This is a genomic window from Alkalimonas cellulosilytica (assembly GCF_036325985.1).
Classification (GTDB): Bacteria; Pseudomonadota; Gammaproteobacteria; order Enterobacterales; family Alteromonadaceae; genus Alkalimonas; species Alkalimonas cellulosilytica.
On the sequence record NZ_JAUHLI010000002.1, the window covers coordinates 1 to 115,343 of the forward strand.

General features: G+C 52.7%; 99 protein-coding genes, 2 tRNA genes and 1 other RNA gene (1 of these 102 running past the window's edge). 55 read left to right on the plus strand and 47 right to left on the minus strand.

Translation table 11 applies throughout. The annotated features are described in order from the left end of the window. Positions 1 to 38: 38 nt before the first annotated feature. From QWY20_RS01830 to smpB, 10 genes are all read right to left on the minus strand, one after another. Positions 39 to 698: a hypothetical protein gene (locus QWY20_RS01830; RefSeq protein ID WP_330127335.1), complete on the minus strand. Its 660-nt coding sequence runs from the start codon at positions 696 to 698 to the stop codon at positions 39 to 41. Beyond that, a complete protein-coding gene (locus QWY20_RS01835) occupies positions 698 to 2,188 on the minus strand; it encodes a YfjI family protein (RefSeq protein ID WP_330127336.1) in 1,491 nt (496 codons plus the stop codon). The genes QWY20_RS01830 and QWY20_RS01835 overlap by 1 nt, the downstream gene beginning before the upstream one ends. Next, entirely contained in the window at positions 2,188 to 3,105 is a 918-nt protein-coding gene (locus tag QWY20_RS01840; protein ID WP_330127337.1) for a toprim domain-containing protein, read from the minus strand. The genes QWY20_RS01835 and QWY20_RS01840 overlap by 1 nt, the downstream gene beginning before the upstream one ends. A gap of 60 nt (positions 3,106 to 3,165) precedes the next feature. Next, positions 3,166 to 3,366, minus strand: a complete 201-nt coding sequence (locus QWY20_RS01845) for a helix-turn-helix transcriptional regulator (protein WP_330127338.1) — start codon at positions 3,364 to 3,366, stop codon at positions 3,166 to 3,168. Positions 3,367 to 3,440: 74 nt separating this feature from the next. After that, entirely contained in the window at positions 3,441 to 3,626 is a 186-nt protein-coding gene (locus tag QWY20_RS01850; protein WP_330127339.1) for a helix-turn-helix transcriptional regulator, read from the minus strand. 790 nt (positions 3,627 to 4,416) lie between these two features. After that, positions 4,417 to 4,632: a hypothetical protein gene (locus QWY20_RS01855; RefSeq protein WP_330127340.1), complete on the minus strand. Its 216-nt coding sequence runs from the start codon at positions 4,630 to 4,632 to the stop codon at positions 4,417 to 4,419. Between the two features lie 3 nt (positions 4,633 to 4,635). Next, the gene (locus QWY20_RS01860; RefSeq protein ID WP_330127341.1) at positions 4,636 to 4,824 is read right to left on the minus strand and encodes a hypothetical protein; all 189 of its coding nucleotides are present in this window, start codon (positions 4,822 to 4,824) and stop codon (positions 4,636 to 4,638) included. A 2-nt stretch (positions 4,825 to 4,826) separates the two neighbouring features. Then, complete coding sequence (locus tag QWY20_RS01865; RefSeq protein ID WP_330127342.1) at positions 4,827 to 6,086, minus strand: tyrosine-type recombinase/integrase; 1,260 nt, start codon at positions 6,084 to 6,086, stop codon at positions 4,827 to 4,829. Positions 6,087 to 6,294: 208 nt separating this feature from the next. Further along, positions 6,295 to 6,655, minus strand: a transfer-messenger RNA (tmRNA) gene (ssrA, locus tag QWY20_RS01870). A 156-nt stretch (positions 6,656 to 6,811) separates the two neighbouring features. Beyond that, positions 6,812 to 7,291 (minus strand): SsrA-binding protein SmpB, encoded by a 480-nt coding sequence (smpB, locus tag QWY20_RS01875; RefSeq protein ID WP_330127343.1) that lies wholly within the window; start codon positions 7,289 to 7,291, stop codon positions 6,812 to 6,814. Between the two features lie 104 nt (positions 7,292 to 7,395). Between smpB and QWY20_RS01880 the strand changes: the two genes are divergently transcribed. Together QWY20_RS01880 and QWY20_RS01885 are read left to right on the plus strand one after the other, a co-directional pair. Further along, positions 7,396 to 7,839 carry a type II toxin-antitoxin system RatA family toxin gene (locus tag QWY20_RS01880; RefSeq protein ID WP_330127344.1) on the plus strand — a complete coding sequence of 148 codons (444 nt, stop codon included), beginning with the start codon at positions 7,396 to 7,398 and terminating at the stop codon, positions 7,837 to 7,839. Next, on the plus strand, positions 7,832 to 8,185 hold the full coding sequence (locus tag QWY20_RS01885; RefSeq protein ID WP_330127345.1) for an RnfH family protein: 354 nt from the start codon (positions 7,832 to 7,834) through the stop codon (positions 8,183 to 8,185). Before QWY20_RS01880 ends, QWY20_RS01885 begins: the two co-directional genes overlap by 8 nt. Positions 8,186 to 8,268: 83 nt before the next feature. Here QWY20_RS01885 and QWY20_RS01890 read toward each other — a convergent pair whose 3' ends face one another. The 3 genes from QWY20_RS01890 to nadK form a co-directional block, all read right to left on the minus strand. Then, positions 8,269 to 8,619: an outer membrane protein assembly factor BamE gene (locus tag QWY20_RS01890; RefSeq protein ID WP_407935391.1), complete on the minus strand. Its 351-nt coding sequence runs from the start codon at positions 8,617 to 8,619 to the stop codon at positions 8,269 to 8,271. A 71-nt stretch (positions 8,620 to 8,690) separates the two neighbouring features. Further along, positions 8,691 to 10,358 (minus strand): DNA repair protein RecN, encoded by a 1,668-nt coding sequence (gene recN / locus QWY20_RS01895; protein WP_330127347.1) that lies wholly within the window; start codon positions 10,356 to 10,358, stop codon positions 8,691 to 8,693. A 137-nt stretch (positions 10,359 to 10,495) separates the two neighbouring features. Then, entirely contained in the window at positions 10,496 to 11,377 is an 882-nt protein-coding gene (nadK, locus tag QWY20_RS01900) for an NAD(+) kinase (protein WP_330127348.1), read from the minus strand. 140 nt (positions 11,378 to 11,517) lie between these two features. Between nadK and hrcA the strand changes: the two genes are divergently transcribed. Together hrcA and grpE are read left to right on the plus strand one after the other, a co-directional pair. Further along, entirely contained in the window at positions 11,518 to 12,531 is a 1,014-nt protein-coding gene (gene hrcA / locus QWY20_RS01905) for a heat-inducible transcriptional repressor HrcA (RefSeq protein ID WP_330127349.1), read from the plus strand. Between the two features lie 69 nt (positions 12,532 to 12,600). Beyond that, positions 12,601 to 13,188, plus strand: a complete 588-nt coding sequence (grpE, locus tag QWY20_RS01910; RefSeq protein ID WP_330127350.1) for a nucleotide exchange factor GrpE — start codon at positions 12,601 to 12,603, stop codon at positions 13,186 to 13,188. A gap of 107 nt (positions 13,189 to 13,295) precedes the next feature. On the opposite strand, the gene QWY20_RS01915 is transcribed toward grpE, so the two are convergent. After that, the gene (locus tag QWY20_RS01915; protein ID WP_330127351.1) at positions 13,296 to 15,839 is read right to left on the minus strand and encodes a glycoside hydrolase family 88 protein; all 2,544 of its coding nucleotides are present in this window, start codon (positions 15,837 to 15,839) and stop codon (positions 13,296 to 13,298) included. Positions 15,840 to 15,866: 27 nt separating this feature from the next. Beyond that, a complete protein-coding gene (locus QWY20_RS01920; RefSeq protein ID WP_330127352.1) occupies positions 15,867 to 18,629 on the minus strand; it encodes a TonB-dependent receptor in 2,763 nt (920 codons plus the stop codon). 411 nt (positions 18,630 to 19,040) lie between these two features. Between QWY20_RS01920 and kduD the strand changes: the two genes are divergently transcribed. From kduD to QWY20_RS02010, 18 genes are all read left to right on the plus strand, one after another. Continuing rightward, positions 19,041 to 19,799: a 2-dehydro-3-deoxy-D-gluconate 5-dehydrogenase KduD gene (gene kduD / locus QWY20_RS01925; protein WP_330127353.1), complete on the plus strand. Its 759-nt coding sequence runs from the start codon at positions 19,041 to 19,043 to the stop codon at positions 19,797 to 19,799. A 34-nt stretch (positions 19,800 to 19,833) separates the two neighbouring features. Further along, a complete protein-coding gene (kduI, locus tag QWY20_RS01930; protein ID WP_330127354.1) occupies positions 19,834 to 20,676 on the plus strand; it encodes a 5-dehydro-4-deoxy-D-glucuronate isomerase in 843 nt (280 codons plus the stop codon). 73 nt (positions 20,677 to 20,749) lie between these two features. Then, positions 20,750 to 21,778, plus strand: a complete 1,029-nt coding sequence (locus QWY20_RS01935; RefSeq protein WP_330127355.1) for a TRAP transporter substrate-binding protein — start codon at positions 20,750 to 20,752, stop codon at positions 21,776 to 21,778. Further along, the gene (locus QWY20_RS01940) at positions 21,771 to 22,271 is read left to right on the plus strand and encodes a TRAP transporter small permease (RefSeq protein ID WP_330086076.1); all 501 of its coding nucleotides are present in this window, start codon (positions 21,771 to 21,773) and stop codon (positions 22,269 to 22,271) included. The genes QWY20_RS01935 and QWY20_RS01940 overlap by 8 nt, the downstream gene beginning before the upstream one ends. Next, positions 22,271 to 23,569, plus strand: a complete 1,299-nt coding sequence (locus QWY20_RS01945) for a TRAP transporter large permease (RefSeq protein WP_330127356.1) — start codon at positions 22,271 to 22,273, stop codon at positions 23,567 to 23,569. The genes QWY20_RS01940 and QWY20_RS01945 overlap by 1 nt, the downstream gene beginning before the upstream one ends. A 25-nt stretch (positions 23,570 to 23,594) precedes the next feature. Continuing rightward, positions 23,595 to 24,374 carry an IclR family transcriptional regulator gene (locus QWY20_RS01950; protein ID WP_330127357.1) on the plus strand — a complete coding sequence of 260 codons (780 nt, stop codon included), beginning with the start codon at positions 23,595 to 23,597 and terminating at the stop codon, positions 24,372 to 24,374. Positions 24,375 to 24,405: 31 nt separating this feature from the next. Then, positions 24,406 to 25,440: a LacI family DNA-binding transcriptional regulator gene (locus tag QWY20_RS01955; RefSeq protein WP_330086079.1), complete on the plus strand. Its 1,035-nt coding sequence runs from the start codon at positions 24,406 to 24,408 to the stop codon at positions 25,438 to 25,440. Positions 25,441 to 25,662: 222 nt separating this feature from the next. Next, a complete protein-coding gene (locus QWY20_RS01960; RefSeq protein WP_330127358.1) occupies positions 25,663 to 27,111 on the plus strand; it encodes a glycoside hydrolase family 28 protein in 1,449 nt (482 codons plus the stop codon). A 78-nt stretch (positions 27,112 to 27,189) separates the two neighbouring features. Then, positions 27,190 to 28,773 carry a UxaA family hydrolase gene (locus QWY20_RS01965; RefSeq protein ID WP_330127359.1) on the plus strand — a complete coding sequence of 528 codons (1,584 nt, stop codon included), beginning with the start codon at positions 27,190 to 27,192 and terminating at the stop codon, positions 28,771 to 28,773. A 133-nt stretch (positions 28,774 to 28,906) separates the two neighbouring features. Continuing rightward, complete coding sequence (gene uxaC / locus QWY20_RS01970; protein ID WP_407935388.1) at positions 28,907 to 30,325, plus strand: glucuronate isomerase; 1,419 nt, start codon at positions 28,907 to 28,909, stop codon at positions 30,323 to 30,325. A gap of 34 nt (positions 30,326 to 30,359) precedes the next feature. Continuing rightward, positions 30,360 to 31,826, plus strand: coding sequence for a mannitol dehydrogenase family protein (locus QWY20_RS01975; RefSeq protein WP_330127361.1), 1,467 nt, complete (start codon positions 30,360 to 30,362; stop codon positions 31,824 to 31,826). Beyond that, positions 31,826 to 32,470: a bifunctional 4-hydroxy-2-oxoglutarate aldolase/2-dehydro-3-deoxy-phosphogluconate aldolase gene (gene eda / locus QWY20_RS01980; RefSeq protein WP_330086084.1), complete on the plus strand. Its 645-nt coding sequence runs from the start codon at positions 31,826 to 31,828 to the stop codon at positions 32,468 to 32,470. The genes QWY20_RS01975 and eda overlap by 1 nt, the downstream gene beginning before the upstream one ends. Before the next feature lie 10 nt (positions 32,471 to 32,480). Further along, positions 32,481 to 33,437: a sugar kinase gene (locus QWY20_RS01985; protein ID WP_330127362.1), complete on the plus strand. Its 957-nt coding sequence runs from the start codon at positions 32,481 to 32,483 to the stop codon at positions 33,435 to 33,437. A gap of 76 nt (positions 33,438 to 33,513) precedes the next feature. Then, the gene (locus QWY20_RS01990; RefSeq protein ID WP_330127363.1) at positions 33,514 to 35,139 is read left to right on the plus strand and encodes an NADP-dependent glyceraldehyde-3-phosphate dehydrogenase; all 1,626 of its coding nucleotides are present in this window, start codon (positions 33,514 to 33,516) and stop codon (positions 35,137 to 35,139) included. A 117-nt stretch (positions 35,140 to 35,256) separates the two neighbouring features. Then, positions 35,257 to 38,073 (plus strand): FAD-binding and (Fe-S)-binding domain-containing protein, encoded by a 2,817-nt coding sequence (locus QWY20_RS01995; protein ID WP_330127364.1) that lies wholly within the window; start codon positions 35,257 to 35,259, stop codon positions 38,071 to 38,073. A gap of 87 nt (positions 38,074 to 38,160) precedes the next feature. Next, entirely contained in the window at positions 38,161 to 40,068 is a 1,908-nt protein-coding gene (dnaK, locus tag QWY20_RS02000) for a molecular chaperone DnaK (RefSeq protein WP_330127365.1), read from the plus strand. 56 nt (positions 40,069 to 40,124) lie between these two features. Next, on the plus strand, positions 40,125 to 41,258 hold the full coding sequence (dnaJ, locus tag QWY20_RS02005; RefSeq protein WP_091344881.1) for a molecular chaperone DnaJ: 1,134 nt from the start codon (positions 40,125 to 40,127) through the stop codon (positions 41,256 to 41,258). Between the two features lie 134 nt (positions 41,259 to 41,392). Then, positions 41,393 to 42,208: a M48 family metallopeptidase gene (locus tag QWY20_RS02010; RefSeq protein ID WP_330127366.1), complete on the plus strand. Its 816-nt coding sequence runs from the start codon at positions 41,393 to 41,395 to the stop codon at positions 42,206 to 42,208. Between the two features lie 12 nt (positions 42,209 to 42,220). Here the strand turns inward: QWY20_RS02010 and QWY20_RS02015 are convergent, their stop codons facing one another. Continuing rightward, positions 42,221 to 43,564 (minus strand): Na+/H+ antiporter NhaC family protein, encoded by a 1,344-nt coding sequence (locus tag QWY20_RS02015; protein ID WP_330127367.1) that lies wholly within the window; start codon positions 43,562 to 43,564, stop codon positions 42,221 to 42,223. 347 nt (positions 43,565 to 43,911) lie between these two features. Between QWY20_RS02015 and QWY20_RS02020 the strand changes: the two genes are divergently transcribed. Next, a complete protein-coding gene (locus tag QWY20_RS02020; protein ID WP_330127368.1) occupies positions 43,912 to 44,934 on the plus strand; it encodes an SGNH/GDSL hydrolase family protein in 1,023 nt (340 codons plus the stop codon). Between the two features lie 60 nt (positions 44,935 to 44,994). On the opposite strand, the gene QWY20_RS02025 is transcribed toward QWY20_RS02020, so the two are convergent. Both QWY20_RS02025 and QWY20_RS02030 read right to left on the minus strand, forming a co-directional pair. Then, positions 44,995 to 45,924: an SPFH domain-containing protein gene (locus QWY20_RS02025; RefSeq protein ID WP_330127369.1), complete on the minus strand. Its 930-nt coding sequence runs from the start codon at positions 45,922 to 45,924 to the stop codon at positions 44,995 to 44,997. A 10-nt stretch (positions 45,925 to 45,934) separates the two neighbouring features. Further along, a complete protein-coding gene (locus QWY20_RS02030; RefSeq protein WP_330127370.1) occupies positions 45,935 to 46,381 on the minus strand; it encodes an NfeD family protein in 447 nt (148 codons plus the stop codon). 209 nt (positions 46,382 to 46,590) lie between these two features. Between QWY20_RS02030 and QWY20_RS02035 the strand changes: the two genes are divergently transcribed. The 6 genes from QWY20_RS02035 to QWY20_RS02060 all read left to right on the plus strand — a co-directional run bounded on the left by QWY20_RS02035 (position 46,591) and on the right by QWY20_RS02060 (position 54,240). Further along, positions 46,591 to 47,745 (plus strand): iron-containing alcohol dehydrogenase, encoded by a 1,155-nt coding sequence (locus QWY20_RS02035; protein ID WP_330127371.1) that lies wholly within the window; start codon positions 46,591 to 46,593, stop codon positions 47,743 to 47,745. A 75-nt stretch (positions 47,746 to 47,820) separates the two neighbouring features. Beyond that, positions 47,821 to 48,630, plus strand: a complete 810-nt coding sequence (gene dapB, locus QWY20_RS02040; RefSeq protein ID WP_330127372.1) for a 4-hydroxy-tetrahydrodipicolinate reductase — start codon at positions 47,821 to 47,823, stop codon at positions 48,628 to 48,630. 196 nt (positions 48,631 to 48,826) lie between these two features. Continuing rightward, positions 48,827 to 49,957 (plus strand): glutamine-hydrolyzing carbamoyl-phosphate synthase small subunit, encoded by a 1,131-nt coding sequence (gene carA, locus QWY20_RS02045; protein WP_330127373.1) that lies wholly within the window; start codon positions 48,827 to 48,829, stop codon positions 49,955 to 49,957. Positions 49,958 to 49,988: 31 nt separating this feature from the next. Further along, positions 49,989 to 53,210 (plus strand): carbamoyl-phosphate synthase large subunit, encoded by a 3,222-nt coding sequence (carB, locus tag QWY20_RS02050; protein ID WP_330127374.1) that lies wholly within the window; start codon positions 49,989 to 49,991, stop codon positions 53,208 to 53,210. Continuing rightward, the gene (greA, locus tag QWY20_RS02055) at positions 53,207 to 53,680 is read left to right on the plus strand and encodes a transcription elongation factor GreA (RefSeq protein WP_228611393.1); all 474 of its coding nucleotides are present in this window, start codon (positions 53,207 to 53,209) and stop codon (positions 53,678 to 53,680) included. Before carB ends, greA begins: the two co-directional genes overlap by 4 nt. 134 nt (positions 53,681 to 53,814) lie before the next feature. Next, positions 53,815 to 54,240, plus strand: a complete 426-nt coding sequence (locus tag QWY20_RS02060; RefSeq protein WP_330127375.1) for a hypothetical protein — start codon at positions 53,815 to 53,817, stop codon at positions 54,238 to 54,240. Here QWY20_RS02060 and yhbY read toward each other — a convergent pair. Further along, positions 54,222 to 54,518 carry a ribosome assembly RNA-binding protein YhbY gene (gene yhbY, locus QWY20_RS02065; protein ID WP_330127376.1) on the minus strand — a complete coding sequence of 99 codons (297 nt, stop codon included), beginning with the start codon at positions 54,516 to 54,518 and terminating at the stop codon, positions 54,222 to 54,224. The genes QWY20_RS02060 and yhbY overlap by 19 nt on opposite strands. Positions 54,519 to 54,601: 83 nt before the next feature. Here yhbY and rlmE point away from each other — a divergent pair, with 83 nt between their 5' ends. From rlmE to QWY20_RS02160, 19 genes are all read left to right on the plus strand, one after another. Continuing rightward, a complete protein-coding gene (gene rlmE, locus QWY20_RS02070) occupies positions 54,602 to 55,234 on the plus strand; it encodes a 23S rRNA (uridine(2552)-2'-O)-methyltransferase RlmE (RefSeq protein ID WP_330127377.1) in 633 nt (210 codons plus the stop codon). A gap of 40 nt (positions 55,235 to 55,274) precedes the next feature. Beyond that, positions 55,275 to 57,203, plus strand: coding sequence for an ATP-dependent zinc metalloprotease FtsH (gene ftsH / locus QWY20_RS02075; RefSeq protein ID WP_330127378.1), 1,929 nt, complete (start codon positions 55,275 to 55,277; stop codon positions 57,201 to 57,203). A 66-nt stretch (positions 57,204 to 57,269) separates the two neighbouring features. Further along, positions 57,270 to 58,109 (plus strand): dihydropteroate synthase, encoded by an 840-nt coding sequence (folP, locus tag QWY20_RS02080; RefSeq protein ID WP_330127379.1) that lies wholly within the window; start codon positions 57,270 to 57,272, stop codon positions 58,107 to 58,109. Then, complete coding sequence (gene glmM / locus QWY20_RS02085; RefSeq protein WP_330127380.1) at positions 58,106 to 59,440, plus strand: phosphoglucosamine mutase; 1,335 nt, start codon at positions 58,106 to 58,108, stop codon at positions 59,438 to 59,440. The genes folP and glmM overlap by 4 nt, the downstream gene beginning before the upstream one ends. A gap of 78 nt (positions 59,441 to 59,518) precedes the next feature. Then, the gene (gene tpiA, locus QWY20_RS02090; RefSeq protein WP_330127381.1) at positions 59,519 to 60,262 is read left to right on the plus strand and encodes a triose-phosphate isomerase; all 744 of its coding nucleotides are present in this window, start codon (positions 59,519 to 59,521) and stop codon (positions 60,260 to 60,262) included. Positions 60,263 to 60,268: 6 nt separating this feature from the next. Next, on the plus strand, positions 60,269 to 60,595 hold the full coding sequence (gene secG / locus QWY20_RS02095; RefSeq protein ID WP_330127382.1) for a preprotein translocase subunit SecG: 327 nt from the start codon (positions 60,269 to 60,271) through the stop codon (positions 60,593 to 60,595). Positions 60,596 to 60,608: 13 nt separating this feature from the next. Continuing rightward, positions 60,609 to 60,693, plus strand: a tRNA-Leu gene (locus QWY20_RS02100). A gap of 84 nt (positions 60,694 to 60,777) precedes the next feature. Next, a tRNA-Met gene (locus QWY20_RS02105) sits at positions 60,778 to 60,854 on the plus strand. A gap of 272 nt (positions 60,855 to 61,126) precedes the next feature. Further along, complete coding sequence (gene rimP / locus QWY20_RS02110; RefSeq protein WP_330127383.1) at positions 61,127 to 61,582, plus strand: ribosome maturation factor RimP; 456 nt, start codon at positions 61,127 to 61,129, stop codon at positions 61,580 to 61,582. A gap of 32 nt (positions 61,583 to 61,614) precedes the next feature. Then, complete coding sequence (nusA, locus tag QWY20_RS02115) at positions 61,615 to 63,111, plus strand: transcription termination factor NusA (protein WP_330127384.1); 1,497 nt, start codon at positions 61,615 to 61,617, stop codon at positions 63,109 to 63,111. Between the two features lie 25 nt (positions 63,112 to 63,136). Next, on the plus strand, positions 63,137 to 65,818 hold the full coding sequence (infB, locus tag QWY20_RS02120; RefSeq protein ID WP_330127385.1) for a translation initiation factor IF-2: 2,682 nt from the start codon (positions 63,137 to 63,139) through the stop codon (positions 65,816 to 65,818). Between the two features lie 72 nt (positions 65,819 to 65,890). Beyond that, positions 65,891 to 66,334 (plus strand): 30S ribosome-binding factor RbfA, encoded by a 444-nt coding sequence (gene rbfA / locus QWY20_RS02125; RefSeq protein ID WP_330086112.1) that lies wholly within the window; start codon positions 65,891 to 65,893, stop codon positions 66,332 to 66,334. Continuing rightward, complete coding sequence (gene truB, locus QWY20_RS02130; protein WP_330127386.1) at positions 66,335 to 67,273, plus strand: tRNA pseudouridine(55) synthase TruB; 939 nt, start codon at positions 66,335 to 66,337, stop codon at positions 67,271 to 67,273. It begins immediately after the preceding gene. A 109-nt stretch (positions 67,274 to 67,382) separates the two neighbouring features. Then, the gene (rpsO, locus tag QWY20_RS02135) at positions 67,383 to 67,652 is read left to right on the plus strand and encodes a 30S ribosomal protein S15 (protein ID WP_228589725.1); all 270 of its coding nucleotides are present in this window, start codon (positions 67,383 to 67,385) and stop codon (positions 67,650 to 67,652) included. Between the two features lie 150 nt (positions 67,653 to 67,802). Next, positions 67,803 to 68,069, plus strand: coding sequence for a CopG family ribbon-helix-helix protein (locus QWY20_RS02140; protein ID WP_330127632.1), 267 nt, complete (start codon positions 67,803 to 67,805; stop codon positions 68,067 to 68,069). Continuing rightward, positions 68,066 to 68,347 carry a type II toxin-antitoxin system RelE/ParE family toxin gene (locus tag QWY20_RS02145; protein WP_330127387.1) on the plus strand — a complete coding sequence of 94 codons (282 nt, stop codon included), beginning with the start codon at positions 68,066 to 68,068 and terminating at the stop codon, positions 68,345 to 68,347. Before QWY20_RS02140 ends, QWY20_RS02145 begins: the two co-directional genes overlap by 4 nt. Positions 68,348 to 68,485: 138 nt before the next feature. Then, on the plus strand, positions 68,486 to 70,609 hold the full coding sequence (pnp, locus tag QWY20_RS02150; protein WP_330127388.1) for a polyribonucleotide nucleotidyltransferase: 2,124 nt from the start codon (positions 68,486 to 68,488) through the stop codon (positions 70,607 to 70,609). Next, a complete protein-coding gene (nlpI, locus tag QWY20_RS02155) occupies positions 70,602 to 71,495 on the plus strand; it encodes a lipoprotein NlpI (RefSeq protein WP_330127389.1) in 894 nt (297 codons plus the stop codon). Before pnp ends, nlpI begins: the two co-directional genes overlap by 8 nt. After that, entirely contained in the window at positions 71,482 to 72,780 is a 1,299-nt protein-coding gene (locus tag QWY20_RS02160) for a hypothetical protein (protein ID WP_330127390.1), read from the plus strand. The genes nlpI and QWY20_RS02160 overlap by 14 nt, the downstream gene beginning before the upstream one ends. Here the strand turns inward: QWY20_RS02160 and QWY20_RS02165 are convergent. Further along, on the minus strand, positions 72,683 to 73,048 hold the full coding sequence (locus QWY20_RS02165) for a PilZ domain-containing protein (RefSeq protein ID WP_330127391.1): 366 nt from the start codon (positions 73,046 to 73,048) through the stop codon (positions 72,683 to 72,685). The genes QWY20_RS02160 and QWY20_RS02165 overlap by 98 nt on opposite strands. A gap of 154 nt (positions 73,049 to 73,202) precedes the next feature. Here QWY20_RS02165 and QWY20_RS02170 point away from each other — a divergent pair, with 154 nt between their 5' ends. Continuing rightward, positions 73,203 to 74,723, plus strand: coding sequence for a sensor domain-containing diguanylate cyclase (locus QWY20_RS02170; protein ID WP_330127392.1), 1,521 nt, complete (start codon positions 73,203 to 73,205; stop codon positions 74,721 to 74,723). On the opposite strand, the gene lipA is transcribed toward QWY20_RS02170, so the two are convergent. The 13 genes from lipA to leuS form a co-directional block, all read right to left on the minus strand. Continuing rightward, complete coding sequence (lipA, locus tag QWY20_RS02175) at positions 74,724 to 75,707, minus strand: lipoyl synthase (RefSeq protein ID WP_330127393.1); 984 nt, start codon at positions 75,705 to 75,707, stop codon at positions 74,724 to 74,726. Further along, complete coding sequence (gene lipB / locus QWY20_RS02180) at positions 75,700 to 76,362, minus strand: lipoyl(octanoyl) transferase LipB (protein WP_330127394.1); 663 nt, start codon at positions 76,360 to 76,362, stop codon at positions 75,700 to 75,702. The genes lipA and lipB overlap by 8 nt, the downstream gene beginning before the upstream one ends. Continuing rightward, positions 76,362 to 76,643, minus strand: a complete 282-nt coding sequence (ybeD, locus tag QWY20_RS02185) for a DUF493 family protein YbeD (protein WP_330127395.1) — start codon at positions 76,641 to 76,643, stop codon at positions 76,362 to 76,364. Before ybeD ends, lipB begins: the two co-directional genes overlap by 1 nt. A 112-nt stretch (positions 76,644 to 76,755) precedes the next feature. After that, positions 76,756 to 77,907 (minus strand): serine hydrolase, encoded by a 1,152-nt coding sequence (locus tag QWY20_RS02190; RefSeq protein ID WP_330127396.1) that lies wholly within the window; start codon positions 77,905 to 77,907, stop codon positions 76,756 to 76,758. A 37-nt stretch (positions 77,908 to 77,944) separates the two neighbouring features. After that, positions 77,945 to 78,832, minus strand: a complete 888-nt coding sequence (locus QWY20_RS02195; protein WP_330127633.1) for a septal ring lytic transglycosylase RlpA family protein — start codon at positions 78,830 to 78,832, stop codon at positions 77,945 to 77,947. 15 nt (positions 78,833 to 78,847) lie between these two features. Continuing rightward, positions 78,848 to 79,966 (minus strand): rod shape-determining protein RodA, encoded by a 1,119-nt coding sequence (gene rodA, locus QWY20_RS02200; protein WP_330127397.1) that lies wholly within the window; start codon positions 79,964 to 79,966, stop codon positions 78,848 to 78,850. Beyond that, complete coding sequence (gene mrdA / locus QWY20_RS02205) at positions 79,963 to 81,825, minus strand: penicillin-binding protein 2 (RefSeq protein WP_330127398.1); 1,863 nt, start codon at positions 81,823 to 81,825, stop codon at positions 79,963 to 79,965. The genes rodA and mrdA overlap by 4 nt, the downstream gene beginning before the upstream one ends. Before the next feature lie 2 nt (positions 81,826 to 81,827). Further along, the gene (gene rlmH, locus QWY20_RS02210) at positions 81,828 to 82,298 is read right to left on the minus strand and encodes a 23S rRNA (pseudouridine(1915)-N(3))-methyltransferase RlmH (RefSeq protein ID WP_330127400.1); all 471 of its coding nucleotides are present in this window, start codon (positions 82,296 to 82,298) and stop codon (positions 81,828 to 81,830) included. Then, entirely contained in the window at positions 82,295 to 82,615 is a 321-nt protein-coding gene (rsfS, locus tag QWY20_RS02215) for a ribosome silencing factor (RefSeq protein WP_330127401.1), read from the minus strand. The genes rlmH and rsfS overlap by 4 nt, the downstream gene beginning before the upstream one ends. An 89-nt stretch (positions 82,616 to 82,704) precedes the next feature. Further along, positions 82,705 to 83,346, minus strand: a complete 642-nt coding sequence (nadD, locus tag QWY20_RS02220) for a nicotinate-nucleotide adenylyltransferase (protein WP_330127402.1) — start codon at positions 83,344 to 83,346, stop codon at positions 82,705 to 82,707. Next, the gene (holA, locus tag QWY20_RS02225) at positions 83,333 to 84,373 is read right to left on the minus strand and encodes a DNA polymerase III subunit delta (protein WP_330127403.1); all 1,041 of its coding nucleotides are present in this window, start codon (positions 84,371 to 84,373) and stop codon (positions 83,333 to 83,335) included. Before holA ends, nadD begins: the two co-directional genes overlap by 14 nt. Next, positions 84,370 to 84,861 (minus strand): LPS-assembly lipoprotein LptE, encoded by a 492-nt coding sequence (locus QWY20_RS02230; RefSeq protein WP_330127404.1) that lies wholly within the window; start codon positions 84,859 to 84,861, stop codon positions 84,370 to 84,372. The genes holA and QWY20_RS02230 overlap by 4 nt, the downstream gene beginning before the upstream one ends. Then, positions 84,862 to 87,450 (minus strand): leucine--tRNA ligase, encoded by a 2,589-nt coding sequence (gene leuS / locus QWY20_RS02235; protein WP_330127405.1) that lies wholly within the window; start codon positions 87,448 to 87,450, stop codon positions 84,862 to 84,864. A gap of 281 nt (positions 87,451 to 87,731) precedes the next feature. On the opposite strand from leuS, the gene QWY20_RS02240 reads away from it, so the two are divergent. The 5 genes from QWY20_RS02240 (at position 87,732) to QWY20_RS02260 (ending at position 94,209) form a co-directional block, all read left to right on the plus strand. Beyond that, the gene (locus tag QWY20_RS02240; RefSeq protein WP_330127406.1) at positions 87,732 to 88,661 is read left to right on the plus strand and encodes a hypothetical protein; all 930 of its coding nucleotides are present in this window, start codon (positions 87,732 to 87,734) and stop codon (positions 88,659 to 88,661) included. Positions 88,662 to 88,951: 290 nt separating this feature from the next. Beyond that, positions 88,952 to 89,290 carry a hypothetical protein gene (locus QWY20_RS02245; protein ID WP_330127407.1) on the plus strand — a complete coding sequence of 113 codons (339 nt, stop codon included), beginning with the start codon at positions 88,952 to 88,954 and terminating at the stop codon, positions 89,288 to 89,290. 55 nt (positions 89,291 to 89,345) lie between these two features. After that, positions 89,346 to 89,813 carry a zinc ribbon-containing protein gene (locus QWY20_RS02250; protein WP_330127408.1) on the plus strand — a complete coding sequence of 156 codons (468 nt, stop codon included), beginning with the start codon at positions 89,346 to 89,348 and terminating at the stop codon, positions 89,811 to 89,813. A 111-nt stretch (positions 89,814 to 89,924) separates the two neighbouring features. Further along, positions 89,925 to 92,318, plus strand: a complete 2,394-nt coding sequence (locus QWY20_RS02255; protein ID WP_330127409.1) for a Lon protease family protein — start codon at positions 89,925 to 89,927, stop codon at positions 92,316 to 92,318. Beyond that, positions 92,308 to 94,209, plus strand: a complete 1,902-nt coding sequence (locus tag QWY20_RS02260) for a TIGR00341 family protein (protein WP_330127410.1) — start codon at positions 92,308 to 92,310, stop codon at positions 94,207 to 94,209. The genes QWY20_RS02255 and QWY20_RS02260 overlap by 11 nt, the downstream gene beginning before the upstream one ends. Here QWY20_RS02260 and lnt read toward each other — a convergent pair. From lnt to QWY20_RS02310, 10 genes are all read right to left on the minus strand, one after another. Continuing rightward, positions 94,206 to 95,690: an apolipoprotein N-acyltransferase gene (gene lnt / locus QWY20_RS02265; protein ID WP_407935392.1), complete on the minus strand. Its 1,485-nt coding sequence runs from the start codon at positions 95,688 to 95,690 to the stop codon at positions 94,206 to 94,208. The genes QWY20_RS02260 and lnt overlap by 4 nt on opposite strands. A gap of 61 nt (positions 95,691 to 95,751) precedes the next feature. Then, positions 95,752 to 96,624, minus strand: coding sequence for an HlyC/CorC family transporter (locus tag QWY20_RS02270; protein ID WP_330127412.1), 873 nt, complete (start codon positions 96,622 to 96,624; stop codon positions 95,752 to 95,754). A 35-nt stretch (positions 96,625 to 96,659) separates the two neighbouring features. Continuing rightward, positions 96,660 to 97,121, minus strand: coding sequence for an rRNA maturation RNase YbeY (gene ybeY, locus QWY20_RS02275; protein WP_330127413.1), 462 nt, complete (start codon positions 97,119 to 97,121; stop codon positions 96,660 to 96,662). After that, on the minus strand, positions 97,118 to 98,149 hold the full coding sequence (locus QWY20_RS02280) for a PhoH family protein (RefSeq protein ID WP_330127414.1): 1,032 nt from the start codon (positions 98,147 to 98,149) through the stop codon (positions 97,118 to 97,120). The genes ybeY and QWY20_RS02280 overlap by 4 nt, the downstream gene beginning before the upstream one ends. A 57-nt stretch (positions 98,150 to 98,206) precedes the next feature. Further along, complete coding sequence (gene miaB / locus QWY20_RS02285; RefSeq protein WP_330127415.1) at positions 98,207 to 99,631, minus strand: tRNA (N6-isopentenyl adenosine(37)-C2)-methylthiotransferase MiaB; 1,425 nt, start codon at positions 99,629 to 99,631, stop codon at positions 98,207 to 98,209. Between the two features lie 94 nt (positions 99,632 to 99,725). Then, the gene (locus QWY20_RS02290) at positions 99,726 to 100,574 is read right to left on the minus strand and encodes a DMT family transporter (protein WP_330127416.1); all 849 of its coding nucleotides are present in this window, start codon (positions 100,572 to 100,574) and stop codon (positions 99,726 to 99,728) included. A 71-nt stretch (positions 100,575 to 100,645) separates the two neighbouring features. Beyond that, positions 100,646 to 105,046 carry an EAL domain-containing protein gene (locus tag QWY20_RS02295; RefSeq protein WP_330127417.1) on the minus strand — a complete coding sequence of 1,467 codons (4,401 nt, stop codon included), beginning with the start codon at positions 105,044 to 105,046 and terminating at the stop codon, positions 100,646 to 100,648. Between the two features lie 265 nt (positions 105,047 to 105,311). Continuing rightward, positions 105,312 to 106,277: a cobalamin biosynthesis protein gene (locus QWY20_RS02300; RefSeq protein ID WP_330127418.1), complete on the minus strand. Its 966-nt coding sequence runs from the start codon at positions 106,275 to 106,277 to the stop codon at positions 105,312 to 105,314. Between the two features lie 5 nt (positions 106,278 to 106,282). Next, positions 106,283 to 106,984 (minus strand): 5'-methylthioadenosine/adenosylhomocysteine nucleosidase, encoded by a 702-nt coding sequence (locus QWY20_RS02305; protein ID WP_330127419.1) that lies wholly within the window; start codon positions 106,982 to 106,984, stop codon positions 106,283 to 106,285. 49 nt (positions 106,985 to 107,033) lie between these two features. Then, positions 107,034 to 107,918, minus strand: a complete 885-nt coding sequence (locus QWY20_RS02310) for a pirin family protein (RefSeq protein WP_330127420.1) — start codon at positions 107,916 to 107,918, stop codon at positions 107,034 to 107,036. 215 nt (positions 107,919 to 108,133) lie between these two features. On the opposite strand from QWY20_RS02310, the gene QWY20_RS02315 reads away from it, so the two are divergent. Then, positions 108,134 to 108,697 (plus strand): hypothetical protein, encoded by a 564-nt coding sequence (locus tag QWY20_RS02315; protein WP_330127421.1) that lies wholly within the window; start codon positions 108,134 to 108,136, stop codon positions 108,695 to 108,697. A 37-nt stretch (positions 108,698 to 108,734) separates the two neighbouring features. Here the strand turns inward: QWY20_RS02315 and QWY20_RS02320 are convergent, their stop codons facing one another. From QWY20_RS02320 to QWY20_RS02335, 4 genes are all read right to left on the minus strand, one after another. Continuing rightward, on the minus strand, positions 108,735 to 109,205 hold the full coding sequence (locus tag QWY20_RS02320) for a methylated-DNA--[protein]-cysteine S-methyltransferase (RefSeq protein ID WP_330127422.1): 471 nt from the start codon (positions 109,203 to 109,205) through the stop codon (positions 108,735 to 108,737). Further along, entirely contained in the window at positions 109,198 to 110,598 is a 1,401-nt protein-coding gene (locus tag QWY20_RS02325; protein WP_330127423.1) for an AlkA N-terminal domain-containing protein, read from the minus strand. The genes QWY20_RS02320 and QWY20_RS02325 overlap by 8 nt, the downstream gene beginning before the upstream one ends. Before the next feature lie 151 nt (positions 110,599 to 110,749). Then, complete coding sequence (locus tag QWY20_RS02330; RefSeq protein WP_330127424.1) at positions 110,750 to 114,112, minus strand: TonB-dependent receptor domain-containing protein; 3,363 nt, start codon at positions 114,110 to 114,112, stop codon at positions 110,750 to 110,752. A 368-nt stretch (positions 114,113 to 114,480) separates the two neighbouring features. Beyond that, on the minus strand, positions 114,481 to 115,343 hold the 3' portion of the coding sequence (locus QWY20_RS02335; RefSeq protein ID WP_330127425.1) for a hypothetical protein. The gene runs 151 nt beyond the window's last position; 863 of the gene's 1,014 nt are visible here — the last part of the coding sequence; the start codon falls outside the window, past its right edge; the stop codon is at positions 114,481 to 114,483.

A 115,343-nucleotide genomic window follows, 5' to 3' on the forward strand; every position in this document is an offset into this window, starting at 1 on the left:
GTTGTTCTTTTGTTCATGGACTAATTCTCTCAAGAAAATTAGCCTCCGACAAACCCGGTGTGATTCATTTTGCTTCTTAACCAACTGTTTGCTGTCAATGCCGCCTTATTGGCTTTTTTGTTGTCGTCTGGCTCTGCGTCATAGATCGCTTTGTAACGTGCTGAGTATTCCCTGCTCACCTGAGTACGCTTGCTGGCTGGCAGCTTCAATAGCATTGATTGGATCCAGTCAGCATCACTATACCTCTCCTGCTTTGCTGCCATCTCTGACGCTGGAGCTTTCCAAAAGGCCAGGTTGCTGCCGTCACTGTAATGCTCCGGCATTGGGATATTGATACCATTCACTTCCCTGATTATCACATTACCAGTTGGCTTAACCTTGTCGGCTTCATTCAATCCAGAGGTGGTGTCAATCTGGTTTACTTCAAGCCCGTCATTAGCTGCTTTTACTTTGTCTACTCCTCGCCCCCCGTCTATTCCGTCTATTTGTCTACTTTTTTGGTTAAATCCTTTAATATCAGTGACTTGTGTGATTTTTTGAGTAGACGACCTTTTGTCGCTCTGTCTATTCTGTCTATTCTTCTGACTATTCTCGCGACCTATTGCCACTTCCTTGGCTTGCGTTGGTTCTGTTACTGGCTGATAGGTCACTTCCGTTGCGACCTGTCTTGCTGCCATTGCCCTAGCAATCGCGCCCATTAGCCAAGCCTCTCAAGTGTGGCGTTGTGATTAAGTCTCCAAGATTGCTTGCGCTTTACCCCGTCAATCTCTGTATTATTCGGCAGCTTTATCAACCAGCCACGTTCCTCAAGATTCTCAATGACCCTCTTAGCGTCCTGTGCGTTTTCTATGCCGCGTATGAATTGTGTTGCCCTAGGTGGATAGATTGCGTTCCAGCCAGCTTCGATCATCTTCCTTACCAGTTTGCGCCCTAGCTTCTGTTCCTCTGTTTCTTCCACCTTGTTTGTTAAGCGCAACACTTCAAACAGATACCACGCTGACAATTCGCAAGCTCGCGTCATAACCTCGCCACTTATGACAGTAGCATGAGGGTTCTCAATCAGTGCCAGTACGCCAGCTATTCTTAGCGCCTGTTCTGCTGCTTTACTGCCTGTTGCTTTGATGTCGCGGAAGCTGCCAAACCTGCCTATCTCTTTCTCGATTTCGTTATACGTTTCTGTGTACTCTGCATGCGCGTCACTGCTTAGATGTAGCTCCCTTGGCGCTAAGTTGCCGTACTCATCCTCTGGCTGCTCCAGTTCAAATAGGTCTGTGAGCCTTGATTGAAAGCGCTTAATATCGGTATTGATTGATAGGTCAACATCCTTGTAGAAGCGAGTGCCTGCTAAGCTCTCAGGTGCGGCAATCAGGAAGCGAGCCAAGAAACCTTGACCCAGCATTTCAGGGTCATTCAGCACCTTGTTAGCCACGATTGGCTGTATCATCAGATGAGCAGATAGCCTGGGATTATTGATCGTTAATGATTCGCCCTCACTAGCACGCGTCCGATTTATTTGCTCACCACCCCAGAACTGACTAAGCAGCGCTATTGTTTTGAGCTTGCTGTCCGCCATAGCCCCACCACCAAAAAAGGATCCGCCTTCATCATTGTATAGGCCTTGCGACTTCCAGCCCTTGGCAAACCCTTTGATCAGGCCTTCCACAGTTGGATCGGTGGAAAGTATCTGTGGGATCTTAGGTGGCTCAGGTGGCAAGCCTAGTTGATTGAGTGCGTTGGTTAAATCTTCTTTGCTGGCGTTTTTGCTGCCGTTTTCAGCCTGCTTATATAACGCATCATGCGCCAGCTTCTCATTCTCGAACCATTGCCTTTGTTCCCGGTAGTCCTCGCGTAATCTATCCTGGCGCTCTCTCGCTGGTGCTGTAGCGAACTTATCAACTGCAGACTTTCTGTCGCCTGATTCTGCTACCGACAGCATGAATAAGCTAATTGGAACTCGCCTTCCGCTGACAACAACATCGCCATGCGGTTGCGCTGCGAAAGCTGCTGCACTCAGTACGCTTTGTGCTGCTAGCGATACGGGTACTTGTACGCCCTCTGCTAAGGCTCTTACTGCTGGCGCTAAAACATTGCCCAAGGCATCCACAGGGTAGGGCGATTGTGCTTCATGATTCGCTGTAAGTGGTGCTGGAATTGGGTCTTTTGGTGTTATTTTTGCTACTGATGCCATTATTCAATTGCTCCCAATATCATTGCCTTTACGGCCTGATTGCCACGCAATAAAGCCAGATCATTGAAGTCAGTACCGATCTCGTCATTATCGAAAACGGGATAAACCACCTCAGCGCCAATAGACAGTGCTGCGGCCTTTGCCTTTTCGAGCCCGACATTCTCTTTTGCTAGCGCATCGTTATCAGCACAAACAATGAATTGCTTTCGTGGGTACTTGTTGTGGATAAGCAGGGCGACCGGCAACATGTTGCTGGCCGATAGTGCCGCCACTACGGGTAGTTCTGTGGCTTCGTGAAGTGTGGCTGCTGTAGCAAAACCCTCTGCGATTAGAATAGTGTCACTGTCTGACGCCAATCCAAACGGGCAGAAACCGCCATGTGTTCGTGCGTCTTTGGCGAACCGTTTTCCGAAGCTTTCGCATATGTATTGAAGGCTAATGAGCTGGCCGCCGATGTCGCGTATAGGAATCACAAGCACGCCCGTGGAGTTCACTCGCGCATGATGTGCTTTGATCTTCTTGCGCGTTAGGTAGGGATGTTCTACCGCTGGTTTTGAATTATTCCATACGAACAGCGCCTTGGCAGTGCCTTTCGCAATAAGCTGCTCCCGTTCCTGCGCTGCTTGCTCTCTGGCTCGCTTGATTGCGGCCACTGCTTCATCCGACATTCTGCTGCCGCTACCACCGCTGCTATACACAAGTTGCTCTGACGTTTTCCAGCTTCCGTAAACAGCGACAATAGAATCATCCGAGTTCGCGTAGTAGATAATCCAGCCGCATTTGCTACCAGGCTTATCGCCCTCTATGTCAAAGCGACAAAGCAGGCCGCTGGTTAAATCCAATGTGTGAGCTGGCGTGATCCCGTTGGCTGACATTTCAGCCATTAGCTCAGTTGTATGGTTACTAATTTTGCTCATGGTATAATGTCCTCGTATGTGTGAGACTTCGGGGGCGTGTTGCTCCCTTTTTTTTGCCCGTTACTCCGCTGCCAACCTGCTGTTGCGCTCATCAATGCGCTCTTTGATCCATTGATTGATCTCTGCTTCAATCCAGAATGAGCGACGACCTAGCGCAATGGGTTTTGGGAATTGACCAAGCGAGATCAGCTTGTAAATATGGGGGCGAGAAAAGCCCGAAGCCTGCTTTGTTTCATTTAAATCCAATAACTTATGACTCATATTGAAGTACCTCTTACTTTTCTTTAAGCAATAAAAAAGCCGCGCAGTTGGCGGCCTGGTGTATTAGCTGCTAGCTAGGCTGCGTCACGCAGTCTGATTCTGTCCTCGATAAAGCGATCAATGTCCTCCTGTGTCCAGGCTGCTGAGCGCTCCCCAAACTTGATTGGTGGCGGTGCGATACCCTCTTTGATTAGTTTGTACCAAAGGGTGCGACAGATCGGTACTTGCGCCAGTACATCTTCGATTTTCAGAAATTTCATAAATCACCTCGTAGTTGGTTTAATATCGGCCTTGCCAGCTCATTTACCGCAAAGATATTCGCCTCAATTCGTCCTGTGAAATGCAGTTTGGTTATATCCAGTGCAATATTTATTCAATTTTGCTCTAAATATGACTCAATTGTGTACCAAACTGTTTCATAGTGTCTCAATCTGTCTCACAGTCGAAGGACTGACCGCAGACTTTGTATTAACTGATCGGAGCAGTTGGTTGTATTTAGCTAATAAAAAAGGCCGCCCGAAGGCAGCCTGTTGTAATGGTTATGGTGTTGTGAAGCAGAAACAAAAAAGGCCACCCACAAAGGGCAGCCTGCTTGATAGTGGAGTCGTTAGATAGCACAACTCCAATCTTGGGTCTAGGATAAGCGAATCTGATTTAATCCGTCAACCACTTTTTTTAAACTATCCAATAAAGCTATGTGCATCAGTGTCTTAGACAAGTGGCGTGTAGCACTCTACTTTTTCAGTCAAACTAGCCCTGAGCGCCAGCAAATCACCTGATCTTCTGACCCTCACAGCGAGATGGTTAGGGCATGGCCTTAGCGTAGTCATTGATTTAACAGTCGACTAGACAGACTAGACAAGCGATAAAATAGCATCTAGTTCAAAAACCATTTTAAATCAGTTGCTTACCTAACAAACTAGACGACTAGACGAACTAGACGCTTTTCCTGCCCCTAGACAACTGCCAATACCATTAATAATGAATAACCAAGTTGGAATGATAGGCTGACTACTAAGCGCAATCAGCCAGGTGGGTAGGGTGATTCTGTTATGCTTTGCCCTGGCTTATCTCATTGCCAAGTTTAACTAGTATCTCGCCAAGGCTTTCAAACTGCATTTGTAAGCCGTAGATAGCCTGCTCCATTGTTCTTGTTGTGAGCTGCTCTATAGTGCTCTCAAGTCCTAATGCTACGGCTGTGCTCTTGGCTGTGTCGCATATTAGGCCTGCTTGATTTAATAGCTCATCGATCTTGTTGTTATCCATTGACTATCCCTCACTCTGCTTGGTTGAGCCCTGTGTTGCATTTACTTCATCTACTTGGCTGGCCTTTTGTTCTGCTTGGCTCAGTAGCTTGCGAAATGCGCTGCTACTCTCCTGTGTTGCCTGCTTGGTTTTCAATGCCGTCAAATAGGCCTGCTGCTCTTGCTGTGTCAGGCTGCTGTCGTTATCACTCATGCTTACCCCTCTGCTGCTCTGCTAAATGGTGTTACGTTGCTGCTTGCGATGCCTACGCTGCCTGTGGCGCACTGCTCAATGTAATCCGACCATGCTTGCATAAGTGGCCTTCTACGCTCAAGGTACTGCGCCCTGTTGTACGCTCTTCTAACACTGTTCTTGTCAACGTGTGACAGTGCCACTTCAATCAAGTCAGGATCATGGCCCTGGTCATTCAAGTAGGTAGAAGCCACCGACCTTAATCCATGTGATACCAATTTTCCTTTATAGCCCATGCGCTTTAATGCCATGTTTGCCGTCTGTGTGTTGGTGTGCACCGACTTATCTCTATCACCAGTAAACACATACTCACAATGGCCTGTGACCTTCTTCATTTCTAAGAGAAGATTAACCACTTGGATTGATAACGGCACTTGATGTTGTCGCTGCTCGTCTTTGCCGCGCCCAACGGTTTTAACGCCTACAGTCATTACCTTGCCATAAAGATCAATCTGCTCCCACTTCACTGTTGCCGCTTCTGCTGGCCGTAACATGGTGTGTAGCTGGAACTCGATTAGGCAGCGTGTTTGAAACTTGATGCTTGCCCTTTGAAGTGTTCGCATTAAATCTGGTAGTTCTTGCGGATCAATGGTTAGTTGGTTCTTAGCCTTTGGCTTATCAAACGCCACGGCTATGCCAGCCAGTGGATTATGTGGAGCCAAGCCAGTATTGGTGGCAAAGGTCATTATCTCATTAAGCCTTTGACATAAGCGCCTGATAGTTTCCAAGTTACCTTTTACCTCAAGCGGTCTGATAGCTTCTATTGCCATAGGTGCTGTGATTGATGAAATAGGGTAGTCACCTAATTTAGGTAGGATGTGTAGTTCAAGTGATCTCGAAATATCCAAAGCGTAATCATCTGAGACAGTTTTTGCTTTTTTCTCATGCCAGCTCTTAGCAACTGCCCTTAATGTTTGCGCTGCTTTGACTCGTTCGGCAAGCTCGGTTTGCTGCTGCTCAAAATAAGGGTCTTTGCCTGCTTCAATTAGCCTTCGGAACTCCTCTGCTTTCCTTCTGGCATCTTCCAATGAAACGCTTGGGTAGTTACCTATTGTCAGATTGGATCTCGTCTTTTCAATTGGCTTGGTGTAGTTGAATACCCACGTCCTAATTCCAGTCGGTTTAACCCTAAGAATTAGGCCTTCACCATCACCAAGGGTATATACCTTGCTACTTGGTTTAGCGTGTTCGACCTGTTTGGCTGTCAGCTTGTTAGTTGCCATATCTCGCTCCTAGGTGTAACACGCTATGTTGGTTCTATGTGTGCGTGTTACTAACAATGTTACACTAGGAATGAGCTTCATGTGTACAAAAATAGCGCTGAAAATACGCTTGCGGAGTGATAGGTAATAAAAAACCCACCTTTTACAGTGGGTTAGTGGTGTTTTTTAGTATGATTTAGGACGTGTAAGTTTGCCTAAATCTGCTAGTTGGTGGAGCTGGGGGGAGTTGAACCCCCGTCCGAAAAACCTACATCCTCGGTACTACATGCTTAGCCAATTCATTTAGTTAACCCTATGAGCGCCGAATGGCAGGCTATCGTCGGGCGAGCCTGATTGGTTTTAACGTCTTGGCTCCAGGCGAAGCCGCCACGCGATCCTGTTTAGGGTGATCCCCCGTTACCTCTGCTTACAGGCATGCAAGAGCGGGAGAGCTATCTACTGCTTATTAGGCAGCGATTGCGTAGTTTTCGTCGTTTGCGACTATTGGTTTGCGGTTTTTTTACGAGGCCTACCGCACCTCGGCATGCACCTAAGAGTTCGTGAATCCCGTCGAATCCAGAATCAGCCCCGAATTCGGTAGTGATTACGCCCACTCAGCGTGTGTCCGGCATTGTACGGGCTTGTAGCAAGCTGTACAAGAGATAGTGCCGGTATATCGCGGGTCTTTTCGGCCCGTTACTGCTTAGATGGGGGCTTGCGGTCAAAGTTTCAAGCCCAAAGCGAAATTAACGATGAGTATGCTTCATCATCCGCTCTTTTTCCCGCGCCCAGTCTTTGTCTTTTAAGTCGGAGCGTTTATCAAAGTGCTTCTTGCCTTTAGCCAGGTGGAATTCGACTTTGACCCAACAGGCTTTCCAGTACATGGCGGTGGCCACAAGCGTATAGCCATCGCGCTCGGTCAAGCCTATCAGCTTGGCCAGTTCGCGTTTTTTCAGCAGCAGTTTGCGGCTGCGCTCCGGATCGCAAAGCACATGGCTGGAAGCACTGTTTAGCGGCTGAATTTGCGCGCCAAACAAATAGGCTTCGCCTTGTTTGATGATAACGTAAGAGTCCGACAGGTTGACTTTGCCCTGGCGGATGCTTTTGACTTCCCATCCCTGCAAACTGATGCCGGCCTCGAACTTGTCTTCAAGGAAATATTCATGGCGGGCTTTTTTATTCAGCGCGATGGTACTGCTTTGAGTTTTCGGTTTCTTTTTTGTCATAGCTGCCTAGTATACGGGATCGAACGCTTGCTTTGCTATGGGCTGAGCCTTGTTGGCGCGAACTTTTCTGTTACAATCTGCCCCTTGTTGTTCGAGGAGAGCCTATGCCGCAGATAGAGCGCAGTGCCCTGGTGTTTTACAGTGCGCAGCAGATGTTTGAGCTGGTGAATGATGTCAGCCGCTACCCTGAGTTTCTGCCCGGTTGCAAAGCTGCCAGGATTTTACGCCAAAGCGAGGCGCAAATGGAAGCCGAGCTCGAACTTGGCAAAGCAGGCTTGGGCAAATCCTTTACCACTTTGAATCAGTTGGAAGCACCCCATCGTATTGGGATGAGCCTGGTGAATGGCCCTTTTAAAAAGCTGCAGGGTGGCTGGACCTTTACCGAGCTGCAAAGCAATGCCTGCAAAGTTGAACTGAAACTGGAGTTTGAGTTTAGCAGTCGTTTGGTGGAACTGGCTTTTGGTAAAATTTTTAAAGAGCTGACTGCAGCCATGGTCAATGCCTTTACCGAGCGGGCAAAACAGGTGTATGGAGCCCCGAATGTCTGATAGCATCACCATTGAAGTAGCTTATGCCTTACCGCAGAAACAATCCTTGTTAACGGTGACCGTACCGGCAGAGGCCAGTGTCGAACAAGCAATCCGCTTGTCTGGTATTTTGGAGCTTTACCCGGAGCTGGAGCTGGCAACGCAGAAGGTTGGGATCTGGAGCCGGGCGGTTAAGCTTAGCGACCCGTTAAAAGCAGGGGATCGCATCGAATTGTACCGACCTTTAATCGCTGATCCAAAAGAGCTGCGTCGCAAACGGGCAGAAAAAGCTAAGCAGGAAGGGCGGGCCAATCAGGTGACTGGTGGCAGGCCGCTGAAAACAGCCAAGGACAGTGAATCTGAGTAGCCCCTGCTTTTAACTGCTTACGCAGGCAATAAAAAAACCGGCATTTAGCCGGTTTCTTATAATAAAGAGCGTGCAGCCGTGCTTTAGTTGTCCAGCGGCGTATTAAACTCTTCGGAAAGCTCAAAATCACCTTCAACTTTACTCAGACGACCTTCGTCGAAATGAACCACCAAAGCCCGTTCCATTTTATTGCCATTGCCGTACTGGATGGCGTAATAGTAATGCCAGACATTGTCATCGAAGCTGTTTTGCGCCACTGGGTTGCCAAGTACAAAGCGTACCTGCTCTTTACTCATTTGCACCCGCAACTTATCAATGTCGCGCTGCTCCATGTAATTGCCCTGTGGAATATCAATCCGGTAAATCCAGCTGCTGCAAGCAGTTAGCGTGATTACGCTGCTGAGGATAATCAGCCATTTTGCTACTACATTCATGCTTTTCATCGTTTTGTCCGTATCATGCTTCCTATCATACCTGAAGCGGCCAATAGCGTACAGCCTCAGACTTAAGGTGCGCATAAAAGTTCACGGGCATTGGCCAGTGCACTGGCGCTGATGTTCTCGCCGGCCAGCAGGCGCGCAATCTCACTGACCCGCTCTTCGTCACTCAGGTTACGAATACGGGTTTCGGTGGCAATGCCATCGGTGTACTTTTCCACAAACAGTTGCTGATGGCCCTGACTGGCAACTTGCGGCAGGTGGGTAATGCAGATCACCTGGCAGCGCTCGCCGAGCTGACGCAACAAGCGGCCAACACCGGCTGCCACCGGACCACTGATCCCCACATCGACCTCATCAAAGATAAGGGTTGGGGTAGTGATTTGATCGGCCAGAATCACCTGCACTGCAAGGCTAATGCGGGATAACTCGCCGCCGGATGCCACCTTGTGCAGCGGTTGCAGCGGCTGGCCTGGGTTGGTACAGACCAAAAATTCGATTTTATCCAGCCCCAGGGCACTGGCTTTATCCAGTGATTGCGGGCTAACTTCAATCTGGAACTGGCCATTGTGCATGCTCAGTTCATGCATGCTTTGGCTGATCAGCGCACTGAGTTTTTCGGCGGCGCCCTGGCGCTGTTCCGTCAGTTTGGCTGCGCTTTGCTGGTAGTCGTGTTCGGCTTGTTGCAGCTGCAGGGCCAGTTCATCCAGCCGGGCATCATCGCGACTCAGCGCCTGCAATTGCTCACTCAGTTCCTGATGCTGCTGGTACAGTTCGTGTTCGCTGATTTGATGTTTACGGCTCAGTTGCAGCCACTGGCTCATTCGCTCGTCCACCAGTTGCAACCGTTCTGGATCCAGCTCCAGCTTTTCGCTGTAATGCCGAAGCTCGCGGCTGGCTTCTTCAACCTGCACCAAGGCCTCGGCCAGCATTTGTTGCACCGGCGCTAAACTGTTATCCAGCCCGGCCAGCTGTTCCAACTGCTGGCAGGTGCTGCTCAGGGCCTGATAAATGGTAGTGTCATCGCTGTCGTACAGCTGGGCCAACGCACTCTGACTGTCACACAGTAACTGCTGTCCATGGCTCAGCCGGTTGTGCTCTGCTTCCAGTTCGGTAAATTCCTGCTCACCCGGTGCAAACTGATCGAGTTCGGCCACCTGATATTCCAGCAACTGCTGCTGTGCTTCGCGCTGCTGACAGGCTTGCTGCAATTGCTGCTGTTCGCGCTTGAGTTGCTGCCACTGCTGCCAATGCTGTTTGGTCTGCTGCAGGCTGCTGTCGTGGTTGGCAAAGGCATCCAGCAACTGGCGCTGATAATCCGACTTTAACAGCAACTGATGGGCATGTTGGCCATGAATGCTTAGCAGATGCTGGCCCAGGGCCTTCAGTTGCTGCGCCGGTACCTGTACGCCATTGATGTAGCCGCGGGAACGGCCTTCGCTGCTGATCACCCGGCGAATAATGCACTCCTGGCCCATGGCCAGATCTTGCTGCTCCAGCCATTGCTGAGCAGCTGGCAACTGACTGACATCAAAGCTGGCGACGATATCGGCTTTATCGGCACCAGGGCGAACCATTGAAGCTTCCGCCCGCTCCCCCAAACAAAGTGCTAAGGCGTCCAGTGCAATCGACTTGCCGGCACCGGTTTCGCCGGTAATGCTGGTCATGCCCTGCTGCCAGTCCAGCTCCAGTGCACGAACGATGGCAAAATTACTGATATGAAGATGGGACAGCATAGGGCACCTCGCAAGGCTAGTTTACTGTTTAAATAGACAGTGTAAATCTATACAGTAATCTGGCATTTTGCAAGAGCACACTGCTGATTTTTTGCTTAGGTTAGCTGCGGGGCTAGTGGCCGCAGCTCAACTGCGCTTTAATACAGCCGGCTACCCCAACCAAGTTTATTTCTTAGTACATGGTAGTAGCTGTAGCCTGGTGGGTGGATCAGCCTGAGTGGCCGCGGGTGTTTGCGGATAAAAATATCATCGCCTGGCATGACAGCCAGGATCACATGGCTGTCGCAGCTGATCTGCAGATGGGCATCGTTGCTGTCGGCCACTTTTAACTGAATTTCACTGTTCCCGGCCACCACCAAAGGACGGCTGCTTAAGGTGTGTGGGAACATTGGCACCAGCGTCATCGCATCCAGATCCGGTGTCAGGATCGGGCCACCGCCGGATAAAGAGTAAGCGGTGGAGCCGGTTGGCGTGCTGATAATCAAACCATCTGAGCGCTGGCTAAACACAAACTCGTCGTTGATGTAGGCTTCAAACTCAATCATATGCGCCACTTTATCGGCGTGCAGTACGGCTTCATTCACTGCACTGTTGCTGCTTTTAATGGTGCCGTGGCGGTGCACCGAAATTTCCAGTAAATTGCGCAGCTCGGTTTTGAAATTGCCGGCCAGCACTTCGCTCAGTGGCTGTTCGAAGCCCTCAGGCGACAGATCGGTTAAAAAGCCCAGGTTACCGCGGTTGACACCAAGCACCGCGATATCGGAGCGGGCCAAGACCCGGGCAGCACCCAGCATATTGCCATCACCACCTACCACTATGGCCAGATCGCAGCGTTTGCCGATATCGACCAAATCCAGCACCCTGGCTTCAGTCAGCTCCAGTGTGCGGGCTACTTTTTGTTCCAGATAGACTGTCAGGCCCCGGGCTTCCAGAAAACGGTGCAGGGCCACCAGCGTTTGGTTGGCGCCTTCGTGGTTTGGTTTGCCAATCAGGCCAATGGTTTGAAATGCGGAGGTCATGGCATTCTTTGTTGCTGCGGGTTCTTATGGTCAGTATACCCGGAAATAAAGCCGTCACAACCGCTGACTTGTTTTTAGCGCTGACTTGTTTTTGACACAACAGCCCCCAGATTAAGCAGAACCAACCACAGGTAGTGATTATGAATGCCCGTCTTGCACGCGCCGATGTAATTTTAAAAATGATCGTGGAGCAGTACCTGGCCGATGGCCAGCCGGTGTCCTCGAAGTTTATTGCTGCCCAGGAAGGTCTGGACGTCAGCCCGGCCACCGTGCGCAATACCATGGTGCAGCTGGAGCAATCCGGCCTGATCCGCTCTCCACACACTTCGGCTGGCCGTATTCCCACCACTCAGGGCATTCGTGAGTTTTTCAATCGCATGCTGCAACTGCAGCCACTGCCCATGCGCTGGCTGCAGCAGGTGCAAAAGCAATTGCCGCTGGAGCTGCCAGTGTCTTTACTGTGCCAGCGTGCCGGCCAGCTGCTGACCAACTTAACCGGTTGCGTCGCCATTATCAGCCCACCCAAGGCCGGTGAGCGGATTATTCGGCAGGTTGATTTGGTCAGGCTGGCCGCCGATAGTCTGCTGTTGGTGGTGATCGATGAAGATGGGGATATTTTGCACCGGGTATTGCATCACAAAAGCCAGGTGGATAACGCCACCTTAAGCCAGGGCCTGTGCTTGCTGAATGCGGCTTTATCCGGTGTGCAGTGGCAAGAAGGCATGTCACGGCTGGAAATTATGGCGCAGCGCGAGCAGGGGGCTTTGCAGCAACTGGTCAGCCGGGTGCTCGGCCAATTGGGCCTGGATGAAATGCAGCAGCATCAGCCGCTGATCTATGGCCAGCATCAGTTGCTGCTGTCACCAGAGTATCAGCGCAATCCGGCGCTGCAGCAGGTATTTTCCATGCTGGAAAATCCGGCTGGTTTGGTACGCTTTCTGCAAACACTCAGCTGCGATGATCATGTCAAGTTGGTGCTGGGAAAAGAAACTGGGTTTGCCGAGCTGGCCAGTGTCAGTCTTATCGTGCAGCGCTATCAGCAAAGTCCGCATCGTTTTATTGCGCTGCTGGGCCCAAGACGCATGCCGTATGGGCAATTTGTGCCATTGATTGAAGCCTGCAGCCGGCAGTTAAATTTAAACTTGAATCCGTAAAATCCATCCCCATATAGCAACCAGACCTTTGGCTAAGCCAAGAAGCAGGTATTTTTGGAGATTGAGTGAATGACTGAGCAACAAGCCCCCCAGACCCCGGAAGAAGAAGTGCAGGTCCAGAGCAGCCCGGAGCAGGCAGAGCAAGATACGGTAGAGGTGTCCTCCGAGCAAAGTGTGATCGACAAACTGGAAGCAGAAATTGCCCAACTGCGGAAGCAGGTCGCCGATCAGCAGGATGCAATGTTGCGGATTAAAGCCGAAGCAGAAAACACCCGCCGCCGTGCCAGTCAGGATGTGGAAAAAGCCCATAAGTTTGCGCTGGAAAAGTTTGCCAACGATTTGCTGCCAGTGGTAGATAACCTGGAGCGTGCGCTTGGTTTTATCGACAAAGACAACGACACCATGAACTCGGTGGCCGAAGGGGTGGAACTGACACTGAAAAGCTTCCTCGACACCGTGGAAAAATTCGGCGTGCAGCAACTGGATCCACAAGGCCAGCCGTTTAACCCGGAGCAGCACCAGGCCATGTCGATGATGGAAACCGCCGATGTGGCGCCCAACACCGTTACCTTTGTGATGCAAAAAGGCTACGAGCTGAACGGCCGCTTATTGCGCCCGGCCATGGTGGGTGTGTCCAAGGCGCCGACTGCTGAGTAGTTTCGTTTTCTTACCTGAGAAGAACCGGCTTTTTTGGCCGGTTTTTTATGGCATGCTGAATAGCGAAAAAAAGAGCCAGCTTGCGCTGGCCCAACCCTTAGAAGAACTCAGTGGTCGATGCCTAGCAACCTGGCAATTTGCACGCCGGCCATGATGAAAGGGCTGTTGGCTTTGGCATCATTACGAAAAACCGGTTCGCTCATGTAGTACTGGTAGCTGCCATCGCGGCCAAAGCCGAGACCAGCCACCTGTACGGTATTGACGAAACTGATGCTGTCATCCGGATGCACCAGCACAAACTCCTGCAGCAAGCCCTGATAGGCTTTTAAGGCGGTATCCCTGTACTGCTGCGGCAGGTATCCCTGGTTCAGAGCTTTGGCATAAAAGTAGGTGAACATGGCGCTGGCAGAGGCTTCCAGATAGTTGCCGGTTGCTTCCGGTTGATCCAGGATCTGGAACCAGGTGCCGGACTCGCTGTCCTGATAGCGCGCCAAAGTCGCTGCCAAATCGCTGATCATATGCAGCAGTGGCTCACGCAGCTCGGTTTGCTCGGCAGGAATGTAGTCCAGCACATCGACCAATGCCATGGTGAGCCAGCCCAGACCACGGCCCCAAAAATGCGGCGATAGACCGGTTTCTGGGTCGGCCCAGACTTGCTGACGGCCTTCATCCCAGGCGTGGTAATACAGGCCGGTGGCAGGGTCTCGCAGCAGCTGATACACCAGTTCAAACTCTTTCACTACCTCTTTCAGTGCCTTGCCATCTTCAAACTCGCTGCTGTAATAGGCGAGGAAGGGCATGCCCATGTAGACGCCATCCAGCCATAGCTGATGGGGGTAGACTTGTTTATGCCAGAAGGCACCATCGGCAGTACGCGGGTGCTCGGCCAGTTGCTGGCGCAGCAAATCCAGTGCCTGACGATGATGAGGTTTGGCATCGCGCAGGTAATGACGCAGCAGAATCAAACCGGTATTGATGCTGTCGATGTTGTATTTTTTGATGTCGTAGGTGTGGATATCGCCTTGCTCGGTGATAAAGGAGTCCACCACATCAACAATCACTTGTTGCCACTCAGCATTTGGACGCAATTCAAATAAATCATCGTAGGCTTGCAGCAAAAGGCCGGTGGTGTATTCCCAGGTAGCGGGCCTACGGCGCTCAAAATCCCAGCCGCCGTAGCGGTAATAAGGGGTTTGGCGGATCATTTCACTGGCAGCCAGTCGCTCAGACCAATCCAGTGCCCGCTCCGCCGTCAGGGGTTGCTGCACCAGCGCATCGGTCAGGGCTGTATTCAGTCGTACCCTGGGGGTGAGCGTCAGTGCTTCAATCTGCTGGTCCAGATAAGCTACGAATTCATCTTTGCTTTGAATGCCGCCCGGCTCCCCTTGCCAGGCGGCCAAGAAGTAATACTCCATCCGTTGGTCGGGAACCCGGATCAATGACACCAGATTGTGCTCATCTTCGGTTTGCTGTAGCCGGGTACTGCGTTTAAACAGCAGCGCCATCCCCAGTTGATCGCCAGCCAGGCTTTGGTCGCCCCAGGTAGCGACATAGGTCCAGGCGTGACCGGTTATCTCTTGCGGGCCATGGATTACTTCGGTTCCCGGGTGCTTCACCAAGCCTATCGCCATATGCGGCAAGCTCTCGGACAGTTCCAACCGGGTATGCACCAGGCGACTACCTGGCGTCATGGAAAAGTTGGCTGTTAAATCCAGGGTTTTACCGGCAATTTGCCAGTCCTGATAATGGATCTGCATGCCGGAATAGAGGGGGCCACTTTCGTGGATGCGGGCACTGTGCTGACCTACCTCCGATACCAGTTGCACCTGCTCACCATCCCAGAAACCATAGCCGCCAGCGCCTAAAGTCAGGCCTACTTTCAGAATATCCATGCCCCAGTCGGCCATGGCATGGTAAGACTGATAACCATCCTGGCCAACATCCTGCAGTACCAGCTGCTGCGTTTTTTTGCCGAAAATATCAAAGCCATTGCGCCAGTCCAGATAAATCCGGTAGCCAACCCGATCCGATTCGATACCTGGGCCTTCATAGCGGATCCACTCGGAGTGATCGGTGTATTGCTCCGGAGCCGTGAGTTCGGTCACATTCACAAAATCACCGCCATGGTACTTGGCACCCTGCCATTCACCGCCGACTTTATGGGATATTTCCGCCTGAGTACGGGCAGGCCAGGCTTGTTGCCTGAAGCGAATGGGATCCTGCAGTACCTGCAGCTGCTGGCGCTCAGCTGCGGCCATCGAAAGGTGCAGGTACAAGGTGTCTTTTTCGCCATCACCACTGTGGTCGATCAATTGGCTTGGGATCAGATGCTCTTGTTGCATCACCACCAGAGCGGTTGCTTCAGCAGCGGTTATCCCCAAATCGGTAAAGGGCAACAGCAGAGGTTGATCTGGCCGGGAAAAGTCGGATGGGTTTTGCACCTCCAGGCTGGCAATCTGCTGCACTGCGGTGCTGTTGATCGATTCGGCAACCGTACTGGTTTGAGGTTGTTTACTATCGCAGCCGCTAAGGACTGCCAGCGCGAATAAAGACGCTGTCAGTGAAAGAAAAGGGGATCTTGCTTGCATGTGTATTTTCACGATCTCTACCTGTGCTTGCATCAGTAAGGTGGATAAAAAGGAGCCATCCATGGCTCAACGGGATCCTTAGGGCAACGTTTAGAACTTGTACTGGGCGCCCAGATAATACTGCCGGCCTGTGGCGTGGTAGTAGGTTAAGCGATTACCGCTCGAGTCCACCCACTGATCATCGACTTCATTGGTCAGGTTCAACGCTTCGAAGGTAAGTTTCCAGTTATCAGTTAATTGATACGACAGCGCTGCGTCGATATTACGGGTCGCATTGGTGCCTTCCATATCGTTGTTATCACGGCCAATGGCGTTGGTCAGATACTGCGAGCGGTACGCCATGGATACCCGGGCGGCGAATTTGTCATCTTCGTAATACAAGGTGGCACTGCGGGTATTTTCCGACAAGCCGTTCAGATCGCGAGTAGCCAGCACAACACCGGTGTTGTTGACATAGTTCATCTGAGCTTTCACGTAAGTGTAGTTACCAATAAAGCCAAAGCGATCCCAGAATTCTGGCAGGAAGCTAAATGGCATCTGGTACTGGACTTCGTAGCCATACAGGTTACCACCAGGGCCGTTCAGTGGCGTAGTGGTTTGCCACTCGACATTTTCGTTACAGCCAGAAGCTTCACCATAACCAGGCCCGGCATTACAGGCATCAATCGCTGCTTGCACCGGCAGGCCGGTTTCAGTGAATGGCTTGGTTTCGCGCAGGTTTTGAATGTAGCTTTCAATATCCTTACGGAATAAAGCAACGCCTAGCAAAGACTCGTTATCGAAGTAGAGCTCTAAGCCCAAATCATAGGTTTTGGCCCGGGTTGGCTCCAGTGTTGGGTTACCGCCACTGATGGTACGGGCACCGCCGGAGACTGACACCGACACATTAGGGCGAATGCCGGATAAGCCAGGCCGTGACATCACCTCCGCATAACCAAAACGGATAATGACATCATCCATTGGTTCGAATACCAGGTTTAGTGAGGGTAAAAACTCATTGTAACTGTGTTTGGCGGTAATTAGCTCCTGCGTACCACCGATAGTGGCCCAGGCAGTAGAGCTTTGATCGGTGCTAACGTAGCGGCCACCAACATCACCGCGGATCACGGTGTCGCCGACTTCAGTTTCAAACGCCAGTTGCAGGTATGCCCCCAGGGTTTCTTCTTCGGCAGAAAAGTTATCAACCCGGCGGAAGTCAGAGCTCACCACAAAATCACCGGTATTGCTGTAAATGTTGTAGCGGGCATTGATCGCATCCAGGTTAGGGACTAACCAGGTCGAAGCTCCTACACCAGCGTTGTAGTTCATGATCAGGTCTGGTGTCATTTCAACGCCTGCGGCATTCTCGGACTGACGACGTGCCTCAAAAGTCTCAAATTCAAAGTTCTTGTAATGCAAGCCGCCACGCAGGGTGAGGTAGTCACTCAGCATATATTCCAGATTGATGGCCGCACTATCAAAGGTGTTCTCTGCACCCAATGGACGCAGACGAACGCTGTTGGTTGCCCAGCCGTTCGGATCATAAGCGCCGGCACCAAAAATCAGCTCAGGGTTATCGCGTTTGCTGCCACGGTAGTCGTAGCTAAAATCCAACCCGGCTTTTTCCATTACCACTGTGGTTTGGATCGGGTTGTCGAACTTGGAGGTCGCACGGCCAATCATGCCGTCAATTCTGAGGTTATCTGTCAGCTGATGCTGGGCACTTAACGTAAATTGCAAAAATTCGGTGGAGAGCTCATCGTAACGTAGCTCATTGCGAATCAAGGCATTTTCGAAAGAGGCATAGGTCACGGTATTGGTGTTATCCACTTCGAAGTCGCGAACATTCATGGCACCAGTCAGGCTGCTGTTGTTCAGAATGCCTTGCATAAAGGCTTCCTGACGGGTGGAGTCATCTTTGGAGTACAGCACATCCAGATTAAAGCGGGTTTCCTGAGTTGGCCGGTATTCCAGCGCCGATGCCAGACCAATACGTTTTACATTATGGACATAGGAGTCGTAGCGCGGCAGCCGAGGGCGAAAGGCCGCATTGATTTGCTCCAGTTCAGGGGCTTCGGCATCACCACGGTAGCTGCCAAAGTTGTTTACGTTGTTCCAGCGTACGGTACTGGCACCTTCGTCCAGAATATTTCGCTCGGAAAAGGCCGCAGAAATCAGATAACCAAAGGTACGATCGTCATTGATGTTACTGAATAAAAAAGAGCCTTTGGGATCGATCTTTTCCGATTGGTCGTTGTAACCTGCCTGCACATTGGCAGCAAACGTTAGCCCATCGTAATCAAAAGGGCGGGCAGTCCGTAAGTCGACGGTGGCACCTAAGGATCCTTCTTCAACATTGGCAGAGGCGGTTTTGCGTACTGTCAGCTCACTGAATAGATCCGATGAGAAGGTATTAAAATCAAAGCCACGGCCGCGGTTGGCACCGCCAATGGCATCGGTACCCCCACTGGTGGATTGTGCTTCCATGCCATTGATCCGTACCCGGGTAAAATCCGGACCCAGACCACGGACAGAAATTTGCCGGCCTTCACCAGCCACCCGACTAATGGCGACACCAGGAATGCGCTGCAGCGACTCGGCCAGGTTGAGATCCGGAAAGTCGGCAATATCTTCTGCTTTGATGGTATCAGTGGCACCGGTTTCAAAGCGTTTCTGGTTGAGTGCACTGGCCAGGCTACCGCGGAAGCTGCCGACCACAGAGATCACTTCAATCTGCTCTTCAGGTTCCGCTTGCTGGTCGTTGTTGGCTTCATCCGCCAGCAGTGGTGTGGCGCCAAATAAAGTCACCAGGCCGGCTAAGGTTAAAGCCCGGCTGAGCTTGTGGGGTCGAAATAAATTCTGCGGGGTAGCCATGTTGTTCACCTCTTCCTAGATCTTGTCGTTTTGCCGCTTAGCGGCTTTTTTTTATGGGAACAGCCTGGCTGCCCCTGTCGATTTTGTTTGTCTTCGTCGCTTTGCTTGCAAACTGCTGTATCGAATACTAGGCTGATTATGCAGTCTTGTCTACCGGTGGCAAAAAAAGCTTGCAATTTTGTGCCACCGATGGCAAAAAGCTAGCACCAACGGATAATTGCTGTCAATTCAACCAATCGATAAATTCAGTCGTTGGGTGACAGAAAATCGGGTTATTTTGTTTAACTTATTGAAATTGAATGATTGTCCCGGTTGGTTGAATAGTGAAACTGTTCCATATTTGAACGATTCACCAAAAGCCATGGTGCGGGCAAGCGTTGTGGTAACTGTTAAAAGCTGAAGGAGTGTGGCATGAGTGCATTATTTTCACTGCAAGGCAAAACCGCGTTGGTCACTGGCGCCAGCCGTGGCCTGGGGCAGGCCATTGCGATAGCGCTGGCAGCTGCGGGTGCACGGGTATTGTGTGCCAGTTCATCGGCAGCTGGCAGCTATGAAACGGTGGCAGCGATTCAGCAGCAAGGTGGCGAAAGCTTGGCATTAGCGGCCGATTTATCGGATGAAACTGCAGTGCGTGCTTTGGCAGCCGCCGCGACAGAACAGGGCGCAGTGGATATTCTGGTCAATTGTGGCGGCACGATTTTCCGGGCGCCGGCCGATGAGTTCCCGATGGATGCCTGGCGCAAGGTGATGGCGGTAAATCTGGACGCCGCTTTTTTACTTAGCCAGTTGCTGGGCCGTGACATGATTGCCCGCAAGCAGGGAAAAATCATCAACATTGCTTCGATGCTGTCTTACAGTGGTGGCATCACGGTACCCGCTTACACAGCCAGTAAGCATGCCATTGCCGGTGTGACCAAGGCTCTGGCCAATGAGTGGGCCAAACACAACATTCAGGTCAATGCGATAGCGCCTGGCTACTTTCGTACGGACAATACTGCGGCTTTGCAGGCGGATGAAGCACGCAATGCTGCTATTTTGGATCGGATCCCAGCGGGTCAATGGGGCGAGCCAGCCGATTTGGCAGGTGCTGCTGTCTTTCTGGCCTCGGCGGCTAGTCAGTATGTGAATGGCCATGTTCTGGCTGTTGATGGTGGCTGGCTGGCCCGCTAATCATCAGCTACCTATTTATTCTGTGAGGAAAGTTATGACTGTTGAATTTGAAAGCCGTTACCCAACCCATCCGGATGACGTTAAAAAGTACGATACCGAACAACTGCGCCAGCACTTTCTGGTAGATAACCTGATGCAGCCCGACAAACTGGTGCTGTGTTACACCCACTACGAGCGGGTTCTGGTCGGTAGTGCCGTGCCGGTAAAGGCCGCCATAGAGCTGGAAGCGGTGGATGCGCTCAAAGCCGATTACTTTTTAGAGCGCCGCGAATTGGGGGTGATCAATGTGGGTGGTCCAGGCAAAGTGGTGGTGGATGGCAACGAGTACCCACTGCAAACCAAAGAAGGGCTCTATGTCGGTATGGGTGCTAAGGATGTCAGCTTTTACAGTGACAATGCCAGCACACCGGCCAAGTTTTATCTGAACTCAGCGCCGGCGCACTGCAGTTACCCAACCAGGCATCTGACCATGGACAATTGCACCGTGCTGCAAATGGGATCGCAGCAAACTTCGAATGAGCGCGCCATTCACCAATTGATGATCCGGGATGTGGTGCAAACCTGCCAGCTGCAAATGGGCCTGACTGTGCTTAAGCCGGGCAGTGTCTGGAATACCATGCCGGCGCATCAGCATGATCGGCGGATGGAGGCCTATTTTTACTTTGATTTGGCAGACGATCAGCGGGTTTGTCACTTTATGGGGCAACCGCAACAAACGCGCCATATCTGGGTTGCCAGCGAACAAGCCGTAGTATCACCGGCCTGGTCCATTCACAGTGGTTGTGGCACCAGCAATTACGCCTTTATCTGGGGCATGGCAGGTGAAAACCTGGATTACCACGATATGGATAAATTTCCGGCCAGTGCCATGCGTTAAGCATCCTAAAGGAAAGTCCCATAAATCAGGTGCACAGCAGATGCGCCATAACTGCAACAGGGTTGGACTGACTATGAAGAATGACGTTGTCTCAGGCTGGCGACACCGGGTGACCGCAGCGGCTTTGCTGCTGGGGCTGCTGGGGTGTCAGCCGGACACTGAACACACTACCTTACGCCTTGCTCATACGTTGGATCAGGAGCATGTAGTGCACAAAGCCATGGCGCTGATGGCGGAGCGACTGGCGGAGTACTCCGATGGCAGCATGAGCATCGAAATCTACAGCGGCGGTCAACTGGGCAGCGAGCGCGAGCTGGTCGAGCTGCTGCAAATTGGCAGTCTGGCTATGACCAAAGTATCGGCCAGTCCGCTGGAAGGCTTTGTGCCCGCGATGCGGGTGTTCAGTGTGCCCTATATTTTCAGCGACAACGATCACTATTGGCGGGTACTGGAAAGCGATTTGGGCCAGCAGTTGTTGCAGGAAATCGAACAAGCCCGTTTGCATGGTTTGGGCTACTACGATGCCGGTAGCCGCAGCTTTTACTCCACCCATACCCGTATCGATAGCCCGGCCGATTTACGTGGCAAAAAATTCCGGGTGCTCAATAGCCAGACCGCAGTGCGGATGGTGGAAGCTTTAGGCGGCGCAGCCACGCCCATTGACTGGGGGGAGCTTTACACCGCCTTGCAACAAGGCGTGGTCGATGGCGCCGAGAACAACCCGCCCAGTTTTTATCTGTCCCGCCACTATGAAATCAGCCGTTATTACAGCCTGGATGAACACACCGCGGTACCGGATGTGTTGATCATGAGTTTGCATGTCTGGCAAAACCTGAGCCCGCAGCAACAAGCCTGGGTGACCCGGGCGGCACAGGACTCCATTGTGTATCAGCGTGCCGCCTGGCAGCAGGCCTCGGATGAAGCATTGGCAGCGGTGAAAGCGGCGGGGGTTACGGTAATTTACCCGGATAAAGAACCCTTTCGCCAGGCGGTTCAGCCTTTTCATCAAAGCCTGATGCAGACCGATATTGGCCCTTTGCTACAACGAATTGCTGAGCTGGATACTCCGCAGCCGAGCCCTAAGGAGAGCGAGCATGACTAAATTGGTGCATTGGGTCGATACCCTGCTGAAGTGGTTTCTGGCCAGTCTGATGGCTGGCATTGTAGTGGTGGTGTGCTGGCAGGTGGTGTCCCGCTATGTGTTAGGAGCACCCAGCTCTATCACTGAGGAGCTATCACGCTGTTTGCTGATTTGGATTGGCATGATAGGTGCGGCCTTTGCCTATCGCACCGGCGTGCATCTGGGGCTGGATATTGTGACCCGGCGCTTAAAAGTAGAGCGTCAGCGGCATGTTCAATTGGTTTTAACGGCGGCTGTGGTGCTGTTTGCCTTCAATGTGATGGTGATTGGTGGTGGCAACCTGGTGTGGTTGACCTATGAACTGAATCAGATGTCGGCGGCCTTGGGCATTCGTATGGCGTACATCTACATCGCCATTCCATTATCCGGCATGTTGATTGTGTTTTATGGTCTGAGCCAGTTGTACTTTGGTATTCGGCAGCAGCCGATGCAGCCGGTAGAGGGGATGCATTGATGGAATTGGCAATTATAGTTTTACTGGTGGTGTTTTTTGGCCTGTTGCTGCTGAATGTGCCGATTTCGTTTTGCATTGGTTTGGCTACCCTGGCCACCATGCTGCTCAGCATCGATTTTATGCCGGCTGTTACCACCATGGCACAGCGTATGGCCGGTGGCATCAACAGCTTTGCGCTGTTGGCTATTCCGTTTTTTATACTGTCTGGCCTGATTATGGGGCGGGGTGGCATCGCCCGTCGGCTGATTGAATGCGCCATGGCTTTGATTGGCATGTTGCCGGGTGGCCTGGCACTGGTAAATGTGGTGTCTTGCATGTTTTTTGGCGCCATTTCCGGCTCGGCGGTTGCTGCGACCTCGGCCATCGGGAGCTTTATGCTGCCCGAAATGAAAAAGCAGGGTTATGATGTCAATTACAGCGCGGCGGTCACCGCCTCGGCTGCCACCACCGGGATGCTGATCCCACCGAGCAACATTCTGATTGTCTACGCCATCGCCAGTGGCGGAGTTTCCATTGCGGCCTTGTTTGTCGCTGGCTACCTGCCGGGTATTTTATTGGGCATGGCACTGATGCTGGTTTGTGCCGGTTACGCCAAACTAAAAGGGTATCCGGTTGGTGCCCGGCTGCCGCTCAAACTGGTGGTGCCAAAAGTAGCAGCAGCGCTGCCCAGCTTGTTTATGATTTTTCTGGTGATTGGCGGCATTATCAGCGGCGTTTTTACTGCCACTGAAGCAGGCGCCATCGCTGTGGTGTATTCGCTGATTCTGGCTGTGGGCATTTACCGGGAAGTCAAACCAAATGAACTGCCTGCGGTGCTGATGAAAGCGGCGGAAACCACGGCCATCGTGATGGCGCTGATCGCCACTTCTTCAGCGATGTCCTGGATCTTGTCCTACGAGCAGATCCCGCAGGTGATCAGTGCTGCCATGCTGACCTTAAGTGAGAATCCACTGCTGATCTTGCTGATGATCAACCTGATCCTGCTGTTGGTGGGCGCCTTTATGGACATGACACCGGCGGTGTTGATTTTCACGCCGATTTTCCTGCCGGTGGCGGTGGAGCTGGGCATGAGTCCATTGCATTTTGGCATCATGATGGTGCTGAATTTGTCGATTGGCCTGGTGTCCCCACCGGTTGGCAGCGTGCTTTTTGTGAGTTGTGCCATTGCCAAAACGCGGATTGAAGCCATTATCCGGCCCTTGTTACCGCTCTATCTGGCGATGTTTGCGGTGCTGATGCTGGTGACTTATGTACCGGCGATCAGTGAGTTTCTGCCGAAACTCTTTGGCTTGTACTAAGCAGCAACTGCTGCTTTAGGAGGCAATGATGGTAAGTTACGTGATCCCGAATCTGGCCAATGCCTGCCGGATGATTGATGAAATCAGCCGTGCCGAGCAAGGGTTGAGTTTGTCCGAGCTGGAGCAGCAACTGGCGGTGCCACGTACCACCGCCTTTCGTATTTTGCAGACGCTTTGCCAACAGCAACTGATTGAAAAGCATGGTAAGAAATACCTGGCTGGTAGTCAGTTGCTGCGTCTTGGCTTAAGTTTACTCAGCTCAATGCCGGTAAAACAAAAGGCCTTGCCGATGTTGCAGCAATTGTCACTGAGTACCGGTTTTAGTTGTCATCTGGCTTTGCCCCATGCGGATGGTTCCCTGCTGGTTGAAGTCTGTGACAGCCCGAATCCGCTGCGGCTGGCTGCCAGACCTGGCACCGTAGTGCCGCTGAACTGCTCGGCATCCGGTAAAGTGTTTCTGGCGTTTCGCTGCTTCGACCGTTTGCACGAACCTGCGTTGCAAGCCAGCTTTGTCAGGCGCACCGAACACAGCTTGCTGGCGGGGGAGGCGTTAAAATCGGAGTTGCAGCGGGTGTTGGCTCGGGGGTATGCTACTGACGAGCAGGAGTACCACCCGGATGTGCGTTGCCTGGCGGCACCGGTTCGCGATGAGCTGGGACAAGTCGCTGCTGCCGTCGGGGTCAGTGCGCCTGCGATACTGTTTAAAAAACAACAAATCCAACAGATTGCTGCACAAGTCAAACAAGCTGCCATCGAGATCTCCCTGGCAACCTATCGTCCACAACTGATGGCCATGGGGAAGTAGTGTTGGCTCAATTGCACAGGTGCAGATAAAGATGATCAAAATGAAGCAAGCCACCATCAACGACGTTGCCCGCATAGCCGGCGTGTCAAAACGAACTGTTTCCAGGGTAATCAACGGTTCTCTCAGCGTTGGAGAGCATACCCGTACCAAGGTACAGAACGTGATCAACGAGCTGAAGTACTCGCCCAATACCCAGGCCCGTGGGCTGGCATCCAGCCGCTCCTATCTGCTGGGGCTGATTTACGACAACCCGGATGCGCTTTACCTCGACTCGGTGCAGCGTGGTGTGCTGGAGGTGTGCTCCAACCTGGGCTATGAACTGGTGGTGCATCCGTGCCGCTACCAAAGCCCGACTCTGGTGCAGGACTGCCTGCGCTTTATCAGTCGCTCAAAGCTGGATGGCATTATTGTGCTACCGCCGGTATCGGAACTCGAAGAGCTGGCTCAGGCACTGAAAGACTCCGGCCGGGCCTATGTACGGCTCAGCTCGGTGGCACTGGATGAACCCTGTCACATCGTGGTATCGGACGACCGGGCGGCCTCGGCTGAAATGGCGCGCTATTTTGCCCAGCTGGGCCATGAAAAGATTGCTTTTATTACGGGCCCTCAGGCCTATAAGTCGACCATCGAGCGGATGGAAGGTTTTCAGCTGGGGTTATCAGCCTATGGCATTCAACTGCGTGCGGATTGGATTGTCGAAGGCGATAACAGCTACGAAAAAGGCATTGAGTGTGCCCGGCAACTCTTGCTGGCCAGTGAACGCCCCACAGCGATTTATGCCAACAATGATCAGATGGCCGCAGGGGTACTGAAAGTAGCACACGAACTGGGAATTGCAGTGCCGGCGCAATTATCGGTGGCTGGTTTCGACGACAACATGCTGGCCTCCCGGGTGATTCCTTCCTTAACCACCATTCGCCGGCCGGTTCGGCAGATGGCATTGCTGGCAGCGACCAAAATGATTATGTCGATTGAAAACAACGATAAAGGCGCTGAGCAGGTGGCGGCTAAGGTAGCACCGACTCTGGTGGTACGGGAGTCTACAGCCAAAGTCCGGCAGTCCTGAGCCCTCTGCGGTTTATAAAAATCAGTACTTTAAACGTGACGCTGCTCTGCTTTTGTTTGGTGCAGAGCAGTAAACTGCCACCGATAGACATTTTTTTTGATTTTTACTTGCCACCGGTGGCAAATTGATTATGATAGAAGCATACGAGGTGTCCGCTTTGATTGCATCCAGTGCATTGCAGCGGGTACTGCCACAACACAGCTAACAGGATAGGACAGTACCATGACCGATTTGATGAAGCGCCAAAGCCTGAAAACTCTGGGAGCATTGACCGGCGGCCTGAGCCTGATGTCTCTGACTGGTTGCAACCCAGCCCCGGCCGTGATGCAGGATGCCAGCGATGCCGCTGATGAAGCTTTGTGGCAGCAAGCCGATGCCATCATCGCCAGCATTGTCCCGACGTCTTTCCCGGCGCAAGACTTTCCGATCACGGACTTTGGTGCTGTTGGCGATGGCCACACCGATAATACCCAGCCCATTGCTGCTGCCATCGCTGCCTGTGCCACCGCTGGTGGTGGCCGGGTACTGGTACCGGCCGGCCGCTTTATGACCGGGGCCATTCATCTGAAATCCAATGTCAACCTGCATCTGCAAACCGATGCCGTGCTGTCGTTTTATACCGATGCAGAGCACTATTTACCGAAAGTATTCACCCGTTGGGAAGGCGTTGAGCTGATTGGCTATTCGCCGCTGATCTATGCCTTTGAGCAGGAAAACATTGCTGTAACCGGTGACGGCATATTAGAAGGCAATGGCAGTGCGACCAACTGGTGGCCGTGGAAAGGGGTTTGGGAGCGACGCAACTGGGAATACGACGCCTCGGTCGATCAGGTGCAAACCCGTACCCCTATTTTCCAGATGGCCGAGCAGGGCGTACCTGTTGCTGAGCGGCAGATGGACAATGACTTTTTACGGCCACCTTTTATTCAGCCTTATCGCTGCAAGCGGGTACTGATTGAAGGGGTCACCATACGTAACTCACCCTTTTGGCTGATTAATCCGGTGCTCTCGGAAGATGTGGTGGTGCGCTCTGTCAATTGCATCAGCCATGGGCCGAACTCCGATGGCTGCAATCCTGAGTCCAGCAACCGGGTGTTGATTGAAGATTGCTTGTTCGACACCGGCGATGACTGCATTGCGCTGAAATCAGGCCGCAACAATGACGGCCGTCGGCTGGCCACCCCGATACAAAATGTCGTGATCCAGGACTGCATGATGCGCTCTGGCCATGGTGGTGTGGTGATGGGCAGTGAAATCTCCGGTGGTGCCAGCAATATTTTTGCCCGCCGTTGCCGCATGAGCAGCCCGGATTTAAAGCGCGGTATCCGTATTAAAACCAACTCGGTGCGCGGTGGCCTGATTGAAAACATCTACATCCGCGATATTGATATCGGTGAAGTGCAGGATGCGATTGTGATCAACTTCTTCTACGAAGAGGGGGATGCCGGTGATTTTATGCCTGAGGTGCGCAACCTGCATATCAGTAATTTACGGGTCGCCAAAGCGCAGCGGGCCTTTGAGCTGCGCGGCTTTGAGCGGGCTCCGATCAGCGGCGTCACCTTGCACCATGTCCACTTTAAGCAGGTAGAGTCATTGGGACTACTGGATAATGTCGCCGGCATTGAGCACTACGATGTCACGGTCAATGGCAAGCCATTTGCGCTGCCCTGAGCTTTGGCGGCGGAAAATGCCACCGCTGGCAAATAACGTTTGCAAAAACTTTGGCTGAATAACGCAACAGGTAACATCATGAGTACAGAGCAACAAGCAGGCTGCAATATTCGTTTGACGACAACGCCCGGCAGCGCCGATGGGCTGGAAGCGCAGTTGCAGGTACTGCAGGTGCATCCTCGCGACAATGTGCTGGTGGCCTTACAGCCATTGCCGGCAGGTGCGGCCTTGCCGGAGCCTTTTGCTCATTTGACAGCCAGCCAGGCCATTCCGGCCGGTCACAAAGTGGCCTTGCAAGCCATTGCCAAAGGCCAGCCGGTGATCAAGTACGGTTTTGCCATCGGTGCCGCCAGCTGTGCCATCCAGGCCGGTGAGCAGGTGCATTCGCACAACTTAACCACGCTGTTAAGTGGTCAGCAGCAGTACCGCTACCAGGGCTGTGAAGCCCGCCAGCCAGAGTACCCGGCGGGGCTGCCCACCGAGTTTCAGGGCTATCGCCGTGCCAATGGTAAGGTGGGAACCCGCAATGAGCTTTGGATCATCAATACCGTTGGTTGTGTCAATCGTGCTGCCAGCCGCATTGCAGAGCTGGCCCGTAAAGAGTTTGCCGATTTACTGGCACAATCGTCGATTGATGGCATTCATGCCTTTACTCATCCCTTTGGTTGTTCACAACTGGGCGATGATCTCAGCAACACCCGCGAACTGTTGGCTGGTTTAATTCAGCACCCCAATGCCGGTGCCGTACTGGTACTGGGCCTGGGCTGTGAAAACAACCAACTGGCCACTTTGCTGAAGTCGAGCCCGGACATCGATGCCAGCCGCATCCGCGCTTTTAATGCGCAACAAGTGGAAGATGAAATTGAGCAGGGCCTGGCCGCTGTCGGCGAACTGCTGCAGCAGATGAGCCAGGATCAGCGCACGGCCTGCCCGGTTTCCGATCTGGTGATGGGCATGAAATGCGGTGGCTCAGACGGTTTAAGTGGCCTCACGGCCAATGCTCTGGTCGGGCGCATTGCCGACTTGCTGGCGGCCGCGAATGGCAAGGTGGTGCTGACGGAGACACCGGAAATGTTTGGTGCTGAGCAGGTGTTTATGGCCAGAGCCAGCAACCAGCAGGTGTTTGATGATCTGGTGCAGCTGGTCAATGACTTTAAACAGTACTTTATCGACAACCAGCAACCCGTGTATGAAAACCCAAGCCCTGGCAACAAAGAGGGCGGCCTGACCACGCTGGAAGAAAAATCACTCGGAGCCATTCAAAAAGGCGGCAGTGCTGCGGTGCAGCAGGTGATCCGCTATGGCAAAACGGCCAGCAAGGCAGGCCTTACCTTGCTGGAAGGGCCTGGCAACGATGCGGTGTCTTCAACCGCTTTAACCGCCGCCGGGGCTACCTTGCTGCTGTTTACCACCGGACGTGGCACACCGCTTGGATTTCCGGCGCCCACGGTGAAAATCTCGTCCAATTCGTCCTTGGCGGCCCGTAAACCACAGTGGATTGACTTTGATGCCGGTGGCCTCTTGCGACAAGGCCAGGATGCCACCGAGTTTAGCCATGCCTTTTTCCGCTATCTGCTCGAGGTTGCTTCTGGCCGGCAAACCCGCAATGAAGAGACCGACAACCGGGAAATTGCGATCTGGAAAAATGGCGTCACGCTCTGATGAGAGCAGACAAAGGCGACACAACGAAACTCCTGTCAGGTGGTTAGCCGGACAGAATGAATAACCTGGTGAGCACGGCTCACAGTCGACAAGATAGGAATGCACTATGACATCAGCTAGCAGCAGGATATCCGTGAACAGTACTTTAACCCTGCATCCGGATCGTTTGTTCCCATCGGATCCGACCATAAGGGCCATTGCGCAGCGCTTGTATCAGCACATTAAGGGTTTACCAATTGTCAGCCCACACGGTCATACGGATCCGCGCTGGTTTGGTGATAATACCAACTTTGACAATGCCACCAGTTTGCTGCTGCTGCCGGATCATTACGTCTTTCGCATGCTCTATAGCCAGGGGATCTCGTTGGAGTCGCTGGGTATACGTCGTCGCGATGGGGTGGTGGTGGAGCAGGATTACCGCAAAATCTTCCGGATTTTTGCCAGTCACTATTATCTGTTTCGTGGTACGCCATCGCGCATCTGGCTCGACAGCGTGTTTCATGATGTGTTTGGCCTGACAGAAACCTTATCAGCCGATACGGCGGATCACTATTACGACAGCATCAATGCGCAGCTGGTGAAACCAGAGTTTGCGCCGCGGGCCTTGCTCGATCGTTTTAACATTGAACTGATAGCCACCACAGAAGGCGCATTAAACGATTTACGCCATCATGCCAAGCTGAAAGGCAGTGGCTATGAGCAGCGGGTGATCACCACCTTCCGTCCCGATGATGTGGTAGATGCCGACAGAGCCGACTTTGCTGCCAATATTGCCAAACTTGGCGAACTGACCGGTGAAGATACCCGCAGCTGGCCGGGGTATCTGGCGGCATTGCGTAAGCGGCGGGCATTTTTCCGACAGCACGGTGCCACTGCGACCGATCATGGCCACCCAACGGCTATCACCGCTGATTTACCTGCCGATGAAGCGGCGGCCTTATTCCAGCGCTGCCTGGCTGGTGAAGCCAACCCGGCTGAAACCGAACTGTTTCGCGGCCAGATGCTGACCGAAATGGCTGGTATGAGCCTGGAAGATGGTATGACGATGCAAATTCACCCGGGCGCTCACCGCAATCACAATACCATTATTTTTGAGCGCTTCGGTCCGGATAAGGGCGCCGATATACCCAGCCCGACGGAGTTTGTCAGCAACCTGAAGCCGCTGCTGCAAAAGTATGGCAACGAAGCGGGTTTGACCATTATTCTGTTTACGCTGGATGAGACCACCTATGCCCGTGAGCTGGCGCCATTAGCAGGCCATTATCCGGCATTAAAGCTGGGCCCGGCCTGGTGGTTCCACGACAGCCCGGAGGGCATGCTGCGTTTTCGTCATCAGGTTACGGAAACGGCTGGTTTTTACAACACCGTTGGCTTTAACGATGATACCCGGGCATTTTTGTCGATCCCGGCCCGGCACGATGTGGCGCGTCGTATTGACTGCCGCTTTCTGGCCTCGTTGGTCGCTGAGCACCGGTTGACGGAAGAAGAGGCCATGCAGGTCGCCTACGATCTGACCTATGGTCTGGTGAAAAAAGCCTATCAACTGGCGTAAAGGGCAGTACCACAACATGGGACAAGACAACGTTATGCAGCCATTATCCAATCAGACGCTCAGCAGTTTGCAAGGCAAGGTGACCTTGCCTGACTACCGGCTGCAAGCCCGGCAGCCAGGCATCGGCATGGTGCATTTAGGGCCTGGTGCTTTTTTTCGTGGCCATCAGGCCTGGTACACCGAGCAGGCTCTAAAACAAGGCGGTGACTGGGGTATTTGTGCGGTATCGATGCGCTCGGGCGAGGTGGCTAAAGCGCTGAACCCGCAAGATGGGCTCTATACCCTGGTGGAGCTGGATAGCGAGATCCGCTATCAGGTCATTGGGGCCGTGCAAAAGGTGCTGGTGGCGGCAGAGCAGTATGCCGAGGTTCTGGCGCAGCTAAGCGCTGCCGAAACCCGTTTTGTCACTTTGACCATTACTGAAAAAGGCTATTGTCTGAATGCCGCCGGCGAGCTGGATCTGCAGCACCCGGAGATCCGTCAGGATCTGAAGCGTCAGACCCAACCTATCACTGCCATTGGCTTACTGGTCACTGCACTGCAAGCCAGGTATCAGGCCGGGGAAGCGCCTTTTTGTGCGATCAGTTGCGACAATCTGACCGACAATGGTCATAAATTAAAGCGGGCCTTGATCCGTTTTGCCCAAGAGTGGGATCCGGTATTTGCCAGTTGGTTGCAGAGCATGAAAAGCCCTTGCACCATGGTGGATAGCATCACTCCCGCTACTGACGATGCCCTGCGGCAGCAGGTCGCCAATGAGCTTGGTCTGGCCGATGCCTGGCCGATTAAGCGTGAGTCCTTTTTGCAGTGGGTGATTGAAGACGATCTACCCGCAGAGCGGCCCGACTGGCAAAGTGCCGGTGTGATTTTTGCTGCTGATGTCAGTGCTTTTGAAAAAGCCAAGTTGCGCTTGTTGAACGCACCGCACTCTACGCTGGCTTACCTGGGGTGTTTGCTGGGCTACGAAACAGTATCCGATGCGATGCAGGATGACACTCTGGTTGCGCTGATCAAACGGATGATTGCTGAGGATCTGATGCCATCCTTTCGCGCACCAGCGGAGCTCGATGCCGGTCAGTACAGCGCCGATATTCTTCAGCGCTTCCAAAATCCGGCCATTCGTCATTTGCTGGCGCAAATTGCCTGGGATGGCTCGCAAAAGCTGCCGATGCGGTTGCTGCCGGCAGTGCGCGACAACCTGGCCAGTGGCAGCTCCATTCGCTACCTGGCGCTGGCAGTGGCGGCCTGGTGTCGTTTTATCTGTCTGCGTCAGCAAAGCACAGTGCCTCTGGTCGATCCTTTGGCCGAACAACTGCTGGCGGTCGCTGCCAGTTGCACCGGCGATGCGACCGCCGATGTGGCGCGATTTTTGCGCCTGAGCGCTGTCTTTGGCCGCGATTTAGCTACCGAACCACGTTTTGTCGAGGCTTTGACCGAAGCGTATCAGCATTTAACTGACGGGGTGGTCAGTGCCTTGTCGCATTACACAGGAGTTGCCTGATGGCTGCATTATCTCCCCTACTGCGTGGACCGGCTTTATTACCCATTATTCAGGCCGATAGTCCGGACGAGGCAGTACAGATTGCCGCTGCTTTGCAGCAAGGCGGTATTGGCTCGGTTGAAGTAGTACTGCGTACCCGCCAGGCATTGGCTGCCATTACCGCCATCCGCGATGCCTTACCTGAGCTGCTGGTTGGCGCTGGTACCATTTTGTCAGCCGGGGATGCCCTGGCCGCTAAAGCGGCCGGTGCCGAATTTCTGGTGAGCCCGGCCAGTACGCCGGCGCTGTTGGATGCCATGCTGGCAACTGGTCTGCCGCTGGCTCCCGGGGTGGCGACGCCCTCCGAAATTGCGATGGCACTGGAAGCGGGTATCCATGAAGTGAAATTTTTTCCGGCGCACTTGTCTGGCGGTATCGAGATGCTAAAAGCCCTGCGTGGCGTGTTTCAGCAGGTGCGCTTCTGTCCGACCGGCGGCATCAGCCAGCACAATGTGGCAGACTTTCTGGCATTGCCGAATGTATTTGTGGCTGGCGGTTCCTGGCTAACGCCTGTTACGCTGGTGAAAGCCCAGGCCTGGTCGCAGATCACGGCACTGGCACAGCAGGCGACCGAGCTCGCCAATCAACAAAAGGCAGCGGCTTAAGGAGCAATGGATGAAAAAACGCATGGTGATGATGGGCGAGTGCATGGTGGAAATGTATCAGTTGGTTGAGAATGTCTACCATCAGTCCTTTGCCGGTGATGTGTTTAATACTGCTGTGTATCTGAAGCGCAGCTGTGAACAGCCGGTCGACGTGCAGTTTTTTACCGCGGTCGGCACCGATTTGATCAGCGATAAACTGGTGCGGGCGGTCAAGCGTGAGAAGCTGGATACTCAGCTGATGCTTAGAGCCAAAGGTGCCCGGCCAGGCCTGTACATGATCAACACCGATGCCTATGGTGAGCGCAGTTTTGTCTACTGGCGTGAAACCTCAGCGGCCCGTCAGGTCATGCAGTGCTTTGCCAGCCAGTCCTCTGTGGAGCAGTTGCTGGGAGCGGACATGTTTTATTTCTCCGGCATCAGCCTGGCCATTTTATCCGATGCCGATCGGCGGGCTTTGTTCGACCTGATTCACCAGCTAAAAGCCCATGGCAGCCAGGTGGTGTTTGATCCGAACTACCGGCCAGCGCTTTGGAGCAGCCAGGACGCGTGCCGGGCAGCCTTTACCGAGGCTTATCAGCTGGCTGACATTGCCATGCCGGGGCTGGACGATCACAAGGTGCTGTTTGAGCACAGCACGGTGGTCGAGGTGCAGGCATTTTTACAGCAACTGGATGTGGCTGAGATTATTGTGAAAGATGGCAAAAATGGCGTGGTCGGGACTTATCTGGATGAAGGCTTTGCTGCGCCGGCGCATCAGGTGAAAAAAGTGGTGGATACCACTGCGGCAGGTGATTCTTTTAATGGAGGCTATCTGGCGGCCCGGCTGGCCGGTGTCGCGCCGGAAGATGCAGTGAAATACGCCGCCAGGCTGGCAGCTTTTGTGGTGGAGCATACCGGCGCTATCGTCAATAAAGAGCATTTTCAGCGCTTTTGGTCACGCCATCGCCCATCCACTTTTATCAGTTAATAAAGCAAGATCCGGACGACCGGACAACAACAACCAGGCCACTCCTCAGGCAACCCTGCAAACGAAGGAGTCCAACATGAGTTTAGTACGCTTTTTTCCAACGGCAGCCGAGCTGCCGGCCGATTGTCCGGCACAGCATCCGCTGACCCAGCGGGACTATTTGCTCAACGGTGAGTTGCTGACATGGCCCGGTGAGCTTAGCCCGGTGTATAGTCCTGTCCAGCAACGAGTGCAGCACGACGAGGGCGAGGCATTACAACCGTTGTTGCTCGGCTATACGCCACTGCTGGATGCCGACACAGCGCTGCAAGCGTTGGATGCAGCGGTGGCAGCCTACGACTTAGGGCGCGGTGTCTGGCCACGCATGCCGGTACTGGAACGCATTCAGCATGTCGAGCAGTTTCTGACACAGATGCAGCAAAAACGCGATCAGGTGATCCAACTGCTGATGTGGGAAATCGGCAAAACCTACCCAGATGCTGCCAAAGAATTTGACCGCACCTGCGATTACATCCGCGATACCATAGTGGCGCTGAAACAGCAGGACAGAGCGGCCAGCCACTTTGTGATTGAAGAGGGGACCTTAGGCAAAATTCGCCGGGTGCCGGTGGGGGTTGCCTTGTGCATGGGGCCCTTCAATTACCCATTGAATGAAACCTTTACTACCTTGATCCCGGCGCTGATTATGGGCAATACCGTGATCTTTAAGCCGGCCAAGTACGGTGTCTTGTTGATAGAGCCATTGCTGCAGGCCTTTCGCGACAGCTTCCCTGCCGGGGTGATCAACGTGATTTATGGCCGGGGTCGCGATACGGTCGGTGTTTTGATGGAAAGTGGCAAGATTGACCTCTTCGCTTTTATTGGCACCAACAAAGGGGCCAGTGATCTGAAAAAAATGCACCCCAAACCGCACCGACTGCGTGCTGTGCTGGGGCTGGATGCTAAAAATCCGGCCATCGTGCTACCGGATGCTGATCTTAACCGCACCGTGGCAGAATGCGTGGCCGGTACTTTGTCGTTTAATGGCCAGCGCTGCACCGCATTAAAAATTTTGTTTGTGCATCAAAGCCGGGTCGATGAGTTTTTGGCGGCGCTGACCACAGCGGTTGAGCAATTGCCCCTGGGCATGCCCTGGCAGTCGGGTGTGAAAATTACTCCGTTGCCAGAGCCTGGCAAAACCGACTTTCTTCGGGCGTTGCTGGACGATGCGACCGCAAAGGGTGCAAGGGTTTGCAATGCCGACGGCGGCGAACGTATGGGTTCTTTGTTTCGGCCTGCGATTTTGTATCCGGTCAATGCCAAGATGCGGCTGTATCATGAAGAGCAGTTTGGCCCCTTGATTCCGGTGGTACCGTATCAGGATGTGCAGCAGGCGATTGATTATGTGATTCACTCCAATTTTGGTCAGCAATTGAGCCTGTTTGGTCAGGATCCTGTCCAACTGGGAGAGCTGGTGGATCTGTTTAGCAATCAGGTGGGTCGCATCAATATCAACAGCCAGTGTCAGCGTGGACCAGACAGTTTTCCGTTCAATGGTCGTAAAGACTCGGCCGAAGGCACGCTCTCTGTGGTGGATGCGCTGCGGCAATTTTCCACCCCGACCGTGGTGGCTGCCAAGTACCAACCGGCAGATATTGAGCTGATCAAAGCCATGGTGCAGCAACGCAGCTCGCACTTTGTCTCGACCGACTTTTTGTTTTAATCATCCGTGACGGGGGATGCTGCTTGCTCCCCCCGATAGATGGCATGGCGATGTCCCGCAAAATCTGGTACTTATAACAGCCTGGAGTCGTACCCATGTCGTTAAGGCGGACTGACCATGCCACTTCCTGCTGATTTTTTGTACGCTGTACAAGCGCTGATCCCATCCGAGCGGTTGATTGATGAACCGCTGCGTACTCTGGCCTATGGCACCGATGCCAGCTTTTATCGTTTGATCCCACAGTTGGTCATTAAGGTGGAATCGGAGTCGGAGGTGGTGGCTATACTGCAGCATGCCAGCCGGCTGAAAGTTGCGGTGACTTTTCGGGCGGCCGGTACCAGTTTATCCGGCCAGGCCATTACCGACTCGGTGTTGCTGCTGCTTGGACGCAACTGGCAACAGCGTGAGGTACTGGCAGATGGCAAGGCCATCCGGTTGCAACCCGGCGTGATTGGCAGCCATGCCAACCAGTTGCTGGCACCACTGGCCCGTAAAATCGGCCCGGATCCGGCCTCGATCAATGCCTGCAAAGTCGGTGGTATTGTGGCCAACAATGCCAGCGGTATGTGCTGTGGCACCACCCAGAACAGTTACCAGACCCTGGCCGCGATGCGGCTGGTGCTGGCTGATGGTACTGTGTTGGATACGGCCGACAGCGCATCGGTCGCTAACTTTCGGCAGCAACAAGCAGCATTGCTGCAACAGTTAAAGCAATTGTCCGCCAGTGCCCGTGCCAACCAGGCACTGGCTTCTAAAATTCGTCACAAATACCGGCTGAAAAATACCACTGGTTTGTCGCTCAATGCGCTGCTGGATTTTGACGATCCCATCGATATGCTCAGCCATCTAATGGTCGGCTCCGAAGGCACCCTGGGCTTTATCAGCTCGGTCACCCTGAGTACCGTGCCTGATTACCCGCATAAAGCCACGGCTTTGTTGGTGTTTTGGGATGTGCAAAGCTGTTGTCAGGCCGTGACTGTACTGAAACAACAAGCAGTCTCCGCGGTGGAATTGCTCGATCGGCGCAGCCTGCGTGCGGTGGAGCAACAAGCTGGCATGCCGGCCTGGGTCGCAGGGCTCTCAGACCATGCCTGTGCCTTATTGATTGAAAGCCGTGCTGAGCAGGCCGATGTGCTCGAGCAGCAACTGACCGACATCCGGCAGGCACTCAGTCCTTTTGCGCTGGAGCAGCAGGTCGACTTTAGCACCGATCCTAAGGTCTATCAGCAGCTGTGGGCTATTCGCAAAGGCACTTTTCCGGCGGTCGGGGCGGTACGGCCGGTTGGCAGCACCGTCATTATCGAGGATGTCACTTTTCCGTTGGAGCTCCTGGCCGAAGGGGTGCAGCAATTGCTGCAGCTGTTTGAGCGTTATCAGTACCACGAGGCCATTATTTTTGGCCATGCGCTCGAGGGCAATCTGCATTTTGTCTTTACCCAGCGCTTTGATAGTCCTGAGGAAGTGGCGCGCTACGAAGCCTTTATGCGCGATGTCGCCGAGCTGGTGGCGGTGCGCTGTGGTGGCTCGCTGAAAGCCGAACATGGTACCGGCCGCAATATGGCACCTTTTGTCGCGTTGGAATGGGGTGAGGACGCCTACCAGTTGATGTGGCAGATCAAGCATTTGCTGGACCCACAAGGCATTTTAAACCCCGATGTGGTGTTAAGCCTGGACCCAGAGATCCATCTGAAACATTTGAAACCTTTACCGGAAGCTGATCCTTTGGTCGATCGCTGCATCGAGTGCGGCTTTTGTGAGCCGGTCTGCCCATCCAATGCGCTGACCCTGACACCGCGTCAGCGCATCGTGGTGCAGCGCGAAATCAAGCGGCTTAGCCGTGAAGAGCCAACAAGCCCGCGTCTTGCACTGTTGCGTGATGACTATCAGTACCAGGGCGATCAAACTTGTACCGCCTGTGGCTTTTGTGAAAGCGCTTGCCCGGTGGGCATCAATACCGGCGATCTGACCAATCAGCTGCGCAGCCAGGCCGCAAAGCCCAGCAAGCTGGCCAGATTGGCTGCCAACCATTTTGCCGGGGTGAGCCGGCTGGCTCGCATTGGGCTTCGGCTGCAGCAAAGTGGCCGCGCTGTGCTCGGTGCTGCTGTGATGCAACGGCTCAGTAATGCTTTGCACCGGTTATCAGGAAAACGCTTACCGCTATGGTATCCGGCGATGCCAGGCGTCCCTCGCAACAAAGCGAATTCGGTGGCTGATGAGCAGCTGACACCTGTAGTGTATTTCGCCGCTTGTGGCAGCCGGGTGATGGGGCCGGCTGCCGGAGACCGCGATCAGCGCTCCTTACAGGAAGTCACTGCCGCGGTACTGGCCAAAGCCGGTTACCGGCTGGTTTACCCGGAAGGCATCGAGGCGCTGTGCTGCGGCATGGCGTTTCAATCCAAGGGGCAGCTGAAGCTGGCCCAGCAAAAAGCCACCGAGGTGGCAGCGGCGCTCAGAGCAGCCAGCAATGACGGTGAACTCGCAATTTATTGCGATACCAGCCCCTGCAGCCTGACCTTACAACAACAGCTGCCGGCGGATTTGCCGCTGTGGGACAGCATCGACTTTTTGCACGACAAGGTGTTGCCAAAGTTATCACTTACACCGCAGCAGGAGCCGGTGGCACTGCATCTGACCTGCAGCGCCGCACGACTAAAACAACAGGATAAACTCAACGCCCTGGTACAGGCCTGCAGCCGCCAGCCGGTGCAACCGCTGGGCATTCACTGCTGTGGTTTTGCCGGCGATAAGGGCTTGTTGCTGCCTGAACTCAATGCTTCTGCGCTGCACGGGCTGCGTCAGCAGGTACAGGGCTGTTGCCAGGGGGTGTCTTCCAGCCGCACCTGTGAAATCGGTTTAAGCCAGCACAGCGGCATTGAGTACCGTCATCTGGTGTATCTGCTGGCTGAGCGCCTTAAGGCTGCCGAAAAAATTTAAATCAGTATCCTTGAATCCTGTAAGGGCAATCCCCATTAAGTTGCTAACACGAAATTATCTGTTCTGAATTAGATTTGGAGAGCCGTTATGGGTAGAATTATTGGTATCGACTTGGGTACAACCAACTCTTGTGTTGCTGTATTAGACGGCGACAAACCACGCGTGATTGAAAATGCCGAAGGCACCCGCACTACGCCTTCCATCATCGCGTACACCGATGATGGTGAGACTTTGGTCGGTCAGCCAGCCAAGCGTCAGGCGGTCACCAACCCGCAAAACACTTTATTTGCTATCAAGCGTCTGATTGGTCGTCGTTTTGAAGACGAAGAAGTGCAGCGCGATGTCAACATCATGCCATTCAAAATTGTCAAAGCCGACAATGGCGATGCCTGGGTGGAAGTCAAAGGCAAAAAAATGGCAGCGCCGCAGATTTCTGCTGAAGTGCTGAAAAAGATGAAGAAAACCGCCGAGGATTTCTTGGGCGAAGCGGTGACCGAAGCCGTTATTACTGTCCCTGCTTACTTTAATGATGCCCAGCGTCAGGCCACCAAAGATGCCGGCCGTATTGCAGGCCTTGATGTAAAACGGATCATCAACGAGCCAACGGCAGCAGCACTGGCGTATGGCATGGACAAAAAGAAAGGTGACGCCAAAATCGCGGTCTATGACTTAGGTGGTGGTACCTTTGATATTTCCATCATCGAAATCGACGATGTCGATGGCGAGCAAACTTTTGAAGTACTGGCCACCAATGGGGACACTCACTTAGGTGGTGAAGACTTCGACAACCGCTTGATCAACTATCTGGTGGATGAGTTCAAAAAAGAACAGGGCATTGATCTGCGCAATGACCCACTGGCGATGCAGCGCTTAAAAGAGTCGGCCGAGAAAGCGAAAATTGAGCTGTCTTCTGCCTCTCAGACTGAAGTGAACCTGCCGTACATCACGGCCGATGCTTCTGGTCCTAAGCACCTGAACATCAAGGTCACCCGCGCCAAGCTGGAATCGCTGGTAGAAGACTTGATCAAGCGCACGCTGGATCCTTTGAAAGTAGCGCTGAACGATGCGGACTTGAGTGTCGGTGACATCGACGAAATCATTCTGGTCGGTGGTCAAACCCGGATGCCAAAAGTGCAGCAGGCGGTGACCGAATTCTTCGGCAAAGAGCCACGCAAAGATGTCAACCCTGATGAAGCTGTTGCGGTGGGTGCTGCGGTGCAGGGCGCTGTGTTGTCAGGCGATGTCAAAGACGTGCTGCTGCTGGACGTTACCCCACTGTCACTGGGTATTGAAACCATGGGCGGTGTGATGACCAGCCTGATTGAGAAAAACACCACCATTCCGACTAAGAAGTCGCAGGTGTTTTCCACGGCAGAAGACAATCAGTCGGCAGTAACGATTCATGTGCTGCAGGGCGAGCGTAAGCGCTCAGCCGACAACAAGTCGCTAGGGCAGTTTAACCTGGAAGGCATCCGTGCCGGTCGTCGTGGCGAGCCGCAAATTGAAGTCACCTTCGATCTGGATGCGGATGGTATCCTGCATGTGTCGGCCAAAGACAAAGACACCGGCAAAGAGCAGAAGATCACCATCAAGTCGTCTTCTGGTCTAAGCGATGACGAAATCCAGGCCATGGTGCGCGATGCCGAAGCCCATGCCGAGGAAGATAAAAAATTTGAAGAGCTGGTGCAAACCCGTAACCAGGCTGATGCATTGGTGCACGGTACCCGCAAGCAGCTGGAAGAAGCCGGCAGCGATTTGGCAACCAACGATAAGGAAGCCATTGAAGCGGCGATCAGCGAGCTGGAAACGGCCATCAAAGGCAACGACAAGGCGGATATTGAAGCCAAGTCCGAAGCTCTGATGCAGGCAGCGCAGAAACTGATGGAAGCGGCGCAGCAAAAAGCTCAGCAAGGTGGTGATGCCGGTGCTACAGATGCTGGTGCAGCCGACGACGTGGTCGATGCTGAGTTCGAAGAAGTCAAAGACGACAAGTAATGTTCCACCCGGGCTGCGCTCTGGCGCAGCCCACTTACATAAGTTAGCCCGTATCTATGTCAAAGCGTGACTATTATGAAGTACTGGGCGTCGAGAAAGGCGCCGATGTCAAAGACATCAAGAAGGCCTACAAACGTCTGGCGATGAAGTATCACCCGGACAGAACCAAAGGCGACAAGGATCTTGAAGTGAAATTCAAGGAAATCCAGGAAGCCCATGAAGTTCTGACGGATGAGCAAAAGCGTGCGGCCTACGATCGCTATGGTCACGACGGCGTGGATCCAAGCCGTGGTGCCGGTGGCTTTGGTGGCAATGCCGACTTTGGCGATATCTTCGGCGATGTGTTTGGCGATATTTTCGGTGGCGGTGGCCGTCGCGGTCAGTCGCGGGCGCAGCGTGGCTCCGATCTGCGCTACAACCTGGAACTGAGCCTGGAAGATGCTGTTCGTGGCAAATCGGTCGATATCAAGGTGCCGACCTGGGTAACTTGCGACAGCTGCGATGGCAGTGGTGCCAAAAAAGGCACATCAGCCAAGACCTGCCCAACCTGTCATGGCGCCGGTCAGGTCACGATGCGGCAGGGCTTTTTTGCCGTACAGCAAACTTGCCCGACCTGTCATGGCCGCGGTAAAATTATCCCGGACCCATGCAGCAAATGTCATGGCGAAGGCCGGGTTGAGAAAACCAAAACCCTGTCGGTCAAAATTCCGGCCGGTGTTGACACCGGCGATCGTATTCGTTTAAGTGGCGAAGGCGAAGCGGGCATGCATGGTGCACCGGCAGGCGATCTGTATGTGCAGGTGCATGTCAAAGAACATCCCATCTTTGTGCGTGATGGCAACAACCTGTACTGCGATGTGCCGATTAGCTTTGCGACGGCGGCGCTCGGTGGCGAAATCGCCGTGCCGACCCTGGATGGCCGGGTCAAGCTGAAAATCCCGGCTGAGACTCAAACCGAGAAGATGTTCCGTTTACGCGGCAAAGGCGTGCAGTCGGTGCGTGGTGGCGGTGTTGGCGACCTGGTATGCAAGGTGGTGATTGAAACCCCGGTCAATCTGAGCGAGCAGCAAAAAGAGCTGTTGCGTCAACTGGATGCGACCATGGCGGGTGACAGCGAAGCCAAGCACAGGCCTAAGTCCAAAGGCTTTTTCGATGGCGTGAAAAAGTTTTTTGATGATTTGACCAGTTAGCACCAGCTCCGTTAATCGTTTAAATAAAACCGCAGCCCCAGACCGCAGCCAAAGTGCTGCGGTTTTTTTTATCGTTGGTGTTCCTGCCAGCCTCAGATACAATAAAAGCAGTGATTTATTACAGGGATATCCATATGCGTAAGTTCTTCCTGACCGCCATCGTGGCGGTATTGATTTTAGCGGCTTGTGCTCAGTCACCGACCGGCCGCCGGCAAATTATGCTGTTTAACGAAAGTCAGCTCAGTGGCATGGGGGCGCAAACCTTTGAGGCGATGAAAGAAGAGCTGACCATCTCAGACAACCGTCAAACGCAGCGCTATGTGCAGTGCATTGCCGATGCTTTGCTGAAAGTGACGCCAGAGCAATACATGGGCAACGAGTGGGAAGTGGTGGTGTTTGCCGATGATCAGGTCAATGCTTTTGCGCTGCCTGGGGGTAAAATTGGTGTCTACACGGGCTTGCTGAAAGTCGCCGAGAATCAACATCAATTGGCGGCGGTGATGGGCCATGAAATTGGCCATGTGATGGCAGGGCACGCAAATGAGCGGTTATCGCGCAGTCAACTGGTGCAAACCGGACTGGCTCTGACCGATGCGGCGACCCGTGCTGCTAATGTCCGTTTTCAGCAGGAGATGATGGCCGGCCTTGGCTTAGGCTCTCAGGTCGGTTTGTTGCTGCCTTTTAGCCGCGAGCATGAAAGTGAAGCCGATATTATCGGGCTGGATCTGATGGCGCAGGCAGGCTTTAACCCAGAGCAGGCGGTCGATTTATGGCGTAATATGGCCGCCGCCAGTGGTGGTCAGCGTAGCCCGGAACTGTTGTCCAGTCACCCGGTACCAGAAAACCGTATCCGGGCGCTGCAACAACGGATGCCGCAAGCGCTAGCGACTTACCAGCAGCGCCGGGCTCAGGGCAACCTGCCCAATTGTGGCAGCCCGGGTCCGCTGTAATACTCTGCCTGTTTACTGTTGTAAGTCAGGGCTGGATGCTGTGATTGGTTTTAACAGCAACCAAAGCAAGGCCACTACTGCCAGGGCCATGCAGTAAAAACTGGCACTCACTACCTGCCAGGGGCTCAAGCCAAAACTGGCAGCCAGCAGCAGGGCCTGAGCACCATAAGGCAGCAGGCCCTGGCTAATGCAGGCAAAAATATCCAGCAAGCTGGCGCTGCGTTTTGGCGTGATACCATGGTTTTCTGCCAGTTTACGACTGATATCACCGCTAATCACAATGGCGACGGTGTTGTTGGCGACGCAAAGGTTGGTACCAAACACCAAACTGGCAATACCGAGCTGACCACTGCGCTCGGCCCGCATCTTCACCTTATCAAAGAAAGCACTGAGCCGCGATGACAGCCAGCCCAGGCCACCCTGCTGCTTGATAAACTCGCCCAGACCACCAATAAACATCGACAGTAAGAAAATCTCCTGCATCGAGGCAAAGCCACTGGCCATGTCCTGTCCCAGACTCCCGAGCGGGTAGTCGCCAAAGAATGCACCTTGTAGCGCCGCCAGGACAATGCCAAGACTCAGCACTGCAAAGACATTCAAGCCCGCCACAGCCAATACCAGGATGGCGGCGTAGGGCAGCACAGCGCTCCAGCTAAAGGCTTGCGGGTTGATCTCGGCTGGCACACTGCCAAACCAGATGTAACCAAACAGCACCACAGCAGCTGCTGGCAGGGCCAGCTTCAGGTTTTCGCGGAATTTATCTTTCATCCGCGCACCCTGGGTGCGGGTAGAGGCGATGGTAGTATCGGAAATAATCGACAGGTTATCGCCAAACATAGCGCCACCCAGCAAGGCGCCCGCCAGCAGCACCGGTGATAAGCCAGTTTGCTCGGCCAGTACTACGGCAATAGGAGCTAAAGCGCCGATGGTACCCATGGAAGTACCCATCGCCAAAGCGATTAAGGCAGCAATCAGAAACAAACCCGGGACCAGCAGCGAAGGTGGCACCAGGCTCAGGCCGGCGTTCACCACGGCATCAACACCGCCAGTAGCCACCGCCACACTGGAAAAAGCACCGGCCAGCAGGTAAATCAGGCACATGGTTAAAATAGTATTTTGGCCTGCACCGCGGATCAGGGTTTCAACCGCCTGTTGCATCGAAGTGCGATGCAGCAACATGGCAATAACCAATGCGGGCAGTACGGCAATGTGAGCTGGCAGCTGGTAAAATGCATAATCCACCCCCAGACTTTGGTAATAAAGCCCAGCGCCTAAAAACAGCAGCACAAAACTGGCCAGTGGCAAAAAAGCCAGGGCGCCATACTGGCGAGGGGTAACCATCAAATGTTCTGGCATGCATCATCTCCGACCAGTGATCAAATCGCGCTGACTATATAGATGTCCAGACGTCCTGTCAATCTGTAATAAATCTGTCTGTCACTATCCTTTACGGTATTTTCTTTGTGTATTCAATGCTTTTTTCGCTACTGACTGCTCTGATCAGTGCTGATTGCTTGCTTTGTGCATGCATGGCGTACATTCAGGTTGTGTCGGATAATTTTACAATGCAGCAAGCGCCCAGCTGATAAGACCTCCGATAAGTCGACGAGACCTTTGTTTGAAAAATAGGCACGATTATTGCGATGAAATCTTCGAAGGCGTGTTTAACGCCTGAATAAAAACAACAAACAGGGTAGATAACGATGACAATAAAAATCTTTAAGCAACAACTCATAAGGCTTCAAACCTTTTTCACCGTGCTGGTCTTTACCTTATTGGCAACGCCTGCACTTGCCGCACCGATGTTCTCGGATATGTATATTTTTGGTGATAGTTTATCCGATACCGGTAACACTCGCGCTGCAGTGCCGTTTGGCAGTTTGGGACCTATTGCGGCTGAGGCTGGTTATGGGCCGAATGGGCGTTTTTCCAATGGCGATCTTTGGCATGAGTTTTTGGCCGATGATCTTGGTCTTAGTACCTCACACTCACGCGGTGGTGGAAACAACTTTGCTCATGGTGGTGCCCGGGTAAATAATGACACTGGCTTTTCTGCTGGCCTACTCTGGCAATGGGATAACTATCAAAGTCGTTTTGGCGGTGCGGTGATGGATCCGGCTGCGCTTTACGTAGTCTGGGCCGGCGGAAATGATATGCGTGATCTGGTGGGAAGCTCTGCGCCCTTAATGATGATTACCTCCATTATGGGAAATTTTCAGACCATGCTGACTGAAATGATCCTGGGTGGTGCCACTACGTTACTGGTACCAAACTTACCTGATTTGGGAAGTATTCCGGAATTTCGAACTGGTGCGAACAGTTTCTCAGGTACTGAAGTCAGTACATTATGGAATCAGGCGTTGCAACTCATGTTGATTGGACTGGCAAATCAATACCAGATCGATATTTTCATGCTGGATGTATTTGGTATCTTTGACAGAATACTGGCTGATCCTGCTTCAGAAGGTTTTGCAAATACAACCGGAGAATGCCGCTCTATCCGAAGAGTCTTTGGAATTGCTTCTGAGGTCAGCTGTGCCAATGCCCATACCTATGTATTTTGGGACGAGATCCATCCTACCACGGCAGCACACTCTGTCTTAGGGCGTGAGGCAAGTCTGTTACTGGCTTCTGGTCAAACCGTGAACTTCCAGGTACCGGCGCCTGCTACCCTGCTACTGCTGGTTTCTGGTTTGATGCTGATACGTCTGCGTCGCCGGGCATAAGCTCGAAGCAAAAAAACGGGCCGCGATACGGCCCGTTTTCTTAGGTGAAAGGTGAAACCGTTAGAACTTTTTACCGCTGAGCAATTCCTGAATGGCCCCGACGGAGCCAAGCACATTGCTGGTTTCAATCGGCAGGAAGATACGATCGCCTTCTTTAGCAATATTTGGCAAGGTCTGCAGGTATTCACGACCAAGCAAGTAGCCAATAACCGTATCCGAGCTCAGCTGGCCATCACCGGAGGATAATACTTCCTCAATGGCTTTACGCTGGCCCTGAGCACGTAAAATAGCCGCTTCTTTTTCACCCTGGGCACTTAAAATGGCCGCTTCCCGCTCACCCTGAGCCCGGGCTATGGCGGCTTGCTTTTCACCTTCTGCTTCGGTCACGGTGGCGCGTCGTTGCCGTTCGGCGGTCATTTGCTTACGCATCGCTTCTTCCACGTCGACCGGTGGGGCAATATCCAGCAGCTCTACCCGTACGACTTTGATGCCCCAGCCATTACCGGCATCATCCAGCACCAGACGCAGCCGCTCGTTGATTTCTTCACGCGACTCGAAAATAGAGTCCAGTTCCATCCGGCCGATTTCTGCCCGCAGTGAGGTTTTAGCCAGCACTTCGACCGCCTGGATAATGTTTTCAACCTCGTACACCGCTCTTACCGGATCCAGGATCCGGAAATACAGCACGCCATTGATGGTGACTGTGACGTTGTCCTTGGTGATGACGCTCTGGCCGGGAAAGTCCAGTACGGCTTCACGCAAATCAATCCGGGGGGTCTCAACGAATTTCAAATTACGTAACATGATAATTGGGCGCGGCTTTTCAATAAAAGGCACCGTGATCTGAATGCCGGATTGCAGGGTCCGGTTGTAGGTACCGAGCCGTTCAATCACCATGCACTCACTGTTTCGCACGATAAAGATGTTGTTGAGGATTAAGATGATGGCAAAGCCTGCCACCCCGAGTAATAAAATTAAGGCTAAATCCATTTTTAACTCCTTAGGTTGATGATAATTCGTCTTTGGGTGCAACCAGCAAGGTAATGCCATCAATACGGCAGACCTTGACTTCCTGACCTGGCTGCAGCCAGCTGGTATCCTGGTTGGTCGACTCTGCTTTTACCGGGTAAAAACTGCCACCCATTTTTGCCACCAGTTTATCGCCATGCAGCTCTAACACCACGCTTTGTTGGTAACCAGGCTCTGCCATATTGACCGCTTTGGAGGTTCCCAGCCCTTTTCTTCGTAGCCACAGCGACAGGGGAAGAAACATGATGCAGCCAAATGCAAACACAAACAGCGATTGGGTAAAACTAAGTGCAAACAGCCAACTGCTGATAGCGGCGGAAAATGCACCCATCGAAATAGCCAAAATAACGAAGGTGCCCGTCATCAGCTCCACGATGCCAAATGCAATGGCGATGATAAGCCAGACCAGTGCCAACATCTTGATTTCCTTAAATTGCAACTAGGTTCATAGTACTATACTAAGCTTTGCCCTGAAGCCCTACCGTCTTTTTGTAACAGGGTATGGCGAAAATGCTGTATTGCACAAAACAGCAGCAGTCTGCAGGCAAATTCAGCGGATATGCCGGGAAAAATGATACCGTTACTGTTTTGCTACGTATCAATCAGCCAACTTGTTCAGGAGTCTTTATGCAAAATTTTACCTTTCATAATCCTACCCGCATCGTATTCGGTGAGCGGACAATCGCTGAGTTGGCTGCCCTTATCCCGGATGGAGCCAAGGTGTTACTGACCTATGGTGGTGGCTCCATCAAGCAGAACGGGGTCTATGATCAAGTAGTGGCAGCCCTTGAGGGCAAAGTGTGCCTTGAGTTCGCCGGCATTGAACCCAATCCATCCTTTGATACCTTGTTAAAAGCAACAGCCTTGCTGAAAAGCGAACAACTGGATTTTATCCTGGCGGTTGGCGGCGGTAGCGTGATCGATGGCAGTAAGTTTATTGCTGCTGCAGCTTGTTATCAGGGCGATGCCTGGGATCTGCTCTGTGGCAAGGCCAAAGTCAAGGCAGCCATTCCTTTGGGGTGTGTATTAACCTTACCGGCAACCGGCTCGGAGAGCAATGGCAATTCAGTGGTCACCCGTTACAGCACTCAGGAGAAAATGGCCTTTTCCAGCCCCTTGGTCTACCCACAATTTGCCATCTTAGATCCGACCACCACCTTTAGTTTGCCACCCCGCCAGGTTGCCAATGGTGTGGTTGATGCCTTTGTCCATGTGATGGAGCAATACCTGACGTACCCGGCGAACGCGCCGGTGCAGGACCGTTTTGCTGAAGGCTTGCTGCAAACTCTGATTGAACAAGGGCCGCAGGCTCTGGAGCGGCCGGAAGATTATGCGGTACGTGCCAATGTCATGTGGGCAGCAACCATGGCGCTGAATGGTTTGATTGGGGTGGGGGTGCCGCAGGATTGGGCCACCCATATGATAGGCCATGAAATCACAGCGCTGCATGGTCTTGATCATGCGCAAACCCTGGCCATAGTGCTGCCAGCTTTGCTGCAGCAGCAACGCCAGCAAAAGCGGGAGAAGCTGCTGCAATATGGTCAGCGGGTCTGGCAGCTGGTTCATCAGGATGAAGAACGCCTGATTGACGAAGCGATCAGTCATACCCGGGCTTTCTTCGAGCAAATGGGTGTACCGACCCGGTTAGCGGATTATGGCATCGATGCCGGTGCTATCGATGCCATGGTGGATCGCCTGGTGCAGCATAAGATGGTAAAACTGGGCGAGCATGGCGATATTACGCCGGAGGTATCCCGGCGTATTTTGCAGCAGGCGCTCTAGCAACCAACAAGTTCTGGACATCCAGAGCGCTGATTTGTTCTAATACCGGCCATTGTCGTTTTAAGGAATACCATTATGTCCAGAATCGGAGTCTTTGGTGCCAATGGCCGGATGGGAAGAGCGCTGGTACAGGTTTGTCACGAGCAACAACTGACACTGGGTGCAGCCATAGTGCGGGCTGGTTCCAACTGGCTGGGTCTGGATGCCGGTGAAGTGGCCGCTTGTGGCACATTAAATGTCCCTTTGCAGGCTACTTCGGCGAGCGCTTTGGCTGAGGCCGATGTGTGGGTGGATTTCACCATGCCAGAGCCGATGCTGGCGCATTTGGATTTGGCGGTGGCTGCCAAAAAAGCCATGGTGATTGGTGTGACCGGCCTGACCGATGCGCAGTATCAGCGGGTGCAACAAGCCAGCGCACAGATCCCGATTGTCTGGGCACCCAATATGAGCGTGGGGGTCAATCTCTTGCTACACCTGGTGCAAACGGCGGCCAAAGTGATGGGCCAGACGGCCGATATCGAAATCATCGAAGCGCATCATCGGTTTAAGAAAGATGCACCGTCCGGCACAGCCATGGCGATTGGCGCCAGTATTGCCAAAACGCTTGGACGAGATTTAGCCGACTGCGCTGTCTATGGCCGTGAGGGCATGACCGGTGAGCGTTCGCAAAATACCATAGGTTTTGCCACGGTGCGTGGTGGCGACATAATTGGCGATCATACCGCTCTCTTTGCTGATTTAGGCGAAAGATTAGAAATAACTCACAAAGCAAGCAGTCGTACTACCTTCGCACAAGGTGCTATCAGGGCTGCCCTCTGGTTGCAAAACAAACAGCCGGGACTTTATTCCATGCAACAAGTGCTTGGATTGACCGATTTGAACTAGACTTTTGCACTTTAGTGGAAAAAAAAATGCAAAAGGGATGATTTCCTACGAACTTCAAAAAAGCATTAGACGTTTTAGCTAAGTTGGCATAAAATACCGAGAATTTGCCTGGGCAAATTGGGGATAGTTGCTTTGGATTAAAAACGGGTGTTGAACGAGCAGGTTTAAGCCCGTTTTTTGCTGTTTGGAGGTTATTTTGACGACGTCTGCCTTGCTGGTTTTAGAAGATGGCACTGTATTTCATGGTACGGCCATCGGTGCCGAAGGAGTTTCAGTCGGAGAGGTGGTATTCAATACCTCGATGACCGGGTATCAGGAGATCTTAACCGACCCCTCCTATGCTGAACAAATGGTCACCCTGACCAACCCGCACATTGGCAATACCGGCACCAATGATGAAGATGAAGAATCCAGCCGGATCTGGGCCAAAGGCCTGATCATTCGAGACCTTCCACTGCTGGCCAGCAACTTCCGTAATCAGGCTTCGCTCTCCGACTACTTAAAACAACGCGGCATCCTCGGCATTGCTGATATCGACACCCGTAAATTGACCCGGATCCTCCGTGAGAAAGGCGCCTTAAATGGCTGCTTAATGGCAGGTACTGAGCTGGATGCCGGTAAAGCGCTGGCGCAGGCGAAATCTTTTCCCGGCTTAAAAGGCATGGATTTGGCCAAAGAAGTCACAGTGACCGAGCCCTATAGCTGGACCGAGGGCAGTTGGCAGCTGGGCAAAGGTTTTGTCAGCCCGGCAGAAACCCCTTTTCATGTGGTTGCTTATGATTATGGTGTGAAGCGCAATATTTTGCGGATGTTGGTCGACCGTGGCTGCAAGCTGACGGTGGTGCCGGCGCAAACTTCTGCCAGCGATGTGTTAGCACTGAATCCGGACGGTATCTTCCTCTCCAATGGTCCTGGTGACCCGGCTCCGTGCGACTACGCCATTACTGCTATCCAGCAATTGTTAGCGACCGATCTGCCTATCTTTGGGATCTGCCTTGGTCACCAATTGCTGGCACTGGCCAGTGGTGCCCAGACGACCAAAATGAAATTTGGTCACCATGGCGGCAATCATCCGGTGCAAAACCTCGACAACAATAGAGTGATGATCACGGCACAAAACCATGGCTTTGCGGTGGAAGAAGATGGCTTACCGGCCAACTTGCGTGCTACCCACAAGTCCTTGTTTGATGGCAGCTTGCAAGGCATTCACCGTACCGACAAGCCAGCCTTTAGTTTTCAGGGCCATCCAGAAGCAAGCCCGGGGCCACACGATGCGGCCGAGCTGTTCGATCACTTTATCGATCTGATGCGTCAGCGTCAGCATTAATTCAGGCTAGCGAGGAAAGACAGAGTTTATTATGCCAAAACGTACTGATTTAAAAAGCATTCTTATCCTTGGCGCCGGCCCTATCGTCATTGGCCAGGCCTGTGAATTTGATTACTCCGGTGCTCAGGCCTGTAAAGCCCTGCGTGAAGAAGGCTTCCGGGTTATTCTGGTGAACTCCAACCCTGCCACCATCATGACCGATCCAGAGATGGCCGATGCGACCTACATCGAACCCATCCACTGGCAGGTGGTGGAAAAAATTATCGAGAAAGAGCGCCCTTGCGCGGTGTTACCGACCATGGGCGGTCAGACCGCACTGAACTGTGCCCTGGATCTTGAACGCCATGGTGTACTGAAAAAATACAATGTCGAAATGATTGGTGCTACTGCAGATGCCATCGACAAAGCCGAAGACCGCAGCCGTTTCGATAAAGCCATGCGCGCCATTGGCCTGGAATGCCCGCGTGCTGGCATGGCCCACTCGATGGAAGAAGCCTATGCGGTGCTGGAAGACATTGGCTTTCCATGCATTATCCGGCCGTCGTTCACCATGGGCGGCTCTGGTGGCGGTATTGCCTATAACCGGGAAGAGTTTGAAGAAATCTGTACCCGGGGCCTGGACCTCTCGCCGACCAAAGAGCTGCTGATTGATGAGTCGCTGATCGGCTGGAAAGAGTACGAAATGGAAGTGGTGCGGGACAAAAACGACAACTGCATCATTGTTTGCTCGATTGAAAACTTTGACCCTATGGGCGTCCACACCGGTGATTCCATTACGGTAGCACCGGCGCAAACCCTGACCGACAAAGAGTACCAGTTGATGCGCAATGCCTCGCTGGCTGTGTTGCGTGAAATCGGCGTAGAAACCGGTGGCTCCAACGTGCAGTTTGGTATCAACCCGGAAGATGGCCGCATGGTCATTATTGAAATGAACCCGCGGGTATCACGCTCTTCTGCCCTGGCCTCCAAAGCCACCGGCTTCCCCATTGCCAAGGTCGCGGCCAAACTGGCGGTCGGTTACACCCTGGATGAGCTAGCCAATGAAATCACCGGCGGCATCACACCTGCTTCATTCGAACCCAGCATCGACTACGTGGTCACTAAGGTACCGCGCTTTAACTTTGAAAAGTTTGCCGGTGCCAACGACCGTCTGACCACTCAGATGAAGTCGGTGGGTGAAGTGATGGCGATTGGTCGTAATCAACAAGAATCAATGCAAAAAGCCTTACGCGGCCTGGAGATTGGTGTCTCTGGTCTGGATCCGATGCAAGATCTGTCCGCACCGGATGCGAAAGAGCGTTTGGTGCGTGAGCTTAAGGAGCCGGGTGCGCACCGTATCTGGTACATCGCCGATGCGTTTCGCTTTGGTATGAGTCAGCAGGACATCTTTGAGCTGACCAAAGTTGATCCCTGGTTCCTGGTCCAAATTGAGGACCTGGTGCGCGAAGAGCAAGCCATTCACGATGCTGGTTTCTCCGGCCTGGATGAAAGCAGCTTACGCCGCTACAAGCGCAAAGGCTTCTCTGATCAGCGCATTGCTGAGTTGCTGGGTGTCAGTGAAAACGAAGTCCGTAAAAAGCGCCATGGTTATGCTTTGCACCCGGTCTATAAGCGGGTGGATACCTGCGCAGCGGAGTTTGCCTCCAATACCGCCTACATGTACAGCAGCTACGATGAAGAATGTGAAGCGGCACCAACCAATCGCGATAAAATCATGATTCTGGGTGGTGGTCCAAACCGCATTGGTCAGGGCATTGAGTTTGACTACTGCTGTGTTCACGCTGCCTTGGCACTGCGTGAAGACGGCTATGAAACCATTATGGTCAACTGCAACCCGGAAACCGTGTCTACCGACTACGATACCTCGGATCGCTTGTACTTTGAGCCAATCACTCTGGAAGATGTGCTGGAAATTGTGGCCAAAGAGCAGCCTAAAGGTGTGATTGTACAGTACGGTGGTCAAACGCCATTGAAGCTGGCTCGCGCACTGGAAGCTGCAGGCGTGCCTATCATTGGTACTTCGCCGGATGCGATAGACAGGGCTGAAGATCGCGAACGTTTCCAGCAAGCGGTCGATCGTCTTGGCCTGAAACAGCCGAAAAATGCGACCGTGACCAGTTTGGAAGAGGCCTTGCTTAAAGCCGGTGATATTGGCTTCCCTATGGTAGTGCGGCCTTCCTATGTACTGGGCGGCCGGGCGATGGAAATCGTCTACGATGAAACCGATTTAAAGCGCTATATGACGGATGCGGTCAGTGTATCCAATGAAGCACCGGTGCTGCTGGATAACTTCCTTGATGATGCCATTGAGGTAGATATCGATGCCATTTGTGATGGCAAGGACGTGGTGATTGGCGGCATTATGGAGCACATTGAACAAGCGGGCGTGCATTCAGGCGACTCAGCCTGTACCTTGCCACCGCACAGTTTGTCGCCGGCAATCCAGGATGTGATGCGCGAGCAGGTGCGTAAATTGGCGCTGGAGCTGGGTGTGGTCGGTTTGATGAATACTCAGTTTGCGGTAAAAGATGGCGAAGTCTACCTGATTGAGGTCAACCCACGGGCAGCACGAACCGTGCCCTTTGTTTCCAAAGCTACTGGTATTCAGGTTGCTAAAGTGGGGGCCCGTTGCATGGCCGGCCGCAGTCTGGCTGAGCAAGGGGTGACCAAAGAAGTGATCCCGCCCTATTTCTCGGTGAAAGAAGTGGTGATTCCTTTTAATAAGTTCCCTGGTGTGGATCCCATCCTTGGCCCGGAAATGCGTTCTACCGGTGAGGTGATGGGGGTTGGTGATACCTTTGAAGAGGCCTTTGCCAAAGCTGAGCTTGGTTGTGGTACCTTGATCCCGACTGGGGGCCGTGCTTTACTTTCGGTTCGTAACAGCGATAAAGTGCGGGTGATTGAGCTGGCCAAACACATGATAGCACTTGGTTTTGAACTCGATGCTACCAAAGGCACTGCAACGACCTTACAACAGGCTGGTGTCGCATGCCGGGTCGTGAACAAGGTATCGGAAGGCCGGCCGCATATTTTGGACCGTATCAAAAATGGTGAATACAGCTACATGGTAAACACCACCGAAGGGCGTCAGGCGATTGAAGATTCCAAGGTGTTGCGTCGTGGTGCTCTGCAATACAAAGCCAACTACACAACGACATTAAATGCTGCTTTTGCCACGTGCAAAGCCAATGCTGCCAGTGCTTTTGAGCAAGTGACTTCGGTGCAGGAGCTGCATAAGAGAGTAAACGGATGAAAATACCAATGACAGTTCAGGGCGCAGAAATGCTGCGCGCTGAACTGAATGAATTGAAGTCAGTAAAAAGGCCACAGATTATTCAGGCTATTGCCGATGCGCGTGAACATGGTGATTTGAAAGAAAATGCCGAATACCACGCTGCACGGGAGGCTCAGAGCTTTTGTGAAGGCCGTATCCAGGATATCGAAGGCAAACTCGGCAATGCCCAAATCATCGATGTCAGCAGCATGCCAAATAATGGCAAGGTGATTTTTGGTGCAACAGTCACCATTCTGAACCTCGATACCGAGGAAGAAGTCAGTTATCGCATCGTTGGAGATGATGAAGCCGATATTAAAAAGAACCTGATTTCGGTGAACTCACCAATCGCGCGTGGCCTGATCGGCAAAGAGCAAGACGATGTGGTGACAATCAACACGCCAAAAGGCATGGTTGAATTTGAAATCACCGATGTGCAGTACCTCTAATCAGACTGGGTTAATGAGAAAAGCGGCTTCGGCCGCTTTTTTTTGCGTATTGGTCGCACACTAGTTGCCGGTCAGACCTGCTAACGAGGGTCTATCGATTACACTGAGTCTCTTGGAATTGATGAGGTTGTTTGATGCATTCTGCCAAAAGCAAGTTTGAACTGATCAAAGAAGATCAGACGATCTGGTTGACAGCCAAAGGTACCTGGACAAATTTAACCGTCGAAGATTATATCCGGCAACTGCGCCAGATGGCGCTGTCATTTGCAGGCAGGCCCTGGGCGATGTCGCTGGATGGTACCGATTGGCAGGCATGTCCGGCAGATGTGTTTACTAAGCTGCAGGACAACTCAAGCTGGTGTTTTCAACATCAGTTAAAGTTTGGCATTGTCATGCTGCCGGAACATCCACTATTTCGCTGGCAATTTACCAAAGCGACCGATGTACCCAAGCCGGATGATTATCAGCGTGCTATTGTGGCGACGAAAGACGAGGCCCGTGCCATTCTGACCCGGGCTGGTTTTTTAGCTGTGGGGCAGAATCAAGCCTTAGGCAGTTGAATCTTTGGCTCTTTCGCTGGCCGGAACAGCACCAGAGTTTTACCGATGACCTGGACTTTTTCTGCTTTGGTTTCGCGAACAATGGCATCCATCACCAGTATTTTCTGCTCGCGGTCTTCTCCCGGGACTTTAATTTTGATCAGCTCGTGATGATCCAATGCCTGTTCGATTTCAGCGATAACGCCTTCGGTAAGGCCATTGCCACCCAGCAATACCACCGGTTTTAAATCGTGCGCTTTGGATTTTAAGAACTGTTTCTGTTTATTGCTTAGTGCCATCTTGATACGATTTCCACAAATTAATCTTGAATTCATGCTATTGTAACGCCATCTAGAGGTCATAGCCATTTCAGAGTAGTAAGATGACGCGAAAAAAGCGCTCAGCCAGCTCAACGCGTTGGTTGAAAGAGCATTTTGATGATCATTTTGTGCAAAAAGCACAGAAGCAGGGCCTGCGTTCCAGAGCTGCTTTTAAACTGGAAGAAATTCAACAACAGGATAAGCTGATCAAGCCCGGCATGACCGTGGTAGACTTGGGCTCAGCTCCAGGCAGCTGGTCGCAAATGGCGGCAAAACTGGTAACACCCTCGGGTCGGGTGATAGCTTGTGATATACTTCCTATGGACCCTTTGCCTGGTGTGTCTTTTTTGCAGGGTGATTTTCGGGAAGACGCAGTATTGCAGGCATTACTGAGCCGGATCGAAGGTCGCAACGTAGATGTGGTATTATCCGATATGGCGCCCAATATGAGTGGCAACCTGGCAACGGATCAAGCCAGGGCAATTTACCTGGTCGAGCTGGCACTCGATATGTGTCACCAGGTATTGAAGCAAAACGGAAGTTTTGTGGTCAAAGTATTTCATGGAGAAGGTTTTGAGGACTACCTGAAAGCAGTCCGACAGGCCTTTACCACTGTAAAATCACGAAAGCCGGACTCCTCGCGCTCCCGCTCCCGTGAAGCCTACATAGTGGCAACAGGTTTCAAGTCGCAGTAGTGGCCTGATTAAATTTAACGGCAAGTAAGAGGTTACAACCTTGAGTGATATGGCTAAAAATCTTATCGTCTGGCTGGTGATCGCCGTCGTCTTGATGTCGATTTTTAATAGCTTCGGTCCTGGCGACAGTGCCGAGCGGATGACCAGTTACGATCAGTTTCTAAAGCAGGTAGAGCAGCGTCAGATCCGGGAAGTGCAGATCGAGCGCTCTGGCGTGATCAGTGGTGTGAGCCGTAATGGTGATCGCTTTGAGACGGTGATCCCAGGTGGCTACGATAGCAAGCTGATTGACGATCTGTACAAGCACGATGTACGCATTGTGGGTAAGCCACCAGAGGAAGGCAGCTGGCTGGCAACCATCTTTATCTCCTGGTTCCCAATGCTGTTGTTGATCGGTGTCTGGATTTTCTTTATGCGCCAGATGCAGGGCGGCGGTGGCAAAGGCGCGATGTCCTTTGGCAAAAGCAAAGCCAAACTGATGGGTGAAGATCAAATCAAAACCACTTTTGTCGATGTGGCGGGCTGTGATGAAGCCAAAGAAGAAGTCAGCGAGCTGGTAGATTATCTGCGTGATCCGTCCCGCTTCCAGAAGCTGGGTGGTAAAATCCCGACTGGTATTCTGATGGTGGGGCCGCCAGGAACTGGTAAAACCCTGCTGGCCAAGGCGATTGCTGGTGAAGCTAAGGTTCCTTTCTTTACCATCTCCGGTTCAGACTTCGTGGAAATGTTTGTTGGTGTGGGTGCTTCCCGGGTCCGGGATATGTTCGACCAGGCCAAAAAAGCGGCTCCTTGCATTATCTTCATCGATGAGATTGATGCGGTAGGTCGCCAGCGTGGTGCCGGTTTGGGGGGGGGGCATGATGAGCGTGAGCAAACCCTGAACCAGATGCTGGTTGAGATGGATGGTTTTGACGGCAACGAAGGCATTATTGTGATTGCTGCTACCAACCGTCCTGATGTTCTAGACCCTGCCTTGTTGCGTCCGGGCCGTTTTGACCGTCAGGTCGTGGTTGGCTTGCCGGATGTAAAAGGCCGTGAGCAGATCCTAAAAGTCCATATGCGTAAAGTTCCGCTGGGCGATGATGTTGATCCTTCGGTGATTGCGCGTGGTACCCCAGGTTTCTCTGGTGCCGATTTAGCCAACCTGGTCAATGAAGCCGCGCTTTTCGCAGCGCGTGGCAATCGCCGTACCGTCACCATGGATGAGTTTGAGAAAGCCAAAGATAAAATCATGATGGGTGCTGAGCGCCGCTCTATGGTGATGACCGAAAAAGACAAAGAAATGACCGCTTATCATGAAGCTGGTCATGCCATTGTCGGTCGTCTGGTACCAGAGCACGATCCGGTCTACAAAGTCAGTATCATTCCACGTGGCCGGGCGCTGGGGGTCACCATGTACCTGCCAGAGCGCGATCGGGTCAGTTACAGCAAGCAACAGCTGGAAAGTATGATCAGCTCTTTGTTTGGTGGCCGTATCGCTGAAGATGTGATTTATGGTTCAGAAATGGTCACGACCGGTGCATCGAATGATATTGAACGTGCGACTGATCTGGCCCGCAAAATGGTCACTCAATGGGGCTTCTCCGAGAAGCTCGGACCCCTGTTGTATGCCGATGAAGATGGCGAAGTGTTCTTAGGACGCTCTGTCAGCAAGAACAAGCACATGTCTGAAGAGACTGTGAAAACCATTGATGCCGAGATCCGTAGCTTTATCGACCGTAATTACGAGCGTGCTTACAGTCTGATCAAAGACAATATGGACATTCTGCACTCGATGAAAGATGCGTTGATGAAGTATGAAACCATTGATGCGCGTCAAATCGATGATTTGATGGAACGCCGGCCAGTACGTGATCCGGAAAACTGGGAGCCGCGCGATAAAGGCGGTAAAGGCAGCTCCAACGATGACTCAGATGCAGAGGAGACGGTTGGTCCGAACGCTGAACCATCCGAAGGCAAGCTGCACTGATTGTTTGATGATTGAAAAACCCGGCTTGCCGGGTTTTTTTCTGGCTTTATTTTTTGAGACGTTAGCATGCAACTTAGCTTACCCCGTCAGCGAACGCTGGATTTAGCCCGCCCAAGGATCATGGGTATTTTAAATGTAACCCCAGACTCTTTTTCCGATGGTGGCCAGTATCAACAACTCGATACGGCCTTGTATCAAGCAGAGCAGATGTTGCAGCAAGGAGCCGCCATTCTGGATATCGGTGGTGAGTCCACCCGGCCAGGCTCTGAGCCTGTGCCGCTGCAACAAGAACTTGATCGGGTGCTACCGGTGATTGAAGCAATCCGTACTCGGTTTGATTGCGTGCTGTCGATTGATACCAGCAAGGCTGCAGTGATGTCAGCGGCGGTTCAGGCTGGCGCTGATATGATCAACGATGTGTATGCGCTGCGTGCTGATGGCGCTCTGGCTGTGGCGGCAGCAACCGGTGTACCGGTCTGTTTAATGCACATGCTGGGCGAACCCAAAACCATGCAACAACAGCCAACCTATCAGGATGTTACTGCTGAGGTCCTGCTGTTTATGCAGCAACGGATTGACGCTTGTTTGGCCGCTGGTATTCAGCGGCAGCAGTTGTTGTTGGATCCGGGTTTTGGCTTTGGCAAAACCCTGGCGCAAAATTATCAGCTGCTGCAGCAGCTTGAGCAATGGCAGACATTACAGCTGCCTTTATTGGTGGGCATGTCACGCAAATCCATGGTAGGCAATTTACTCAATCAGCCTGTCGCGGAGCGATTGGCAGGCAGTCTGGCCTGTGCCACAATAGCCGCCATTAAAGGAGCCCACATAATCCGGGTGCATGACGTGAAAGCAACAGCCGATGCGTTGGCTGTGGTAGACGCAACCCTTCATGGAGTTAAGGAATGAGCAGAAAGTATTTTGGTACCGATGGTGTGCGTGGCAAGGTAGGGGATTTTCCGATCACCCCGGAATTTGCCATGAAGTTAGGTTGGGCTGCTGGCCGGGTACTGTCCAAAAGTGGCACCCGCAAGGTCCTGATTGGTAAAGATACCCGTATTTCCGGCTACTTATTAGAGACTGCACTGGAAGCTGGGCTGGTGGCGGCCGGTGTGGATGTCCGTTTGCTGGGGCCGATGCCCACCCCTGCAGTTGCCTATCTAACGCGCACCTTCCGCGCCGAAGCCGGCATTGTCATCAGTGCCTCGCACAACCCATATTACGACAATGGCATTAAGTTTTTCTCGGCCGATGGGACCAAGTTACCGGATGAGACTGAGCTGGCGATTGAAAATGAGCTGGAACAACCCATGGTATGCGTGCCTTCAGAGCAGCTGGGCAAAGCAGTACGGGTAGACGATGCAGCTGGCCGGTACATCGAGTTTTGCAAAAGCCACCTGCCCAATCATATGTCATTAAAAGGTGTGCGCCTGGTGCTGGACTGTGCGCATGGTGCTACCTACCACATCGCGCCGAATGTATTTCGGGAACTAGGTGCTGAGGTTACCGTCATCGGTGCCAGCCCGGACGGCCTGAATATCAATGCCAACTGTGGGGCCACGCACACGGTGCCGTTGCAAGAAAAGGTAGTGGAGTTAAAAGCCGACCTGGGAATTGCTTACGATGGAGACGGGGATCGGGTGATGATGGTCGATCACACCGGACGTGTGATTGATGGCGATGAAATTGTTTACATCATTGCCCGGGCAGCACAGAAACAAAAGCGTTTGCATGGCGGTGTGGTGGGTACCCTGATGAGCAATATGGGCCTGGAGCTGGCCCTGGCAGAGCTTAATATTCCGTTTTTGCGCAGCAAAGTGGGGGATCGTTATGTCATGGAGCTGCTGCGCGAGCACGATTGGCGCATTGGTGGTGAGAACTCAGGCCATGTGCTGAATCTGGACCACACCTGTACTGGCGATGGCATTATTGCCTCTTTGCAGGTGCTCACCGCCATGATCCAGGAGCAACAAAGCCTGGCTGACATCAGTCAGGGTATGGCAAAGTTGCCACAGGTACTGGTGAACGTGAAGTTTGAAAAAGGCACAGCGCCGCTGGAGAAACAAAACGTCAAGCAAGCCATTGCCGATGTCGAGGCTAAACTGGGCACTAAAGGTCGGGTATTGATCCGCAAATCAGGCACTGAACCCTTGATCCGGGTAATGGTAGAAGGGGAGGTTCTGACCGAAGTCGAGGCGTTTGCCCAGACCATTGCCAATGCGGTTAAAATCGCCAGTTAACAGCAAAACATGGCAACAAACTTGAGATTGCGGCTGGCATTGGGTACTATCGGGCCGCAATAATTACAAGGAACAGGCATGACAATGCGCAAGCCCATGGTGGCAGCCAACTGGAAAATGAATGGCTCTGATGCTTTGGCCAAAGAAATGCTTTCGGCTCTGGCTTCAACCAATCTTAACGAGCTGGATGTGCTGATTTGTCCGCCTGCGACCCTGCTGCATGCCTTTGCAAACTCAGCGTCTTGTGTCTTAGGTGCGCAAAATCTGAGTGAGCACACTGCGGGTGCTTACACCGGTGAGTTAAGTGCGGCCTTGCTGGCAGCTGCAGGCGCTCGCTTCGTTTTGGTCGGCCATTCTGAGCGTCGCACCCTGTTTGCTGAAAGCGATCAGGCACTGGCTGGTAAGATGCAGCAAGCCATCGAACATGGCCTGACGCCAGTGTACTGTATTGGTGAAAACCTGCAGCAGCGGCAACAAGAAAAAACCGGGCAGGTGCTTGCGAAACAATTAGCTGCAGTGTATGCTTCGCATCCCGAATTCCTCGCTAAGTCGGTGATCGCTTACGAGCCGGTTTGGGCTATAGGTACGGGTGAAGCGGCAACTCCTGAGCAGGCTCAGCAAGCCCACGCAGCCATCCGCCAGCAGCTGGCACAGTACGATAGCAAAGCGGCTGCCGAGGTCAGAGTTTTATACGGTGGCAGCGTCAATAGCAAGAATGCTGCTGAGCTGCTTAGCCAGCCGGATATTGATGGCGGTCTGGTCGGTGGTGCCAGCCTGAATGCTGAAGAATTTTTACACATTTGCCTGAGCGCAAAGGGTTAACGAATTATGTTTGAAGTCTTTATGGTGATGTATTTGTTGGTGGCTTTATCGTTGATCGGGTTGATCCTGATCCAGCACGGTAAAGGTGCCGATATGGGTGCTGCCTTTGGTGCTGGCGCTTCCTCCACAGTATTTGGCTCTGCGGGTAAAGGTAATTTCCTTACCAAAACCACCACAGTGCTTGCTGTCGTTTTCTTTGTTCTGAGCATTGTGCTGGGTCGTTACACTGCGGGCCAGAGTAGCCAGGTGGATGCATGGCAGGATTTGTCGGTTCCAATGACTGAATCCGTACCAGCAACCCCGTCTGAGAACGAGATCCCGTTCGGTAACTAAGCCGGACACATCTGCCGAGGTGGTGAAATTGGTAGACACGCTATCTTGAGGGGGTAGTGTCTTCGGACGTGCGGGTTCAAGTCCCGCTCTCGGCACCAAATTACAACAGCAAGAGCCGGCATTAAATGCCTAAGCCCTTGCGGTACTAACCTCACAGCTATATAATAGTTGCCAATTACGGACGCGGGATGGAGCAGCCTGGTAGCTCGTCGGGCTCATAACCCGAAGGTCGTCGGTTCAAATCCGGCTCCCGCAACCAAATTTCGTCAGTTTAAAATTCGTACTAATTTTAAACTTGACCAATTCACAGTCACCGAACTGTGGAGCGATCGTCAGTAGTGATGCTCGCCACGATTAATTCAGCATTGATTTTGGCGATAAATCAGTGCTTTCGGATAGTAAATTCGCCCCGCTTGTTCGGGGCGTTTTTATATCTGCAAACTGAGTTTGTGGAATGGGCGTTTCGCCCATTTTTTATTTAACACCTGTAGCTGGCGTGGGTAAACCCAGCCGGCGGCTCTGGAGGTTTTCTTGGCGAAGCAGGAACAGCAGTTAATGGAGTTACTGACACCGACTGTGTCGGCAGCTGGCTTTGAATTGCTTGGTATTGAAGTGTTGCGTGCAGGTAAGCATTCTACGGTGCGCTTATACATTGATCATCCAGACGGGGTGACGGTGGAGCATTGCGCCATCATCAGCCGTGAAGTGGGTGCCATTTTGGATGTGGAAGATCCCATTTCGCATGAATACATGCTGGAAGTATCGTCGCCTGGTTTGGATCGGCCCTTATTTACGCCCGAGCATTTTGCTAGGGCTGTAGGTCAAAAAGTGGATGTAAAACTGGCCATTCCCCAGGATGGACGTCGTAAATTCAAAGGCATCTTGCAGGCGATTGAGCAGGATATGCTGGTGATAGAAATCGATGGCAAGCAGTTTCGTTTGCTGATGGATAACGTTGAAAAGGCAAATATTGTACCTGTGTTCTGATTGCAGACAGGTCCAACAGAGGCAGCAAGAAAATGGCAAAAGAAATTTTATTGGTTGTTGATGCGGTTTCAAATGAAAAGTCGGTGCCCAGAGAGAAAATCTTTGAGGCGCTGGAATACGCACTGGCCGCCGCCACTAAAAAGAAGAATGAAGGCGACATTGAGGTTCGGGTCAGTATCGATCGTAAAACCGGCTCTTTTGATACCTTCCGTCGTTGGGAAGTGGTGCCGGATGATCAGCCGATTGAACACCCTTATCGGGAGATTACCCTATCGGCAGCTCAGTACGAGCAGCCGGAACTGAATGTTGGCGATTACGTGGAAGAGCAAATTGAGTCCATCGTATTCGACCGTATCACCACGCAAATGGCTAAACAGGTCATTGTACAAAAAGTACGGGAAGCAGAGCGCTCTCAGGTAGTCGAGGCGTATGTGGATCAGGTGGGTGAGCTGGTGACCGGTGTGGTGAAAAAAGCCAACCGGGATAACATCATCGTTGACCTTGGCAACAATGCTGAAGCGATTCTGACCCGCGAGCACATGCTGCCGCGTGAAACCTACCGCACTGGCGACCGTTTACGTGCTTTGCTGTTCGAAGTGAAGCCGGAAGCCCGCGGCGCTCAGCTGTTCTTAAGCCGTACCCGCCCGGAAATGCTGATTGAACTGTTCCGTATTGAAGTGCCGGAAATCGGTGAAGAAATGATTGAGCTGCGTGGTGCAGCCCGCGATCCGGGTTCACGCGCTAAAATCGCTGTGAAGACCAACGACCGTCGTATCGATCCGGTTGGCGCCTGTGTTGGTATGCGTGGTTCACGCGTGCAGGCAGTTTCCGGTGAGCTGGGTGGCGAGCGGGTGGATATCGTGTTGTACGACGACAACGATGCCCAGTTTGTTATTAATGCCATGGCTCCGGCCGAAGTCGCTTCGATCGTCGTGGATGAAGAAGCACATTCGATGGATATCGCCGTTGAAGAAGGCAACCTGGCGATGGCCATTGGCCGCAATGGTCAGAACATTCGTCTTGCCAGCCAGTTGACTGGTTGGGAACTGAACGTAATGACGGTTGAAGACATGCAGAAGAAGCATCAGGAAGAAGCCAGCAAGGTGATGGATCTTTTCACCAGCACACTGGAAATTGATGAAGATTTTGCCTCAGTACTGGTAGATGAGGGTTTCTCCACGCTGGAAGAAATTGCCTATGTCCCTGTTTCTGAACTCTTGTCCATCGATGGCTTTGACGAAGAGATTGTTGAAGAACTGCGCAATCGCGCTAAAGCTTACCTGACCACTCAGGCGCTGGCTTCAGAAGAGTCACTGGAAGGCGCTAAGCCATCTGAGCAACTGTTAGCACTGGAAGGTCTGGATACCCACACCGCCTATGTGTTGGCCAGCAAAGGCGTAGTTACATTAGACGATTTAGCCGAGCAGGGCGTTGATGACCTGCTGGATTTAGCAGAAATGAGTGAAGATCAGGCAGCCGCCCTGATCATGGCTGCCAGAAACATTGTCTGGTTCAGCGAAGAAAATTAATGGGTCAACGGAGGTAACAACTTATATGGCAGATGTCACCATAGAAAAGCTCGCCACAGATGTAAACACAACTGTTGATCGCTTAGTACAACAATTTGCAGACGCCGGGATCAGCAAGAATGCTGGCTCCATGGTCACCGAAGATGAAAAGCGTACTTTGCTGCAGCATTTAAGCCGCCAGCATGGTGCTGAGGCCGCGACGCCGTCCAAGCTGACCTTAAAGCGCAAAGAGAAGAGCACTCTGAGCGTACCGGGTGGTGCTGGGCGTAACCGTGAAGTCACGGTAGAAGTGCGTAAGCAAAAAACCTACATTAAAAAGCCGATGCTGGATGAAGCGACGTTAAAAGCGCAGGAAGAAGCGCGGCTGGCTGAAGAAAAAGCCAAAGCCGAAGCCGAACGTGCTGAGCGCGAGCGTCAGGAAGCACAGCGTAAAGCCAAAGCCGAAGCTGAGCGTCGGGCGAAGGAAGAAGCGGAGCGTAAAGCCGCTGAAGCCAAGCGTCGTGAAGAGCAGAAAAAAGACGATCCGGAAGAAGCGGCCCGTCGTGCTGCCCGTGAAGAAGCGCGGAAAGAAGCCGAGCGTCTAAAACAGCAGCAAGAAGCGGAAGCCCTGCGTAAGCTGGAAGAAGAAGCACGCAAACAGGCAGAAGAAGCCAAGCGTCTTGCCGAAGAGAATCGTGAGCGCTGGGAGCAGGAAGAAAAAGCCAAAGGCACTGAAGATGGCGATTATCACCTGACCAGCAACGAGTTTGCCAAGCAAGCCGAAGACGAAGTAGATGCACGCGAAGAGCGGGCCGGTCGTCGTGGTGTGGCTGCGAAGAAGGCGGCTCCGGCTAAAGGCAAAAAGAAAGATGATCGTAATGATCGTGAAGCCTTTAACCGTGCCAACAAGCACAGCAAGAAAAAGAAAACCCCGTCCAGCATGCAGCATGGCTTTAACAAGCCAGCCCAGCCGGTGGAGCGGGAAGTGCGGATTGGTGAAACCATTACGGTGGCCGAGCTGGCTGCCAAAATGGCAGTGAAAGCCACCGAAGTGATCAAGACCATGATGAAAATGGGCGCTATGGCGACCATCAATCAGGTGATTGATCAGGAAACTGCGGCCATTGTCTGTGAAGAAATGGGCCATAAGTTCGTGCTGACCAAAGAGAACGAGCTGGAAGAAGCGGTGATGTCTGAGCGTGGCGAGACCGGTGAACTGGAGCCGCGTGCACCGGTAGTCACGGTGATGGGCCACGTTGACCATGGTAAAACCTCGTTACTGGATTACATTCGTAAAGCCAAAGTCGCCGATGGCGAAGCCGGTGGTATTACCCAGCATATCGGTGCTTACCATGTGGATACCGATCGCGGTATGGTGACTTTCCTGGATACGCCAGGTCACGCTGCCTTTACTTCGATGCGGGCTCGTGGTGCCAAAGCAACTGATATCGTAATTTTGGTCGTGGCAGCCGACGATGGCGTAATGCCGCAAACCAAAGAAGCAATCCAGCATGCTAAGGCAGCCGGTGTTCCTTTGATTGTTGCCATCAACAAAATGGATAAGCCAGAAGCCGATCCGGATCGGGTGCGCAACGAATTGTCGCAGTACGATGTAATTTCGGAAGAGTGGGGCGGTGATACCCAATTCGTACCAGTGTCTGCTAAAGCAGGTACCGGTATCGACCAGCTGCTGGATGCGGTGCTTGATTTGGCCGAGATTCAGGAACTGACCGCTGTGAAAGCTGGTTTGGCTCGTGGTGTGGTGATCGAATCCCGCCTGGATAAAGGCCGTGGTCCGGTCGCTTCTATTCTGGTGCAGGAAGGCACGCTGAATCAGGGCGACGTGGTACTTTGTGGTTTCGAGTACGGTAAAGTTCGCGCCATGCGTGATGAGAATGGCCGTAACGTCAGCGAAGCTGGCCCGTCCATTCCGGTCGAAATCCTTGGCCTGTCTGGTGTGCCGCAGGCCGGTGATGAAGTCACCGTGGTGAAAGACGAGCGTAAAGCCCGTGAAGTCGCACTTTACCGTCAGGGCAAGTTCCGTGATGTGAAACTGGCGCGTCAGCAAAAAGCCAAGCTGGAAAATATGTTTGCTAACATGGCGGAAGGCGATGTGTCTGAACTGAACATCGTACTGAAGGCCGATGTACAGGGCTCGGTGGAAGCCATCACCGAATCACTCAGCAAGCTGTCGACCGATGAAGTCAAAATCAAAATCATCGGCAGTGGCGTGGGTGGTATTACCGAGACCGACGTTAGCCTGGCAGCAGCCTCGCAAGCCATCATTATCGGCTTTAACGTGCGTGCGGATGCATCAGCCCGTCGTATCGTTGAAGATGAAGGTCTGGATCTGCGTTACTACGGCATCATTTATGAGCTGCTGGATGAAGTGAAGCAGGCGATGACCGGTATGCTGGCCCCTGAGTTCAAACAGCAAATCATTGGTTTGGCACAGGTACGTGATGTATTCCGCTCACCGAAGTTCGGCGCTATTGCCGGCTGTATCGTCAGTGAAGGCGTGATCAAACGCAATGCCCCTATCCGGGTACTGCGTGATAACGTGGTGATCTACGAAGGCGAGCTGGAGTCACTGCGCCGCTTTAAAGACGACGTCAACGAAGTTCGTAATGGCTTCGAGTGTGGTATCGGTGTGAAGAACTACAACGATGTCCGCGAAGGCGATCAAATCGAAGTCTTTGAGGTGGTTCAGGTCGAACGTACGCTGTAATCCGACCGCTTAATCAGACACCATCAGGGGCTGTGCTTTCTGGTGGTGTTTGTTTTTTTAAAGGAAAAAAAGATGGCACACAAAGAGTTTTCCCGTGTCGACCGGCTGTCGCAGCAGCTGCAAAAAGAGCTGGCAGTGATCCTGCAGCGCGAAATCAAAGATCCCCGTTTGCACCATATGATTACGGTGTCGCAGGTCGATGTGTCGCGCGATTTATCCTACGCCAAAATTTACGTCACTTTTCTTGGCCTGGAGCAGGACAAGGTCAAAGACAACCTGAAGATCTTAAACGATGCCAAAGGTTTTATCCGCGGTCTGATTGGCAAGCGGATCCAAACCCGCATCGTGCCTCAGGTGCAGTTTTACTACGACAGCACGCTGGATGAAGGCATTCGTCTGACCGCGTTGGTCGAGTCTGCCCGTCGCGCCGATGAAGCCAAGCGTCCGGCTGGTGCTGCCGATGATGCCGCAGAGCATGACACTGATAACACGACCGAGTCCGACAAGCAGGATTAAATGACACAGCAACACAAACGCCGTGCCGTCGACGGCATTCTGCTTTTAGACAAGCCGCTGGAATTTACCAGCAATGGTATTTTGCAAAAGGTGCGCTGGTTGTATCAGGCGCAAAAAGCCGGCCATACCGGCGCGCTGGACCCTTTAGCCAGTGGCTTACTGCCGATTTGTTTTGGTGAAGCCACCAAGTTCAGTCAGTTTTTGCTGGATACCGATAAAACCTATCTGGTCAGCGCCCGTTTTGGCATCCGCACCGATACCAGTGATGCAGCCGGTGAGGTGGTCAGTACCCGGCCGGTGGCGTTCAACCAGCAGCAGCTGGAGCTGGCGATGCAGGCCTTTCGGGGCGATATCCTGCAGGTGCCGACCATGTTTTCGGCATTAAAGTACCAGGGCCAGCCGCTGTACAAGTATGCCCGTCAGGGCATCACGGTACCGCGCGAAGCCAGGCCGATCAGCATCTTTCGTTTTGAGTTGCTGGCCCTGCGCCAAAGCAGCGAGCAAACTGACGCCGATTTTATAGTGCATTGCAGCAAAGGCACCTACATCCGCACCCTGATTGATGATTTGGGCGAAGCCTTAGGCTGCGGTGCTTATGTCAGTGCCTTGCACCGTACTCAGGTCGGGCCTTTTCAGGCCGAAGCCATGCAGCCACTCCCTAAGCTGGAAGCCCTGGCAGCGCCGTGCCATCAAAGCCGGGATTTTTCGACGTTGGATCAACTGCTGCTGCCACTCGATGCAGCCCTGCACGGCCTGGAAGCCTTAACGCTAAGCGCCGAGCAGCAGCGCCGTATTGCCCACGGCCAAAGCTTTGGCTGCGAGCTGCCGGATGCTGAAGCCGTGCGCTTGTACAGTGCTGAGCAACAATTTTTGGGTATTGGTAAACGGGAGCAGGGCGAGCTGAAACCAAGACGCTTGCTGAGTACCAACAAGCAATAAAGCTTGTAAAGCCGTACCGGCATGGTACAATGCGCCCGCTTTTTATTGTTGGCTGAATGAGTGATCGGCGGCAATACATTCATTAACTCACTCAGAATTGGAGTACACCATGGCTTTAACTGCTGCTGAAAAAGCAAAAATCGTTGCGGATTACGCACAAAAAGAAGGTGACACAGGTTCACCAGAAGTACAGGTTGCTTTGCTGACTGCAAACATCAACCACCTGCAAGGTCACTTTGCTGATCACAAGCACGATTTCCACTCACGCCGCGGTCTGCTGCGTATGGTTAGCCAGCGTCGTAAATTGCTGGACTACCTGAAAGGCAAAGATCAAAGCCGTTACGCTGACTTGATCAAGCGTCTTGGCCTGCGTCGTTAATTCAACGCAGAGAAAAAGGGCTGAATTTCAGCCCTTTTTTTATGCCTGCAAAACAGCACTCACACACCATACCCGCCATTCTGACCACTGATTGCATTCCAACCCCTCGCTTACTACAATGTATTACATTGTAGGTTGGGAGTGTTGATGATGGGTGTGACGACAGTTCGATTGCAGGCCGATGTAGAGCAGCAACTGGAAGCGATTGCGGACAAGCTGCAGCGCAGCAAGGGCTGGGTGATCAACCAGGCTCTGTCGGAATACATTGATAAGCAGCATCTGGAGCAACAGCGCTGGCAGCAAACCCTGGATGCGATGGAGTCTGTTGCGCAGGGCAAAGTGGTGGATGCCAGTGAAGTGCACCGCTGGCTAAGCAGTTGGGGCACGGATCATGAGCTGGATGCGCCGGGCAAGTGAGACTTGTTTATTCTGCTGAGGCGATTGACGATTTAAAGCGCTTGCGGGCCTTTATTGCCGCACATAACCCAACAGCAGCTCATCGCATAGCCGCCGAGTTGGTGGCTAAAATTGAACTTCTGCCAACGGCCCCCCAAATGGGCATTCCGGTGCTAAGCGCCCCAGTCCCGGCTGACATCCGCGATATGATTTTTGGCAAGTACATGGTGCGTTATTCGCTGCATGCAAGCACGATCATCGTGCTAAGAGTATGGCATGGGCTTGAAAACGAACGATAGCCTGCCGCCAATTATGTCAATCCGATGAAACCTTGGCCCACTGCTTCTTTTTCCCGCGCTGAACGCGTATACTAGCCAGGAATGAAATGAAAACAGATAGAATGCGCCATGAGGCGTTAATTGTAAGGAAAATCCCACGTGACACCCATCATTAAATCTTTCCCGTTCGGCCAACACACTTGTACTTTAGAAACCGGCGTTATCGCCCGTCAGGCCGATGCTGCGGTACTGGCCAGCATTGGTGATACCACCGTACTGGTCACTGTAGTTGGTAAAAAACAACCAAAACCAGGTCAGGATTTTTTCCCACTGACCGTGAATTACCAGGAAAAAATGTACGCTGCCGGCCGTGTGCCTGGCGGTTTCTTCAAGCGTGAAGGCCGGCCGTCTGAGGGTGAAACCCTGACATCGCGCCTGATCGACCGTCCCATTCGTCCACTGTTCCCTGAAGGCTTCACCAACGAAGTTCAGGTGATTGCGACTGTGGTCTCTGTGCAGCCTGAAATTCAGCCGGATATCGTCGCTTTGATCGGTACCTCCGCGGCGCTGGCGCTGTCTGGTATTCCGTTTGCAGGCCCTATCGGTGCCGTCCGGGTTGGTTACATCAACGACCAGTACGTGCTGAACCCATCGGAAGTAGAGCTGAAAGACAGCAAGCTGGACCTGGTGGTTGCTGGTACCTCCAATGCAGTGCTGATGGTTGAATCCGAAGCCAACCTGTTGTCGGAAGACATCATGTTGGGCGCTGTGGTCTACGGCCATGAGCAAATGCAGGTCGCTATCACTGCCATTAACGAGCTGAAAGCCGAAGCTGGCAAGCCAGTTTGGGATTGGCAGCCTCCGGCGAAGAACGAGCCGTTGATTGAAAAAATCCGCAGCCTGTCTGCCGACGCTGTGGGCGAAGCCTACCGCATTACTGAAAAAGCCAAACGCTATGAGCGCGTTGGCGAAATCAAAGCTGAGCTGATCGCTACCTTAAAAGAGCAACTGGCCGAAGGCGAGACGCTGGATGAAAACGAAGTTGGCGAGATTTTCCATAACCTGGAAAGCCAGGTCGTGCGTAGCCGCATCATTGCCGGTGAGCCGCGCATCGATGGCCGTGAGCCGGATATGGTACGGGCCCTGAGCGTGATGACCGGTGTACTGCCACGTACCCACGGCTCTTCACTCTTCACCCGTGGTGAAACTCAGGCGCTGGTGACCTGTACTTTAGGGACTGCCCGTGATGCGCAGAACGTCGATGATTTGCTGAGCGAGAAAAAAGACTACTTCATGCTGCATTACAACTTCCCTCCGTACTGTGTGGGCGAGACTGGCATGGTCGGTTCACCGAAGCGTCGCGAAATCGGTCACGGCCGTTTGGCCAAGCGTGGTGTGCAAGCGGTGATGCCTGCTTTTGAGGATTTCCCGTACACGGTGCGTCTGGTGTCTGAAATCACCGAATCGAACGGCTCCAGCTCAATGGCGTCTGTTTGTGGTTCTTCCCTGGCGATGATGGATGCCGGTGTACCGATTAAAGCCTCTGTAGCCGGTATTGCCATGGGTCTGGTGAAAGAAGGCGACAACTTTGTGGTACTGTCCGACATTCTGGGTGACGAAGATCACCTGGGTGATATGGACTTTAAAGTCGCCGGAACTGCCGAAGGCATCACTGCGCTGCAGATGGACATTAAAATTGATGGCATTACCCGTGACATCATGCAAATTGCGTTAAAGCAAGCCAAAGCGGCTCGTTTACACATTCTGCAAGTGATGGATCAGGCGATTTCCTCACACCGTGAAGAGTTGTCTGAGCACGCGCCACGCATTTACACCTTAAGCATCAACCCGGAGAAAATCCGTGATGTGATTGGTAAAGGCGGCGCTGTGATCCGTCAGATCACCGAAGAGTCTGGCTGTACCATCGAAATCGAAGACGACGGTACCGTGAAAGTAGCTGCCACCAACAGCAAGCAGGCACAGGTTGCGATCGACAAGATCATGCTGATCACTGCCGAGCTGGAAGTGGGTCGCATCTACGACGGTGAAGTAGTCCGCATCGTAGACTTCGGTGCCTTTGTTAATGTGCTGCCTGGCAAAGACGGCCTGGTTCACATTTCACAAATCGCGGAAGAGCGGGTCAATACCGTATCGGATCATTTGACCCTGGGCCAGAAGGTCAAAGTCAAAGTGCTGGAAGTGGATAAGCAAGGACGGGTTCGTCTGAGCATCAAAGAAGCGCAAAGCAAGCAGGATGCACCTGCTGAATCTGCTGATGCCTAATTGTATCCGCCTATCTGTCCTGGCAGCAGCTTTGCTGCTGGGACTAACTGGCTGTGCTGCCCAGCACAGCCATGCTCCTGCCTACTGGTTAACGCCTGAACCACTGCCTATCCCACAGCGCACTGAAGTAGCGATCGCCCGCTTAACGGAAATTCTGCATCGCGCGGAATTGACCGAGCAACAATCGGCGCAATTGCACTACGATCGCGGGGTGATGTACGAAAGTGTCGGCCTGACGTCATTAGCACGCTTTGATTTTATGCGGGCACTGCGGCTGCAACCGGATCTGGCGGGTGCTTATAACTTTATGGGCATTCATTACACCCTGGCTGGTAACTTTGATCAGGCTTATGAAGCTTTTGACTCGGTGCTGGAGCTGGATCCAAGTTACGAGTTTGCCTACCTGAACCGGGCATTGGCATTGTATTATGCCGGTCGCATCGATTTATCGCTGTACGATTTTACCGAGTTTCAACAACGCGCTCCAACCGATCCCTACCGTGCAGTATGGCTGTATTTAGCGCATGCGGAGCTTGATCCTGAGCTGGCTCGCTCCAAGCTGGCTTCGCTTCGGACTGAACTGGATGCGGAGAATTGGGGCACACAGCTGGCCGATTTCTTTTTGGGCACTATCAGCGAAGCCGATTTGCTCTACAGTGTGACGGACAACTTAAACAGTGCCAAACAACTGGCCGAGCGTTTGTGTGAAGCCTATTTTTATCTGGCCAAGTGGCACAGCATGCAGGGTGATACCGAGCGGGCCATGCACAATTTCAAGCTGTCGCTGGCTACCAATGTGTTTGAATTCCTTGAGCATCGCTATGCCCGGCTGGAGTTGGCCAGGCTGCGTGATGAGCCACTGAGTGCAGAAGATGCTGTCTTCTAAACGCCAACCATTCGATTACAAAAGCCAGCTTGCTGGCTTTTTTGCCCTTAGTTTGCTGCTAGGCTGCCAGCCTTCAGGCCCAAGCCCGGAGCAAGCCTTAATGGAAGCGGCTCAGACCGATGCCCAGGCGGCCCATCGGCTAGCGCAACACCGGTTGGCCGGGCAAGAGTTCGATGCTGCGCTGCGCTGGTTCGAGCATGCCTGGGCTTTGGGGCAGGGCGCAGCTGCGGCTCCCAGTTTGATGTTACGGCAACGACAGCATGGCAAGCTGGCTACCGCTCAGTGGCTCGAGCAGCAGGTTCAGCTTCAGCAGCTTAGTCTCGATGGGGTGGATTTGGCCGCACTCGGGCTCTGGCATTTGCAGCATGAAGCAGCAGCCTACTGGCCCTACTGGCAGCAAGCAGGTTTGACTGACCAACCCGGCTGGCAGTCCGAACATGGCTGCCAACTGACCATTCAGCCGATTGCGGTGAATACCACTGGAGCAGAGCAGTGGATGCTGCTCCAGGCTGAGTGGCAACGCGATGCTCAATTGGGCCAGCTGCCGGTGTGCTTTAACACGCTGCAACTGATTAGCAGCACCGAGCTGGCATGCAGCGAAGACAGTGACCGCCGGATAGGGTGCGATTATCGACAGCTCATTCCTTATATCCGCGGTCAGCAGGCGCAGCAGTTGCTGATCCTGGCCGGGCGCGGCAAAGCCAGCTACAACAATGGCATCATTCAATTGCCGGAGCGGGCCGAGTTGTCGCTACTTAGGCATGAGTTTCTTCATATTTTCCGCTTTATGGATGAATACGCGTTGCCAGCCGATGCTGCAGCCGAGGTTTGTCAGCCGGATAAGCTGTACCCGAATATTCTGATTGGCAAGCAGCAACTAGCCGCTTATCAGCAGTACTGGGGCCGATTGCCAGATCCTCTGGAGCTAACCCCGGTCGCTACCTGTCAGAATAGCCCTTATCAGGCTTATCGATTGATTGCCCAGAGCAACAGCATGGAATTGTATCAGCTGGATTTGCCGGATTATTACCTGCAGTTGGTGCAACAGCAATTACAGCGACCAGAGCTGCTGATGCCGGTGCACTATTTTCTGGCCTATAAGGCCCGTATTCATGGCCAGGAAGCCGATTGGTGGCGTTTAATGCAATTGGCAGAACAACTGGGGTACCCGGATGCCAGCCGCTTGCTTAGTCAGCGTGATCAGCGTGGCTTAACTCCGACAACTCCCGCTCCAGCAGCTGGTCATCACCGAGGTTTAGTTGCACCAATCGCTTCAGGTGACTGATGCTGTCCAAATCGATTTTCTCGCAGTGCAGGCCGAGCAGGGTATCGGTTTGGTGGGCTACGCTGACCTGCATGTTAATAATGAGCACGCTGTCCTGCAAAGGGACCAGCAGTTCAAAAGAGGTGCTAACCGTGGGAAACTGGTCGGGCTTACTGACCAAAGCACCTTTCAGTGATAAATCCAGCAGCTCGGTAGCATAGCTCTCACCAGCAATTTTCAGGGTGGCTGGGCCATGAAAAGGAATACGATGATAGCGGCGGTTGTCCATAGCGGTCTCTTTTGCTGGTTGGCTGTGTTAAGGATAGCTGGTTTAATCGTCTTTGACATCCGTTTTCACCGCCGAATTGGCAAACAAGCCTGGCCTGCATTACACTCTTAGTATCTGTGGTATAAGTGCTTGTTCGAAAGCCGATAGTGGACGTATGAACCTCTACCTCGAACAATTGGCGCAGTCGGTAACGACGGCATCGGATCTGGAGAGCCTGACCAGGCCTTTACTGGCTTTGTTGCAGGAAATGACCGGTCTTGACTCCACCTATCTTACCAAAGTTGATCAAACCGCTGGCTATCAGCAAATTCTTTACGCCATGAATACCGCGTCATTGACCTTGCCAGAAGGGTTGAAAGTCCCGTGGGAAGATACCTTATGCCGTCGGGCCATACTGCAAGAGCGTTTTGTGACGCAGGATGTGCCTGCAATTTGGGGCGACTCGGATGCTGCACGGGAGCTCGGCCTGCAAACCTACGTCAGTGTGCCGGTGTATTTAACCGATGGTGTATTATTCGGTACCCTCTGTGGTGCCAGTGCCAGCCAAACCGTGGTTCAAGCCAAGCACACTAAGATTCTGCAGCTGTTTGCCCAGTTGATTGCCTGGCAACTGGAGCGTGAGCAGCAACTATCACTGCAATCAAGGCGGGCTCAGGAAACCGAGCAGCGATTGCATGGGATGTCATTATTGGCTGAGCTGGGGGATCTGTGTTTATTGGCCAGTTCGCTGACCGAGGTGTTGCAAAAAGCCAGTGTTCTATTGCAGCGATTGCCTGATTGGCCTATGGTGCTGCCGTTCCGGCAACGTGCCGGTGAAACTGAACTGCTGGTGACGCATAAACTGACCCCGGACCAACAAGAGGCAGTGTATTACCTGATCCGTTGCTACAGTAAAAAAGCCATGGAGCAAGGCGAGGTACTGTGGCTGTGTCAGGGTGATAACGCAGCGGTGAGTGCGATGCGAACCATGCTGGGATTAAAACCAAGCGGCGCTGTTGCCTGCATCACGGCTGAGAATCATGATGAGTTGGATGGCGGGATTTTATTGCTCAGTCAGCGTGAGCAGCTACCGGACTCATCGTTTATTCTCAGTTGCACCAATTACCTGTCATTACTCGCAACCCGCTTGTACGACCAAAATTGTTTATTGCAAATGAATAAAGAGCTGAGCGTGCATGCGCTGCACGATCCATTAACCGGTTTAGCCAATCGGCGCTATCTGCATGAAACTTTGCAACGGACTATGGCGCAAAAGAACCGCCATGGGGGGCAGTTGTTGCTGGCTTTCATCGATTTGGATAAGTTTAAACAGATCAATGATGAACATGGCCATCAGGTTGGGGATGCTTTTTTAGTGGCCTTGGCGGAGCGTCTGCAGGCCGTGATGCGTGAAGGGGATCTGGTAGCGCGCTATGGCGGCGATGAGTTCATCGTGATGGCATGCCTGGCCGCCGACGACGATGCCAGCCGGGCCAGTCACAGCCTGTCCGTAAAACTGCAGCAAGCCACCAGCGGTACCTTCGCTTTGCAAGGGGTCTCATTGCAGTACGCTGGCCCCAGCATTGGCATGGTGCAATGGCAGCCGGGTGGTATTGATATGGAAAGCCTGATCCAACAAGCAGATCAGGCCATGTATCAGGTCAAGCAGCAGCGCAAGGCGGCAAGCAGGGGCTAGTTAAGCCGGCTTAAAACTGCTGACTATCTCTTCACCGGCAGCCTGGCGATCGGCATGGTAGCTGGATCGAACAAAAGGCCCGCAAGCCGCATGTTTAAAGCCCAGTTCATAGGCGATGCGTTTAATCTCATCAAACTCGGCTGGTGGTACATAACGCTCTACCGGCAGGTGATGCTTGCTGGGTTGCAGGTACTGGCCAACGGTCAGCATATCCACATCGTGCGCCCGCAAGTCTTTCAGTACTTCAATCAGTTCTTCGGTGGTTTCGCCAAGGCCGACCATCAGGCCGGATTTGGTGGAAATGTGCGGGTGTGCGGCTTTAAAGCGTTTTAACAGCTGCAGAGACCACTTGTAATCGGCACCTGGTCGCGCCAGTTTGTACAGGCGAGGGGCGGTTTCTAAGTTGTGGTTGAAGACATCCGGCGGCGTCTGGGTCAAAATATCCAGTGCGGTGTCCATGCGACCACGAAAATCCGGCACCAGCACTTCAATTTTGATGTCCGGGCTGTGCACACGAATTTCGCGGATGCAATCGGCAAAGTGCTGGGCACCGCCATCGCGCAAATCATCCCGGTCGACCGAGGTGATCACCACGTATTTTAGCTTCATATCCCGGATGGTGAGTGCCAGTTTTTCCGGCTCTTCGGCACTTGGCGGCAGTGGCCGGCCATGAGCCACGTCGCAAAACGGGCAACGCCGGGTACAGATAGCCCCTAAAATCATAAAGGTAGCTGTGCCGTGGTTAAAGCATTCCGGCAGGTTGGGACAGGCAGCTTCTTCACAGACCGAGTGCAAACCGTGTTTGCGCATCGCGCCTTTGATTTCATCGATGCGCTCGGAGCTTTTCGGCAGTTTGATTTTCAGCCAGTCTGGCTTACGCAGCATCTGGTCGCGCTCGGTTGGTAACACCTTGACCGGGATCAGTGCCATCTTGTCGGCGTCGCGGAGTTTAACCCCGGGTTGCATACGTGCTGTTTTAGTCATACTGCCTGTCCAATCCTGTGTGGTAATGCAGTTCATGGCAACCAAGTTTCTGGCTGAACTGCTGAATCAGTTGTTGTTCGATCGTGGCCATGCTGATTGGGCCAAAATCGCTGCATTGAATCATTTCCATGCCGGCATAGCCGCAGGGATTAATGCGGGAGAATGGCGATAAATCCATATCGACATTCAGTGCCAGGCCGTGGAAGCTGCAGCCTTTACGAATGCGTAGCCCCAACGAGGCAATTTTTTTGTTGTCGACATATACGCCAGGTGCATCCGGCTTGGCGTAGGCCTGGATCTGAGAGCCTGCCAGAGTATCAATCAATACCTGCTCCAGCAGAGTGACCAGTTCACGCACCCCGATTTTACGGCGCTTTAAATCCAGCAGCACATACACCATCTGCTGACCGGGACCATGGTAAGTGACCTGACCGCCCCGATCAACCTGCACCACCGGGATATCTCCTGTGGCCAGGATATGCTCTGCTTTACCAGCCTGGCCCTGAGTAAATACCGGCTGATGCTGTAAAAACCAGAGCTCGTCCTGGCTGTGTTCATTGCGCGCATCGGTAAAGGCTTGCATCGCTTGCCAAATCGGTTGGTACGGCTGGATGCCGAGCTGGCGAATGATCAGTGCATTGGTCGCTGTCGTCATCAGAGTACGTAACGCACCAGTTCCAGTTTACTTAATTCGGTATAAAGTAATTCGATGTGATCTTTGTCGACGACCCGAACGGCAATACGTACTGAGTGATAATTGCCTTTGGCACTTGGTTTGATGCTTGGGCTGTAATCGGCGGCTTCGGCATGTTGCTGCAGCACGCCGATAATGTCATCGACCAGCCGCTCATGCGCGACACCCATTACTTTAAAGTCGACGGTGCACGGAAAATCAAGCAGTGCATCAAAGTTGGTATTTTTTACAGGGGTTACCATGCCAAGCCTCCAGAACAAACAACCCGGCTATTTTACTGCATTTCGCCGGGTTGTAACAGGGGGAGGCTAAAGTCACTCCAGAATCAGAGCAGGGCCTGATGCCGGATCAGAGCTAGCTGAACAGCATGCGCAGATAGTCCAGCAGGCGTTTGAAGAGGCTGCCGCGCTCGACCGGCTCCAGGGTGACCAGTGGATACTCGGCAATGACATCGCCGCCTAAACTCAACTGCAGGCTGCCAACCACCTGACCGCGTTGCAGTGGCGCTACCAGCTGTTGCTCTAACTTTACCTCTGTTTTCAGATTACGTTGCTGACCGCGTGGAATGGTAATCAGGTTTTGCTGACCCAGCCCCAGACGAACACTGTTGACTTCGCCTTGCCAAACCCGGGGCTCGGCAAAAACTTCGCCAACAGGAAAGGGGGTAATGGTTTCAAAAAAACGAAAACCATAGTTCAGTAATTTGCGGTTTTCCTGGGCCCGGATTTGCTCGCTGGGGGTGCCCATAACGACCGAGATCAGTCGCATATCATCACGGGTTGCCGAGGTGATCAGGCTGTAGCCTGCTTCCGAGGTAAAGCCGGTTTTGATGCCATCTACTGCCAGATTCCGATCCCACAGCAGCGAGTTGCGGTTGTATTGGCGAATGTTGTTGTAAGTAAACTCACGTTCAGAGTACAGGGCGTACATATCCGGTACATCGCGGATTAAGGCTTTGGATAAAATAGCCATATCGCGCGGTGTGGTACGCTGATCCGGATGCTGTAAGCCATGGCTGTTGCCAAAGGTGGTGCTGTGCATGCCCAGACGCTCGGCATGGGCATTCATTAAATCGACAAAAGCACTTTCGCTACCGGCAATATGCTCGGCCATGGCGACGCAGGCATCGTTACCGGATTGCACCATAATGCCGCGGTTCAAATCAGCGACGGAAACCTGAGTACCCACCTCAATAAACATCAACGACGAGCCAGGGAAATTACGAGCCCAGGCTTGCTGGCTAATGGTCACCATATCGGCATCACTGATATTGCCATTTTTCAGTTCAGTACCGATGATGTAAGCCGTCATCATCTTGGTCAGACTGGCCGGGGAAAGCAGCATATCTGCGTTGTGTTCGGATAGCACGGTACCGGTATCAAAGTCGACCAGGATATGGCCTTTGGCATTCACCTCTGGTGGTGACGGCACCACAGTCACCGCTTGTACCTGGCTGAACAGTAGGGCAACACACGCAAAAGCAAAGCAACGAATCACAGTTTTCATAGCACCTTTCTTTCTGATATCAATAAATCATTGGGAGTCAGCTGCATGCCTGACTGTCGGTAAAGTAAGCCGAGGGATAAAGTTCCGCCCTCAGTTGTTGCAACCAGTCCTGAGCCTGCCTGGCATCGGCGATAGGGCCAACCAGCAGGCGGTAAATGCCATTATGGTGACTGATTTTGGTGCTAAATGCCAGTTGCTGTTCCAGCTGCTGGCCCAGTTCAGTCGCTCTTTGGTCGTTTTGACTGGCGAAGACCTGAATGTAACAAGACGCTGCCGGAGCCTGAGCCGGAGCCGCTGCGATGACCTGCTCGCTCAACTCGGGACGTACTGCTGCTACCAGCACTTCGGAGCTGCTACTTTGTTGCACCATAGCCGGTGATGCTATCAGCTCTACCTGAACCGGCGCTGTACCCTGTTGCAGCATGCCTAGTTTATGGGCAGCTGCATAGGACAAATCAATAATGCGATCCTGATGAAAAGGTCCACGATCATTGACCCGGACAATGGCACTTTTTTGGTTCACCAAATTGGTGACCCGGACATAGGATGGCAAGGGCAGGGTGGTATGAGCAGCACTCATGCTGAACATATCGTAGACTTCGCCATTGGATGTCTTATGGCCGTGGAACTTCATGCCATACCAGGAAGCGATACCGGTTGCTTTGTATTCGGTGACATCGGTTTTTGGCTGGTAATCCACGCCAAAAATCCGGTAGGCATGGTTGCCACCCCGGCTCAGGGGTTGAATGCTTGGTTCAGGATCGACCATTTCCAGCAGAGTGGGTAAACGATCTGGTTTGTGATCCTGCTCAAATTGATAGCGCCCGGCATTGGGCGACACCAAATCAGGGTTCGGGGCAGGGCTATGGCTGCAGGCAGTTAGGATGAGGACGCCAAACGACAGTGACAGACAGCGAAAATACATCACGAAAACTCCTGTTTACGACGAGGCCAGAATACGTTTGTGGGTACCGATGGACATCAGAATACCAAAAGCCGCCAGCAAGGTAACCATCGACGTACCGCCAAAACTCACCAGTGGCAAAGGCACACCTACTACGGGTAGCAAGCCGGATACCATACCAATATTAACAAACACATAGACAAAAAAGGTCATGGTGAGGCTGCCAGCTACCAATTTTGAAAAATTATCCTGTGCCCGGCTTGCTATCAGCATACAGCGGGCAATGATAAACAAATACAGGCTGATCAGCAGCACCACTCCGACCAGGCCGAATTCCTCGCTGAGTACCGAAAAAATAAAGTCGGTATGCCGCTCAGGTAAGAATTCCAGCTGCGACTGGGTCCCTTGCAGCCAGCCTTTGCCTTGCAAGCCGCCGGAGCCAATGGCAATTTTTGATTGAATGATGTGATAACCGGAGCCAAGTGGATCCGTTTCCGGGTTTAAGAAGGTAAGTACCCGGCGTTTCTGATAATCATGCATCACAAAAAACCACATCACCGGTAAAAAGGCCGACACCAGGGCACCGATAAAGGCGATCAGCCGCCAGCTCATGCCAGCCAGAAACAGCACCATAATACCGGAGGTAGCGATAAGAAGGGCTGTACCCAAATCCGGTTGTTTGGCGATCAGCAGAGTGGGGATGACGCACATCACAAACCCCAGTAGTAATCGCCATAGTTTGGGTGGAAGATTGTGATTGGAAATAAACCAGGCAATGGCCAAAGGGACGGCCAGCTTCATCAGCTCCGAGGGTTGAAAACGGACAAAGCCAAGATTGAGCCAGCGCTGCGCCCCTTTGCCAATCTCGCCGACCAGTAAGACCGCGATCAACATCAGTAAGCCAAGCAGAAACACCGGCAAGCCCCAGCGTTTGTAAGTTAACGGGCTGATTTGAGCAAACACTACCATCACCGCAAAGGCCAGACCAAGCCGTATCAGTTGCGCCTGCATCATGGCCTGGCTTTGACCACTGGCGCTGTAAAGCACCACCAGGCCAAAACCCATTAACGCCAGCAAGCCGAGCAGCAAGGGGGTGTCGATGTGAAAGATAGCCAGGCCACGTGGCCGTTGCGATTCACTGATTACATCATTCACTGATTCACCCCAGCGCTGAAATAATAATCAAACAGTTGGCGAGCTATAGGGGCTGCCGTGCTACCGCCGCCGCCAGTGTTTTCGACCACAATGGCAACTACGATGGTGGGATCGACGGCCGGTGCGTAGCCAACATACATGGCATTGTCACGATGACGCTCATCCAGCGCATCGGCATCGTACTCCGCATCCTGGGCAATGCTAACGATCTGAGCGGTTCCTGTCTTGCCGCCAGAACTGTAACTGGCACCACGAAAGGCGCGAAAGGCGGTCCCCTCCTGGGTGCTGATGGTTTGTTCCATCGCATCCAGAATAACCTGCCAGTGCGAAGGATCGCTAACGGTCAATGCTTGCTCACGCTGATAAGAGACGGCTTCAAAGGCACCTTCAAAGCGGGTACCTTGCAATAAAGTGGGTACTACGCTGTCGCCACGATTGACTAGAATGGCCGTGCTGGTGGCCAGCTGCAATGGGGTGGTGGTCCAGTAGCTTTGACCAATGCCCAAAGATACCGTATCGCCGGTGTACCAGGGTTGATTAAAGCGGGCACGCTTCCAGCCACGCGATGGCATAATGGCGGCAGACTCTTCGTGGATATCAATGCCTGTGCGCTGGCCAAAACCAAATTGCTTCATCGAATCGGAAATGGTATCAATGCCAAGCTTCACTGCCATATCATAGAAGAAAGTATCGCAGCTTTGAATGATGGCACTGTACACATTGACCCAACCATGGCCCCAGCGGCGCCAATCCCGAAAACGGCGTGAATAGTTGGGCAACTGATAATAACCTGGATCCCACATGCGCGTGCTTGGGGTAATGGTGCCTTGCTCCAACCCCACCAGCGCCAGATGTGGTTTGATGGTGGAAGCTGGCGGGTACACACCCTGAGTGACCCGGTTGATCAGTGGCCGGTCTGACGAGTTCAGCAACGCATTGTAATTGGCACTGCTAATGCCATGCACAAACAGGTTGGGATCGTAGCCAGGGTTGCTGTAAAACGCCAGCACTGCACCGGTGCGGGGATCCAGCGCGACCACGGCGCCACGTAAACCTTCCAGTGCCTGTTGCGCCGTGAGCTGCAAACCAACATCCAGGCTTAACACCAAATCTTTACCCGAGATAGCCGGGTCCGAGCGTAGGGTGCGAATGACCCGGCCACGGTTGTTGACTTCAACTTCCTGATAACCCACGCTGCCATGCAGCAATTGCTCGTAATACCGCTCCAGGCCAATTTTGCCAATATCCCGGCTGGCAGCGTAGTTGGCAGCAAGATCCTGCTCGCGTAGCCGTTGCAAATCATTGCTGTTGATACGGCCAATGTAGCCGATGGAGTGAGTGAACAGATCGCCAAAAGGATAAGTACGGCTCAGGCGTGCTTCTAAGGTAACGCCTGGGAAGCGATGCTGGTTGACTGCTAAAATAGCCACTTCCTGCTCGGTCAGCTGTTCTTTCAATGCGATGCTGTTAAAGCGGCGCTGCCTTCGGACATCCTGCAAAAAGCTTTGTTGCTGTTCTGGGGTAATCTCTATCAGTTCGGCCAGATCGGCCAGGGTTTGCTCTAGATTAGCCACTTGCTCCGGAATAATTTCCAGCGAATGCACCGGAGTATTTTCTGCCAGCAGAATGCCATTGCGATCGTAAATCAGTCCCCGGTTCGGAGCTAACGGTACCACCTTGATGCGATTGCCCTCGGAGCGAGTCTGATACTCATGGTAGGAGCGTACCTGCAGGTGGTACATATTGAACAGGATGATGACAAAAAGCAGCACCACCAGGCTAAAAGCAACCAGGGCCCGGCGCTTAAATAATTGCGCTTCGGCGGCTGGATCCTGGATAGCTTCTCGTTGGCGTCGCATGGCTACTCGCGATGATAAGGGTGGTTGGTGCAGATGCTCCAGGCCCGGTACAAAGACTCTGCCAACACCACCCGTACCAGCGGGTGAGGCAGCGTTAAGGCAGATAGCGACCACTTGGCTTCGCTGGCGGCAATGCACTCAGGTGCCAACCCTTCCGGGCCGCCGACCAGCAGGCAGACATCACGCCCATCCAGCTGCCATTGGGTCAACTGGCTGGCGAGCGTAGGGCTATCCCAGTTTTTGCCGGTGACTTCCAGCGTCACAACGCGAGCACCTTTGGGCACTGCAGCCAGCATCTTTTCCCCTTCCTGCTGCAAAATACGCTTGATGTCGGCATTTTTACCACGTTTTTGCGCTGGAATTTCAATCAGCTCCAGCGGCAGATCCCGCGGGAAACGCCGAGCGTATTCCTGATACCCCTGTTGCACCCAGGCTGGCATTTTGCTGCCTACTGCGATCAGCAAGAGTTTCATGCGCTCCAGAGCTTTTCCAACTGATAAAAGCTACGGGTATCATCCAGCATCACATGCACCACCACATCGCCTAAATCCAGTAGTACCCATTCGCCGGCCTTGTCGCCTTCAATGCCCATAATACCAATCCCTGCCTGCTTGCTTTCCTGCGCCACATGATCGGCAATGGATTTGGTGTGACGGTTGGAAGTGCCGGAACAAATGATCATAAAATCGGTAATGCTGGACTTACCACGCACATCCAGGGTGACGATATCGCGGCCTTTCATATCTTCGACTTTCTGCTGTACAAAACTGAGTAATTCGCTACTTTGCACCTGTTTTCCTTTATCAAGGGGTAAAAATTAAATTTTATCACTTTTTAACGCAGCTTGTACTCTCTTTAGCCACTCTTTATTGTGTGTCTTTAACTATAGAGTTTGTGCTGACGAATATAGTTCCACACTGCCGGTGGTAACCAGTCAGGGCATGCGGTGAGCGCTGGCAGGCTTTGCCGTAACTCGGTAGCCGAAATGGCTTGCAGCGGGTTGTCCAGGAGCAGGATCCGGCCCTTACCCGCCAGCTTCAAATCAGCGGCTTGCTGCACCTGACGTTGCAACAACAGCGCCTGGCTTTCGGTTGACAGCGTGAGATGCTCCGGGCGCTGGCAGACAATCAGATCGGCCAGCTGCAAGATCTGTTGCCAGCGATGCCAATGGGTAAAGTGATTAAAAGCATCCATGCCTAAAATAAACACCAGCTGATGCTTTGGATACTTTACGGCCAGCTGTGCCAGGCTAACTGCACTGTAAGACGGGCGATGTTGCTGCAGCTCCAGCGGCTCCAGGGCCAGTTGCGGGTAGTCGGCGATGGCAAGCCGGACCATGTCTGCCCGTTGCCTGGCGCTGACGCCGGGGCTGGCGCGGTGGGCTGGCAGGTGGCAAGGCATCAGCCGTACCTGCTCAAGCTGACAACGCTGCTGCACATGCAGGGCGCAGCGCAGGTGGCCGTAGTGGATCGGGTCGAAGGTACCCCCAAAGATCCCCAGCATGGGGTTAGCGTTGTTCATGACGTTGCAGGGAAAAGGCTTTGGGCACAGGGGCCAAAAACAGACTGCAGAGGTGCGTTAAGGCCAATGGCAACTGACTAAGCTGTCCCTCCTTAAACTGACGGTCAAAACTGGCCAGTTCTTGCAGCATGTAGTGCAGCCAGTTCAGTGGCAGACGCTGCAAGGCTTGTTGGTACAACGGTTGGCGTTTGGGCCAGATCCCGAGCTGCTTAAAAAGGCCGGCCCGTTCGGCCATGCTGCCCTGTTGCAGCTGCAGCAGGTTTTGTACTTCACGATGCAGTTGCCAGCACAACAGGGTTGGTTCTTCATCTTGCCCCAGCAATCGGTGCAAGCGGTGAAAGGCTTGCTGCTCCTGGCCTGCCAGCAAAGCATCCGTCAGTTGAAACACCGAAAAACTGGATTGATCGGCTAAAAAGTCGGCCAGAGCGGGTTCGTCCAGCTGGCAGGGGCCAAAAGTCAGCAGCAGTTTATCCAGGTTTTGCCGGGCGGCCAGTAAGTTGCCACTGCAATGATGCAAAAACAGCTGGCTGGCATCCTGGCTGAACCGGATATCGGCTTGCCGTAGTTGCTGTTGCAGCCATTTCTGAAATTGCTGATCGTCCAGCGGGTAAATACTGAGCAGTACAGCATCTTTGGGCAGGCTTTTTACCCAACTCAATTTGCTGATTTCTGCCGGGCTGCGTTCGCCATGCACAATGAGTAGCACATCCGGGTGCAGCAGCTCAAACAGTTGCTTTAGCTCTTTACCGGTCGCGGCGGTCAGTTTGTGATTTTGCAGATCCAGTTCGATGATTTGACGGGCACTGAACAACGACAGGCTTTGCATCGTACTAAACACAGGCTCCCAGTCAAACTGGGCTTCCAGCCTGAACTGCTGGCGCTCATCAAAGCCTTGCTGGCGTGCTTTCGTACGGATTTGATCGAGGCCATCCTGCTTTTGCAGCGGCTCTTCACCAAACAGCAGGTAACAGCCAGCCAGCTGTTGTTGCAAATGCTGCGACAGCTGGTTGGCATAGAGCTTATTCATGCGCTAATGCGCCCTAACTGGCGCAGGATCCGCTGCGCTGCCTGCTCACGCAGCTCGGCCAGCATCAGCTCCAGCTCCCGCGCTTTTGCCAGCGCCCGGTTCGGATCGTCCTGATAATCACGGAACAACTCAAACTCAAACAGCTGGGGTTCTTCGCCCGGTGTTTGAATGCTGTAGCGGACCTGATAAATCAGCTCGTATTCCGCGACCTGTCCGTTGGGAAAGAGCGACAGTGTGCGTCGCTCCAGCGAGTCGTGCAGCAAGTAGACACTGGGGCTGTCTTGCTCGGGTTGGTTCAGCAACACAATTTGATGGCTTTGCAGGCGCTGGCGCAAAATGGCCGCCAGCTCAGAGTGACGCTCAGCCTGCAAATACACACCATCAAACAGCTGCAGTGGCAACTGGCCTCGCAGCTGAAAGCCGCAGCCGGTCAGTTGCCAGGCCAGTACCAGGAACAGCAGCAGCCGTAGCGCTTTGGCAGCCGTCACTTAACCCACCACCAGGTTCAGCAGTTTGCCCGGCACATAAATAGCCTTGCGGATGCTGACGCCTTCCAGGTAGCGCTGCACATTGTCATCGGCTTTGGCCTGATCAAGCACCTGCTCCTGGCTGGCATCGGCGGCGACCGTCAGTTTGGCGCGCACTTTGCCATTGACTTGCACCACAATCAGTTTCTCGTCTTCCACCAGGGCGCTGTTATCCACTTGCGGCCAGTTGCCATCTTCCAAGGCGGTTTGTTGGCCCAGCTCACGCCACAGGAATTGACACAAGTGCGGCGTGATCGGGTTTAACATTTGCAGCAAGGCCAGCACGGCTTCCTGCATCACGGCTTTATCCTGCTCGGTGTCCAGCGGTGCTTTTTGCAGCTTGTTGCTCAGCTCCATAATGGCAGCGATGGCGGTGTTAAAGGTGTAACGCCGAGCCAGGTCATCGGTTACTTTAGCAATGGTTTTGTGCAGTTCACGCCGCAGTACTTTTTGCTCATTAGTGAGTGCAGCCAGATCCAAAGCCGTGGTTGCCTGGTGCTGACTGTAGTTTTGTACCAGCGCATAAATCCGTTTCAGGAAGCGGTGAGCGCCCTCCACGGCCGAGTCGGACCATTCCAGTGTTTGTTCTGGTGGCGCGGTAAACATCATAAACAGCCGCACGGTATCCGCGCCAAACTGCTCGATGACTTGCTGCGGATCGATGCCATTATTTTTTGATTTTGACATCTTGCTCATGCCCGCCGACAACACCGGCTGGCCATCGCTGTTTAAGGTGGCACTTAGGATGCGGCCTTTGTCATCACGTTCGACGCTGACATCCTGTGGTGAGAACCAGCTCTTGCTGCCATTGTCGTGTTCACGGTAGAAAGTTTCGGCCAGCACCATGCCCTGGCACAGCAAGCGTTTAAAAGGTTCATCCGATTGCACCAGACCAACGTCACGCAACAGCTTATGGAAGAAGCGGGAATACAGCAGATGCAAAATGGCGTGTTCAATGCCCCCTATGTACTGATCGACCGGCAGCCAGTAATTGGCCTTGGCCGGATCCAGCATGCTGCTGTCGTTGTTCGGGCAGGTGTAGCGAGCATAGTACCAGGACGACTCCATAAAGGTATCGAAGGTATCGGTTTCATGAAAAGCAGGCTGGCCCTGATAGCTGGTTTTGGCCCATTCAGGATCCGCTTTGATTGGCGATTGTACGCCGTCCATCACTACATCTTCCGGCAGTCGTACCGGCAATTGCTCGGCTGGCACCGGCACCTGAGAGCCATCTTCCAGTGTTAACATTGGAATAGGGGTACCCCAGTAACGCTGACGGGACACACCCCAGTCGCGCAGCCGGTAGTTGACCCGCACTTGACCGCGGCCAAGTGCTGCTAGTTTTTCGGCAATGGCGTTAAAGGCAGCCGTAAAATCCAGACCGTTGAACTCGGCCGAGTTCACCAGTGTGCCTTTGTCGGTATAAGCCGCTTGGGTTAAATCCAGTGTTGTGCTGTCATCGAGCGGAGCAATGACCTGCTGAATAGGCAGCTGATATTTAGCGGCAAATTCGTAGTCGCGCTGATCATGGGCCGGTACCGACATCACGGCGCCAGAGCCATAATCCATCAATACAAAGTTCGCCACCCAAATGGGCAACTTGGCGCCGGTCAGCGGATGCACCGCGTAGATGCCGGTTGCCATGCCTTTTTTCTCCATGGTGGCAAGCTCAGCTTCGGCCACCTTGCCGCCTTTGCATTCTTCGATAAAGGCAGCCAGCGCCGGATTATTGGCTGCAGCCTGCAGCGCCAGCGGGTGCTGGGCAGCCACTGCCATGTAGGTGACGCCATACAGCGTATCTGGCCGGGTCGTGAATACCGAGACCTGCTGATCGGAGTCGGCCACATCAAAGGTGATTTCCACCCCTTCCGAGCGGCCAATCCAGTTTTTCTGCATGGTGCGAACCTGCTCTGGCCATTCGTCCAGTTGATCCAGGTCGGCCAGCAACTCTTCAGCGTAATCGGTGATTTTAATAAACCACTGCGCCAGTTCGCGTTGCTCGACCAGGGCACCAGAGCGCCAGCCGCGGCCATCAATCACTTGTTCGTTGGCCAGCACGCACTGATCGATCGGATCCCAGTTTACCGTCGACATTTTCTTGTACACCAGGCCTTTTTCGTACAGCTTGGTGAAGAACCACTGTTCCCAGCGGTAATACTCGGGCTTGCAGGTAGCCAGTTCACGCGACCAATCGTAACCAAAGCCAAGGCGCTTTAACTGGGTGCGCATGTAGTCGATGTTTTCGTAGGTCCACTTGGCAGGAGCTGTTTTGTGGTTGATGGCGGCGTTTTCTGCCGGCAAACCAAAGGCATCCCAGCCCATTGGCTGCATCACATTTTTGCCCTGCATGCGCTGAAAGCGGCTGATCACATCGCCGATGGTGTAGTTGCGGACATGGCCCATATGCAGACGGCCGCTTGGATAAGGAAACATGGAGAGACAGTAGAATTTCTCTTTGCTGTCGTCTTCAACCACTTTAAAAACCTGGTCGTTGTCCCACTGCTGCTGCAAGGCAGTTTCTATCTGGTGCGGATTGTACTGTTCGTGCATTAAGGTCTTCCAAACTAAGCATCAACGAAGGGCTCTCAGCTGCAACCAGTGCGGCTTTTCGAGGGCGCGGAAAATTCGCTATAGGATACCGCAGCCACTGGCTTACAACAACTTGAATCCATCTTCAGTAGCGCACGGCCAGGCACCTTTGTTAGGGCATGGTCCATACAGTACTGTTCATGCGAAGCGTATTTTATATTTACTCAAAAGATTAACATGCTAGAATTACTGAAACATTAATTGAACAAATTGCAATTGATTACTTTACAGGACGTAACCTTATGACCGCCTTTATTGCCCAGCACCATGCCAGCCAGCAGCTGCGTCAGCAACAACTTCAACAGCAACTTGCTGAAAATCAAGTGGATATCTATGTACTTAATACCCGGGAGCTCATTGATTTCTGGTTAACGGTGCAGCGCCAGGAAGGCAAAACCGAAGCGCAAAGTGCCGTGCAGTTCGAACAGCTCACCGGGCTTGCGCTGGCCACTGCCATCACGCAGTTTGGCCGTGACTACGGTGCAGCTGGCAACGATGCGCGGGTTCTGGCGGTGTTGGCAACCGATTTACAGCGCGGTGGCCGTTTTTTCTCAACCTACCGGACTGTGACCCAAAATGGCCGCCAATACATTATCTTCAAAGGCAATCACCGCGCCCGTCAGGTCATTAAAGGCACCCGCTATCTTGCTACCAATACCGGGTTGGTGAATATGGCGGTGGGTAAGGAAGGCTTAAAACAATCGGCGAAAAGCGGCTTTTTGGTCTCGGTATTCTTTTCGTTAACCTTGCACAGCTTGCAATGGGTGTTTGAAGATGAGTACCGCTGGACCAACTGGCTGGCCGGGATTTCAACCGATTTGGTAAAAATCGCTATTGCTGGTGCTGCGGGGTATTTAGTTGGGATGGTTCCGATTGTTCTAGCCAAAGGCGCAGTGATGGCTATTTTGCCACTTGGTCTGGGCATAATTGCCGCTTTAACAGCTGGTTATTTATTAAACGAACTTGACCGGCGGTTGCATCTCACAACGAGGCTGGCTTACTACTTAGAACAGCAAGAAGTCAAGCACCTGGAACCAGTGAAGCAACGTATTTACGATGGTATTTATTATCTTATTTCCTCAACTGTACAAGCCAAAAAAAGACAGATGAGTCGGGCCGCTATGAGACGAATTCAAGAGCTTACAGGTATCAGACCAAGAATATGGAATTAAGTCGAATGCTCAAAAGGATTGGCATACTGCTTTTTGCAAATATTTTCATTATGTGTTTGCCACTAGTAACCCTATGGCTATTGATGGGGGCGCTACATGACCAATGGGAGGCCTTTGACAGTGGCCGGCAATTAATCATTCATAGCTCTTATGAAGGGTTTATGCCTGGGGCAATTCTGTTTCTTCTCATTGCCGGTGTATACATATTTACTTTAACTTTTTTCGAGTTTCGGAAAATTGAAGTTACTAAAAATCATCATAATATTTTCGCCAAAATATTTTATGTTCCTATGGTAGTTGCATTTATTCTTACTTTTGTCGGTCACTTTGCCATCAATAGTTATTATCGGCACCATATGTCTTCCCTTGGCTATCAGCGTTGTCCAGATACCGCACTGCTGTTTGCGCGGGTCACTTACAGTGCCTGGGTCAAAGATCCGGTGTTGTGCCACGACAGCGATGTGCGCCGTATTGTGCGGCGAGGCCATTGGGACGAATCGTTTCAGGTAGAGCGGATGCTGGAGCAGCGCATTCAACGCGAAGAAGTCAGAGTACAGCGCCAGCAGCGTGAAGCCGAGCGGCAGGAGGCTCGGCGACAGCGTGAGGCTTTGGAGCGGGAGCAGGGGTAAAGCTGGCTGCAAGTCTTTGCTATACTAAAGATAAATGCAGGCAGTAGGAGCCCGAATGGAACTGAAAAAGAAATACCAGGCTTGGTTAACGCAGTTGGCCGATATGGTCAGCAATGCCGAGAAAGACTCGGTTGACCAGCTGATGGAGCTGAATGAGCAAATCCGCGCCTATTTTCAGGCCGGCAAAGACTTAACCGCCCATGAAACCCGGCTTTTTGTCGAAACCCTAAAACGCCAGTGGCAGGATACCGATACGGAAGCCGAAGAGCAGCCATCCTTGTGGCCAGAGGCATTGTGGTATGAGCTGGCACAAATCACCGACCGCAGCCAGGTGGAGTGGCAGGAAATTCTGGAAGACTTCCGGCACAAAGGCGTCTATTTTCAGGGTGAGCGGGTCGGTATGGGCTGCTATCGCTGTGAACAGTGTGGCGAACGTGCCAATTACTACCATCCGGCGGAATTGCTGGCCTGCACCAACTGCGGTGGGGTGAGTTTTAACCGGGAAGGGGTACCACTCGATTAAAGTTGAAATAGCCAGGGCTTGAAGCGGCCAGTAATTCACTGGTCGCTGCATTCTGTCTGTGCGTATAATACCCTTCACTCAGCATGAACCTCATGGATTGCAAGGAACTTCATGACCCAAACTCTCGATACCCTGGCACTTGCTCCCCATCAGCTGGCGCCGCAACTGCGCAATGACTGGCTGAAACACAGCATCTCACAAACCGAGCTGACCCCGGCTTTTATTGGTCAGGAGCGTGCTAAAGCTGCGTTGCAGTTTGCCATCGGCATGGATATGCCTGGCTACAATCTCTATGTGATGGGTGAGCCTGCGCTGGGGCGTTTTACCCTGGTGCAGGATATCTTGCAGCATGCAGCGGCTGAGAAAGCGACCCCGGACGAATGGTGCTACCTGAAAAACTTTGACGATGAGCGCTTGCCCACGACCTTACGGCTTTTACCCGGAGAAGGCCGGGCGCTGGCGAAACGCATCGAAGATCTGCTTGATGAAGTGCTGGATACTTTTCCGGCAGCCTTTGATAACCCCGGCTATCAGCGGCAGAAAAAAGCCATTCAGCGCACCTTTGATACCCGCTACGAAGCGGCATTAGAGGCGGTTGAACAAAAAGCGCTGGAGAAAAAAGTGGTGCTGTACGAAGAAAACGGCACCGTAAGCTTTGCGCCACTGATCGATGGCAAACCACTGGATGATAGCGAGTTTAACAAGCTAAGCGATGAAGAGCGGCAGTATTTCTACGATTTGGTCGGTGAGCTGGAAACCATTCTAAACGAGCAGTTGATCGAGTTGCCACAGTGGAAGCGGGAAGTATCCGAGCAGCTACGCGAGCTTCGAAAAGCCACCATCGAGCAGGTACTTAAACCCTTGTTTAAAGCGTTGGAGCATCATTATGTAGCCGAGCTTGGTGTGCTGCGTTATCTGCGGGATATGCGGCCGCACCTGGTCAGGCTGGTGCTGGAGCTGTTGCCGGAAGAAACTGAGCCGGAAAAGGCCGAAGAGCTGGATATCCGTACCCTGTTTATTGAAGAGTTTGTGCCGAATGTGCTGGTGCACCATGCCGCTATGGATGGTGCGCCTGTCGTATTCGAACCGCTCCCTACGTACGGGAACTTATTTGGCCGGGTTGAGTACGCCACCAGCGGAGGCTCCCTGTACACCAATCATCGTATGATCCGACCCGGGGCCTTGCATCGCGCCAACGGCGGCTATTTGATTTTGGATGCCGACAAGTTATTGCCGCAGCCTCAGGTATGGGAAGCGCTGAAGCAGGCATTAAAAAGCAATGAGTTGGTGATAGACACTCTGAGCGAGCATGCTGTCACCAATTCCACCATCATTACCCCCAAGGCAGTGCCATTGCAGGTCAAGGTGATCCTGATGGGCTCGCGCGATCTGTATTATCTGATCCAGGAAGTCGATGACGAGTTTAACGAGCTGTTTCGGGTATTGGCCGATTTTGAACACTACCTGCCCTATCAGCAACAAACCATGAATTACATGGTGCGGCAAATTCGTTTGCAAATGCGTGAGCTGGGGCTGGAGCTGCTATCCGAGTGTGGTTTTGAACGGCTGCTGCAGTTTAGCTTTCGTCAGGCAGAGCATCAGCACAAATTATCGGCCCGTTTTGCCGATGTGCTCGAGCTGGTGCGTGAAGCTTGCTATTACGCCACCCAAGCTGGCAGTGACAGTCTGACGGCTGAGCATGTCCGCCAGGCACTGGCTGGCAAGCAGTATCGTACCGGCCGTATCAGTGAGAGCTTTTTAGAAGACATCCAGCAGGGGCAGATTCTGATCGACAGCGATGGGCTGGCGGTAGGTAAGGTCAATGGCCTGACGGTGCTGGAGATTGGCGATACCACCTTTGGTACCCCGGCCCGCATCAGTGCGACCGTGTTTGCCGGTGCCTCTGGTGTGGTAGATATTGAGCGGGAAGTCGAGCTTGGTAAAGCCATTCACTCAAAGGGGGTATTGATTTTAAACGGCTTTTTAGGCGCGCGTTATGCACGGGACTTCCCACTGACGTTATCGGCCAATATTGCGATGGAGCAATCTTACGGCCATATCGATGGGGACAGTGCTTCGCTGGCAGAGATTTGTGCACTGATTTCGGCCATTACCCAGGTACCAATCAAGCAAAGCCTGGCGGTGACCGGCTCCATCAATCAGCATGGTGAAGTGCAGGCGATAGGTGGTGTGAATGAAAAAATCGAAGGCTTTTTCCGGCTTTGCCAGCTGCGTGGCCTGACCGGTGATCAGGGGGTGGTGATCCCGGCCAGCAATCAGCTGAACCTGGTATTGAATGAAGACGTGCGCCAAGCGGTCAGTCGCGGTGAATTCCATATCTATGTGGTAAAAAATGTCGATGAAGCGCTGTTTTTACTGACCGGTGTGGAGCCGGGCGAACAGACGCGGCGTGGCGATTACCCAAAGAAAACACTCAACGCCATGGTATTGAAACGCCTGGCAGAGATTGCCGAAATCGTCAATGGCGGCAGCGATGATGAGTGAGCCGTCAGTCACCATACCACTGGTGCTGCTGTGCCAGCCGATGGATGAGCAGTTTGTCCGTGAGCAGATTGTACCGTTGCTGGCCGGGCACGGTCAGCAAGCCGAGCTGTTGCTGTGGACGGGGAAACTTAGCCATTTGTTCAGTGCAGAGCAGCGCTTGCTGTGCTATTTACCCGATGAAGCCTTACGTGATTTGGTGCAGCAAGCACGGCAAAACCACTGGCAGTTGGCCTTGTTGCCGCATCCGGAGATGCGCCATGCCCGTTATGGCTTTGGTATCAGCGGTGATTTAGCCTTGGCGGTGGAAGATGCGGTGTCTCGTGAGTCCGAACTGCTGGATTTGATGCTGTGCAACGAGACACCGGTGTTTAACTCGGTGGTGGTGGGCGATACCTTTTCGTTGATCCCCGGTGAGGCACTGGCCGAGCGCTTTGCATTGCGGTTAAAGCGCTTTTTTCGTTTGCTCAGTAAAGTGGGCCAGGTCACCTTCAGTGCCTTTAAGCTGACTACCCAGAAAGGTAAGGAGCTGGATACCGCCGCGCTTGGCATCGTTGCGGTAGAGCATGGCCGCAGCTCGGTATTATCGCGCCGGCTGGTGGCCGACTCCAGCGCTAACGATGGCATGTTGCATGCGCTGGTGCTGGTACCACGCAGTGTGTTTGAAATGCTGCGCTTTTTGTTTGCCGCCTTGTTTTTACGCGATTACTGGAATAAAGGGACCCCTTCTTTTGTTGGTCATTTAAAAACCAGCAGCTTGCGCATTCAGAGCCCGAAAACCATCAATTACACCCACGATGGTTTGATTGAAAAGACCAAAGAGCTGGTACTCAGGGTAGAGCCACGCTGCCTGACGATGGTGCCGGGCCGTTATTTGACGGTAGAGGATAAACTGCCGGAGCAAAAAGAAGTCTTTAAAACCCAGCCGTTGCCAGCCGGTAAAGCGAAATCCGAGTTAGTGACTTACCCCTTGCCCTGGATCCATCACGCCGCCACCGAAGAGTTTAAGGATTTATTTCTGGCACTTCGGGAAAGTGCCAAAGCCACCCCCTCGTATTTAATGCTGATGGTGCTGGCAACCTTATTGGCAACTTTTGGTCTTTTTGCCAACTCCACGCCAGTTATAATTGGTGCCATGATCCTGGCTCCATTAATGGGCCCGATTATTTCAATGGCGCTTGGTACCCTGCGGCAAGATGAAGGCCTGATGCTGACCAGTGCCCGTAGTATCGGGGTCGGCACGGCATTAGCCATCAGTTGCGCAGTGATCGCTACCTGGCTTATTCCACTCAATACCATCAACAGCGAGATTGCTGCCCGAATCAGCCCAACCTTGCTGGACTTAGGGGTAGCCGTAGTTTCCGGCATCGCAGGTGCCTATGCCCATGCCCGGGCGGAAGTGGCAAAAAGCTTAGCGGGAGTGGCCATCGCTGTGGCATTGGTTCCGCCACTGGCGGTGGCAGGCATTGGCCTGGGCTGGGGTGATTTTACGGTATTCTGGGGTGCTTTTTTACTCTATCTGACCAACCTGGTAGGCATTATCTTAGCCGCTGTGCTGACCTTTTTATTTTTGGGCTACAGCCCGTTTCATCGTGCCCGTCGTGGCCTGGCTCTGACCTTTGGGCTGGTGGTGCTACTGAGTATTCCGTTGGCGCTAAGTTTTTCCCATATGGTACAGGAAGGGCGCATTAAGCAACAACTGGAAGGCATCGTGTTGGAAGATATTCAATTGCGTCAGGTGCAGGTAAGGCCGGGCAGTCCAATCCGGATCTCATTGACGCTGGTCTCACGCACCACCATTGATGAAGCGCAGATGGATGATATCAAAGGGCTGATTGAGCAAAAGCTGGCTCAGCCGGTGGAGTTGGAAGTCGGCACCCGGGTGATCCGCTAAGCTGGTATGCGTTGGCTTTGCCAGCCTGCCAGCAGTAACAGGACTAAAGAGCATAACCAAAGCGGCCAGTCCCGGTAACGGCTGTAAGGCGTTTGGCCAGTGGTGAGCTGCATCTGGTCGGTCAAAACACCCGCTTCAAACTGCGGTAATTGCTGTTGAATGCGGCCATCGGCCGCTATGGTAGCGGTGATGCCGTTGTTGGTGGCGCGCAGCAAGGGGCGGCCAAACTCCAGTGCCCGCATCCGGGCGATTTGCAGGTGCTGGTGCGGCCCTATGCTGTCACCAAACCAGGCATCGTTGCTGACGGTGAGCAGCAATCCGGTATCCTGCTGGAAATTCGCTGCCAGTTGCCTTGGAAAAGCAATTTCAAAACAGATGGCGGGCAGTAATTTGTGATCATTGGCCAGCAGATTGTGTTGCACAAAGCTGCCCCGGCTAAAAGAGCTCATCGGCAAATCAAAAATCGGTGCCAACGGGCGCAGCAGGTCTTCAAAAGGGACAAATTCACCAATGGGCAGTAAGTGATGTTTTTCAAAGCGGTTGCTGTGCCTGGGTTGATAATGGCCGCCAGCATCGCTTTGCCGGCGTTTACCCAGAGTAATCAGGCTATTCCAGGCCTCTTCGGTGTAAAAGTTGTACTCGATAATACCGGTGATCAGGCTGCTGCCATGCTCTGCCAGAATGGCATCAAGCTCAAATAAGTAAGGCTCTGCCAGAATTTCGACCCGCGGAATAGCCGCTTCCGGCCAGATGATCAACGGCGTGCCTAAATGTGGCTGGGTGAGCTCCAGGTACAGACGCATGGTGCTGACTTCAAGCGCCGGATCCCAGCGCAGTTCTTGTTTGATATTGCCCTGAACCAGCGCAACATCGAGCGTTTCTCCGGTAGCTTGCCAGCCATGCCAGTGACTTGCCAATGGAGCGCTTAGCCAGAGCAGTACTGCCAGTGCAGCGGGCCAGAACTGACGCCTGGAGAGCAGTTGCATCAGTGCTGCAGCACTGAGCACCAAAATAAAGGTCAGGCCGGTTTCGCCAATCAGCGGGGCCCAGTGCCTGAGAATGCTGTCCGTTTGGCTGTAGCCAGGGGAAAGCCAGGGAAAACCGGTCAGGAACCAGGAGCGAAGGGCCTCCAGCAGCATCCAGGCTGCGGCCAGATAAAGTGGTAACATCGAATGTGCTTTAAGCCGAAAAGCCAGCAGGGCAAACAGCAAGGGATAGAGTGCCAGATAGGCACTTAACAGCAGCAGCAGCGCCAGGCTAAGCAGCAAGGGCAAACCACCGAATTGCTCAATCGGAATATGCACCCAGTTCAGGCCCGCCGCAAAGTAACCCAGCCCCCAGCTAAAGCCCAGCCAGGCTGCGTGCTGCCAGCGGCTGCTGCAACAGGCGGCATAACACAGTATGGCGATGGTGAGCACAGGGAGTAGGGTGAAGCTATAAGGCGCAAAGGCAAAGGTGCTAATGGCACCGGTCAGTGCCATCAGCAAAGCACTCAACCAGCGTGAGTCAAACACCCTTGTCAGCTGTGGCGGCTTAAACACCTCAATCGGACTCGCTACAGACCGGTGCTTTGCCATTGATCACCTGCAGTTGCAATAACCGCCGGCTGTTGGCTTTGCTGACTTTAAACAACAGGCCGTCCAGTTCAATGCTTTCACCGCGCTCAGGCATATGACCAAAGGCATGCAGCACAATGCCACCGATGGTATCAGCTTCTTCTTCATTGAAGTGGCTGCCAAAGTGGTTGTTGAACTCATCCAGTGGGGTCAAGGCACTCACCTGAAACACATTGCTGGCCATTTTTTTGATATCGGCATCTTCGGCATCATCGTGTTCATCTTCAATTTCACCGACGATTTGCTCCAGAATATCTTCGATGGTGACCAGGCCAGAAACGCCACCATACTCGTCCACCACCATTGCCATGTGGTAGCGTTTTTGGCGAAATTCCTTCAGCAGCGCATCGACCCGTTTGCTTTCGGGAATAATCACCGCCGGCCGCATGATGTCACGCAAGTGGCATTGAGGTGCATCGGGTTGAAAGGCGAATTTTAATAAGTCTTTGACCAGCAGGATCCCTTCAATATGGTCTTTGTCTTCATTGACCACCGGGTAACGGCTGTGGTTGTTTTCCAATAATATCGGCAGAATTTCGGCAATGGACTGCTCAACATCCAGTGTCGCCATTTGTGAACGTGGGATCATAATATCCCTGGCGCGCATCTTGGATACATCCAGCACACCATGCAGCATGCCTTTGGTATCTTCGTCGATCAGCAGGTTATTGGCAGCCTCGCTGATCACGTTTTCAAGTTCCGAGACATCTTGGGGCTCTGCGTTAAATATTCCGGCGAGGCGGTCCAGCCAGGATTTCGGCGCAGAGCCGCGGCTAGAGTGGGGGTTGTCGTCACTCATTAATGAACTGTATGCTCCAGCTAATCATCGGTATCTTACTCTGCATCCGTCAGGTAAGGGTTGGGAAAACCAAGCTTTGCCAGCAGCGCTATTTCCAGCTGCTCCATCTGCTCGGCTTCGTCTTCCTTTATATGGTCAAATCCCAGTAAATGCAAGCACCCATGGATCACCATATGCGCCCAGTGTGATTCTGCAGTTTTTCCTTGCTGGCTGGCTTCTTCAGCAACCACCTGGCTGCAAATGACCAGATCGCCGAGTAAGGGCAGGCTCAGGCCGGGTGGGCACTGAAAGGGAAAGCTCAACACATTGGTTGGCTTGTCTTTGCCGCGGAATTGACTATTTAGCTGTTGGCTTTCGCTGCTATCCACCAGGCGAATGGTCAGTTCCGCCTCATTACGGTAGGGGCTAAGTGCAAGTTCTGCCCACTGGGCAAACTGCGCCTCGGTCGGTAAGTCGAAAGCCGTGCTGGCCTGTTGCAGATCCAGTTCCAGCCTCATGCTTTGGGCCTGCGAGGACGTTTTTCTGCCGGTGTTGCGTCAGCTTCCGCAGCCAGCTTCTCGGCTTCGTGCGCCTCGTAAGCCAGGACAATTTTTTGCACAATGGGGTGGCGTACCACATCTTTAGCATCAAAAAAGTTCATGCTGATGGCATCGACATCGGATAGCACATCGATAGCATGTTTGAGGCCAGAATACTGGCCACGTGGCAGGTCGACCTGGGTGACATCACCGGTGATCACCGCTTTGGAATTAAATCCGATGCGGGTCAGGAACATTTTCATCTGCTCGACCGTGGTGTTCTGGCCTTCATCCAGAATAATAAAGGCATCGTTTAAGGTACGGCCACGCATGTAAGCCAGTGGCGCAATTTCAATAATGCCATGCTCCAGATACTTTTCTACTTTGTCGTAGCCGAGCATTTCAAACAACGCATCGTATAAAGGGCGCAGGTAAGGGTCGACTTTTTGCGACAAATCACCTGGTAAAAAGCCCAGCTTTTCACCTGCTTCTACTGCGGGACGGGTCAGTACGATGCGTCGTACCAGATTTTTTTCCAGCGCATCGACGGCGCATGCCACGGCCAAATAGGTTTTACCGGTGCCGGCCGGGCCTATGCCAAAGATTACATCGTACTTTAGCACATGCTTGACGTAGGCTTTTTGGTGCGGGTTGCGCGGGGTGAGCAAGCCTTTTTTGGTTTTCAGGCTAAAGTCCGCGCTGGTCTGTTGGTCCGTGCTGGCGTTTTGCGCCTGTTGAATCATTAAATGTACCTGTTCAATGCTAAGTTCCACCACTTTACCTTGTTGTGACGTCTCTCGGTAGAGCTGATCCAACACAAAGTAGCCGGCCTGAACGGCACTGGCAGAGCCACTGAGTTTAAAGGCTTCGTCACGGTGCGCTATGCTCAGTTGCAGGCGCTGTTCGAGCAGACGCAAGTGCTCATCGAACGGGCCGCACAAAGACAACAGACGTTGCTGCTCGGCCGGGCTGGCGGTAAAGGTTTTATGGCTGGTTGCAGTGCTCAATAGCAACCTCTCAATAGCTCAGGCTGGCAAAACCAGCCTGTTGGCAAGAAGGAGAGTTTAGGGAGCAAACTGAGTCACTCCCAGCTCATCGGCTTTGGGTTGGCGCGCCAAAATTTGCTGCGGGGATACTGCCCGGCGCAGTCCCATATCCTGTTCGGTCCGGATCAGCGTGCCTTTTAATGAGTTGGCATAGACATCGTTGATCAGTACATCGACAAATTGACCAATCAGTTTCGGATCGCCTTCAAAATTGACCACCCGGTTGTTTTCGGTGCGGCCGCACAGCTCCATCAGGTTCTTTTTTGACGGGCCCTCTACCAGAATGCGTTGCTCCGTATTCAGCATGCCGCGGGCAATCCGCAGTGCCTGCTGGTTGATACGATCCTGCAAAATGTACAAGCGTTGTTTTTTCTCATCTTCACTGACATCATCCGGCAAGTCAGCGGCTGGGGTACCTGGCCTGGCGCTGTAGATGAAACTAAAACTCAGATCAAAATCAATGGCCTGGATCAAATCCATGGTGGCAGCAAAGTCTTCAGCCGTCTCGCCTGGGAAGCCGATGATGAAATCGGACGACATGCTTAAATTGGGCCGGACTTTTTTCAGCTTTCGTACCTGCGATTTAAACTCAAGCACAGTATGACCACGTTTCATCAGCGTCAGGATCCGGTCGGAACCGGATTGCACCGGCAAATGCAGGTGATCGACCAGCTCCGGAATATCGCGATAAGCTTCAATGATGTCATCGGTAAATTCAACCGGATGTGAGGTGGTGTAGCGAATGCGATCGATACCATCGATGGCCGCTACCAGCCGCAGCAATTCAGCAAAGCTGCAAATGCTGCCATCGTGCATGCTACCACGGTAGGCATTGACATTTTGGCCCAGCAAATTGACTTCTCGCACGCCTTGCTCGGCCAGTTGGGCGATTTCAAACAACACATCATCCAGCGGCCGGCTGACTTCTTCGCCGCGGGTATAGGGCACCACGCAGAAGCTGCAGTATTTGGAGCAGCCCTCCATAATGGAGACAAAGGCGCTGGGGCCGTCGGCTTTGGGCTCTGGCAAGCGGTCAAATTTTTCAATTTCCGGGAAGGATACATCGACCACAGGCGCGCGATCACCGGTGACGGCTTTGATCATCTCAGGGAGACGGTGCAGGGTTTGTGGGCCAAAGACAATGTCGACATAGGGCGCACGCTCACGAATCGCCGCGCCTTCTTGCGAAGCGACACAGCCACCCACGCCAATCACCAAATTGGGGTTCTTTGCTTTCAGCGGCCGCCAACGCCCCAACTGATGGAAGACTTTTTCCTGCGCTTTTTCACGAATTGAGCAGGTGTTCAGCAGGATCACATCGGCTTCCTCAGCGTGTTCAGTGAGGCTGAAGCCATGGGTGGCATCCAGCAGGTCTGCCATTTTCGATGAGTCGTACTCATTCATCTGACAGCCCCAGGTTTTGATGTGTAGCTTTTTGCTCATGCTCTGATGGACCCTGTGTCGTTACTGCGCATAAAGGGCGCATATTTTAGCCCAGCCAGACCGGAAGTGCCAGCCCTGTCGGCTGGGTGTTTGCTTAAAGCAAGCGCTGTCGGGTGGTGATGTAGCCGGCATAGAAGATCACCAGTACGCCAGCCAGCCAGCTCATGGTGACCGGCTCCTGCCAGAACAGGTAGCCAAAGAGACCAGCGAAGATGACGCTGCTGTAGGTCCACATGCCAATGGCACTGGCCGGTGCCAGCGCGTAGGCCCGGGTCATCGCCAACTGGCCAATAGCGGCCAGGATGCCCATGCCAATAAATGCCAGCCAGGCTTCATTGGGCAGCGGTTGCCAGTAAAATGGCAATGGGATCACCGAAAATACAGCGGTGAGCAGGGAAAAATAAAACACCGTTCGCACGGCAGGCTCTGTGCTCGACATATAGCGGATGGTGGTTTTGGTCACGGCGACCAAAGTGGCTGCAGCCAGCGCGACCAAGAGTACTTTGGTCATGCCCGGTGCCGGCGTTGGTAGAGCCAGCAAGACACCCACAAACCCCAGAGCAATCGCAATCAGCGTAAGCTGGCTGGGACGCTCTTTTAGCCAGACGCGGGCGATGACCGGAATAATAAAGGGAGTGAGTAACAACACTGCCATGGCCTGTGCCAATGGCAGTTGCCCAAGCACATAGAAAAAGCAGTACATCGATACCAAACCTGTCAAAGCACGAAAGGCATGCAGGTACCAACGCTCGGTTTTTAACAAACTCCAGCCTCTGCTGTACAAAAACGGTAGCATCAGTACCAGTGCAAAAGCATTGCGGAAAAACACCACCTGAGCTTCGGTGGCCATGCCACTGCTGTATTTAACCAAAGCACCAATGCCAGCAAAGCAGGCCTCTGCCAATAGCAGTAATAATGCACCTTGCAGTAGAGGGTTTCGCATGATGAGCCTGGTTCGGAAAAGCTGGCATTGTAACAGATTCAGCGCCGTTGTCTGCGGGCCTTGAGCCCGGCTTACAAAGATCCCGGCTCAGTGGTACTGTGGGTGGCAAAGCGCTTGCTTTCAAGCAGCTGCTTCAACTGATTGGCCGGCATCGGCTGGGCAAAAAAGTAGCCCTGAATCAACGTACAATGCCGCTCGCTGAAAAAACGCAATTGTTGCTCGGTTTCTACCCCCTCGGCGACACAATACATGCCAAGGGTAGTGGCCATGCTCAGCATGGTTTCAATAATGGCTTCATCGTTTTGATCAATGCCGATGTCTTTAACAAAACTGCGATCAATTTTTATCGCGTCGATGGGCAATTCTTTTAAGTATTTCAGCGAGGAGTAGCCGGTGCCAAAATCATCCAGCGCCAGTTTAATACCAAGTTTGCTTAGTTCATGCATGGTGGCGATGGCGCTGGCATGATCGCGCATCAGCGCGCTTTCGGTCACTTCAAAACGAAGGCAGCTGGGCGGTAACTGGTACTTATGCAGCATGTGTTCTACTTGTTCAGCCAGGTTGTCGTGCTCAAGGTGACGGGCTGACAGGTTGACCGACAGATACAAGGGAAAGTTCGCTTGATGCCACCCCTGCAAATCTGCCAGGGCACGCTCCAGCAGTTGCTGGGTCATGGGAATGATCAGGCTTAGATCTTCGGCTAAGGGGATAAATTCGGCCGGAGACACTACCCCATCACTGCTGTACCAGCGCAGTAAGACTTCAGCACCCACCATGCTTTTATGTTTACTATCTATAATAGGCTGGTAGTAATTGACGAACTCTTTTTGTTGATAGGCCTTGCGTAAACGGGTTTCCCGCGCCAGCTGCATGTGGGCTTTTTCATTCATTTCCTGGGTAAAAAACTGGAAGTTATTTCGGCCAGCTTCTTTTGCATGATACATGGCAACATCGGCGTGTTTCATCAGTTCAAAAGCGGTAAAGGCATCATCCGGATAGACCGCAATACCAATGCTGGGTGAAACTCCCACCGTATGAGGGCCCAGCTGCATCGGCTCGCCAATAATTTGCAGCATTTTGCGCGCGACATGGCTGATATTGTCGTTGCACTTGTAGCCTTCCAGCAGCACAACAAACTCATCGCCCCCCAAGCGGGCGACGGTATCACTCTCCCGTAAGGTTAAACTGAGACGCCGGGCGACTTCTTTCAGCAGTAAATCACCAATATCATGGCCAAGAGAATCATTGATTTGTTTGAATCTATCGAGATCCAAAAAGCACAAAGCCAGCGACCGCTTGGAGCGCTTGGCCGTTTCGATGCCATGATGAATCCGATCCATTAACAGCGCCCGGTTGGGTAAGCCGGTCAGGGCGTCGTAATTTGCCAGATAACGAAGTTCATCTTCGGCCAGCTTTTGGTCGGTGATGTCGGTAAACACCAGCACGAAGAAGCCCACTTTGTTTTGTTCTCCGACAGCACTGATGTTGATCAGGGTGGGGCGTTCCCGCCCATCCGGTGTGACAATAATTTCTTCGCCTTGCCAGTGTTGATTGACCTGAAACTCGCGCAATAACTTGGTGTAATAACGGCGGCGATCCAGACTGATGCCAAGGTGGTGCGTTTGCGGGTTACTCAGATAATGCTCGACCGGGCCAAAGGCATCGGCAAAGGATTGGTTGGCGGCAATCATGCGTTGCTGTTCATCCAGGATCACCACCCAATCGCGGGTTTTTTGAAACGCCTCACCAAACAGACGGGCTTTTTCCTGGCTGGCGCGGGTTTCGGTGATGTTGCTAAAGGTGCCCATCACGCGTATTACCTGATGTTCATCGTCCAGTTCAGCGATTTTGCCGATATCACGAAACCACAGCCAATGGCCGTCTTTGTGTTGCAGCCGGTAAGTGTGATCGAAACTCCCTGTTTTTTGTTCGGTGAATAACTGCCATTTCTGTTCGAACTGGGTTTTATCTTCCGGGTGGATCAGCGACAGGTGCTGCTCCAACGTCAACGGATTGAGTGACTCGCGGTAGCCCAGCATGCTGTGTATGCGTGAGGCGTACAGACTGTTTTTGCTGGCATACCATTCCCAGGCGCCACTATCGACCGCTGCCAACGCCTGCTTCATCCGCTGCTCACTGGCTTTGAGCTTGCGGTGCGCCATGGTTAGCATGCGTTGATGCTGCTGTCGGTTGCGCAGCCAGGTAACCAGGAGCAGTATGCTCAGCAGGGCATAACCAAAGTAAGCCCAGTTACTGGCCCACCAGGGGGGGAGCACACGCAGAAATAGCCGGGCTGGTTCACTTTCATGCCCGGTGATAGGGGACACCGCTACCACCTGAAAGTTGTAGTCACCTGGGGGCAGTTTAGGAATGATGATGTGAGTCTCTGTTTGCTCTGGAAATAGAAAAGATTGTTTGCCAGTTAACGATACCCGAAAGCGGGCTCTGTTCTTATCCCGAAAGTTCATGCTGCTAAAGTGCAGCTTTAGGCCTTCAACATCAAAAGGTAACAAAAGCCGGTTGTCATTTAAAATGCCGTACGAGGTATGAACACGTCCATCCAGCGAGTTCAACTCGGTAATGATGGCGTGAGGTGGATTTGTCTCCGTCATAAGGTAACCAGGCTCTACCAGAGTGATGCCTTGCATATTGCCATAGACCAGTCGGCCATCGGTTAACTTCAATCCGGCCCGGCTATTGTAGGTATAACTGATAAGCCCATCGTATTTGGTAAACTGCTCAATATGAAAGCTCTGCGGATCCATACGGAACAGGCCGTGCGGATTGGTGAACCACAGCCAGCCGTATTCATCTTGCTCAAGGCTAAAAATTAACTGACTTTGTAGCTGATTGTGCTGGTGGAAGTGATGCAGTAACTCAAAATCAGGCAGGCTAAAAGCCAATAAACCAACACCGTTCAGACCAACCCAAAGCCGATGCTGTGAGTCCAGCAGCATGCTGTCGGCAAAGTGGGCGGCTGCCGGATTAGGATGCTCAGCTTCAAACAATAGCTTGAGTGCGCTGGTTGAAAGGTCAAGTAGCCAAAGTTGATTGGCACTGGTAAATAGCAGCTGAGACTCCGAACCAGGGGCATTGCCCAGAAAGCTACCAAATAGATTGGGGTCGAAGTGCCTTAAGGCTTCTATAGGGGTGATGATGCCTGGTTCTGGCTGATAACTGTATATCTGATGCCCGTGAACGAACCAGAATACCCCTGAACGATCCTGCCAGAAGCTTCTGGAGCCCTGGCCAAGTAAAGGGCGTTGCGTTTCGTCGGCAAGTGGCGCTGGCAGTACTTGCCGAGCATTGGTATCGAACAAAGCCAGGCCATAAGGCGACATAAAATACAGTTGCTGATTGCTTTGTGGAAAAAGCGCCAACACAGTTGACTCATGGAGGTAAGCTTTAGGGTCTGGGTTTTTTAAAAAATGTTCCAGTTGACCTGTTGCAAGATTGAAGTGATTTAAACCATTACTTGTACCGATCCATAGATGATTTGGTGCCATTTCGGCCAGCGAAAAAACACGTGAGTCGGTCAAAGCATGATGATCTCTTTGATGACCGAAATGCGTAAATGCGGTAGTGCGCGGATGCCAGTAATAAGCACCATCGTAGCGGGTTCCTAACCAGAAACCACCGGACTGATCGCGCAGCATGCTGATCATATTATTGTCAGTGAGTTGCAGGCCACTGTGTTGAAAGCCCCATAAAAACTCAAGATGGTTCGTATCCGGTTGAAAGCGGTATAACCCCTGATCGGTGGCAATCATGGCCTGGTGCTCCAACCATTCCAGATGCCAGATATTGCGCTGCGGTACCCGGAGCTGGCTAAGAACCGGCTCACCTGCTGCTAAATAAGTGGGAATGGCTGACAATGGCAGGCTGTACAGTCCCTCTACCGCACCAATCCACAGCTGCTCATGCTGAACAGAGAGAAATTTAATATGCCGTTGTGCCCGGCTTGCTGTTGGTGGCAGGTAGGGTATCGCGGTTGTCTTTGCTGTTGCTGGGTCCAGCAGCAACAGTTGATCATGGGTACCAATAAAGACCTTATTCTCGAAGGGGTAGACGGTACGAATAAAACGCTCCAGGCTGAACTCGCCCGGAAGCTGATACAGTGTTTCGATAGCACCGCTGTCCAGATGCAACATAAATACAGTTTGATTGGTTGAAACCACCAATTGATTGTGTGAATACGCCATCATGGAAGTCACTTCATGCAGCGGACTTTGAAAGAGATCAGGCAAAGCAAACCTGGACTCAAGCTCTGCAGTATCCGGGTTGAAGCGATAAACGCCGCTATGTCTGGTTGCCACCCAAATACTGGCATCATCCAGTTGCAGTACAGCTGCAAATTGCGCATTTTGCAGCGATTGTTGTGCGTTATTGAGCTGAATAACCCGGGCGCTGTCATAGCGACTTAAACCGCCTTCCAGCGCTAACCACAGAAAGCCATCCTGATCTAACATCATGCGGGTAACGGCACCAGGCGGTAAACCGTGTTCAGTGGTAAGAGGTTGCAGCACAGGCTTTATTTGCGCACTAATGGAGCACGCTATTAATGCAGCACAGAGCATAACAAGCTGGCTAATGAACTTCACTGCCAGCCCTCAGTGACCAGCATTGTTGTTATTGTTTTATGCTGTACCATGTGTACCTACTCACTGTTGCTATCATCAAACAAGCATTTACTGCACTGAACTTTCACTATACTGAGCCTTGCAAATAAGTCCAGCGTCAGTGATACCAGAGCAGCAAGTACCAGCCAGCCACTGCCATGCCCAGCAGTAATAAAACAAAGTGCAATAAGTGCTGCTGTGCTTTTAATGCGCCCAGCAGATGACGGTGATCCGGCTCGGGGTAATCGGTTGCCAGTTTGTCTCGGGTCACTTTTTGCTCAGCTTCGTAAATTGCAGGGCCACCCAGGCGACAACCTAAGCTGGCACAGGCACTGACCAAACAGGCAGTTTGCGCCCGATCGAAGGTTTTGACTGGCGCTCGCCCCAGTTGCCTGAATGAATTACGGCAGCGCAGCCGAATACAAACCAGTAGAAAGCACAGCCAATAACCAGGCCAAAGCAGGTAGCGCGCCAGTATGGATGCTGGGGCACCGAAGTGTTGGTTGTGACTGAGTTTTGTACTCCACTCTTGTTGCAAAATCAGCAATAATCGTATGGCGATGGCCAACCAAATTCCGCCGAGTAAGTACCAGAACAAAGTATTTAACCAGATGTGGGCAAAGTGCAGCCACAGGCTTTCAATGCCGGCTTTACTTAGCCCCAGCGAAGACAACGAGCGGGTTTGCCGAAGCATGACTTTGCTGGCCAGATCGCGGGCCAGCGTCAGTTGTTGTGCAGCCAGCGCTTGTTGTAAACGAATGATGCGCTGACGAATGGGGGCAAAATCAAGGCAAAGGTACAGCAACAGTAGCTGGTACCATTCAGGCCAGGCCATCAAGCTGTTGCTGGCGTACAGCAAGGCCAGAAAGGGCAGCAGTGCTAACAGAAGGGCCAGGGTGCCTGATAGTCGTAATTGAAAGATGTTGCGCTTGGGATCCGGGTTAACTTTTTGTGCCAGTTTCTGGGCAAAAAACCGGAAAAACGTCAGTGGATGGTAGCTTGAAGGCAAGGGCAGCAAGACGGCAAATAGCACCACCAGCCACAGCAGTGCAGGGCTGGTTTGCAGCTGCTCAAGCCATGACATCTGTGTTAGGCAGCGAGTTGTTGCAGCAAGCCTACTACCATGGCGGAACTGTTTTTCGACGCCACTTCCAGATAGGCTTCAAAGGAGTCAGGGGACTCTTTGCCGGCAATATCACTTAAACTGCGGATCACCACGCAGGGCACCTGCATCTGATAACACACCTGTGCAATAGCAGCACCTTCCATTTCGACTGCCAGCATGGTGGGGAAGGTTTGGCGGGTTTGTTCAATACGAACCGGATCGCACATAAAGCTGTCACCGGTGGCAATTAAACCCTGTTTGGTTTGACAAAAACCCAGCTTGGCGATGCTTTTTTCTGCGGCCTGAACCAGCCGGGTGTCGCTTGGAAAGGTAGCGGGCATCTGGGGCACTTGTCCTGGCACATAACCAAAGGCCGTCACATCGACATCGTGATGGCACAGCTCGGTACCAATCACAATGTCACCAACATGCAACTCAGGATCAAAACCGCCAGCAGAGCCCGTGTTGATCACTGCATCGACTTGAAAGCTCTGTATCATCAGGCTGGTAGCCAGCGCCGAAGCTACTTTACCGATACCAGATTGCACCAGCACCACGGCCCTGCCCGCCAACTGACCACAATGAAACTGATAAGGGCCAACTTGTTGGGTAGTCGCCTCTGTCAGTTGTTGTTTCAACAGGGCCACTTCAGGCTCCATAGCACCAATAATTCCAATCCGCTGCATCGTCATTTGTCTTCTTGAAGGGGAAAGCCGCAGTATACGGCTTTTCCTATCAGATTTGAATGGCTTGCAGTGGCTGATCGCCGGTCAGTTTACCTGCCTGGTAATCTCGGATCGCCTGTTCGATTTCATCAGGGGTGTTCATCACAAAAGGTCCGTACTGAACAACTGGTTCGCCGATGGGTTTGCCAGCCAGCAGGATAACCTTGGTATCGCTCAGTGCTTTGATCTGCACCTCATCGCCCTGACTAAGCACGGCTGCATGATGCACCCCAATGCTGGCCGGTTGCTGGCTTGTTGGTAACTCCAGGTTGCCTTCATAGACATACAGCAGTGCATTGTAAACCGCTGGCAACTGCAATGCGATGTGTTCATCAGCTTGTAAGTGCAAATCATAAAACTGTGGATCCGTGCTCAGGCCGCGAATGGCACCATCCAGTGTCAGCTGATCTGTCTGAATACGACCGGCAATGACTTTGACCTGACCACCACTTGCTAACGCCGCTTGTGGAATATGCTCAGGTGCAATATCGACATAGGCGGCTGCTTTCATTTTCTCTGCTGCAGGCAGATTCAGCCACAGCTGAAAACCTTGCATCAAACCGGATTCCTGCTGTGGCATTTCCGAGTGAATAATGCCCCGACCTGCTGTCATCCACTGCACACCGCCACTTTTCAGGTGGCCTTTATTGCCCATATGGTCTTCATGCAGCATATGGCCATGCAACATGTAGGTCACGGTTTCAAAGCCACGGTGTGGGTGGGCTGGAAAGCCGGCGATGTAATCGTTGGCTTGGTCGGAGCCAAAACAATCCAGCATTAAAAACGGATCCAGCCGCAGTTGTTGGCTAAGGCCAAGGCTGCGCTTGATTTTCACGCCGGCGCCATCGGACACCTGCCGTGCGGGTATCAGTTGTTGTACGGTTCGAATACTCATCATAAATTCCTCTGTAAGGACAGTGTGCTCATTTAATACCAAGTACATTCGAAAGAAAATTGCATAGATTGGCATGGATGGTTCTATTTTATGGAATGATGCAGTCCGCCTAAGGTTCAGCTTTGGTTAAGTTGCTGCTTGTTAGCCTGAAAACTGACAAATGAGAAGACTGCCGGATCGTCTGGTCCTCCGACAGCAGTTACAAGGAGAGCAAAATGAAAAAAATGACCCCTGGCTTAACCCGAGCGAGTTTGACCCGAGTATGTTGTGCCCTGACACTGAGCCTGGCTGCAGCCAATGTAGCCGCGGTGAACTGGGATCATGTTGGCGTTGGTTATGTCGATCATTTCGGCTCCGGTGCCTATCTTAATCTGAGCCATCAATTAGAGCCTCGCTGGGTGATTCGTGCCGATCTGGAGCGGGTATCAAAGCGCTCGGTGGATGTCAGTGAGTTTTCGTTGGGTGCGAATTACTTAACGGAGTTCAAATTGGACTTTGCACCGTCTATCCAGACTTACATTCGTGGTGGCTTGCAGCATGCCTTCGAAGATGCCAGCGATACAGGTATTTATGCAGGTGTTGGTATTACCGATAAATTGACACCTGAAGTGGAATGGTTTTCGGAGCTTAGTTATCACACCATTGGTCGTGACTATACCAGTCTGGCCGGTGGCATTGCTTTTTATTTCAGCCCGGAGTGGGCCGCTCGCACCAGTGTAGCGCTGAACAGCGGTCATCGCTCCAATGAATTCCGGCTGGGCGTGTCTTATCAATTTTAACGCCTGAGTGTCTCTGTTTTACGCTGCTGCCCATCCTTCAGCAGCGTGTCTGGCCTGGTTGTTGCTCATGCTGCAGTAGCCAGGCTTTTTTGTCCAGCCCGCCGGCATAGCCGGTCAATTGGCCATTGGCGCCGATCACTCGGTGACAGGGAATCATGATAGCCACCGGATTCCGGCTATTGGCCATCCCCACAGCCCGGACTGCCTTTGGATTGCCAATGGCGTTGGCGATTTGCTGGTAGCTTCTGGTTTCACCAAATGGGATCTGTTGTAGTGCTTGCCACACTTGCTGCTGAAACGCGGTGCCTGTCGGTACCAAAGGGAGGGTAAAGGCTTGCAAAGTGCCACTAAAGTAACCTTCCAACTGCTTTGCGGCTGCGTTAAGCAAAGCCGTTGTTGGTGCTTTTAATGCTGTGTCACTCTGCAACAGCCGGACGGCGCAGATCCCTGTTGGGGTGGCTTGAATGGAGACTGCGCCACAAGGGCCTTGGATGATGCATTCAGTCATGGGGTTGTCCTCTCATGGTGGGGGCCGTCTGAAACCAGAGCTGCAAGGTGGCATAACTCCGCCAGGGCGCCAACTGCTGGTGGCTGATATTTTTATCGTGTTGTTGCAGGGCTTTTTGGATGCCCAAATCGCCGCCTAACCAGATATCACTGTCTTGCAAGCCGCGCAAACTGGCGTAATGGCAAGTCCAGGGGCCTATGCCTTTGATGGCTAGCCATTGCTCCGTGGGAGCATCTGGTTGCCTGAGCATCAGGCGGGCAAAATCACGCAGGGTTTGGCGGCGGGCCTGAGGCAACTTCAGCATTAGCAGATCACTATCAGCGATCGTGGCTGGCGTTGGAAACAAGCGCTTATCCGGTTGTTCTGGTAATGGCTCGCCCAGCGCCGCGACTAAACGATTTAATTGAGTTCTGGCGGCAGCGACACTGATTTGCTGGCCTAAAATGGCCCTAATGCCGGCTTCCCACACACTCCAGACACCGGGGATGCGTAGACCGCTGATTAGATGCTGTTGAAACCAGGGATGCAGACGCAGTTGCTGTTCAATCAGATGGCAATCGGCATCCAGATCCAGTACCCGCCGAATATGTCGAACCAATGACCAGATTTCGGTTGCAGCCGGGTAGTGCAATTGAAGCCGCAACTGATTGCCAGCACTGGGCTCAATATAAAAACTGCCGTTGTGCCCTTGCCACTCAAAACTGCGGCCATAGCCGGTAGCCGTGCACCATTCCACCTTGTCCAGCGCTCGTGCTTGCCAAAAAGCCAGTAAGGATTGCCAGGCCAAAGGCGGGCGGTAACTGAGTTCAAGTGTGAGTAAACCATCTGATGCTGGCGATGTGCTGCGCCTTATCTGCCTGGGGCTTAGCTGCAACTGCTTGACAAAAGCATCATTAAAACGGCGAATGCTGTGAAAGCCTGCCATTAACGCAATGTGGTGAATAGGCAGCTGGGTTTCGTGCAGCAATTTTTTAGCGAACAATACCTGCTGATTAAGCGCATACTGCTTGGGGGCAATGCCCAGGTGTTGTTGAAACAATTGCCGTAAGTAGCGCTCGCTGATACCAAGCCGCTCGGCCAGTTGGGCCTGATTATGCTGCTGCAAGGCGCCTTGATCAATTAAGCGCAGTGCCCGCTGCAAGCTGGTTTGGCTGCCTTGCCAGGCCGGAGAGCCGGGAGCACTGTCCGGCCGGCAGCGCAGGCAAGGGCGGTAGCCCGCCACGCTGGCTGCAGCTGCACTAGCAAAGTACTCGACATTGCTTTCCAGCGGTGTTTTGGCCGGGCAGATGGAGCGGCAAAAAATGCCGGTAGATTTTACCGCGGTAAAAAAAGCGCCATCAAAGCGCGGGTCACGGCTTTGGCGTGCTTGTTGGCATATCTCCGGCGTCAACATAAACGGGTTCCCATCATTGAATCAGGCTGAGTATATCAGGCTAGGCAACAAATACTGGCCGGATCCGGTACTGAATACAGCAATACCGGGCTTAAAAAAAGCTCTGGCTGATGCCAGAGCTTTTGATACAAGACTTCATTACAGTGCTCGACTAGAGGCGTAAATTGACCCCCGCAAAGAAGGTGCGGCCAGCAGCGCTTACCGGGTAAGCGTAGTTGGTGATAAAGGGTTTTTCATTGGTCAGGTTATTGACGCCACCGTAGAGCATCAGCTCCGGGCTCAACTTATAGCTGGCGTTCATATTGTGAACCAGCGTAGAGGGCATCATGACTGAATCGCCGTACAATGACTGGTAGGTATCTTTAAGTGCAAAGCGGAGTAATTGTTTTCCATGATACTGAGTCTGCCAGCCTACACGTAGCTCCCGATACTCCCATGACAGATTAGCATTACCCGCAAGTTTTGGATTGCGATTTTCTTCTAATATGTCATTAAACTCATCAATATTTAATGGGTTGGTAAAGTTTCTCAGTTTCTCCATACGTGTGCCAGCAACACGAGCACTTACATTATGTTCGCCCAGACTGAAATTGTAGCCAACTGAGAAATCAATACCTGATGCTTCACGTTTGGCGAAGTTGATATCGGTAGATTTCATAAAATTAAAGCCACCGAAAAACAAAGAGTTAGGGTCGGAGTTTCGGGTCAGTAAATCACAAAACTGAGCATTTAAACTACTCCCGGTAAAACAACCATCGGCAATGTTCTGACCACTAACAGCGTTGATGGCATCTTTGAGGTTGATGCGCCAGTAATCCACACTCATGTTGAAGCCTGGCAAGAAACCTGGGGTAAACACAAAGCCTACCGTCAGGGTTTCTGCAGTCTCTTCCTGCAGATCCGGGTTACCTCCGACTACTCCACCAAAGGCCGCGGTGAGTGGATCGGCAAAGCTGTAGTTGCCGTCTCCATCAAATGGGTCCAGGCCAATGGTGTTGAAATAAGCCACGCAATTAGCCTGAGTATTATTCGCTCGCTCGGGATCATTGGGCCGGATAGCATTTATTTGTGCTGCATCACACGGATCTGCTGGACGGAAGGTGGTGCCCGTTTCAGGACCGAATAATTCGGTAATATTCGGCGCCCGCACGGCTTCGGAGTAACTGGTACGAATACGTAAGTCCTGTACCGGAGCCCAAAGCAGATTGGCGCGCCAGGTGGTGGTATTACCAATGGTGGAATAATCCGAAACCCGACCTGCCAGATCCAGCGTTAACTCATCAGCCAGGAAAGTATCAAACAGCAGGGGGATGGATAATTCAGCAAAAACTTCATAGACATGGTAATTCCCTCGTTCATTACGAACAATGGTTTCAGGCCTGAAGGTCAAACTGGCATTGCTGGAAACATCGGCCACGTTAGAGCCGGCTGGGTATGGAGCACCCGCAGGAATCACGCCGCGGCGCCACTCATCAAACTCAGCTTTTGATGTTTCACGGCGGTACTCAACACCTGCAGCAAAGGCGATGGCACCACCTGGCAGCTCAAAGTAATCGCCAAAATCACCGGCCAGCGAAGCGCTTAATACTGTTTGATCCAGCGTAATTTTGCTTTCGTTGGTGCGGGTGACCCAATCCAGCGCTTCCTGAGTGACTCCAACCCGTCCTGCCCAGATATTCAGGGGTACACAGCTGCCATCACCAGGCGTAAAGGTAAAGTAGCCAGGATCATAGTTTGGGATATTAAAGGGAGTTCCCATGGCCGGTGTGGTTGGGTCAACATTAACCCGACAGTCTGGTTGACCACCGGCGGGATTACTTACGGCGTCGATAGCGGCAAAGAAGCGATCCACAATTACTTGATGCGTCAATTCAGACTTACGGGTGAACTGGCCATAGACTGCGCTAGCATCCCAGCTCCAACCATTATCCAGAAAGCCATCAATGCTGACAACTCCTCGAATGGTTTCCCGTTTGTTAGTTTCCATGGCATCGCCAAGGCCAATAGGATCGATGGTTAAGCTGACCCCTCCGGTTTGCTGAGCAATAGGACGGATAAATTCGGGTAAAAATGGGTTATCTGGTGCTCCAAGCAGTAAGTCCCAGAAGGACGTTGGATGGATGGTATTTTTAGCTTCCTGACGAACGTATTTCAGCTCACCCCGAAGCACGATATCTGACGTCAGGTCGTAGCTGCTCAATAAGTTAATGGCAAAACGCTCTTCGGGGATCAGTAAGTAGCTGGTGTTTTGCTGGATGGTATCAAAGGAGTCACCACCAAAACCCTGAGTGGGGCTAGCGACTAATCCGTCCTGCACCGGGCGGTAAGTGCCGTCGGGCAAAATGGTCCAGCAGCCACCTAGAGCGCCGAAGGCGCCAGGGGCAAAGGAAGAGGTCCAGCCGGTAAAGGAGTCCAGACAGTCCGGTATACCATTTCCATCCAAATCAATGGGGGTAAACTCGTCAAAGCCAGCAAAGGTAAAGCCATTTCCTGGAGCAATCAAACCATAACCCGAGGTAAAGGGGAAGGTTCGTCCTGGCAATATCGCGCGTTGTGGCACGATGCCAGCCCGCTCAATCAATGCCAGTTCTGCCGATGTTAGATTGGGGCGGGTACCAAAGGTGGCTTCGTAGTTATTCAAAAACGCATCAGCCGAGCCTGGGATGGCCAGCCCATAAACCGGACGACCTTGGGACGGGTTGTAAAACTGATGAAAGTGAGGCGTATCGCTGCGGTTTAAATCGCCTATTTGAAAGCGGCGATCAGGATTCACCCAGTCACGGCCTGAACCTATCAAATGGCCATCTTTGCGTTCATAAGCGCGTAAGCCCCGATCTTGGCCGTAGGATAGATTCAGGGCAACATTGCCGCGATTGTCAGCAAAGTTGCTGCCCCAGGTTGCATCCAGCTTGTATTTGTGGGCACCGCCTTCGTCGGCTCCACTGGTTTGCGCATCGAACTCAAAACCTTCGAAATCATCGCGCAAAATAAAGTTGACCACCCCCGTCACCGCATCGGCGCCATACACAGCCGAAGCTCCACCGGTCAGTACTTCCACCCGGCGCACCAAACTGGCCGGGATGGAGCCGACATCAACGGCCGAGGATCCCTGAGTACCACCAACATGGCGCTTGCCGTTCACCAGCACCAGAGTACGGTTGGAGCCCATACTCCGCAGGTTCAGCACATTGGTACCACTGGCAAAACCGCTTTCATTGGCCATGGAACTGGTGGTGGAGGAGAACAGCGCCGGGATATCGTTGACTACATCGGCGATGGAAAACTCACCCGACATCCGGATTTCTTCTTCACTGATCGACTGCACTGGCGATGGCGAGGCCAGGTTGGCATCACGGGCAATCCGCGAGCCGGTCACGAAAATACGCTCGACACTTTCGGTTTCTTCACTGACACTTTCGCTTTGTTCTGCAAACAAAACAGGCGAAGTAAATAGGATGGATAGCGCAACCGCTATTATTGATTTTTGGTACAAGTCAATGTGCTTCGTCTTCATTTTTGCTCCATTTATCGCATGGGTTCTTTATGGAGCATGGCAAAAACTATGCCGCTGACAAGTTTATTTATGCGCTATTATGGGGAAATTAACCTGAAAATATGCATTTATATGCAGATAATGTCGATTTTTGTGCATATTTTTTGGTTGATTGAAAATGTTGCGCACTTGCTTGGTGCAAGATGGCTGATGGTTTAATTTCGAAAAAGCAGTGCGTTAAAACACGCTATCCCCATAGTGGTACTTTTTGTACCTCTATGGGGCGATGGCAAGTGATTATAATTATGCACGATATAAAAAAAGGGCTTCGTTTACATTGAAAGCCCTTTATCAGTTACAAGTTTTACGCATTGTGCCTAAGGTGATACTCAGACCAGCAAGTCAATCTGTTGCACCAGGCCAGCTTTACCTGTGGTGCTTAAAAAGACACTGCTGCGCTGCAGCATACCGGCAAGCTGGTCGCTGTTGTCAAAAAACAGCGGCATCCGGGTGGGGACCGACTGCACCGAGACGGCACCGATTTGCGCCTCTGCCATACTCAGTTGCTGACCATCCGGCCGCCACAGGTACAGGTCTTGCCAGATGGTATCTTGCTGGTCGATAAAGCCATTGCCATCCAGGTCGTAAGCAGCTAGTTCGGCAAAACCTTCACCGGTGCTGGGGCCAAAGAGTTCGGCACCGGACTCAATCCTGCCATTGCCGGTTTTATCCAGCCCCAGATAAAACTGCTGCGCTGCCAGGTTGGGCAGTTGCACCGGCACACCGGTATTAAAGAGATCAAAACTAAAAGTATCGCCGCTTAGTTGCGCTGGCATGCCATTCAGGCTAATGACGATAGGATCCTGCAGCTCGCTGGCCAGCAGAGTACGGCTGCTGATGGTAGCCCAGCTGTATTCCATCTGAAACGAAAAGTCCCAGTTGATTTGCTGGCCATCAGCCAATTGTGCCGAGCCACTGAAACTGGCAGAGACTGCCTGATAGCCAAACTCCCATTCGGTAATGCGGATCAGCTCATCGTTGCCGGTTGGCTCTGCAGCTCTGATCTGAGGTGTTTCTCCAGTTGGACTGAGCTGGTAGAGTTCAATCTGGCGGTTGGATAGCTGCTCCAGAATACGCTTGACCATGCCAACAGTCTGATAGGCATTGAAGGCTTTTTCTTCCAGTGCTTGCTCTTCGTCAGCCGGTTGGTTATCAACGGCTTCTGCTGCTGGCTCAATGCGGTTGCGTTGCA

What these genes read in the sequence shown, in the direction of transcription:
- QWY20_RS01830 (WP_330127335.1), bottom strand. Translation starts at nt 698, where the DNA reads ATGGGCGCGATTGCTAGGGCAATGGCAGCAAGACAGGTCGCAACGGAA.
- QWY20_RS01835 (WP_330127336.1), bottom strand. Translation starts at nt 2,188, where the DNA reads ATGGCATCAGTAGCAAAAATAACACCAAAAGACCCAATTCCAGCACCA.
- QWY20_RS01840 (WP_330127337.1), bottom strand. Translation starts at nt 3,105, where the DNA reads ATGAGCAAAATTAGTAACCATACAACTGAGCTAATGGCTGAAATGTCA.
- QWY20_RS01845 (WP_330127338.1), bottom strand. Translation starts at nt 3,366, where the DNA reads ATGAGTCATAAGTTATTGGATTTAAATGAAACAAAGCAGGCTTCGGGC.
- QWY20_RS01850 (WP_330127339.1), bottom strand. Translation starts at nt 3,626, where the DNA reads ATGAAATTTCTGAAAATCGAAGATGTACTGGCGCAAGTACCGATCTGT.
- QWY20_RS01855 (WP_330127340.1), bottom strand. Translation starts at nt 4,632, where the DNA reads ATGGATAACAACAAGATCGATGAGCTATTAAATCAAGCAGGCCTAATA.
- QWY20_RS01860 (WP_330127341.1), bottom strand. Translation starts at nt 4,824, where the DNA reads ATGAGTGATAACGACAGCAGCCTGACACAGCAAGAGCAGCAGGCCTAT.
- QWY20_RS01865 (WP_330127342.1), bottom strand. Translation starts at nt 6,086, where the DNA reads ATGGCAACTAACAAGCTGACAGCCAAACAGGTCGAACACGCTAAACCA.
- smpB (WP_330127343.1), bottom strand. Translation starts at nt 7,291, where the DNA reads ATGACAAAAAAGAAACCGAAAACTCAAAGCAGTACCATCGCGCTGAAT.
- QWY20_RS01880 (WP_330127344.1), top strand. Translation starts at nt 7,396, where the DNA reads ATGCCGCAGATAGAGCGCAGTGCCCTGGTGTTTTACAGTGCGCAGCAG.
- QWY20_RS01885 (WP_330127345.1), top strand. Translation starts at nt 7,832, where the DNA reads ATGTCTGATAGCATCACCATTGAAGTAGCTTATGCCTTACCGCAGAAA.
- QWY20_RS01890 (WP_407935391.1), bottom strand. Translation starts at nt 8,619, where the DNA reads ATGAATGTAGTAGCAAAATGGCTGATTATCCTCAGCAGCGTAATCACG.
- recN (WP_330127347.1), bottom strand. Translation starts at nt 10,358, where the DNA reads ATGCTGTCCCATCTTCATATCAGTAATTTTGCCATCGTTCGTGCACTG.
- nadK (WP_330127348.1), bottom strand. Translation starts at nt 11,377, where the DNA reads ATGACCTCCGCATTTCAAACCATTGGCCTGATTGGCAAACCAAACCAC.
- hrcA (WP_330127349.1), top strand. Translation starts at nt 11,518, where the DNA reads ATGAATGCCCGTCTTGCACGCGCCGATGTAATTTTAAAAATGATCGTG.
- grpE (WP_330127350.1), top strand. Translation starts at nt 12,601, where the DNA reads ATGACTGAGCAACAAGCCCCCCAGACCCCGGAAGAAGAAGTGCAGGTC.
- QWY20_RS01915 (WP_330127351.1), bottom strand. Translation starts at nt 15,839, where the DNA reads ATGGATGGCTCCTTTTTATCCACCTTACTGATGCAAGCACAGGTAGAG.
- QWY20_RS01920 (WP_330127352.1), bottom strand. Translation starts at nt 18,629, where the DNA reads ATGGCTACCCCGCAGAATTTATTTCGACCCCACAAGCTCAGCCGGGCT.
- kduD (WP_330127353.1), top strand. Translation starts at nt 19,041, where the DNA reads ATGAGTGCATTATTTTCACTGCAAGGCAAAACCGCGTTGGTCACTGGC.
- kduI (WP_330127354.1), top strand. Translation starts at nt 19,834, where the DNA reads ATGACTGTTGAATTTGAAAGCCGTTACCCAACCCATCCGGATGACGTT.
- QWY20_RS01935 (WP_330127355.1), top strand. Translation starts at nt 20,750, where the DNA reads ATGAAGAATGACGTTGTCTCAGGCTGGCGACACCGGGTGACCGCAGCG.
- QWY20_RS01940 (WP_330086076.1), top strand. Translation starts at nt 21,771, where the DNA reads ATGACTAAATTGGTGCATTGGGTCGATACCCTGCTGAAGTGGTTTCTG.
- QWY20_RS01945 (WP_330127356.1), top strand. Translation starts at nt 22,271, where the DNA reads ATGGAATTGGCAATTATAGTTTTACTGGTGGTGTTTTTTGGCCTGTTG.
- QWY20_RS01950 (WP_330127357.1), top strand. Translation starts at nt 23,595, where the DNA reads ATGATGGTAAGTTACGTGATCCCGAATCTGGCCAATGCCTGCCGGATG.
- QWY20_RS01955 (WP_330086079.1), top strand. Translation starts at nt 24,406, where the DNA reads ATGATCAAAATGAAGCAAGCCACCATCAACGACGTTGCCCGCATAGCC.
- QWY20_RS01960 (WP_330127358.1), top strand. Translation starts at nt 25,663, where the DNA reads ATGACCGATTTGATGAAGCGCCAAAGCCTGAAAACTCTGGGAGCATTG.
- QWY20_RS01965 (WP_330127359.1), top strand. Translation starts at nt 27,190, where the DNA reads ATGAGTACAGAGCAACAAGCAGGCTGCAATATTCGTTTGACGACAACG.
- QWY20_RS01975 (WP_330127361.1), top strand. Translation starts at nt 30,360, where the DNA reads ATGCAGCCATTATCCAATCAGACGCTCAGCAGTTTGCAAGGCAAGGTG.
- eda (WP_330086084.1), top strand. Translation starts at nt 31,826, where the DNA reads ATGGCTGCATTATCTCCCCTACTGCGTGGACCGGCTTTATTACCCATT.
- QWY20_RS01985 (WP_330127362.1), top strand. Translation starts at nt 32,481, where the DNA reads ATGAAAAAACGCATGGTGATGATGGGCGAGTGCATGGTGGAAATGTAT.
- QWY20_RS01990 (WP_330127363.1), top strand. Translation starts at nt 33,514, where the DNA reads ATGAGTTTAGTACGCTTTTTTCCAACGGCAGCCGAGCTGCCGGCCGAT.
- QWY20_RS01995 (WP_330127364.1), top strand. Translation starts at nt 35,257, where the DNA reads ATGCCACTTCCTGCTGATTTTTTGTACGCTGTACAAGCGCTGATCCCA.
- dnaK (WP_330127365.1), top strand. Translation starts at nt 38,161, where the DNA reads ATGGGTAGAATTATTGGTATCGACTTGGGTACAACCAACTCTTGTGTT.
- dnaJ (WP_091344881.1), top strand. Translation starts at nt 40,125, where the DNA reads ATGTCAAAGCGTGACTATTATGAAGTACTGGGCGTCGAGAAAGGCGCC.
- QWY20_RS02010 (WP_330127366.1), top strand. Translation starts at nt 41,393, where the DNA reads ATGCGTAAGTTCTTCCTGACCGCCATCGTGGCGGTATTGATTTTAGCG.
- QWY20_RS02015 (WP_330127367.1), bottom strand. Translation starts at nt 43,564, where the DNA reads ATGCCAGAACATTTGATGGTTACCCCTCGCCAGTATGGCGCCCTGGCT.
- QWY20_RS02020 (WP_330127368.1), top strand. Translation starts at nt 43,912, where the DNA reads ATGACAATAAAAATCTTTAAGCAACAACTCATAAGGCTTCAAACCTTT.
- QWY20_RS02025 (WP_330127369.1), bottom strand. Translation starts at nt 45,924, where the DNA reads ATGGATTTAGCCTTAATTTTATTACTCGGGGTGGCAGGCTTTGCCATC.
- QWY20_RS02030 (WP_330127370.1), bottom strand. Translation starts at nt 46,381, where the DNA reads ATGTTGGCACTGGTCTGGCTTATCATCGCCATTGCATTTGGCATCGTG.
- QWY20_RS02035 (WP_330127371.1), top strand. Translation starts at nt 46,591, where the DNA reads ATGCAAAATTTTACCTTTCATAATCCTACCCGCATCGTATTCGGTGAG.
- dapB (WP_330127372.1), top strand. Translation starts at nt 47,821, where the DNA reads ATGTCCAGAATCGGAGTCTTTGGTGCCAATGGCCGGATGGGAAGAGCG.
- carB (WP_330127374.1), top strand. Translation starts at nt 49,989, where the DNA reads ATGCCAAAACGTACTGATTTAAAAAGCATTCTTATCCTTGGCGCCGGC.
- greA (WP_228611393.1), top strand. Translation starts at nt 53,207, where the DNA reads ATGAAAATACCAATGACAGTTCAGGGCGCAGAAATGCTGCGCGCTGAA.
- QWY20_RS02060 (WP_330127375.1), top strand. Translation starts at nt 53,815, where the DNA reads ATGCATTCTGCCAAAAGCAAGTTTGAACTGATCAAAGAAGATCAGACG.
- yhbY (WP_330127376.1), bottom strand. Translation starts at nt 54,518, where the DNA reads ATGGCACTAAGCAATAAACAGAAACAGTTCTTAAAATCCAAAGCGCAC.
- rlmE (WP_330127377.1), top strand. Translation starts at nt 54,602, where the DNA reads ATGACGCGAAAAAAGCGCTCAGCCAGCTCAACGCGTTGGTTGAAAGAG.
- folP (WP_330127379.1), top strand. Translation starts at nt 57,270, where the DNA reads ATGCAACTTAGCTTACCCCGTCAGCGAACGCTGGATTTAGCCCGCCCA.
- glmM (WP_330127380.1), top strand. Translation starts at nt 58,106, where the DNA reads ATGAGCAGAAAGTATTTTGGTACCGATGGTGTGCGTGGCAAGGTAGGG.
- tpiA (WP_330127381.1), top strand. Translation starts at nt 59,519, where the DNA reads ATGACAATGCGCAAGCCCATGGTGGCAGCCAACTGGAAAATGAATGGC.
- secG (WP_330127382.1), top strand. Translation starts at nt 60,269, where the DNA reads ATGTTTGAAGTCTTTATGGTGATGTATTTGTTGGTGGCTTTATCGTTG.
- nusA (WP_330127384.1), top strand. Translation starts at nt 61,615, where the DNA reads ATGGCAAAAGAAATTTTATTGGTTGTTGATGCGGTTTCAAATGAAAAG.
- infB (WP_330127385.1), top strand. Translation starts at nt 63,137, where the DNA reads ATGGCAGATGTCACCATAGAAAAGCTCGCCACAGATGTAAACACAACT.
- rbfA (WP_330086112.1), top strand. Translation starts at nt 65,891, where the DNA reads ATGGCACACAAAGAGTTTTCCCGTGTCGACCGGCTGTCGCAGCAGCTG.
- truB (WP_330127386.1), top strand. Translation starts at nt 66,335, where the DNA reads ATGACACAGCAACACAAACGCCGTGCCGTCGACGGCATTCTGCTTTTA.
- rpsO (WP_228589725.1), top strand. Translation starts at nt 67,383, where the DNA reads ATGGCTTTAACTGCTGCTGAAAAAGCAAAAATCGTTGCGGATTACGCA.
- QWY20_RS02140 (WP_330127632.1), top strand. Translation starts at nt 67,803, where the DNA reads ATGGGTGTGACGACAGTTCGATTGCAGGCCGATGTAGAGCAGCAACTG.
- nlpI (WP_330127389.1), top strand. Translation starts at nt 70,602, where the DNA reads ATGCCTAATTGTATCCGCCTATCTGTCCTGGCAGCAGCTTTGCTGCTG.
- QWY20_RS02160 (WP_330127390.1), top strand. Translation starts at nt 71,482, where the DNA reads ATGCTGTCTTCTAAACGCCAACCATTCGATTACAAAAGCCAGCTTGCT.
- QWY20_RS02165 (WP_330127391.1), bottom strand. Translation starts at nt 73,048, where the DNA reads ATGGACAACCGCCGCTATCATCGTATTCCTTTTCATGGCCCAGCCACC.
- QWY20_RS02170 (WP_330127392.1), top strand. Translation starts at nt 73,203, where the DNA reads ATGAACCTCTACCTCGAACAATTGGCGCAGTCGGTAACGACGGCATCG.
- lipA (WP_330127393.1), bottom strand. Translation starts at nt 75,707, where the DNA reads ATGACTAAAACAGCACGTATGCAACCCGGGGTTAAACTCCGCGACGCC.
- lipB (WP_330127394.1), bottom strand. Translation starts at nt 76,362, where the DNA reads ATGACGACAGCGACCAATGCACTGATCATTCGCCAGCTCGGCATCCAG.
- ybeD (WP_330127395.1), bottom strand. Translation starts at nt 76,643, where the DNA reads ATGGTAACCCCTGTAAAAAATACCAACTTTGATGCACTGCTTGATTTT.
- QWY20_RS02190 (WP_330127396.1), bottom strand. Translation starts at nt 77,907, where the DNA reads ATGAAAACTGTGATTCGTTGCTTTGCTTTTGCGTGTGTTGCCCTACTG.
- QWY20_RS02195 (WP_330127633.1), bottom strand. Translation starts at nt 78,832, where the DNA reads ATGTATTTTCGCTGTCTGTCACTGTCGTTTGGCGTCCTCATCCTAACT.
- mrdA (WP_330127398.1), bottom strand. Translation starts at nt 81,825, where the DNA reads ATGCGACGCCAACGAGAAGCTATCCAGGATCCAGCCGCCGAAGCGCAA.
- rlmH (WP_330127400.1), bottom strand. Translation starts at nt 82,298, where the DNA reads ATGAAACTCTTGCTGATCGCAGTAGGCAGCAAAATGCCAGCCTGGGTG.
- nadD (WP_330127402.1), bottom strand. Translation starts at nt 83,346, where the DNA reads ATGAACAACGCTAACCCCATGCTGGGGATCTTTGGGGGTACCTTCGAC.
- holA (WP_330127403.1), bottom strand. Translation starts at nt 84,373, where the DNA reads ATGAATAAGCTCTATGCCAACCAGCTGTCGCAGCATTTGCAACAACAG.
- leuS (WP_330127405.1), bottom strand. Translation starts at nt 87,450, where the DNA reads ATGCACGAACAGTACAATCCGCACCAGATAGAAACTGCCTTGCAGCAG.
- QWY20_RS02240 (WP_330127406.1), top strand. Translation starts at nt 87,732, where the DNA reads ATGACCGCCTTTATTGCCCAGCACCATGCCAGCCAGCAGCTGCGTCAG.
- QWY20_RS02245 (WP_330127407.1), top strand. Translation starts at nt 88,952, where the DNA reads ATGGTAGTTGCATTTATTCTTACTTTTGTCGGTCACTTTGCCATCAAT.
- QWY20_RS02250 (WP_330127408.1), top strand. Translation starts at nt 89,346, where the DNA reads ATGGAACTGAAAAAGAAATACCAGGCTTGGTTAACGCAGTTGGCCGAT.
- QWY20_RS02255 (WP_330127409.1), top strand. Translation starts at nt 89,925, where the DNA reads ATGACCCAAACTCTCGATACCCTGGCACTTGCTCCCCATCAGCTGGCG.
- QWY20_RS02260 (WP_330127410.1), top strand. Translation starts at nt 92,308, where the DNA reads ATGATGAGTGAGCCGTCAGTCACCATACCACTGGTGCTGCTGTGCCAG.
- lnt (WP_407935392.1), bottom strand. Translation starts at nt 95,690, where the DNA reads ATGGCACTGACCGGTGCCATTAGCACCTTTGCCTTTGCGCCTTATAGC.
- QWY20_RS02270 (WP_330127412.1), bottom strand. Translation starts at nt 96,624, where the DNA reads ATGAGTGACGACAACCCCCACTCTAGCCGCGGCTCTGCGCCGAAATCC.
- ybeY (WP_330127413.1), bottom strand. Translation starts at nt 97,121, where the DNA reads ATGAGGCTGGAACTGGATCTGCAACAGGCCAGCACGGCTTTCGACTTA.
- miaB (WP_330127415.1), bottom strand. Translation starts at nt 99,631, where the DNA reads ATGAGCAAAAAGCTACACATCAAAACCTGGGGCTGTCAGATGAATGAG.
- QWY20_RS02290 (WP_330127416.1), bottom strand. Translation starts at nt 100,574, where the DNA reads ATGCGAAACCCTCTACTGCAAGGTGCATTATTACTGCTATTGGCAGAG.
- QWY20_RS02295 (WP_330127417.1), bottom strand. Translation starts at nt 105,046, where the DNA reads ATGATGTTAGATCAGGATGGCTTTCTGTGGTTAGCGCTGGAAGGCGGT.
- QWY20_RS02300 (WP_330127418.1), bottom strand. Translation starts at nt 106,277, where the DNA reads ATGTCATGGCTTGAGCAGCTGCAAACCAGCCCTGCACTGCTGTGGCTG.
- QWY20_RS02305 (WP_330127419.1), bottom strand. Translation starts at nt 106,984, where the DNA reads ATGCAGCGGATTGGAATTATTGGTGCTATGGAGCCTGAAGTGGCCCTG.
- QWY20_RS02310 (WP_330127420.1), bottom strand. Translation starts at nt 107,918, where the DNA reads ATGAGTATTCGAACCGTACAACAACTGATACCCGCACGGCAGGTGTCC.
- QWY20_RS02315 (WP_330127421.1), top strand. Translation starts at nt 108,134, where the DNA reads ATGAAAAAAATGACCCCTGGCTTAACCCGAGCGAGTTTGACCCGAGTA.
- QWY20_RS02320 (WP_330127422.1), bottom strand. Translation starts at nt 109,205, where the DNA reads ATGACTGAATGCATCATCCAAGGCCCTTGTGGCGCAGTCTCCATTCAA.
- QWY20_RS02325 (WP_330127423.1), bottom strand. Translation starts at nt 110,598, where the DNA reads ATGTTGACGCCGGAGATATGCCAACAAGCACGCCAAAGCCGTGACCCG.
- QWY20_RS02330 (WP_330127424.1), bottom strand. Translation starts at nt 114,112, where the DNA reads ATGAAGACGAAGCACATTGACTTGTACCAAAAATCAATAATAGCGGTT.